This window comes from Oceaniglobus trochenteri (genome assembly GCF_020529025.1).
Lineage (GTDB): Bacteria > Pseudomonadota > Alphaproteobacteria > Rhodobacterales > Rhodobacteraceae > Oceaniglobus > Oceaniglobus trochenteri.
On sequence record NZ_JACNMM010000016.1, the window covers coordinates 1 to 84,701 of the forward strand.

Below are 84,701 nucleotides of genomic sequence, written 5' to 3' on the forward strand. Positions count from 1 at the left end.
TATCGCCGACGCGGCACATCCGCAGCAGAGAGGACTTCGATCTCGGGTCTGAACTTATGGTCGGCCATAAGGTCGGACTTAGCACCGACGCCGAAATCCCGTCAGACGGCCTCCGCCGCAGGGATACAGATGAGGGGGCAAATCGGAAGTTCCCGCGTCTTCGCGTAGGCAGATAGGGCAGCCCTGGACGATGGTGCTCCGGATTCCACGGGCATGATAAGGCTCGCCTCTGAAGACGTAACTTCGAGCGGCGATGTAATGGGGCGACCATGCGCGCAGATCATCGCTGTTAGTCCCCGACAAATCCGCCAGCTTCTGCAAGGCTTCGGGACCACCGTCTATGACCGACTTGAACGGTAGCCCCATATCCCGGCCGAATTCGGACACCTCAATGCCGTTCCGTGCGGCGAGGCGCGACATCAGGGAGAACCCGGTTTCGCGTAAGTTCAAAGAAACCGTGAGTGGCAGGCGGCTGGTCAACTGGCGCTCCGGAGCACTGGGTGAATACAACTCATCCAAATGATAACGTCGCCCGACATCGCGAGATAGCCTTGATTGGACCATATGATGGCACATTGCCCCGCAGCAGGAAGGTGTGCAGCCCGGCTACCACATCGGCACGCCCTACGCCCCGAACCTCGATTGACTTGCCGACGTCCATGACGTCCTCGGATGCATCGGCAATCACCAAATCCCCATCCTTCACGCGGGGAAGCGTAGCCACCTGTCCCGGCGTGATTTCGGGCAAGCGGCTTCTGGAAAGGTCCAGCAAGACGGATTTCATGCCATGAATATCACCATAATGAATGTAACCGACGCCGAGGTTGGTCCCAAGTTGAGAGCGCGATGCCGACCCGGTGCGCAGGAATTGGAAACACTGGCCAAACGTTGTTTCATTCCACTCCCCCGAGAACCCCGGCAGGCGGCGCTTGGCGGTCAGGAGGTCCTGCATCGCGCCCTGCTTGATGAGCCGCTTCTTGGCGATCAACCGCTCCAGCCCCTCAATCAGCGCATCCGCATCCGAAAGCGCCTCGGCGATGGCTTCTTGTTCCCCGGGATCGGTTATGGCCCACATCGGAACAGTGTGGAGATCATTGCGGTTTACGCCCGGGACACCCGTTTTTCCGCTGTGCTCGTGAAAATCCAATCGACTCAGGAGATAGTAGCAATATTTCTCGTTGTTCCCTTGGAAGTTCGACACAAACAGCGTCGTGTTCAATGGCCAATAGGGACCTTCGGAATAATAGACCTTTCCGATGGTTCCATAGCGACCGGTAACAACACCTGGGCCGTGCTTGGCCGGAACTGCGTGGAAATCTTCGGCCCCTGACGATGAGATAATTGGGATCTGCCCTTCGCGTCGTTCCTTTTTGGGAAGGTCGAACCCACGTTGAAGCGTCATAATCTCCCCGAGGGACTTCTCGGTCCAGCTTGATGTCATTGCGCAAAACCCATGGCCTGAAGGTGTTCAGAGACTCTGGAGGATAAATTTTCCAGCGTGGCGGTAATTTCACACAACGTGTGCCCATACCGCTCCGTCAGCACCCGCACCCGGGCGGTCAATTGCTCCGTCCGGGCCTCGATCTCGGCCTCGATCAGCTCGGCGATGTCGGTCAGCCATTTGTCCTCCACGACCAGCGCGCGGATCTCCTCTTCGGTAAGATCAGGGTATTTCTTTAGCGTGGCCTCCCTCAGCGCCTCCTCGGCCTCCTTGACCGCCTTCTTCGCCGCCGTCTCCGCCGTCATCAACTTGGCCACCCGTTTCAGCAGCGGCGCCTCTTCGGCATCGGCCTCAGCGCCGCGCTCGAGCATGCCCTGATCGCGAGGTTCGGCACTTTGGGCCGGGTCGAAGACGAGTTCCTGCTGCGCTCGGACAATGGCCTGGTCTTCACCAGCCACCACTTCACGGCCATCGTCCGCAGCTACGGGCTGAAGCAGGAGTTCATCACCCCGCACTGTCCGCAGCAAAACGGCATGGTCGAGCGCTTCATTCGGACGCTCAAGGAGCAGTGCGTGCATCGCCACCGCTTCGAAAGCATCCAACATGCGATGCGCGTCATCGGTGACTGGATTGCCTTTTACAACAACCACCGCCCTCACCAGGCGCTTGCCATGCGCACGCCTGCCGAGGCATTCAGATTAGCGGCTTAACCTGAGCAGATTCCGCTGGGTCAATACAGCCGAACTTTGGCGCCGGTTGCGAGCTGGCGGTTTCCAGGGCAGCCTTCGTGTCGTCGGAGAATGGGCAACACGCCAGCGCCGCGCAGAGCATGCTGTGCCATCGGGCACGGCAAAGTCGCCGCCCGCCCGCAGGATTGCGCGCTTGCTGACCATGGGCCAGGATCATCTTTGCAGGTCAGATGCCATCCAGGTCGCAAGGATCAAGGCCGCATTGCCGGCTCTTGCGACAGCCCGTCGGCTGACGGACCGCTTCACGGATATGGTGCGCAATGCTCGTGAAAACGCGTTGGAAATATGGTTGGATGAGGCGGAGGAGAGCCTGCTCGGCGCCTTCGCCCCCGGGCTTCGGCGAGATCAGGCTGCGGTCGCCGCAGCCCTGCGGGAACCATGGTCGAACAGACAGACCGAGGGACAGATCAACCGCCTCAAGACCCTCAAGCGCCAGATGTATGGTCGGGCGAACATCGATCCGCTCAGGGCCCGGCTCGTTGAAGCGTCCTATTGAGGAGGAGCGCCGAGCCTGCACCAAAACTGAGGCAGAGCCAGTTTTGCAGGCCGAAACACATTGGGGCGGGTATCGAAGATCAGGCCTGTGTTGCGGTTGGTACGGGTCTGTCGATCAGTCAGAGTGCGGGGTGTCGGGGGCCTGGCTGCGGTGCAGTTCGCCCATGTCCAGCAGGGGCGAGGCATCCAGCGCCGAGGCGTTCAGCATCGAGACGACACGTTCCAGCGCCGCGACGATCATCGCCTGTTCCCAGTCGGCCAGAGCCTCGAACTCCTCGACATACTTCTGCTGAAGAGGGTCCGGCGCGCCCTCGACCGCATTGCGGCCCTTTTCGGTGAGCATGATGTTGGTCTGGCGCCGGTCGGTGTCAGAGCGGCGGCGTTCGATCAGCGCCTTGGCCGCCAGCCGGTCAAGCAGGGTTGAGACAGTCGCCTGGCTGACGCCCATCTGCAGGGAAATCTGCTTTGGGGTGATGCTGCCGCAGGTCAGCACGATCTGGAGAACCCGGATCTGTACCGGGGTCAGGCCGGCCTCTTGTGCGAGGGTGCGACCGTAAAGCTCGGTGGCGCGCAGGATGCGGCGCAGGGCGACAAGGGAGGTATCGGTTCTGTCCACAAAGTGATCCCGGGCGGTTGCCGGATCAGTCTACAGGCCATGCTACGCTCCGCAACATTGAAGATATATCGGCAGGCTAAGTAAAAATGTGCCGATTGGGTGGCGGATTTGCGATATTCCGGAAAAAATTTCCCGTAAGACAATGATAATAAACGTAAAAAACGGCAAGCACATAAACTTACTTAGCCTAATTGATCTTCTTGAAAAGCACCGTATATCTAGGGGCGCCGACATCAACGAGAGAGTCCGAGGTATCCCGTGGTTGATATATGCCCCACCAAGTCGCGTCGTGACGACGTGCAGTTCCGCAAGCCCGAAGCCGAAGATGGCGCCGCCATCTGGGCGCTTGTCGCTGCCTGCAAGCCGCTCGACGAGAACTCCATGTATTGCAACCTGATCCAGTGCGACCATTTCCGCGATACCTGCATCCTGGCCGAACTGGACGGTGAGCCGGTGGGCTGGATTTCGGGCTATGTCCTGCCCAGCGACGCTGAATCCTTCTTCGTCTGGCAGGTTGCCGTGTCGCCCAGGGCGCGCGGGCTGGGCCTGGCCAAGCGGATGCTGGAAAAGCTTCTGGCGCGCGACGAATGCCGCGATGTCACCCGGATGCAGACCACGATCACCAAGGACAACGACGCCAGCTGGGCCCTGTTCCGCAGCTTTGCCGACGCACAGGACGCGGAACTGGACCACGAGGCCCACTTCGAAAGCGATACCCATTTCCAGGGCGAGCACGACACCGAACACATGGTGACGATCAGCCTGCCTGCCACCGACGAGCTTGACGCCGTGGCCTGAACGGCCCGCCAGCTCGCGATCCGATACCGAAAAAGGAAACTGCAATGACGACTGATACTTCAGCCGACACGACCATCTTTTCGCGCCGCGAATCCCAGGTGCGCAGCTATTGCCGCAGCTTTGATGCGGTCTTCAACCGCGCCAGCGGTTCCACCCTGCATGATTCACAGGGCAACAGCTATACCGACTTCCTGTCGGGCTGTTCCTCGCTTAACTATGGCCACAACGACCCCGACATGAAGGCCGCATTGGTCGAGCATATCACCAATGACGGCATCGCCCATGCTCTGGACATGTACACCGATCCCAAGGCCGCGTTCCTGGAAACCTTCGAGCGTCTGGTGCTGGCCCCGCGCGGGATGGACCACAAGGTGATGATGACCGGCCCGACCGGCGCCAATGCCGTCGAGGCCGCGATCAAGCTGGCGCGCAAGGTGACGGGGCGCACCAACGTGATTTCCTTCACCAACGGTTTCCACGGCATGACCCTGGGCGCGCTGTCGCTGACCGGAAACTCCGGCAAGCGGGGCGGTGCCGGGGTGCCGCTGAACGGCGTGACGCATCTGCCCTACGAGGGGTCGCTTGGCGATGATGTCGATACGCTGGCGCTGATCGAAACCATGCTGGACAACGATTCCAGCGGTATCGACGCCCCCGCGGCCTTCATCCTGGAGCTGGTGCAGGGCGAAGGCGGCCTGACCGCCGCATCGCCGGAATGGGTGCAGGGCATTGCCCGGCTGGCCAGGAAACACGGCGCCAAGCTGATCGTCGATGACATCCAGGCCGGGATCGGGCGTGCCGGAAGCTTCTTCAGCTTCGATGAGATGGATATCGAACCCGACATGGTTCCGATGGCCAAATCGCTCTCCGGCTTCGGCCTTCCCTTCGCGATGCTGCTGGTCAAGCCCGAGCTTGATGTCTGGAAACCGGCCGAGCACAACGGCACCTTCCGCGGCAACACCCACGCCTTCGTGACGGCCCGGGTCGCGCTTGAGAAATTCTGGTCGGACGATGCCTTCAAGACCGAGATCGCCGAAAAGGCGGTGGTGCTGCGCGACGGGTTGCAGCGCATTGCCGACCTGATCCCCGGTGCCCGCCTGAAGGGGCGCGGCATGATGCAGGGGGTCGATGTGGGCAGCGGCGCGCTGGCCGGTGCGATCTGCGCCGAGGCTTTCGCCCGCGGGCTGGTCATCGAAACCTCGGGCGCCGAGGACGAGGTGGTCAAGGTTCTTGCCCCGCTGACCACGCCGATGGAACAGTTCGCGCAGGGGCTTGAAACCCTTCTTGGCGCCGCCCGCGCCAGCACCGAAACCAAGATCGCAGCGGAGTGACCCCATGATCGTTCGTGACATCGAAGACCTGAAGAACACCGACAAGGATGTGAAGGACGCCCGCTGGACCTCGGTTCGCATGCTGCTGGCCGGGGACGGGATGGGCTTTTCCTTCCATATCACCACGCTTGAGGCGGGTTCGGAACATACGTTCCATTACAAGAACCACTTCGAAAGCGTCTATTGCATGTCCGGCAAGGGGTCGATCACCGACCTTGGCACGGGCAAGACCCACGCGATCCGCCCCGGCGTGATGTATGCGCTTGATCAGCACGACAAGCACATCCTGCGGGCCGAGGAAGAGCTGGTCATGGCCTGCTGCTTCAACCCGCCCGTCACCGGAACCGAGGTTCACCGCGCCGACGGCTCCTACGCAGCGGCCGAGTGATCCGAAGCGGCGGCGCGCCGCTTCTCAACGCCCCGGGGCCGCGCGACAGGCGTTTGCCCGGGCCCGGGGCGCCGAAATTTGCCAAGACAGAAAGAGGCGCCCCCGCCAGATGGGGCGAGCATCCATGAGCAACGATACCCATACCGTCGAGAAGATCGGCGGCACATCGATGAGCCGTTCGCGCGAACTCCTGCAGCCGCTGCTGCTGAATGGCGGAGGTGAACCTTACGGCCGGGTCTTCGTCGTCTCAGCCTATGGCGGCATCACCGACCTGCTGCTGGAACACAAGAAAACCCACGATCCGGGCGTCTATGCCCATTTCGCCAATGCCCAGAACGATCATGGCTGGTCAGATGCCCTGAACGGCGTGGCCCAGGCGATGTGCGAGGCCCACCGCCAGGTTCTGGACGCGCCGGGCGACATCCACGAGGCCGACGATTTCGTGCGCGAACGGATCGAAGGGGCGCGGTCGTGCCTGATCGACCTGCAGCGGCTGTGTTCCTACGGGCATTTCCGCCTGCGCCAGCATATGGGCATCATCCGCGAGCTTCTGTCGGGGCTGGGCGAAAGCCACTCGGCCCATGCGACCACGCTTCTGTTGCGCCGTGCCGGTGTGAACGCGCGTTTCGTCGATCTCAGCGGTTGGCGCGATGACCGCGAGGTCACGCTGGACGAGCGGATCGAACAGGCCTTCCGCGATGTCGATCTGTCCCGCGAACTTCCCATCGTCACCGGCTATGCGCAATGTTCCGAACATCTGATGTCGTCCTATGACAGGGGCTATTCCGAAGCGACGTTCAGCCGTGTCGCCGCCCATACCGGCGCGGCCGAGGCGATCATCCACAAGGAATTTCACCTCTCGTCGGCCGATCCGAAACTGGTGGGGCTGAAGAACGTCAAGAAGCTGGGCCATACCAACTATGACGTGGCCGATCAGCTTTCGAACATGGGGATGGAGGCGATTCACCCCTCGGCGGCCAAGACATTGCGTCAGGCGGGAATTCCACTGCGCGTCACCAATGCCTTCGATCCCTCCGACCCCGGCACCCTGATCGACGATGCCCCGGCCGAGCGCCCGCAGGTCGAGATCCTGACCGCGCTCGATGTCTTCGCCTTCGAGGTGTTCGAGCAGGACATGGTGGGGGTCAAGGGCTATGACGCCACGATCCTTCAGGCCCTGACCCGTCACAAGGTCAGCATCGTTGCCAAGACATCCAACGCCAATTCCATCACCCATTACGTCGATACCTCGCCGAAACTGGTGAAGCGGGTGGAAAGCGATCTGGTGGAGGAATATCCCACCGCCTCGGTCACGACGCGGGGCCTGACGGTGGTGGCGGCCATCGGGCGCGATCTGAAGGGGCTGAATGCCCTGGGGCAGGGGCTTGCCGCGCTTGAGAAGGCAGGGATCACGCCCATTGCCGTTCAGCAGGGGCCACGCAACGTGGATATCCAGTTCGTCACCCGCCGCGAGGACGGCGAAACCGCCGTGCGCGCCCTGCACGAGGCCCTGATCGAACGGGCCGCCGCCGAAACGACGAAGCCCAAGCGCGACAGCAGCGCCAAGGGCAAGGAGCCGCTGGCGGCCTGATATCAATTGCATTGAGCGAGTAGGGGGGGGGGGCGCTGCGCCGGCAGCGCCCCCGTTTCGTTTCAGCGATATTCCCGGTGCAGCAGGCGGGCCTGTGGGCAAGGCCCGGTCAGAGGGCGGGCCGCGCGCTTTGAATGTCCCATCCCTTGCTTGCTTCCTTCAGGTACCGAAGAAAGCTCTGCACCTTCATGGTGCGGTGCAGGTCCACATGGGTGACAAGCCATAGCTCGGCCGTCCATTCGGGGCGGGGGGGCATCACTGGTATCGCCTCGGGGGTCAGCCGGGCCTCGTAGGTCGACATGAACCCCAGGCCAGCCCCGGCCAGCATCGCATCGCGCAGCACCCGCCCGTCGGTGGCGCGATAGGTGATGCAACTGGCCGGAACCGTGCGGAAAAGCCACTTGTAGAAAGGCGCGTTGGTTTCGGTGTTGTCTGCCGCGACGAAACGGTGGTTCGCCAGGTCGGCATCGGTGGCCGGTGTGCCATGCCGTTCAAGATAGGCGGCGCTGCCGTAGATGCCGAAGGTATCGCTCAGGAAAGGTTGCACCACGTTGTCGGCCTCGTCCGGGACGGCCCCGGCGCGGATTGCCACGTGGGCCTCGCCATATTCCAGCCGGAACAGCCGTTCGTCGGTCAGGAACCGCACTACAAGGCCGGGGTGGTCGGCCTGGAACGCCGCCAGAACCGGGGTCAGCAGCCGCGACAGGGACGCGATCGAGGTCACGACAAGTTCGCCGGTCACCGAGGCGCCCTGTCCCCGGATGCGCCCGGCCAATTGCGTGAACTGATCGTCGGTGGCCTGTGCGACCTGAAGAAGGTCCGCCCCCGCCTCGGTTGCCGTATATCCGCGCGCGTGGCGTTGGAACAGCTTGACCCCCAACTGGCCCTCAAGCGCGTCGATGTGGCGGATCACGGTGGCATGGTGAACGCCCAATGCCTCGGCCGCGCCGCTGACCGTGCCAAGGCGGGCCACATGATAGGCGGTCCTGATCTCGTCCCAGGTGTTGATCGTCATTATATCCGGTCCGTTCCTGCGTGTCGTTTCCATCCAGACGGCATTTTCCTGCTGGTTACAAGGCCGTGGAACCGGTTGGAAAGCCCGCGCGATTTCACGGCGCCGTGAGGGCGGGTTTCAAGTGCAGATTGTTAGATGCCGGTTCGGAATGGCGATTGTAACATTCGGGCAGGCCCGCCGCTGTTGCGCGCAACATGGCCCCCTGATTCGGCTGGTTTTGGCCCCTACATGCCCTTGCTTTGCAGCCCTACGTTGGCGCGCAGAAATCCGTCGCTTCCTCCCCTTTATGTGATGTGCATTTGCGCACAGTGGTCCCGATAGTTTCGCCCCTACCGTTCCTTATCGCGCGGGTCCATCTGTCCATCACAGCAGGCGGACAGCGAAACGAAGCACCGCCTCAACATCTCAACCGGGGCCTGGCATGACGCCATTCCCCACGTCAGTAAAAAGGACCAATATCATGAAACTGAACGCATTTGTCGCCGCCCTTGCCGTTGCCGCAACTTCGGTTGTCGCCGTTCCCGCCGTCGCCCAGACCTATTCGCAGGGCCACATCCAGCTGGCGCGCAGCGTTGGCGTTGCCCCCGGCACCCTGACCACCGCCCAGCTGATCGAACTGGACCAGGCCCAGAGTGAAGGTGGCGCCGCCGGTCGTGCCAAGGCCGAGTACATCCTCCAGTCGGCCGGTGCCGAGCGCATCTCGACCTCGAACGCCGAAGATCGTGGCCGCGCCATCCTGCTTGAGCGGGCTCAGCACGAGAACAATGAATTCCTCATCGACCAGCTGAAGAAGGACGTTGCCAACAACACCGCTTCCGACCTGGGTTCGGTGTCGCCCGGCAAGGCCCAGCTGGCCGCCTCGCTGAACGTCGATCCGGCCGAGTTCACCACTGCCGAACTGGTTGCGCTGAAAACCCGCCTGGATTTCGCCGACAACTCGAAGTAAGCGGTCTTTCCTCGCTCTCCCCGACGGGCGCCGGTCACACGGCGCCCGTCTTGCGTTTAGGGGGGGGCACGCACTTGGTTGACTCGCCCCGCGCGAACGGGTAATTCGCTTTCCAATTCCGGGAGTCTTTGTGTCTTCCGGTCCTTGCAGTGTGCAAGGATCGCCCCCCACCAGCGCGTTGCGCCCGTGGGGGCACATGTCGTTTGCCGAATGTCCCTTGGGGATGTGCGGCGCCCGGGCCAGGCCCGGATTTGAAAGTGACCCGGTTCGCGCCCACATGCGGACCATGTAGAAACCGCCCGCAAAGGACCGCGTGCCATGTTTGAAAATCTGTCCGAACGCCTGAGTGGCGTGTTCGACCGGCTCACCAAACAGGGTGCCCTGTCCGAGGATGACGTCAAGACCGCCCTGCGCGAAGTGCGCGTCGCCCTTCTTGAGGCGGATGTGTCGCTGCCCGTGGCGCGCGATTTCGTCAAGGCGGTCCAGGACAAGGCCACCGGCCAGGCGGTGACGAAATCGGTCACGCCGGGCCAGCAGGTGGTCAAGATCGTCCATGACGAACTGGTGCATGTGCTGGCGGGCGATGACGAAGACCCCGGCAAGCTGCGCATCGACAACCCGCCCGCCGCGATCCTCATGGTGGGTCTGCAGGGTTCGGGCAAGACGACGACCACCGGCAAGCTGGCCAAGCGGTTGAAGGACCGCGAGGGCAAGCGCGTCCTCATGGCCTCGCTTGACGTGAACCGCCCCGCCGCCATGGAACAACTGGCGATTCTCGGCACGCAGATCGGTGTCGATACCCTGCCCATCGTCGCGGGCCAGCGCCCCACCGACATCGCCAAGCGGGCGAAAACCCAGGCGGGTCTGGGCGGCTATGACGTGATCATGCTCGACTCTGCCGGGCGGTTGTCGATCGACGAAGAGCTGATGACCGAGGTCGCGGCGGTACGCGACATCGCCCAGCCGCGCGAAACCCTGCTGGTGGTCGACGGCCTGACCGGCCAGGATGCGGTGCACACCGCCGAGAATTTCGACCAGCGCATCGGCATTTCCGGTGTCGTCCTCACCCGGATGGATGGTGACGGACGCGGCGGTGCCGCCCTGTCCATGCGCGCTGTCACCGGCAAGCCGATCAAATACGTCGGCACTGGCGAAAAGCTGGACGCGATCGAGGAATTCCACCCCGAACGCGTGGCCGGCCGCATTCTGGGCATGGGCGATATCGTCAGCCTTGTGGAAAAGGCGCAGCAGACCATCGAGGCCGAACAGGCCGAGCGGATGATGAAGCGCTTCCAGAAGGGTCAGTTCAACATGAACGACCTGAAGATGCAGCTTGAACAGATGCTGAAGATGGGCGGCATGGAAGGCGTCATGGGAATGATGCCCGGCATGGGCAAGATGCAGAAACAGGTGGCCGACGCCGGTTTCGACGATTCCGTGCTGCGCCGCCAGATCGCCCTGATCCAGTCGATGACGAAGAAAGAGCGTGCCAACCCCGGCCTGCTTCAGGCCAGCCGCAAGAAACGCATCGCCAAGGGTGCGGGGCTTGAGGTCAGCGAGTTGAACAAGCTTCTGAAGATGCAGCGCCAGATGGGCGACATGATGAAGAAGATGGGCAAGATGGGCAAAGGCGGCATGCTGAAACAGGCCATGAAGGGCATGTTCGGCAAGGGTGGCATGCCCTCCGAGGCCGACATGCAGGCGGCGCAGGCCCAGATGGGCGGCAAGCTTCCGGGCGGTTTCCCGGGTATGGGCGGAATGCCCGGCATGGGTGGCGGCGCGCTGCCCCCCGGCCTGTCGGGTTTCGGCAAGAAGAAATGAGCGACCGGATGCAGCACACCACCATCGAGATTCCGACTCTCAGGACCGAGCGGCTGATCCTGCGCGCGCCCAAGGCCAGCGACCTGCCGGACTATACCGCCTTTCGCATGTCCGACCGCACCGCCTTTCTGGGCGGCCCCTTCACCGAGGCGCAGGCCTTCGACCAACTGGGCGAGATCATCGGCCACTGGCACCTGCGCGGCATGGGCCGCTGGATCGTCGCCGATGGCGAAACCGACGCGCCCCTGGGCATTGTCGGGTTCTTCTTTCCGGTGTTCTGGCCGGAACCCGAACTGGCCTGGTCGGTCTTCGAAGCGGGCGAGGGGCGCGGCGTCGCTTACGAGGCGGCCCTTGCCGCCCGCGCCTTTGCCTATGACAGCCTTGGCCTGACCACGCTGATCAGCTGTGTCGATCCGCTGAACACCCGCTCGGTCGCGCTGGCCAAGCGCATGGGCGGCTGGCCCGAGGGCAGTTTCGAACACCCCGACAAGGGGACGATCCATGTCTGGCGTCATCCGGGGCCCGAGGCGTCATGAACGCACCCACCCTCACCACCGACCGTCTGACCCTGCGCAGGCCGCAACCTGCGGATTTTCCTGCCTTCGCGGACCATTGCGCCAGCGACAGGGCCGATTTTTCCACCGGGCGCCTTCATGCCCGGGCGGCCTGGCTGGAGTTCGCGGCGGCCGCCGGTTCCTGGGCGCTGCACGGGTTCGGGGCCTGGTCGATCGAGGATCGCGCAAGCGGTGCCTACCTGGGCGAGGTGATGCTGCAACATCCGCCCCATTTCCCCGAGCGCGAGCTGGGCTGGACCCTGATGGCACCCGCCGAGGGCAGGGGTTATGCCGCCGAGGCCGCGACCGCCGTTCTTGACTGGGCGCGTGAGCGCGGCGACGGCGCACCGGTCAGCTATATCTCGCCCGGCAACGCGCGCTCCATCGCCCTGGCCAAACGGCTGGGCGCGGTTCACGACCCCGACGCCCCGCTGCCCGATGGCGAAACCCCCGCCGACACCACCGTCTATCGTCACAGGTTCACACAATGACCGACAACATCCAACGCGCCGCCGACTTGCTGGCCGATCACCGCAAAAGCATCGACCGGCTTGATGCCATCCTCGTCTATACCCTGGGCGAGCGGTTCAAGCATACCCAGGCGGTGGGCGCATTGAAGGCAAAGCACGATCTGCCGCCCTCGGACCCGACCCGCGAGGCGACACAGATCGCGCGGCTCGAAGCCCTTGCCAAGGATTCCGATCTCGACCCGGAATTCGCCAAGAAATTCCTGGCCTTCATCATCCAGGAAGTCATCAAGCACCACGAAATCCACAAATCCTGAGGGCCACGCGCCCGACCCAGCCATTCAAAGGAGAACACCAAATGGCCATGAAGATCCGTCTCGCCCGTGGCGGCAGCAAGAAGCGCCCCCACTATTCCATCGTCGCCACCGACAGTCGCATGCCGCGCGACGGTCGCTTCCTGGAAAAGCTGGGCACCTACAACCCGCTGCTGGCCAAGGACGACGAGAACCGCGTGAAGATGGATGTCGAGCGCATCCAGTACTGGCTGTCCCAGGGCGCCCAGCCCACCGACCGCATCTCGCGCTTCCTGGAAGCGGCCGGTCTGCGTGACAAGAAGGTGCGCAACAACGCCAAGAAGGGCACCCCCGGCAAGGCCGCCGTCGCCCGCGCCGAGGAAAAGGCCGCCAAGGCTGCCGCCCCCGCCGAAGAGTGAAGCCAATCGCCCCGCGCCCCCCGGCGCGGGGCTTTCCTGTTGGAATGTCAATGTGATGCCCAAGGACGATCTGATCTGTGTCGGTGCTGTCGGTGGCGCCTTCGGCGTGCGCGGCGATGTCCGGCTGAAAAGCTTCTGCGCCGATCCTGCGGCCATCGCGGAATATGGCCCCCTCACCACCGAGGATGGCACGCGCAGCTTCGACATCACCCTTACCGGCGCGATCAAGACGGGCTTTTCCGCCCGCCTGTCCGGGGTCGAAACCCGGGAAGAGGCCGACGCCCTGCGCAACATCCGGCTGTTCGCCCCGCGCGACCGCCTGCCGTCGCTTCCCGATGACGAATATTACCACGCCGACCTGATCGGCCTTCCGGTGCACGACACCGGCGGCGCGCTGATCGGCAAGGTGCAATCGGTCCAGAACCACGGCGCGGCCGATCTTCTGGAACTGAAACTTCCCGGCGTGGCCGAAACGGTTCTTCTGCCCTTCACGCTGGCCAATGTTCCCACGGTCGATCTGGGGGCAGGGCGCATCGTTGCCGATCCCCCCGAGGGTCTTCTTCCCTGAGCATGGGAACAGGCCGGGCCCGGGCGGCGTTGCTTCGTCAATACGGCGCCAATGCCGCTGACAAAGGGACAGACCCATGCTTGAACTCATTCTTATCCTCATCGTTGTTGCCGCCGTCGCGGCGCTGCTTGGTTTCGGCCGCATCTCGGGTGCGGCGCTGACCGGTGCGAAATTCCTGATCGGCCTCGCGCTGGTTCTTTTCCTGCTGGTACTGCTGGGCATAATCGCCATCGCCTGAGCGGGGGCGGGCGGTTTCACGGGTTCCGTTCCCGCGCTCATATGCTAGGGCAGTGCGAAATTCCCGAACCGGTATGTTCCCATGACCGAACCGCCCGCCAAATCCCACGGTCGCCTGTCCATCCAGGCCACGGCGCAACCGCGCGTCCTGATGACCGACAGGCCGGATCTGCACGGCGCCTGGTGCGCCCGCATCATCACCCTGTTCCCCGAGGTCTTCCCCGGGGTGCTGGGCGCTTCACTGACCGGAAAGGCGCTGCAAGAGGGGCTTTGGCGGCTTGACGCCATCGACCTGCGCACTTTCGGCGAGGGCAGGCATCGCAACGTCGATGACACGCCCGCGGGGGGCGGTGCGGGGATGGTGCTGCGGGCCGATGTGCTTGACCGTGCCATCCGGCATGCCGCGCGCGGAACGCCCGCCGACCGGGGCCGCTGGCCACTGGTCTACCTTTCCCCGCGCGGCAAGCCCTTCGATCAGCGGATGGCCGAACGGTTTTCCAGGGCCGACGGAATCACCCTCCTGTGCGGAAGGTTCGAAGGCGTGGACGAGCGGGTGATCGAACATCACGGCATCGAGGAAGTGAGCCTTGGCGATTTCGTCATGACGGGGGGGGAGATCGCCGCTCAGGCCTTGATTGACGCCACCGTCCGGCTTATACCCCGCGTGCTCGGGAATCATGCATCCACGGAAGAGGAATCCTTTTCCACCGGTCTGCTGGAACATCCCCAGTATACGAAACCCGCCCATTGGGAAGGCCGCGACATCCCCGACATTCTCCTGTCGGGCCATCACGGCAAGATCGCCCAATGGCGCCGGGACATGGCCGAAAGGCTGACAAAGGAACGCCGCCCTGATCTCTGGCGGGCATATTGCGAAAGCCGCGGTATGGACCCGAAGGATGACCAAGAGCTCTGAGGGCGCATCACACGTTGCGGGCAAACCCGTGCAAACATGAGGAGCCGTCAGATGAATCTGATCGCACAGCTGGAGGCCGAACAGGTCGCCGCACTGGGGAAAGAGATCCCCGATTTCAAGGCGGGTGACACCATCCGCGTCGGTTACAAGGTGACCGAAGGCACCCGCACCCGGGTGCAGAACTATGAAGGCGTGTGCATTTCGCGCAAGCACGGCAAGGGCATTGCCGGTTCCTTCACCGTTCGCAAGATTTCCTTTGGCGAAGGCGTGGAGCGTGTGTTCCCGCTGCATTCGACCAACATCGACAGCATCACCGTGATCCGTCGCGGCAAGGTGCGTCGCGCCAAGCTGTACTACCTGCGCGCCCGTCGCGGCAAATCGGCCCGTATCGCCGAAGTCACCAACTATCGGCCCCTCGCCGACAAGTCTGCCTGAGGAGACGCGTCATGAAAAAAGATACTCATCCCGACTACCACATGATCGACGTCAAGATGACCAATGGCGATGTCGTTCAGATGAAATCGACCTGGGGCAAGGAAGGCGACCAACTGGCGCTGGATATCGACCCCTCGGTTCACCCGGCCTGGACCGGCGGCAACACCCGCCTGATGGACACCGGCGGCCGCGTGTCGAAGTTCAAGAAGAAATACGAAGGCCTGGGCTTCTAAGCCGGGTTTTCACCGCGAATTCGGAAGGCCGCCCCATGTGGGCGGCCTTTTTCGTTGGCCGGAACTGCGGTTGCGAAAACCTGCTAGACCCTGTGCCAGCATTGCCCCAGATGCGCCCCCACGCGCAGGGCCTGGGCCGCGACGGTCAGCGCCGGGTTGACCGCCGCCGACGCGCCGTCGACGCCCGACCCGATGATCACCACATCGGGGCAAGGCGCCGCCTGCTGCGCCTCGGTGGTCATCGCCTATTGCCCCGGGCGGGAAATCTGCAAGGTGATGCTGCCATCGGCGGGGTAGAGCGGAATCAGGCAGGCCTGAAGTGCGTGATAGATGTCGGGCTTGCCGGTAAAGACACGTTCGACCGGTTGCAGGTCGGTGTCGAGTTCGGGAAACCAGCCGCCGAAATCGGGGTCCATCAGGTGGCGGGCGGAAAAGCTCCAGATGCGGCGATACCAGGTTTCGAAAACGGGTTTGCCGGTCGAGCGCAGGAGGGCGCTGGCGGCGGCAATGCCTTCGCAGCAGGGCCACCAATAGCGATCGGGCACATCGGGCCGACCGTCCCAGCCAAGGGTGTAATAGAAGCCGCCCTTTTCAGCATCCCACCCGGTTTCACAGGCGGTCAGGAACATGGATTGCGCGGCTTCGGGCATCCAGTCGTGCGCCCGCCCGCCCAGTTCCCACAGCTGGATCAGCAGCCGCGCCCACTCCAGCGCATGGCCCGGCGTCACGCCGCGCGGGCGCAGCATCGGATCGCCGGAATAGTCGCGATCAACCGTCCAGTCGGCGTGGAAATGTTCGGCCACGCGCCAGCCTTCGGCGCGGGCATGACGGTTGATGATCAGCTCCGCGATGCTGTTGGCCATCTGAAGATAGCTGGAGTCCTGCGTCGCCTCGAAGGCGGCCATCAGCGCCTCGGTCAGGTGCATGTTGGAATTCTGGCCCCGGTAGTCGCTGATCGCCGACCAGTCCGCCTTGTATTCCTCGGTGGTGGCACCTGCCTTTGCGTCCCAGAACCGGTCGTGCAGAACCTGCGTGATGTCGCCCAGAAGCCGGTCGGCATCGGGATGGCCGACAACCTTGGCCGACGAGGCCGCAAGCAGGACGAAGGCATGGCCATAGGCCTGCTTGCTGTCGTTCGACGGGCCGCCGTCGCCCATGGTCCAGAAATATCCGCCATGGGTTTCATCGCGGTGGCCGGACCAGAGAAACCGCATCCCGTGGTCGATGGCCGCATCCGCGCCGGGCAGCCCCTGAAGGTGGGCGATGGCCGCGCAATGCACCATCCGCGTGGTGATGTGCAGCTCGCGGTTGGGCGAGTCGAGCCGGGGTTCGCCCATGCGGTCGAGATCGTGAAAGCCGCCTTCGGGGTCGATCGAGACGGGCAGGAAGAAATCGACAAGCCCGCCTGCCTGGTCCAGCAACCACTGTCTGTGGGCCGGTCGGTCGATGAACCTGGGGCCTGTTGCGTTCGACCAAAGCGATGTGGTGGTCATTGCCGTTTCTCCTTTAGGCGCATTCCCTGCCGGTTTATCGGCGCCAATCGGCAGGGCTGCAATCGTCATCTTCGCACGGGCCTTCCGAGCGCCTTGCCTGCCGTTGGATCTTCCTCCATCCTCCGCCCGGCGGGTTGTTGCCCAGCCGCGGGCAGCGCCGCCATGACGGGCCGATATCGTTGCGATGGGCGGCGAATCGCCCATGAAACAAGCAGTGCGGCGCGAAAGCCACGAAAGTGGCTGGCGTCCCTTGGAGACTGCCATTAACCTGTGGTAGTTTTTCGCGTAACGTGATTTACGAGGCTCAACTCGAGATTTTTGGTGAGGACCCAATGAAGATTTCAAATTTCATCCCGACAGCCGCCGCCGCCGTTTTTGCACTGGGTACATCGGCCAGCGTCGCCGCAGCCGAGACCTGCGTTATCGCCCTGCCGTTCGATTTCGGCAGCGCGGCCGTGTCGACCACGAACAAGGGCCTGCTGGATATTGTTCGCAGCAAATACAATGGCAAAACCGTCGATCTGGCGGGTTACACCGATGCCGTCGGTTCCGAAGCCGCGAACCTGGCACTGTCCAAGCGCCGTGCAGCAACGGTTTCCGACTATCTGACCAGTGGCACCTCGATCAAGGTGAACAACGCCACCGGCTTTGGTGAGAGCAACCTGAAGGTCGCCGATACCGGCCCGAATCAGCTGAACCGCCGCGTGGAAGTGACGGTTTCCGATTGTAAGGCCGAAGACTTTGACAACCTGCCTGCCGGTGCGGGCCTGCTGGGCGGTGCCGGTGCGGCAGCCGCTATCCTCGGCGCGATCGTGATCATCGGCGCCCTGGGCGACAACGGTGGCGGCGACGGCACCAGCGGATCGGGCTCGGGTTCGGGTTCGGGCAGCACCGGTGGTTCGGGCAGCGGTGGCGGCAACTAAGCCGCTCCGACCCAAGACCACAGACTTTCGGAACGGCGCCTTCGGGCGCCGTTCTTCGTTTGCAGTCGGGCAAGGAACAATATCGGGCAGGGCGCGTTTTTCCTTCAACTTGAAAGGGAAAACACCATGAACGGGATCATCTACCTAGTCGGACTTATCGTCATCGTCTTGGCGATCGTGCAGTTCGTCCTGTAACCCATCGCAACCGGCAAGTTCGGTTTCCAGAAAGCGTTCGAAGGCATCCAGATGGATGGCTTCGAACTGTCCGAAGGCCTGCATCCAGATCGAAGCATCGCGCAGGGCATCGGGCTCCAGCTTGCACCACTTCACCCGCCCGCGCTTTTCCTGCGTGATCAGGCCTGCCGTGGCCAGAACGCCAAGGTGCTTTGAAATGGCGGCAAGCGAGGTCGAGAAACCGTGCGCCACATCGGTCACGGCCATGTCGTCTTCCAGCAACATTGACAGGATCCGCCGCCTTGTGGGATCGGCCAGGGCGGCGAAAATGGTGTCGAGGTTCTGGCTCATGGCCCGAGCAGTGGCACTGCCCTGAATGTTCGTCAACCGTATGGTTGAATATGGCTTTGGCGGGCATTCCAGCCTGAGGGTGAGGAGCGGCGCAGGATTGCCTTTGCTGACCGCAAGATAAAGCGAGTAATTTCAATGAATTATACGGCCCGTTCTGCGTTGCAGCGACGGCTTGACTCGGGGCGCCGGCATTCATAGTGTCCGCGCAGCCGTCCAGAGGGGGTGTGCCTTGGCCGATGATCCGCAGAGCGAGCGCATGAAGGCGCTGGACCGCAAGATCGCCGCTGCCAAACAGGCCAATGCCCCCAAGGCGCGGCAGGATGAACACTATTCCACGGCGAACATCGCCTGGCGAATGGTGATCGAGCTTGTGGCCGGTCTTGGGATCGGCTTTGGCATCGGGTACGGGCTGGATGTGCTGATGGGCACGCTGCCCATATTCATGCTGATATTCATAGGCCTGGGGCTGGCTGCCGGTGTGAAGACGATGATGCGCACCGCGAAAGAGCTTCAGGACGACGCGATACGCGCGGCGGGCGAAGACCCGCACGCGTCTGACAAAAGGGACTGAGGGCACATGGCAGCCGAAGGCGGAAGCGGTCTGAGTATTCATCCGATGGACCAGTTCAAGGTTCAGCCCCTGTTCGGGGACGGACCGGTGGGCATGTTCACCATCACCAACGTCACCCTGTGGCTGGCGCTGGCCGTCGGTGCGGTTCTGCTTCTCATGGTGCTGGGCACCAAGGGGCGCGCCGTGATCCCCGGGCGGGCGCAGTCGGTGGCCGAACTGGCCTATGGCTTCGTGCACAAGATGGTCGAGGACGTGTCGGGCAAGGAGGGGCTCAAGTATTTCCCCTACATCATGACGCTGTTCCTCTTCATCGTATTCGCCAACTTCCTGGGCCTGATCCCCATGTCCTTCACCACGACCAGCCACATCGCCGTTACCGCGGTGCTGGCTCTGGGCGTGTTCCTGACCGTCACCATCCTGGGTTTCGTGAAGAACGGATCGAAGTTCCTGGGCCTGTTCTGGGTGTCCAGCGCGCCCCTGGCCCTGCGCCCGATCCTGGCGATCATCGAGCTTATCTCGTACTTCGTGCGCCCGGTCAGCCACTCCATCCGTCTTGCGGGCAACATCATGGCCGGTCACGCCGTGCTGAAGGTGTTCGCCGGTTTCGCAGCCGTCACCGCCGTGGCGCCGATCGCCATCGCGGGCATGGTCGGGGTCTATGCCCTGGAAGTGCTGGTGGCCTTCATCCAGGCCTATGTTTTCACGATCCTGACCTGTGTGTACCTCAAGGATGCCCTGCATCCCGGTCACTGACGGTCAGCCCGACACAACATCACATCAATACCTAATTCCATCGTAAGGAGAGAAGACATGGAAGGCGATATCGCACAAATGGGTCAATTCATCGGTGCCGGCCTGGCCGCCATCGGTTCCGGCGCCGCCGCCATCGGTGTGGGCCACGTTGCAGGCAACTTCCTGGCGGGCGCCCTGCGCAACCCGTCGGCTGCCGCAGCCCAGACCGCGACCCTGTTCATCGGCATCGCATTCGCAGAAGCGCTGGGGATCTTCTCGTTCCTCGTCGCGCTGCTGCTGATGTTCGCTGTCTGATCCAGCTTGATCCTTACGGCCGGGTGGGCGGAAACGCCCGCCCGGTGGATTGCAAGGTTTCAAGGGGGACGACATGGCAACCGAAACAGCTGGGCACGGGGCCGATACGGTCGCCCATGAGATCGAGGCGGGGATGCCCCAGCTCGATTTCTCGACCTTCCCGAACCAGATATTCTGGCTGATCGTAGCGCTGTTTGCGATCTATTTCATTCTGTCCCGCATCGCTTTGCCGCGCATCGGGTCGGTTCTGGCCGAACGCCAGGGGACGATCACCAACGACATCGCCGCTGCCGAAGAGCTGAAGCTGAAGGCCGTCGAGGCCGAGAAGGCCTATGACAAGGCGCTGGCCGATGCCCGCGCCGAGGCAGGACGCATCGTGGCCGCCGCCAAGGCCGAGATTCAGGCCGATCTGGACGACGCGATCCAGAAGGCCGACGCCGAAATCGCAGCCAAATCCGCCGAGTCGGAAAAGGCGATCAACGAGATCCGCGCCGGTGCCATGGAAAGCGTCGAGGCCGTGGCCAAGGATACGGCCGGGGCAATCGTTGCCGCACTGGGTGGGTCCACCGATCAGGGCGACATCGACGGTGCCGTTCAAAGCCGGTTGAAGGGGTGAGAGATATGCGCAAGTTGACACTCGCCCTGACGGTCGCGCTGGCGGCAACGCCCGCACTTGCGGCATCGGGGCCGTTCTTTTCGCTGGGCAACACGGACTTCGTGGTCCTGATCGCCTTCATCCTGTTCATCGCGGTGCTGATCTATTTCAAGGTTCCGCCGATGCTGACGGCGATGCTGGACAAGCGGTCGGACGAGATCAAGTCGAACCTGGACGAGGCCCGCAGCCTGCGTGAGGAGGCTCAGACCCTTCTGGCATCCTACGAGCGCAAGCAGGGCGAAGTTCAGGCCCAGGCCGACCGTATCGTCGCCGCCGCCAAGGAGGAGGCCGACAGTGCCGCCGCCAAGGCCAAGGCCGACCTCGAGGTTTCGATCCAGCGGCGTCTGCGTGCAGCGGAAGAGCAGATCGAATCGGCACAGAGCAACGCCGTGAAGGAAGTGCGCGACCGCGCGATCCAGGTGGCTGTCGCTGCTGCGGCCGATGTGCTGACCAAGCAGACCGATGGCAAGCGGGCATCGGCCCTGATCGACGATTCGATCAAGACGGTCGAGGCCAAGCTGCACTGATCGCAGCGTCTGGTGTAGAATTTGGAAAAGGCCCGGGGCGGATGCTCCGGGCCTTTTTCCTTGGGGCGCCTCTCTTGCCTGAGGTTGCGCCCTTGGTGGGCGCCGGACTGGGGCGCTGCCCCAGACCCCGGGATATTTCAGGACCAAAGATGGGGGCACCTAGCGGGCCTGTTCGTGTTCCAGCCTTTGGCGCGCGATGGTTTCGTTGCGTTCCGCTGCGTGCTGGTCGCTGAGGGCCGTGCGGACATAATCGAGATGGGTTTCGATGGCGGCCCGGGCGGCTGCCGGATCGCGGGCCTGGAGCGCGGCGTTGATGAGGCGGTGCTGGTCGAGCAGCATGGCGCGGGTGGTGCGTTGCTTGAACATCACCTGCCTGTTGTAGAAGACGCCCTGGCGCAGCAGGTCGTACATCGAGCGCATCATGTGCAGCATCACGACATTATGGCCGGCCTCGATGATGGCAAGGTGGAAGGCGGCGTCGAGCTGCGAGTCCTGTTCGGGGTCGCCGCTGCTGTGCTCCATCTTTTCCAGCAGGGTCTGGACCAGCCGCAGATCGGTTTCGGTGCCGTGGCGGGCGGCGCGTTCAGCGGCCAGCCCCTCCATGTCGCGGCGGAAGGCGATGTAGTCGAAGACTGCCTCGGGGTGGGCGGAGAAGAGTTGGGTCAGGGCCGGGGGGAAGGCGGCGCCCAGGCTGGCGGAAACGAAGATGCCTGCATTGGCCCGGCTTTCCAGCAGGCCGCGCGATTGCAGGGCGGCGATTGCCTCGCGCAGGGAGGGGCGGGAGACGCCCAGTTTCTCGGCAAGGTCGCGTTCGGAGGGAAGCCTTTCGCCGGGGCGCAGGATGCCGCGCAGGATCAGCAGTTCGATCTGGCGCACCACGGCGCCGGATAGCTTTTCGGGCTGCACCCTCTGAAACGGCATGGTCTGGGCCCCCGGTTGAATTGGTCAAACGATATGACCAGCGGCGAAAGGGGGCAAGGGCAACGAAAAAGGCCGGGCGCTGTGGCCCGGCCTTTCCCTGCATCTGCTGTCCCGATCAGTTGGTCGGGCGGATGATGATGTCGACGCGGCGGTTCTGCGCCCGGCCATCGGGGGTGAGGTTCGAGGCGAGGGGGCTGTCTTCGCCCATGCCCACGGCGCGCAGGCGCGATGATGACACGCCGTTCGAGGCCAGGATCGCAGTGACGGCCTGGGCGCGGCGCTGGGATAGGTCCAGATTGTAGGCGCTGGAGCCGGTGTTGTCGGTGTGGCCCTGAACCTCGACCACCGAATTCGGGTAGCGGTTGAGGTTGGCGGCCAGCACACCAAGATCGCTGCGCAGCCCGCTGGCGACGGCTGTGCTGTCGGTGGCGAAGAGGATGTCCTGGGGCATGCGCACCAGAAGATCGTTGCCGCGGTTCACGACCTCGATCTGGCCATTGCCGAAGTCGCCACGCAGTTCCGCCGCCTGCTTGTCGAGGATGTTGCCGACAACGGCACCACCGGCGGCGCCGATGGCCGCGCCGATGGCGGCGTTCTTCAGGCGGTCGCTGCCGCTTTCCTTGGTGCCGCCCAGAACGGCGCCGATGGCGGCACCGGTCAGCGCGCCGGTGCGGGTGCGGTTGGGATCGCCTGTCATCGGGTCGGTACAGGCCGTCAGGGCAAAGGTGCCTGCGGTCGCGGCCAGAAGGGCATATCGTTTAGAAATCATTTTGTCCTCGCTCGAATTTCGACACATCTCCAACGTGTGATATAGGCCATCGGGTTCCATACCTGACAGGAAGAAATGCGCCGTCGGCGGATGATCGCCGCACGTTTGCGTGTGGTTCAGAGATCGGTGACGGCCGATTCATGGGCCAGCATGGCGCGTTTCACCGGCAGGCCCCAGTGATAGCCCCCCAATCCGCCGGATTTGCGCAGGGCCCGGTGGCAGGGAATCAGCCAGCTTACGGGGTTGCGGCCCACGGCGGTGCCCACGGCGCGTACGGCCTTGGGGTTGCCGATGCTCTGGGCGATGTCGCCATAGGTGGTGACATGGCCGGTGGGCACGGTCAGCAGCGCTTCCCAGACCTGCAACTGGAAGGGCGCCCCGATCAGGTAAAGCGGCGTGGGGTCATCGCCCGCCGCCGCCCCGAAGGCCGAACGCACCCAGGGGCGCAGCATTCCCGCGTCTTCGCGAAAGGTGGCGCGGGGCCAGCGCGCCATCAGGTCGTCGCGGGCTGCCGCTTCGCCGGTTTCCGCGGTGAAGGCCATGCCGCAGATGCCCCTTTCGGTGCCCAAGACAAGGGCAGGGCCGAAGGGGCTGTCGAAGAGACCATGGCGGATGGTCAGCTCCGCGCCCTGGCGGGCGAAATCGCCCGGCGACATGGATTCCCAGCGCAGGAAAAGATCGTGCAGCCGTGCATTGCCCGAAAGCCCCACGGCATCGGCGGTGGCCAGCGTCGTGTGCCTGTCGCGCAGCAGGGTCTTGGCATGGCCCAGCCGCAGGTATTGCTGAAACCGCTTGGGCGAAATTCCGACCCAGCGCGAGAAGACCCGCTGGAAATGTGCCGGCGACAGGTTCATGTCACGGGCGATATCCTCAAGCGTCAGGTCGCGGCCTTCGGGGGCGTCCAGGCGTTCGATGGCGCGGCGCATCAGCGGCCAGTAATAACTTTGCTCGATATCTGACATGGGGTGCCTTTCTGTCGTTGCGGTCAGAATAGGCGCGCCATGCCCGCTGCGCGATCCGGTTTTTGCGCATTGGCGCCCGGTTCGGGGCAATCCGGGCTTGTTTGGTCCCGGGCGCTTGGGCATTAGGGGGGCATGGCGAAACAGCTTTCCTATCGCACGATCCACGAGATCTTTGCCCGGTTCCAGGCCGCCGAGCCGGAGCCCAAGGGCGAGCTTGAGCATGTGAACCTGTTCACGCTGGTGGTGGCCGTCGCGCTGAGCGCGCAGGCCACCGATGCCGGGGTGAACAAGGCGACGCGCAAGTTGTTCGCCCTGGCCGACACGCCCGAAAAGATGCTGGAGCTGGGCGAGGAAGGCGTGACCGAGCATATCAAGACCATTGGCCTGTTTCGCAACAAGGCGAAGAACGTCATCAAGCTCAGCCGCCTTCTGGTGGATGAATACGACGGTCAGGTGCCGTCGTCGCGCGCCGCGCTGCAATCGCTGCCCGGCGTCGGGCGCAAGACAGCCAACGTGGTGCTGAACATGTGGTTCGGCATTCCGGCGCAGGCGGTCGATACCCACATCTTCCGCCTTGGCAACCGCAGCGGAATCGCGCCGGGGCGCAATGTCGACGTGGTGGAACGCGCCATCGAAGACAACATCCCCGCCGAGTTCCAGCAGCACGCCCACCACTGGATGATCTTGCACGGACGCTATGTCTGCCTGGCGCGCAAACCCAAATGCGCCGCCTGCCTGATCCGCGATCTCTGCGCCTACGAGGATAAGAACCTATGAAGAAGTTTCAGGTTGTCGGTATCGGCAACGCAATGGTCGATGTGCTGGCCTCGTGCGACGATGCCTTCCTGGCCGAAAACGGTGTCGAGAAGGGCATCATGCAGCTGACCGACATGGCGCGCGGGGTCGAGCTTTACGGCAAGATCGGCCCGGCCAAGGAGATCAGCGGCGGTTCGGCGGCCAATACCATCGCGGGGATCGCGCATCTTGGCGGGCGGGCCGCCTATGTGGGCAAGGTGAAGGACGATCAACTGGGCGCGATCTTTGCCCATGACCTGCGCGCGCAGGGGGTCAGCTATGAAACCGCCATGGCCGGCCCCGAGGCCGATGGCGAAACCGGGCGCTGCATCGTTCTGGTGACGCCGGATGGCGAGCGGTCGATGAACACCTACCTTGGCGTGACCGAGTTTCTGGCGCCAAGCGACATCGACGAGGCCCGGATGGCCGAGGCCGAGTGGATCTACCTTGAAGGCTATCGCTTTGACGGGCCCGACAGCCACGCCGCCTTTGCCAAGGCCATCGCGGCCTGCAAGGGGGCGGGGGGCAAGGTTTCGCTTACGCTGTCCGATCCCTTCTGCGTGTCGCGCCACCGTGAGGCCTTCCGCGCCTTGATCCGCGATCACGCCGACCTGCTGTTCTGCAACCGCGCGGAAATGCTGTCGATGTACGAGACCGAGGATTTCGACGCCGCGCTGGCAAAGGCCGCGTCCGAGGTGGCCATGGTCGCCTGTACCGACAGCGAGAACGGCGCCCACATCCTGACGGGCGGGCAGCGTTGGCACGTTCCGGCGACGAAGGTGAAGGTGGTCGATGCCACGGGCGCGGGCGATCTGTTCGCCGGGGCGTTCCTCTGGGCGCTGTGCGAAGGCATGTCCCCCGAGGATTGCGGGCGCGCCGGTTGCATCGCGGCGGGCGAGGTGATTTCCCATATCGGAGCCCGGGCCGAAACCGATCTGACCGCCCTGTTCAAGCGGCACGGGCTGGGCTGACCCTTCCGGCGAACGGCATTTGTCATGCAGTTTTCGTTGCGCGGTGAAAAACTGTCGCTACTCTGATCCCATTGTTTACCGGGATTGGAGGATGTCATGGCTTTTCGAAGTGCGTCTTTTTTCACATCCGCCCTCTGCATCGCCGTGATGCTGATCGGCGGGCCCGGCGCGGCACAATTGGCCCGCCCGGCAGAGGGTGTCGGCATAGCGGTTGACGGGGCCACCCCGACGCCCGCGCCCACCCCGGCCCCTGCGCCAGCGCCAAACCCGGCCCCGGCGCCAAACCCGAACCCGGCACCCGCACCCGCGCCGAACCCGGTGCCGCCGCCGGTGCCCGCCCCCAACCCCGGCCCGCCGCCGGTGCCGCCACCCCCCGAACCCGAACCGGTGAAGGAACTGGCCTATCACATCGTGATCAACGGACAGCCGCAGGGGCCGTTCAACGCCGAACAGCTCAAGGCCAAGGTGGCCAGCGGCGATCTGGTGCGCAGTTCACTGGTCTGGACGGCGGGCATGACCGATTGGGAGGAAGCGGCAAAGGTGCCCGACCTCGTGGGCATCCTTGCCTCGGTCCCGCCCAAGCCGAAGTTCGATGCCGCCGCCTTCATCGCCGGGGTCTGGGTGGCCGACCCACAGCAGACGCAGATCCCCAACATCGGGCCGGCCACGGTGAACGCGCGCACGACCTATAACCGCGATGGCACCTATTCCTTCCTTGGCACCGTCGACGCGATGATACAGGGCTATCCGACCCGTCAGACCATCACCAGCGACGGCACCTATACCGCGAAGGAACAGGGGCCCGGCAAGATCCTGATCACGCCCAACGGCATGATCACCTACAGCATGGCGGGTCAGCAGCCGCGGACGGATTCCAACAACACGCCCTTCGTCGTGACGATCGCGGATCAGGACACCCTGGTCAGCGACGATGGAACCCGGTCGCGCCGGCTTCGCTGACCGGTTGCGCCGCGCGGTCTGCGCGGCGCTGCCGGGCCGTCAATCGCCCAGCTTGGCGTGCACCTCGTCCAGGTCGATTTCGCCGATGGGCATCTTGTTGGCCGGATTGTCGAAATCATAACGGAACAGTTCGAAGTCGCGTTTGTAGATCTCGCGCACCAGGTGCATCGACAGGTCGTCGAAGTAATCCTCGACCGGGTGCGCCCGCTTGGGGCCGTGGCCCTCGGATTCGTTGAACCGGGGAATGTCGGACAGCACCACGGGATGCGGCGTTTCGATCCGGTTCAGGACGTCCTGCATCCCGTCGTTGAACCTCTCGGTCCAGAAGATGCTGTCATACCGCCCGCCGTTGACGATGAATGTCGAAACATGGCCGGACATGGCCGACCAGTGAATGTCGGGGTCCATGGGTTTGCGCCAACGGATGGTATCGCGCACGAACAGAAGGAAACGGCGGAACGAACGGATCTGGTCGAAATCGTCCTGCCCGTCGTCGCCGCCCACCTCGATCCCGTATTTCTGGATCAGCAGCGGCACGAGGTTGCCGCGATAGCGTTTGCCGTTGCGCTGTATGCCGCAGATCTTGTCGAAAAAGCTGGACAGGACGCGGGTATAGGGGTTGCGCACGCAGGTGAAGGCGGGGGCGCTGTGGTTCTGCACGGCGCGGGTGATCAGGGGCTGGCTTTCGTCGATGGCCCATTTGTGCAGCCCCGAGGTGGCATCATGGATGTCGCCGTCGAAGAACCGACCGTGATCGGAATAATAGAGGATCTGCCCGATCGTCGAACAGGCACATTTCGGGACGACGCGATAGACAACGCTTTCGCTTGTCGTCATCCAGGTTCCGGGAAACCCCATGGCAATTCCATCTCCTTGCTTGCCCCGTTTATGTGACAACGCCGCGCGAATGCACAGAAAAATCCCGCTGTTGCGGTCGTCAGGCTGACTTTTCCCCGTTAGGGGTTAAAACAATACCAGCAAGAATGGCAGTACCGTCGCTCGAATGGCAAGAATCGCTTTCATCCTGTTGTGCCACAAAGACCCGGAGGCCATCATCCAGCAGGCCCGCCGCCTGACGGCCGTGGGCGATTTCATGGCGATCCACTTTGACGCCCGCGCCAGCCGCGCCGATTTCGACAGGATTCGCGCGGCCCTGCGCGACAACCCCAGGGTGACCTTCGCGCGCAAGCGGATCAAATGCGGCTGGGGCGCCTGGAGCCTTGTGGAAGCCACCCTTCTGGCGGTACGCGCGGCCGTCGATGCCTTTCCGCGGGCCACCCATTTTTACATGGTGTCGGGCGATTGCATGGCGATCAAATCGGCCGAATACGCGCATCAGTATCTGGATCAGGACGATGCGGATTTCATCGAAAGCGTCGATTGTTTCGAAAGCAACTGGATCAAGACCGGCTTCAAGGAAGAGCGGCTGATCTATCGCCATTTCTTCAATGAACGTACGCGGAAATGGCTGTTCTACCGGTCATACGAATTGCAGAAGTGGCTGGGGCTGACACGGGCGGTTCCGGGTGATCTGCAAATGATGATCGGTTCGCAGTGGTGGTGCCTGCGGCGGCGCACGGTCGAATCGGTGCTGGCCTTCTGCCGGTCGCGCCCCGATGTCATGCGGTTCTTCCGCACCACCTGGATTCCGGACGAGACCTTCTTCCAGACCATCGTGCGCCATATCGTACCCGAGGTTGAAATCCGGTCGCGCACGCTGACCTTCCTGATCTTCTCGGACTACGGCATGCCCACGGTGTTCTACAACGACCACTACGATCTGCTGCTGGCCCAGGATTACCTTTTCGCGCGCAAGATCAGCCCCGAGGCCACCGCGCTGAAGACCAAGCTGGGCGCGCTTTACGCGGCAAAGGGCGCGCGTTTCCAGATCAGCCGGGAAGGGCGCAGCCAGCATGCCTTCCTGACCGGGCGGGGCCGCCAGGGGCGCCGCTTTGCCCCCCGGTTCTGGGAAACCGAATCGACCCTGGGGCGCGAGCGCGAGCTGATGATCCTGATCTGCAAGAAATGGCACGTCGCCAAGCGGCTGCTGGACAGGATCGCCGCGACAACGGGCATGCCAGCGGTGGATTTCCTGTTCGACGAGGAGAACGCCCGCCTGCCCGATCTGGGCGGCATCCAGCGCACGCTGGAAAAACGCACGCGCCACCGTCGGGCGCTGATGCGGATGCTGTTCGACTACCACGAAACCGACCGGCTGATCATCTGTCTCGATCCCGACAACATGGACCTGCTGCGCGATTTCCAGACCGACCGTTCGACAACGCGGCTGCTTGAGATCAAGTGCGAGTTCAGCGACGACTATCTTCTGGGGCATGCCCAGAGGGTGGGGCTGGCCGGGGCGGGCACCCCGCAAGAGACGCTGGACACCCTGTTGCCGACGATCCGCGCCGATGTGGCCTATGAAAGCGATATCCTGCGCGATGCGGATTTCGACGATTTCCACCGCATCGAGGAAACCGGAGACACGGGCCGCAACGCGGTTGTGCTGGCGGCCTTCCTGTCGATCACGATGGACAAGGCGCTGGAACTTGCCCAGACTCCGGGGCTGTTCGATGACTGACGACCCCGACAACGGAGCCCGCTATGGCCTATGACTATGACGACCAGAACATCTTTGCCAGGATCCTGCGCGGAGAGATACCGAACTCCACGGTGATGGAGACCGACCACACCCTGGCCTTCCGCGACATCCAGCCCCAGGCGCCCGAACATATCCTGGTGATCCCCAAGGGGCCCTATGTCTGCCACGATCACTTCGCCCTCGCGGCAAGCGAGGCGGAGCTGGTGGATTTCATGCGGGTGAGTGGCCGGATCTGCGCCGAACTGGGCGTGCAACCGGGCGAGGGCGGGGCAGGGTACCGCACGATCAGCAATGCCGGCGGGCACGGCGTTCAGGAGGTGCCCCATTACCACCTGCACATCCTGGCAGGCCGCCCCCTGGGCCGGATGCTCGAACAGGCCTGACCTGGCGGAGTCGCGCAGGGCGCGCCATGCTATTTTTACGGCAGCGCCCGGCGCACCCGCCCCGCGCCGGTTCAGGGGCTTGCGCGGGGTGCGACCGGGTGTTCTTGGCCGTGATAAAGCCATGTGTGCAGCTGGGGCTCCGTTCGGAGTGGCTCTGATGATGTGACCGCCCCCCGACGGCATCGATGTGCCAAGGTGGGTCTGCGATGATCCACAAAGGAGGACGGTCATGTCGGAGATTATCACGGTCGGGCTCGATCTGGCGAAGAATGTGTTTCAGGTCCACGGGGCAGATGGAGCGGGGCAACCTGTTCTGCGCAAGAAGTTGCGGCGAGCGCAGGTTCTGGAGTTTTTCAGTCAGCTGCCGTCCTGCGTTGTAGCGATGGAAGCATGTGGCGGCGCACATTACTGGGGCCGCGAGATCGGTAAGCTGGGCCATGAAGTGCGGCTGATCCCGCCAGCCTACGTGAAGCCCTTCGTTAAGCGCCAGAAGAATGATGCGGCCGATGCCGAGGCGATCTGCGAAGCGGCGCTGCGCCCAACGATGCGCTTCGTGCCAGTGAAGAGTGGCGAGACCCAGGGCGCGGCGATGGTGTTCCGGGTTCGCGAGCTTCTGATCCGTCAGCGCACCCAGGCGATCAATGCGCTGCGCGGTCACCTGGCCGAGTTCGGGCAGGTCGTGCCACAAGGAGCGGCCAACGCCTCGAAGCTGATTGTTATCATCGAAGACCCGGAGAGCGGCTTGCCTGCTGAGGCGACGGCCACCCTGCAAGTTCTGATAGGTACCCTGGCACAGCTCGAGGCGCAAATCAGGAAGCTCGATGCCGAGATCGCCCGCTGCGCCAAGGACAACGAGGTGGCGCGGCGCCTGATGACAGTCCCGGGCATCGGCCCGCTGATCGCTACGGCCATCGCGACCCTCGCGCCTCCGCCCGAAACATTCCGCAAGGGTCGGGATTTTGCGGCCTGGCTCGGTCTTGTCCCGCGGCAGCATTCGACCGGCGGCAAGCAACGGCTCGGAGCGACGACGAAGATGGGGGAGCGGTCGCTTCGCCGTCTGCTGATCATTGGCGCCAACAGCGTTATCATCAAGCGGCACGTCCATCGCGAGGCACAACCCGGCACATGGCTGGGTAATCTGCTGACACGCAAGCCACCGATGCTGGCGCGCGTCGCCCTTGCGAACAAGATGGCGCGCATCGTCTGGGCCTTGATGGCCCGGGGAGGTGTCTATCGATCTCCGGTCGGCGCGGTGTAGAACTAACGTCGGTCGCGAGGACGTCGGAGCGTAAGAGGGCAAGGAGCAGTTTGGCGCTATAGTCGTGAGACGGGATCGGGAGAACCAGTGCGCAACAGAGTGCCATCGAGCACGCGGCTTTGATCTGGATCCGATCTTCGAACACCATACGGGCCCGCGGCATGATTGCGCCGCATACGAGGCCGGATACATGTCAGCACCCGGTGACGCGTCAGCAACAACTCCGAAATTACCTCTTGCGCAAGGGGCGGTTATACATGTTGCGCAAATCGGGTGATGGATTCATCTCGTGAATCCAGCGTGATAGCTGGATGGAATGAGCAGACGAATACCTCCGACTTATAAGATCAAGAACTGGCGGACCCATAACGAAGCGCTGAAGCGCCGTGGCTCGCTGACGATCTGGTTCGATCCCGAGATGACTTGGGAGGCCGAGCCGACCGGCAAGCGGGGCCAACAGCCCATCTATGGCGACGCCGCGATCAAAACCTGCCTGACGATGAAGGTACTGTTGGGCACGGCGCTCAGGCAGACGTATGGCTTCGTGGAAAGTCTCCTGCGATTGAGTGGATCGGACTGGTCGGTGCCGGATTTCAGCACGCTTTCACGCCGCTGGAAATCTTTCGCCGTGAACATTCCTTATCGTGGTTCTGAGGGGCCGCTACATCTGCTGATCCCTCTCGGGCAGCGGACAGCACTGGGATAAAGGTAGAGGGCGAAGGCGAGTGGAGTGAGGAGGATCAGAAAGCAGTCTGGGGGACTGTTTTCCCGACAAACGCGCAAGCACGGTGGCTCGAAACGCCGCGTGTGGCGCAAGGTTCACCTTGGTATCGACGAAAAGACACTGGAAATCCGAGCAGTCGGGTTCACCAGCAGCGACATTGGCGATGCGCCGATGCTGCCAGAACTGCTGGATCAGATCCCGCCCAAGCAGGAGATCGCCAGCGTCACGGCAGATGGCGCCTACGATACGCGCAAGTGCCACGATGCCATCCACTGCCCGGCAGTGCATGTTCATATGCACGAGAGGGGCCGACCGAGATGCCAATGCCGTCGTCCCGCCCGGCAAGAACGCCAAGCCCTGGAAACCCGACACCGCAGGCGCGATTGCCCGCAACGAAGCGCTGCGGGCGTCGAAATACCTGGGCCGGGCGCTTTGGCGGAAATGGAGTGGATACCACCGCCGAAGTCGTGCCGAAACCAAGATGCACTGAATGAAACCGCTGCGGCAAAAGTTGATGGCACGGGACCCTGACCGTCAGGTTGCCGAGCTTCAGCTGCGTGTTGCCCTCATGAACGGATCCCCCTCACAGAGGCCGTGGAACAGGTGTGTCTGGGGCAAGGGGAACCTTGGCCGTCACCCGATTTCCGCAACAGAGTCGCGTGGATCAACACTTTGCCGACATGGACAGGCCGGACCGGGCGCTGTGTCGCCGTTCCCGCGGTGACGAAAGTAGTCGCCCGGAAGCGGCCTGGGAGAACCGCATCCGGTGGGAAGTCATGCCGGAACCTGTCTTGGTTCCCCGACTAGGGATGGTCCCCGTTTGGTGGTGTGAGGGTTCCGTTCAGTGTGGCTTGTTTGAAATCGGTAATAAGTACGCCAATCCTTATGTCCCACGGCCCAGCGGTGGGAAGGGTTACGGGGCCGGCCTGCCACATCCCGTCAGCCAGCAGATGCGCGCTTGTCCTGATCGGGCCGATGCCGTTCTCCGGGTCGTTGAAGGTAAGGCTGACCTCCTTCGGCCGCAAAGGGCCAAAGTCCGTATCAGCAAACGTGAGCGACAGGGAAACGGCGGCCGGTGGAGCGGCGGAAACCTCAAGGTCAGCCATGATCTCTGAGCCGTGCAGGTGCAGATAGATGGGGCCGCTTGCCGTTTCGCTGCCCGGTGGAGGTGTCAGCCGGAAACACATTGCAACCAGCAGAACCAGGGCGCCAAGCATGATTTCCGCCCCGATGCTGCGGCGCAGTCTGATTTGCGCAGTGTCCGGTGACATGGCCATGGCGGGGGTAAGCCGCGTCTTGTTCCAAAGCGCCAGCCCCAACATGCAAGCCACCAGCACCAGTTTCAGCGCAAGGAGTTTCCCCCAGTCCGATGCGATCAGCGCGGATGGTCCTGCGCCACGGATCAGCACCAGACCAATCCCCGATGCCACAAGAACGATCACCGCAGGCAGTGCGACATGCGAGAACCGGCGCAGGGCGGTCAGGCCATCCGGCCTGGAAAGACCGGCCAGCAACGGTGGCAATCCTCCGATCCAGAAAATCAGAGCGGTTGCGTGAAATGCCATCAAGGGCTGACCGATCCAGCGGGCACCCCCGCTGCTGGCGTGGCCGGAAACCGCGAGCGACACAGCCCCGAGTGCGAGCGCCAGGAACGCAACCGGCGTGCGGTTGCGCCAATGGCACCCTGCAACCAGGGCCGCTATCCCCCCGAGAAGAAGCCCCCAGCCACGCGGCGTAGTGACAGCCGCCAGCCAGGGGGACAGCGACAGCAGATCCCGTGACCCCCGCCCCAGCAAGTCAAGCCCGTATGCCCCAAGGGCAATCAGCGCCAGCGGCATTGCGGCCAGCGCTGCACCCTGACCACGGCGGGCAGCACCGGGGGACAGGGGGGCAACGACGGCTGCGTAAAGGGTCGCTCCGAGTGCGAGAATCATGCTCATGATGGCGAGGAACCGCGCGATGATGGCGGGCACGGCAGAGCTTGGAGTGTCGGGCGGTGCCATGCCCGTCGCCTCGCCCAGTGAAAACACGAGGGCCCCGCCGATGGGATGCCCGTCAGCCGAGACGACCCGCCAGTTCAGCACATAGGTTCCGCGCCCGGAGGCAGGCGGCGCAGACAGCGACAATCCGTCAGGACCTGCCGTCGCCGTTGCATCACGGCGCGTTCCGTCTGGCAAGAGCCAGTCCGTCGCAAGGGCGCCGACAGGTTCGCTGAACCGAAGGATCACTTCGGTCGGCAAATCGTCAAGCAAGGCATTTGCTGGCGGGGTGCTGCCCTGAAATTCGGCGTGAGCAAAGGCGGACAACGGGGCCGCCGCCAGCAGAAGAAACATGAATATCGGGCAAAGAACCCTTGGTAGATTTTTCATCGCGATACCCATCAGTCGCCTCATTCCTGTTGTTCGGAAATGCGCCCTGCCGGATGTTGCACCAGATCCGGCAGGGGGTGGGGCCGCCCGAAGGGGGCGCCCCTGTTCGCCTTGCGGGGCTAGTGGCCGCCGTGGCCCGGTTCGGTGATCTTGATGCCCGGTGCCGGGTCTTCGAGATCGTGGGGGTCCTGCCCTTCGGCGGGGATTTCAATCCAGCGCTCGGCACCGTTTGCACATTCCTGAACGACGGGGAAATAGACGGTTGTGCCTGCCGCAAGGCGATCGGTCAGTTTGCCGCGGAAGGCGAACTGGTCGAAATAGGCATCCGGCAGTTCACCCGTCCAGATCAGCTCCTTGACGCCTTCGGTCAGTTGCGTGCCGTAGTAGTCATAGGATTGCTCATAGGCGCCGGTGACAACCTCAAGTGTCCAACCGGCTTTCGGAACCGGTTTGACGGCAATCACGCCTTCGGGAATCTGCACACGCACTTTCAGCGTCGGCTCTCCGGCGCAGCCATGGCCGATGCCGATCTTGCCCAGATAGGTGGAACCCTGCTGGGCCTGCGGGGTTTCGAAGCTGGAATGCGCGAATGCCGCCGAAGTCGACAGAGCAAGCGCGGTCAGCGTGGTGAGGGTGGTCTTCATGGTTTTCTCCAATGGACAGATGATTGACAAGGCGGCCGGGCTGCCCACCCGACCTTTCACCGCCGCCGGGTGACGGGATGAATTTCGAGGTTCAGGAACAAGGCGAAGGGGCAGGCACGGACCGGCCGCAGGCACGGCGAAGTCGGTCGTCTGGCCTTATGAAACGTGCAGTACGGTCAGAACGGCATCGCGGAGGATGCCCCCTGAAAGCCGATCACGGTGGGCCCCTGCGCCCCGGAATATGTCAGGAAAACAGTGGGGGTGCGCGCGGTTGGTGTGGCGTGGCATCCGACACAAGGGCGTGGCGCCGATCGACAAGCACGGTCCGGAACATGCCGAACTCGGCCGGAGTGGCGAGCGTGACGAGCCATGCCTGCACCAGCACAAGCGACAAGGTGATGGCAAGACAACCCGAGGTCTCGGACGGGGCATGGTCTGCAGGCTGCTCATCAAGCGTGCGGCCGTCTTCAGTCAACCAGACCTCGGTGGGGCCTTCCGGTGTGCAAAGCACCACCGCCATGCCATCATCGCCCGCAACCCGCATGAAGCCTTGCGCAACAGTGCCCGAGAGGACGAGAGACACCAGAAGAAGGGTTCTGAGCACAATGCCGAGGCCCGGCAGGCGCAACCCGCCGCCCGTTCGACCCGCAAGAGAATGCGGAAGTTTTGCGCTACAGTCTGGCACGTTCGGTGTTCTCCACGGCGCAATCGGTAACGGCAGGGTCGGGTTTTATCAATAGCGAGAATGACCGCTCGCCCTTGCAACCCCGCATTTGCAAAGCAGGAAATGCGGTGCGGCAGATTGACCCCGGCGCACAAATGGCCTTGAGAGGATCAAAACCCCCCGGTTTCGCAAGGCTGCGCGTCCCCCCATTCAACGCCCGACGTGCGGCTCAGACCTTGCTGTCGGCGTCAGCCCGCGCCGGTGATGCGTCGGGTTCGCCCAGCCTCTCCATACCCTCAAGCATCGCGATCGCATGCGCGGCGTATGGCCCGATCCAGCGCTTCTGAACGTCATGGATCGGAAGGGCATCGAGATGGTTCCAGCGTTCGCGGCCGCGCCGTTCGACAACCACCAGCCCGGCCTTCTCCAGAACCGCGAGGTGCTGCATCACCGTGCAGCGGTCAAGTGCCGTCAGGGCCGCGCACAAGGCGCCCGTCGTTTGCGGGCCGTCCTTGATCAGGTCCAGGATTCGCCGCCGCACCCGGTGGCCGAGCGCCTTGAACAGGACGTCATATGCATCTTCCGTTGACATGTTGTCGTTTTATAACATGATTGAAGGGAAAGCAAAGAGGAGTCGCATCATGGAACTGAAATTCACCGTGGCGGGGCGCATATCCAGACCGGTCGACGAGGTGTTCGAAGCCGTGGTTTCACCTGACCGCCTTTCAAAATATTTCACCACCGGCGGGGCGCGGGGGCGGCTGGAAACCGGGGCCGAGGTCACCTGGGACTTTCACGATTTTCCCGGCGCCTTCCCTGTCATGGTGCAGGAGGTCGTCCCGAACGAAAGGATCGTGCTGCAATGGGAGGCGGATCATGCAACCGCCACCTGGACGACCGTGACCATGGAGTTCAGCCCGCTGGACGACAACCGCACCCTGGTTCGCATCAGCGAATTCGGCTGGCCCGAAACACAGGCCGGGCTGACCTCCTCTTTCGGGAATTGCGAAGGCTGGACGGGGATGCTCTGCGCCATGAAGGCCTGGCTGGAGCATGGGATCAACCTGCGGGACGGATTTTACAAATAGCCCGGGTGGGCAAGAAGGAGTGACATGACATGGAAGCCGGAAAGAACATCGCCATCAAGGTGCCGCTGCATCGCTGGGAGGAAACGGTGGCCTTCTATCGCGACAAGGTGGGGCTGCCGGTCGCCCGAGAGCTGGAGAACAGCACCGGGTTTGCCTTCGGCAGCCTGACCCTCTGGATCGACCGCGTTGCGCATCAAAGCCAGGTGGATGTGTGGATCGAACTGTTCGACGACGACCCCGACGCCGCGCTGAGACGCCTTGGCAGCCCCTGCCGCGACGAGTTGGAGCCCCTGACCGACGTGACCGGCCACTGGACATCGGACCCGGCGGGAACGGTGATCCTGTTGCGGAAAGAGAAGATGGGATGAGGGCGTAACAAAACCTTAACCGAACCTTCGTTTTCCCAACACGTTGGGCTCGCAGAGAGAGGGGCAGATTCTCAACCACAGGACAGAATATGACCCTTCCCGTCATCGGTGCGGCGCTTGGAACCGCAGACCTTGAAACCTATCGCGACTGGATCCTCGAAAAGCAACGCGACCTCGAACTTCAGTCCTTCCATGCTCCGGATGTGCTGGGTGGCGACTGGCAGCCCGAAGCAGACCGGATCAAAGCGCTTCTGGATGGCTATACCGGGCGGCTGGGCATCCATGGGCCCTTCTGGGGGTTCACCATCCATTCCATCGACCCCGAGGTCCGCGCGGTCGCAACCAGGCGCATCAACCAGGGGCTTGATGTCTGCCAGGCGGTCGGGGCCACGCAGATGGTGATTCATTCGCCCTATTCCGCCTGGGATTACAACAACTTCGACAACCTGGAACATGCCCGCGAGATGGTAATCCGCAACACCCACGCGACGCTTGCGGGGGCCGTGAAGCGGGCCGAGGATCAGGGCGTCACGCTGGTCATCGAGAATATCGAGGACATCGCCCCCCAAGACCGGCGGGTGCTGGTCGAGAGTTTCGACTCTCACGCGCTGCGCCTTTCGATCGACACGGGCCACGCCCATTACGCCAATGGCACCAATGGTGCCCCGCCGGTCGATTACTATGTCCGCGCCGCGGCGGGGCTTCTGGATCATGTCCACCTGCAAGACGCCGATGGCTATGCCGACCGGCACTGGGCGATCGGCGAAGGCACGATCTGTTGGCACGCGGTCTTCCGCGCCCTCGCCAGGCTGGACGAAAAGCCCCGCCTGATAATGGAATTGCGCGACAAGGCCGGCATACCGGCGTCGATGGATTTCCTGACGCGCGAGGGGTTGGGCCAATGACACTGAAAATCGTCGTTCTGAGCGACCTGCACATCGTGCGCGAAGGGGAACTGACCCATACGCTGGATACTGCCGACCGGCTGGCGCGCGGCGTGGCGGCCATCAATGCGCGCCATGGGGATGCGGATTTCTGCGTTCTGGCGGGGGATCTGGCCGACCTGGGCGAAGCCGAGGCCTATGTCCGGCTGAAATCGATCCTCTCGGCGCTTGCGGTGCCCTGCCATATCACCCTGGGCAACCACGACAACCGGCCTGTCTTCCTGGACATCTTCGGCAAGGATCACGAGGCCGAGACAGGCTGTATCGACAAGGTCATCGATCACAAGGGGTATCGGACGATCCTGCTGGATTCCTCCGAGCCGGGCATCCATCCGGGGGTGCTGACCGACGCGCAGTACGACTGGTTGGAGGACCGGCTGCTGGAGGCGGCGGACAAGCCCGTCATCGTGATCCTGCACCATCACGCCAACCCGCTATTCACCCGGGTCGACCGGATCATTCTGCGCGACGGGGCGCGGTTGGCCAATATGCTGGCGGCCCATGGCGATGTTCGGCAAGTGATTGCGGGGCATGTTCACTACAATTCCACGGCGCTGTGGCGGGGCATTCCCTTTACCACGATGTCGGGGAACCACTACAACGTCACCCCCAACCTCGACGACGGCCCGATCGAGGAGCTGGACGGTCCGGCGCAGATGGCGGTGATCCTGGCCGATGCCGACCAGACACTGGTGCATTTCGACAGCTATATCGACAGCAGCGGCGTGATCGTCACACGCTGACGAAAAAGGGCGGCCTGCGGGCCGCCCTTTTTTTGGAACGTCGGAGTTTCCGACGACAATCGGCCCGTCGGGGCCCGGTTCAGAGTGTCGGGTCCAGCCGGTCGCGCAGCCAATCTCCGGCCAGCGAGATCGCCAGGGTCGTCAGCACGATCACCACCGCCGGCGACAGCATGATCCAGGGCGCAGTGGTCAGGTATTCGCGGCCGAAACCCACCATGTTGCCAAGGCTGGTATCCGGCGGCTGCACCCCGAGGCCAAGAAACGAAAGGCTGGATTCCATGAGGATGATCTCGGGGAAGGTCAGCGTCATGGAAACGATCAGGGTCGAGGCGACATTGGGCAGGATGTGGCGCAGATAGACCCGCGCGGGTTTCGCCCCAAGCTGCACCACCGCCGCCGCATAGCCCTGCGCGCTTGCCGAAATGGCAAGCCCCCGGGTGATGCGGGCATAACGCTCCCAGCCGTAAAAGCCCATCAGGCAGACCAGCAACAGCATCGAAGAGCCGAAGAAGGCCAGCACCGCCAGCGACATGATGAGAAAGGGCAGCGCGGCCTGAAAATCGGCCAGCATCACCACCACATGTTCAACCACTCCGCGGAACTTGGCCGCCATGAAGCCCAGCAGCGTGCCGAAGAAGGCCGAAATCAGCGTGGCCCCGAAGGCGATTACCAGCGAGGAGCGGACCGACTGGATCAGTCGGGACAGCACGTCGCGGCCCAACTCGTCCGTTCCCAGCCAGTGGCTCGGCGTCCCCGGCGCGGCCAGCCTTGTGCCAAGGTTCATCTGGGTGATCGGATAGGGCCGCAGCACATCCACGAAGAGCGCGCAGAGCACCATTGCCAGCAGCCAGAACAGTGACAGTTGCACCGTCAGGGGCATCCGCGCCTTGCGGCGTTCGGCAGGGAGGGGGGGATTGAGGTTTGTGACAGCCATGTCCGTTTCCTTAGTGTGCCGGGGCGGTCTGGCGCAGGCGCGGGTCAAGCCAGCCGTAGAGAAGATCGACCGTCAGGTTCGATACCACCATGACGGCTGCGACCAGCAGCAGGATGCACTGCACCACCGCCAGATCGCGGTTGGTGACCGACACGATCAGCAGTCGCCCCATGCCGGGCCAGCTGAAGATCGTCTCGACGATGATGGCTCCGGCGATCAGTGACCCCACCATGAAGCCGACGATGGTGACAATCGGCACCGCTGCATTCGGCAGCGCATGGTTGCGGACGACATCGCCCCAGCTGACCCCCTTGGCCGATGCCGTGCGGATATAGGGCTGGCCCATCACCTCGATCATCGCCGAGCGTGAGAAGCGGGCCAGAACGCCGATGCCCCCGATGCTCATGGTCAGCACGGGCAGGATCGCGTGTTGCCAGCTGCTGGCCCCGCCCGATGGCAGGATGCCCAGGGTGACCGCGAAGATCAGCACCAGCAGCAGGCCCAGCACGAAGGAGGGGACGGTGAAACCGACGATCGCCGTGACGATCACCCCCCGATCCGCCAGCGTGCCGCGTTTCAGCGCCGCATAGATGCCCGCCGGGATGCCGAAGGCCAATTGCAGGATCAGGGCGGGGATCGTCAGTTGCAGCGTGGCGGGAATGCGCTGCATCACCAGGTCGATGGCCGGTGAACGGTCGCGCATGGACAGGCCGAAGTCGCCGTGCAGCATGGCGCGGAGATAGGACAGGTACTGTTGCCAGATCGGATCATCCAGCCCCCAGCGGTCGCGGAAATCCTGCACCACGTTCTGTGGTACATCCGGGCCCAGCAGCACCTGCGCCGGATCGCCCGACATCCGCAGGACCACGAAGGCAAAAGTCATCACCGACAAGACCGTCAGTCCTGCCCGGAAAAGGCGGGAGGTTACGAAACGTATCACATGAGGCTCCAGTTCAGGCCGGTTCGGTCAGGGCGGCGGGGGCGACGAGATGGCAGGCTGCGCTGCGCGCGCCGCCCACGGCCCGGGTCTCGGGAATGGCACGGCGGCAGCTGTCTTCGGCCATGGGGCAGCGGGGATGAAAGGCACAGCCGGGCGGACGGTTGCCGGGGTCGGGCGGCTCTCCCTGGAGGATGATGCGGCTGTTGGCTGCGCGGCCGGGTTGGGGCACCGACGAAATCAGGGCCTGCGTATAGGGGTGGCGGGGATCGGCGAACACCGCCTCGGCGGGGCCTTCCTCGACGATGCGCCCCAGGTACATGACCGCGACACGATCGCAGAGATTGCGCACCACCTTCAGGTCGTGGCTGATGAAGACCATGCCAAGGCCCCGATCGCGCTGCAGGTCGGCCAGAAGGTTCACCACCTGCGCCTGAATGGAAACGTCAAGCGCCGAAACCGGTTCGTCACAGACCAGCAACTCGGGTTCGGTCATCAGCGCCCGCGCGATGACCACGCGCTGGCGCTGGCCACCCGAAAGCTCGTGGGGGAATTTCCCGGCCTGGTCGGGGCGCAGGCCGACCGACTGCATCACCTCGCTGATGCGCGCGCTGCGGCTTTCCCCATCCCCGAGGTGGTGGATGTCCAGCGGTTCGCGCAACTGATGTGCGACACTCAGCCGCCGGTCCAGCGCGGCCAGCGGGTCTTGATAGACCATCTGGATGCGCGCCCGCAGGGCGCGCCAGCCCGGGGTGCCGAAGGCTGGCATGGGGGCGCCGTCGATGTGGACGGTACCCTTCTGTGCCGCGTCGATACCCAGCAGCACCCGACCCAGCGTCGACTTGCCCGAGCCGCTTTCGCCGACGATGCCCAGAGTCTCGCCACGTTTCACCCGAAGGCTGACGCCATCAACCGCCCGCACCCGGGCAGGGCGCCCCAAAAGGCCGCGGCGGGCCGTATAGACACGCACAAGACCGCGGGCATCAAGAAGCTGGCTCATTGGTATTCTTCCTGCCGATGGACGATGTCCTGCGTGATCGGCACCGGAAAGGCGCAGGCCAGCTGCCGCCCTTCCGGCTGGGGCAGCAACTCGGGTCTGTGCTGACTGCAAAAGGCGCGCGCCCGGTTGCAGCGCGGCGCAAAGGCGCAGCCCGGCGGCAGTTCGCGCGGGTCCGGCACGGTGCCGGGGATCGGGACCAACCGCCGCAGCGGGCCGCTGAGCGTGGGAATCGCGTCGAACAGCCCCCGGGTATAGGGGTGGCGCGGGGTCTCGAAAAGCTGACCGACATGGCCTTCTTCGATGATCTTCCCCGCATACATCACGCAGACCCGCTCACAGACCTGCGCCACCGCCGCAAGGTCATGGCTGATGAAGACTGTCGCCATCGACATTTCCCGGCGCAGGGTGACAAGCAGATCAAGGATCTGCGCCTGTATCGTGGCATCAAGCGCCGTGGTCGGTTCGTCCGCGATCAAAAGGTCGGGTTCGCCCGCCAGCGCCATGGCGATCATCAACCGCTGGGCCTGCCCGCCGGAAAATTCGTGGGTGTAAAGGCTGAAGCGGTTGCGCGCATCTGGGATGCCGACAAGATCCATAAGCCGCAGCGCCTCGGCCCTGGCGGCGGCCCCGGTCAGGCCACGGTGCAGGCGCAGGGCTTCGATGATCTGCTGGCCGACACGGATCACAGGGTTCAGCGCGCTGGATGGGTCCTGGAAGATCATCGCGATCCGTCCCCCCCGCACGCGTTCCAGTGTCCGGCGCGGCGCGGTGGCCAGATCCTGCCCCTGCAGGCGGACCGAACCGCTGACCGTTGCCTTTCCGGGCAGCAGGCCAAGGGCGGCCAGCCATGTCACCGACTTGCCGCAGCCGCTTTCCCCGACAAGGCCCAGGGCCTCGCCCGGCGCCACGTCAAGGTCGATGCCATGCAGTACCGGAACGCCGTCGAAGGCAACCCGCAGGTTCCTGATCTCAACCAGATTGTCCATGTTGAACGGTCCTTGGAAAAACGCGAAAAAGGCGCGCCCCCGGAACCGGGAGCGCGCCAGCAGGGGGTCAGGATTGGCCGGGCCAGTTCGAGGCGCGGAAATCCATGGCAAAGGCGGGGGCTGCCTTCCAGTTCAGGCTTGACCGCATGCCCGTGAAGACGGCGTTCTGATGCAGGATGTTATAGGCCGGGTCCTCGCGCTCGGCGATCGTCAACATCCGTGCGATGGCCTGCTTGCGTCTGGCGTGGTCGGTCGACGTTTCCATCACCTGGCAAAGATCGTTGAACTCGGCATTGGTCCATTCGCGGTTCTGCTGGGCCGAGCCATTGGGCCCGAACTGCACCACCATCGGCGAGATCGGATCGTTGATCGTGTTGGAGGCCGACCAGTCGCGCACCCCGCGCGGGGTATCCTGTGCAAGGATCTGGCCCCAGTTCTCTTTCATCTCGATCTCGACGTTGAGACCGACCTGGTTCCACATCTCGGTCAGGATCTGTCCGTTGGGCACCTGATTGATGTAGTAGTTGTTCAGCAGGCGGAAGGGGATCGGATCGCCCTTGTAGCCGGCGTCCTTCAGCATCTGGCGCGCCAGTTCTGGGTCGTACTCGGGGGCGGCCCAGCCTTCGATGAACATGTCCGAGGTGCGGAAGCTTTCGAACTGAAGACCGGCGGGCACTTCGGTCTGATTGGCCCAAAGCGCCTCGACGATGGTCTTGCGGTCGATCGCATGGGTCATGGCGCGGCGCACCAGCGGGTTCTGAAGTTGTTCATGGTCCTGCGTGAAGACGTTCACGCGGTGGTTCCAGATGGTGGAGTTCTGCACTTCCAGACCCGGCGCGTTCATCACCGTTCCCAACTGGTCGGGCGGCAGGTCGCAGGCGAAGTCATATTCGCCGGACAGAAGGCCGTTCACGCGGCTTGCAACTTCCGGCACTTCCACGAAGGTGATCGTTTCCAGGGGCGGGCGGCCACCCCAGTAATCATCATGGGCCCGCAGCGTCAGCGACACGTCGGGCTGAAAATCCTCGACGTAGTAGGGGCCGGTGGTGACCGGCTTCTTCGCCCAGTCATCGTAGGACGATGCTTCGTCCCAGGCCCGGCGGTTGGCAACGATGCTGCCGCCGGCGTAGAGGCGCCCTTCCATCGTCACATCCGGCGTCGCGTTGTGGAAGCGCACAGTATACTTGTCGACGGCCTCGACCCCGGCCAGCGAGGGCCACTTGCGGCGCGCGATGCCCGGCAGGGCGGCGGGAATATCCTTGCCCGTCGTGCGCGTATAGTTCTCGGCATAGATGGTCTTGCCGCCCGCCGGCTGCGTCTCGCCGAAAAGCCGTTCGGGGGAAAGCGAAAAGACCACATCCTCGGCTGTCATCTCGTCGCCGTTGTGGAATTTCACGCCCTTGCGCAGCTTCAGTTCGACGGTCTTTTCATCCAGCCGCTTCCATTCGGTCGCCAGGCCCGGCACCGGGCCCTGGTTGCCCATCCAGTCGCGCAGCAGCAGCCCTTCCCAGAGGTTCGGGAAAAGCGCCCGCTCGCCGACATTCGACTGTTCGTTCCACGGGTCGAGCGTGTTGTTGATCACGACTTGCTGTACCGCAATCCTGATCGAGGGACGGTTTTGCTGGGCGCGCAGATGGCTCGGCAGGAAAAGCCCGGAGGCGGTCGCCCCCATCAGGCCCATGACGTGACGTCGGTTCATATTCATCGTGAAGCTCTCCGGTCGGTTCGCTTTTGCGAGGCAAATGTTGATCAGCGGGCGGCGCATCGGCCCGCCCGGCGTGTCTTCGTAGACCGCAGAACCGCTACAGCTATGTGATGCTCGGATGACATCTGCATGAAACGCCGTCCCCCTCCGGCGGCCTTTGCCGCGCCTGGGCTGAAAAGGGGGTGCTGCGCGAAACAGATGGGGTTCCTTTGCGCCCCGGCTGTGTCAGACCCCGCCCCAAAGAAAGAGGAGGCGGGCGCACGCGGGGTGTGGCCTTGCCCGGGCGGGGGCGATAGGTATCATGACGCCTGACCCGACCGATTTGAAAAGAGACAGATGATGAACAGCCAAGCGCCTGAAACCGAAATCGTTCACAGCCGCCGTGTCGCCTGCGATGGCGGCGAAGGGGCGCTGGGACATCCGCGTGTCTGGTTGCAGATCCCGGTCGATACCGGTTGGGTCGAATGCGGCTATTGCGACAAGCGCTATGTGCTGGAAGGCGACGGAGACGACCATTAAGAGGGCGCCGTCCGGCCGAGGCCGGGCGCCAGCGGGACCCGTGCCCGCCTGAAAGGCGGGGATGGGGATGTGAATTGGCGCCTCTGGCGCCTCCTTTGGATCGGGTGCGGTCCGGGGCAGGAGGAATGATATGGGCGACACGTTCGGCAAAGGCCATCACCTGAGCCTGGTGGATGGCTCGGCCTTCATATTCCGGGCTTATCACGCGCTGCCGCCGCTGACGCGCAAGTCCGACGGCTTGCCCGTGGGGGCGGTCAGCGGTTTCGTCAACATGCTGTGGAAGATGATCGAGGACAATCGCGGCCCCGATGCCCCGACCCATGCTGCCGTCGTCTTCGACAAGGGCAGCCACACCTTCCGCAACGAGATGTACGATCTCTACAAGGCCAACCGCGATGAGATGCCCCAGGATCTGCGCCCGCAGATTCCGCTGACCCGCGATGCCACCCGCGCCTTCAACATCGCCTGTCTGGAACAGGAGGGGTTCGAGGCCGACGACATCATCGCCACGCTGGCCTGTCGTGCCCGCGAGGCGGGGGGGCGCGTGACCATCATCAGTTCCGACAAGGACCTGATGCAGCTGGTGGGCGGCGGTGTGGAAATGTTCGACGCCATGAAGAACGCCCGCATCGATGCCGAGGGCGTTCATGCCAAGTTCGGGGTCGGCCCTGACCGCGTGGTCGACGTGCAGGCCCTGGCCGGGGATTCGGTGGACAACGTGCCCGGCGCGCCGGGAATCGGGATCAAGACCGCAGCCCTGCTGATCAACGAGTTCGGCGATCTGGACACGCTGCTGGAGCGGGCGGGCGAGATCAAGCAGCCCAAGCGCCGCCAGACCCTGATCGACCATGCCGACCAGATCCGCCTGTCGCGCCGGCTGGTGCAACTGGATTGCGACATGGAGCTGGATTACAGCCTCGAATCGCTTGAGGTGAAGCCGCCGGTTGCCGACGATCTGCTGGGCTTTCTGGCCGAGATGGAGTTCCGCACCGTCACCAAGCGGGTGGCCGAGGCGCTGGGCACCAAGGCCCCGACCATTGACGACACGCCCCCCGCCCCCGAGGATGCGCCGACACCCGATGCCGTGCCCTTCGACGCCGATGCCTACGAGCATGTGAGGGATGCCGAGGCCCTGAAGGCCTGGATCGCCCGGGCCCATGCGCGGGGCTGGGTGGCCGTCGATACCGAAACCACGGCGCTTGATGAAATGCGCGCCGATCTGGTGGGCATATCCCTGGCGGTCGAACCGGGGCAGGCCTGCTATATCCCGCTGACCCACCGCGCCGAGGCGACGGACGACCTTTTCGGCAGCGAGGACCTGGCCGAGGGACAGATGGACCCGGACGAGGCGCTGGTCCTTCTGAAGCCGCTTCTGGAAGACCCGGCGGTGATGAAGATCGGCCAGAACATGAAATACGACGCCAAGATCTTCGCGCGGCACGGCATTTCCATCGCGCCGATCGACGACACAATGCTGATGTCCTATGCCATGCATGCCGGGTTGCACAATCACGGCATGGACGGGCTGGCCGACCGTTATCTCGGGCACACGCCCATTGCCATCAAGTCGCTTCTGGGCACGGGCAAGTCGGCAAAGACCTTCGACCGGGTGCCACTGCCGGATGCGGTGAAATACGCGGCCGAGGATGCCGATATCACCCTGCGCCTCTGGCAGTTGTTCAAGCCGCAATTGCACCGCGCGCGGGTGACGACGGTCTATGAAACCCTTGAACGGCCGCTGGTGCCGGTCCTCGCGCAGATGGAGATGCACGGGATCGAGGTGAGCCGCGACACGCTCTCGCGCATGTCCAACGCCTTTGCCCAGAAGATGGCGGGGCTCGAGGCCGAGATTCACGAACTGGCCGGGCGCAGCTTCAACGTCGGTTCCCCCAAGCAGCTGGGCGAAATCCTGTTCGACGAGATGGGCCTTGAGGGTGGCAAGAAGGGCAAAACCGGCGCCTATGCCACCGGCGCCGACGTGCTGGAGGACCTGGCGACAGAGCATGACCTGCCGGGCCGGGTTCTGGACTGGCGCCAGCTTTCCAAGCTGAAGTCGACCTATACCGACGCGCTTCAGGAACACATCAACCCCGATACGGGGCGGGTGCATACGTCTTACTCCATCGCCGGCGCGAACACCGGGCGGCTGGCCTCGACGGATCCGAACCTGCAGAATATCCCCGTGCGTTCCGAGGAGGGCAGGCGGATCCGCGAGGCCTTTGTCGCGCCTGAGGGCAAGCGGCTGGTGTCACTGGATTATTCCCAGATCGAATTGCGCATTCTGGCCCATGTCGCCGGGATCGACGCGCTGAAGCAGGCCTTCCGCGACGGGCAGGATATTCACGCCATGACGGCGGCGGAAATGTTCGGCGTGCCGCTCGAGGGGATGGACCCCATGGTGCGCCGTCAGGCCAAGGCGATCAACTTTGGCGTGATCTACGGGATTTCGGGCTTTGGCCTTGCGCGCAATCTGCGGATTCCGCGTGCGGAGGCTCAGGGCTTCATCGACCGTTATTTCGAGCGTTTCCCCGGCATCCGCGATTACATGGACGAAACCATCGCCTTCGCCAAGGAGCACGGATATGTCCAGACGCTGTTCGGGCGCAAGATCAACACGCCCGAAATCAACGCCCGCGGCCCCGGTGCCGGTTTCGCCAAGCGGGCGGCCATCAACGCGCCGATCCAGGGCAGCGCGGCCGATGTGATCCGGCGGGCCATGGTGCGGATGCCACAGGCCATCGCGGGGCTGCCCGCAAAGATGCTGTTGCAGGTGCACGACGAACTTCTGTTCGAGGTCGAGGAGGGTGCGGTTGACGATCTGATCGCCGCCGCCCGTGATGTGATGGAGGGGGCGGCGGCCCCGGCGGTGCATCTGGACGTTTCCCTGAGCGTGGAGGCCGGGCAGGGCGCCAATTGGGCCGAGGCCCACTGAGGCCAGTACCCGGGGCAGGATTGCCCCGGCACGCCGCCCACCCGCTCGCCCCGGCGCGCCGGGGCAATCCTGATAAACCGGTGGCCGGCCGCTTAGCCCCGGGTGAAGCGGAAGGTTGTCACCTGGTGATAGGTTGCACCGGGGGACAGGGTGATGGAGGGAAACCCGGCATGGTTCGGGGCATCGGGCCAGGCCTGGGGTTCGATGGCGATTCCGCAGTGGCGCCCGTAGGAATGGCCGTGAAGCGAGGGCGTATCGCCGGTGTCGATGGTGCCGGCGCCGAAGATCTGCACGCCGGGTTCGGTGGTGGAAATCTCCATCGTCACGCCGCCGCTCCCCGTCAGGGCCAGAACCGGCGTCAGCCCGCGCCGGGCGGGGGCGAGGCAGAAGTTGTGATCGAGTTCGGGAATATCGCCGGGGGCGATGCGACGGGCCTCGCGGAAATCGAAGGGGTGGTCGTCCAGCGGAACAAGATCGCCCGTGGGCAAGATCACCTCGGGGTCGACGGCCAGCACGTTGTCGGCATCAAGGCGCAGGCTGTGGTCGGCCCAGGTTTCGGTGCCGTCAAGATTCCAGTACCCGTGATGGGCAATGTTCATCAGGGTTTCACGATCGCTTGTCGCCATGATGTCGAGGTGCAGCGTGTCGCCCTTCAGCCGATAGGTGACCGACAGGTGGCGGTTGCCGGGAAAGCCGCCGCGCCCATCGGCAAGGTCCAGCGTCAGGGTCACGAAATCGGGCCCGTGATCGCCCAGCGTCCAGACGTCATGCTGGCTGCTGGTGGGGCCGCTGTGCAGGGTCACGCCCTTGATATCCTGCGAGAAGTGGCAGGTTTCACCGTCGATGACCGCCTGTGCGCCGCCGATGCGGTTGGCGACCGGCGCAATGACCGAGCCGAAATGCGGGAACTTTCCGTCATACGAGGCAAGGTCGGGAAACCCCAGGGTCAGGTTATGCGCGACATCCTTCAGGCGCAGCGATTGCAGCACCGCGCCATGGGTCAGGACGGTGGCGCGCAGGGTGCCGTTGTCCAGCGTGATCGCCTGCACCTCGCGGCCGTCGCGCCGGGTGCCGAAGGGTTTTACATTGTCTGCCATGTGACACCTGCCGCCTTGTGAGTGAGCCCCCGGAACGTGATGTCCTCGGGCGAATAGTTGAACCAGAACCGGTGGGTCGTGGTGTCGCGGATGCGAAGCCCTTCGGGAAGGGCGATGGTTTCGATCCCCACGGCGGCGCAGGCCCCGGCGATGATCCGGTCAAAGGCCGCCTCGTCTGGCCAGCCGGCCAGATAGTGCAGCTTGCCGGCACTGGCGATGGCGGGCCGTCCGTCGGCGGTGGTTTCGCTGACGGCGGCGCTGTCCAGATGTTCGAACCAGTGGGCGAAGGCGCCGCCTTGTTCCAACGGTACGGTGGTGCCGGGCGGCAGGCTTTCGACCAGGGAAACCACGGCATCAAGGCCGGGCAGGTTGGGGGGCAGGGGCACCGGGATGGCCATTTCCGGGGTCTTGGCATTGCTGCGCGGGCCGATCAGGGCGGTGCCCTTGAACCGGGCCAGTTGATCGAGCAGGGATTGCGGCAGGGTGGCGATGCCGGGTGCAAGGATCAGGTCATAGCCCAGGATATCGCCCGTGGCGTTCACCACGTCCACCGACAGCCCGGCGCGGCGCAACGCGCGGTAGGTGGCGAAGGTCAGACGGAAGTAATCGAAATCGGCGCCCTGGGGTTGCGTTTCCCATGCCCAGGCCGAGGCATAGTCGAACACCAGCGCCACGCGCGCCGTGGCGGTGCCGGTCTCGGGGAAATCGGCCAGTTCCCTGGCCACCTGTGCGGCTTCGGCAAGGGCGGGGGCATCGGCGCTGTCGGGGCGCAGAAGGCCGGCGTGCTGCTGTTCCTGTGCGAAGGAGGCCTGGCGCCAGCGGAAGTAACACACCGCCTCGGCCCCGTGGGCGAAGGCCTCGTGCGCCCAGAGGCGGGCCATGCCGGGCAGGGGGGCGGGGTTGTAGGGCGCCCAGTTCACCGGGCCGGGCTGTTGCTCCATCACCCACCATCTGCCCCGGCCAACGGCGCGGTAGATGTCATGGTGAAAGGCCTGCATGTCCGGATCGCCCTGGCGCAGGAAATGCGCCTTGTGATCGGCGCTTGCCTCGATCCGGTCAGAGAGGAACCCGATGGGATAGGAATCCCAGCTGGCGATATCCAGATCGGCGCCCACGGCGAAATGATCAAAGGCGAGTTCGCGGCCCATGTAGTTGTGGATCAGCGGGCGGTCGGTGTGCTTGCGCAGCACATCGGCCTGTAGCTTGTTGAAGCTGACCACCTGATCGCTGCTGAACCGGCGAAAGGCCAGGACATGGGCCGGGTTCGGTTCGGTCACGGTGAGGTTGGGCAGGTCGATATCGTCGATCTCGTCGTATTCCATCGACCAGAAGACGTTGCCCCAGGCGCGGTTCAGGGCGTCGGCGGATTGGTAACGCTGGGCGCACCAGTCGCGGAAGGCATCGCGCGCCGCGCTGGAATAGCTGACCGTGGTGTCGTGGCAGCCATATTCGTTGTCGATCTGCCAGGCGTGGATATGGGGATTCTTGCCATAGCGTTCGCCCAGAAGGGTGACGATGCGATAGCATTCATCGCGGTAACCCCGGTGCGAAAAGCAGTAATGGCGACGCGAGCCGAACTTGCGCGGCTTCCCGGCGGCATCGACGGCCAGCATGTCGGGGTGCTTGTCCAGCACCCAGTGGGGCGGCGTGGCTGTGGGGGTGCCGAGTATCACCTTCAGCCCCGCCGCGCCCAGAACGTCGATGGCACGGTCCAGCCAGCCGAAATCGAACGCGCCGGGGCGCGGCTCGATCCGGCTCCAGGCGAATTCACCGATGCGAACCCAGGTCAGGCCCGCGGCCACCATGCGTGCGGCATCTTCGGGCCATTGGTCTTCGGGCCAGTGTTCGGGGTAATAGCAAACACCGGTTGTTCGGGGGGGCATGGCCGTTTCCATCGTCGCTGCGCTCAGAGCTTCACCTGATGTTCCGCCTGGCCCTTCACGTCGGTTTCGATCGCGAAGGTCTGACCTGCGGCGGGGCCGTCATCGTTGACCGCGGCCGAGGTGCAGAACAGCGTCGTCATGTCGGGGCCGCCGAAGGCCGGGCAGGTGATCTGCGCGGCGGGCAGGGGGAAATGCGCCTTTTCCTGGCCATCGGGGCCATAGCACCCCACGCGCGCGGCGCCGAAGAAGGCGATCCACAGGTTGCCGGCGGCATCGAACACGGCACCGTCGGGGCGCAGTTCGGTTTCGCGCAGATCGACATGCACTTCCGGTTCGCCCGCGGGCCAGCCATCGGCGTCCAGGGCGACGCGGTGCACGACCTGGGTCTTGGTGTCGGTGAAGCAGGCGGTCTTGCCGTCGGGGGCAAAGCTGATGGCGTTGCTGATGGTGATCGGATCGAAAAGCTTGCGCACTTCGCCCTTGTAAAAGCGATAGATCGCGCCGCCGTCCTGGCCGGCGTCAACGCGCATGGTGCCGATCCAGAAGCCGCCGTAGGGGTCGGCGCGGCCATCGTTCGACCGGGTGTCGGGGTTGTCGGCGTCCAGGGCACAGATGGTTTCCTGCGCGGCGGTTTCCAGGTTGAAACGGAACAACCGCGTGGCCGAGGCGATCAGCAGGTTCTCGTCATCCAGCCAGCCGGCGGCCGAGACATATTCGTCGAACTGCCACTGGCGGGTCTGGCCGTCGCGGTTCTGGAACAGCTTCTTTCCCAGGATGTCGAACCAGAACAGGCAGTTCAGGCCCGGATGCCACAGGGGGCCTTCGCCCAGGGTGCAGGGTGTCGGATCGAATACGGAGATGTTCATGCTACTGCCTCATCATATGCTTTTACCATGGTCGCGGCGCGTGCGGCCACGTCGGACACGCTGTCGCCGGGGCGATAGAGGGCGGTGCCGATGCCAAAGCCCTCGGCGCCCGCGCTCAGCCAGTCGCGGAAGTTGTCGGGCCCCACGCCGCCCACCATGAACACCTTGGTGTCCACGGGCAGAACGGCGCGCAGGGCCTTCAGCCCCTCGATGCCCATCTGGAACGCCGGGAAGACCTTGACGCCATCGGCGCCATGCTTCAGCGCGGCAAAGCATTCGGTGGGGGTCAGGATGCCCGGAAAGCTTTGCATTTCCAGAACCTTGGTGGCGCGGATCACCTCGGGGTCGCAGTTGGGCGACACGATCAGACGGCCGCCCACGCGATAGACGTTTGCCACCTGCTCGGGCGAAAGAACGGTGCCCGCGCCAATCAGCGCGTCCTCTCCATGGGCCTGCACCATCGCCTCGATGCTGTCATAGGGCGAGGGCGAGTTCAAAGGCACCTCGATCCGGGTGATCCCGGCCTCGATCAGGGCGGCGGCAACGGGGGCGGCTTCGGTGGGGTCGATTCCGCGCAGGATGGCGATCAGGGGGCGGCTCATGTCGTGGGCTCCTTCGTGAGGGAATGGGCGGCGATCAGGCCGGCCCGTGTAAGGGCATCGCCATCGGTGCGTTTCGCGGTGATGCCCTGGGCGGCCAGGGCCGTGGCGTAATGGGCGCAAAGCGTGTCGGCGCCGATCAGCGCCACCTGCTGGCCCAGCCAATAGGGCCGGGTCGCGGCCAGTTCGGCCCCGATCAGCAGGCCCGACAGGCGGGCGCGGGCCGAGGCGTTGGGCAGGCCATGCAACAGGCCCTCGGCGCGCAGGGCAAACAGGCGGGCGGCCAGGGATTCAGGCTTGGCCAGGCCGTCCGAGAGGGCCGCGTCAAAGGCGTCATCATCCCAGCCATCGACGGACACGGAGTGGCGCAGCACGCTGTGGCCCGAAATCGCGGCAAAGAGATCGCCGGTCATGGCGGTCTGAAAGCTGACCACCTCGCCGGCGCTGATGTGCACCCATTTGGTGTGGGTGCCGGGCTGGCACAGCACGCCGTCGAAATTGGGGTTCAGGGCGATGAAACCTGCGATCTGGGTTTCCTCGCCGCGCATCACGTCGGCAGGCTTCTGCTGTTTCAGGCCGGGCACGATGCGCACGTCAAGGCGCGCATCGGTCGTCGGGGCGCGGGTCAGGTCGGGCGACAGGGGCGGGCAGGGCACGGCGCAATAGGCCGCCTCGATCCAGCCCTGGCGCGCGCCCACCATGCCGCAGCAGATGATGCGCATGGGATTTTCGCCGTCGCGCCCGCCAAGCCAGGCGCCCACCATGTCCAGCAGGGCGGGTTCGTAACCCTCGCGCTCAAGCGTGCCCATGCCGGCCGACGACCGGGCATCGGCCAGGATTTCACCATCTGCGCCCATGGCCCAGGCGCGGCAATGCGTCGTGCCCCAGTCGACGGCGATCCATTCGGGGGTGATAGCCTTGGTCATCTTCATCCTGTCGTTACAAAGCCGCCATCGACGACAAGGGCCTGCCCCGTCACCATACGCGAAGCATCCGAGGCCAGAAAGAGGGCCGGGCCAACCATGTCTTCGGGGCCGATGCGCACCGGAAGGGCCTGGCGGGCGATATGGGTGGAAATGTCGTCTTCGCTGACCACTTCGCGCAACTGGCGTTCGGTCAGGACCATGCCGGGCGTCAGGGTGTTGACCCTGATTCCATCGCGCCCGAATTCATGGGCATGGGCGCGTGTCATGGCGTTGATGCCCGATTTCGAGGTCGTATAGACCGGCATTCCCGCATGTCCCATCATGTAGGAGATCGACGACAGGTTCACCACCGCCCCGCCACCGGCCGCGCGCATGCCCGGCACCACCGCCTGAAGCGCAAAGAGGAAGGGGCGCAGGTTGATGGCGATCAGGTTATCCCATTCCTCGGGGGTGACATCCATGGTCGCATGGCGCCTGTCGTTGGCGGCATTGTTCAGCAGAACCGTGATTGGCCCGTTGGCCCGGGCGGCTTCGGCGATGGCACCCTGCAGGGCGGCGATATCGGTGACGTCGCAGGGTTGGAACCAGGGGCGCTGGCCGTGCTTGCGCTCCATCTCGTCCTGGAAGGCGCTGGCATCGCTGCGCTGCACGAAGGCCACCTTCGCCCCCTGCGCCAGGAAGCCGTCGGTCAGCGCGGCGCCGATGCCCGAGCCGCCGCCGGTGATGAACACCGATTTTCCGCGCAAATCGGGGAATGTTGCTGTCATAGTCGCGTTCCTTCGATCACCCACATGGATTGTGGAAAGGCCCAGGGCAGGGTCAGGCCGTGTTGCATCAGGTACTGGCCCGAAACCTCGATATCTCCGGATTTCAGCGCGGGATCGCCGCGCGACAGGCCAACCGCATCAGCGCGGTTGGCAAGGTGCATACGATATCTTGCCCCAGCGTCAAGGCCGGTCAGGCGCAAGGGGCGCGGCGCGATCTGGGCGCTGGTTTCCGCCTCCCCCGCGAAGACGACGAAACGCGCGCCGTCGCGTGACAGCTGCTGTTCCGCGATCACCGAGGGATCGGCACTGTCGAGCCGCAGGATATCGCCCCGGCACATCCAGCCGCGGTTGGCCTTCCACCAGGCGGTGACCTCTTGCAGGACGCGCGCCTCGTCCTCGGTCAGTTCCCGTGGGTCCATCTCGAACCCCATGTGGCGCTGCGCGGCCACCCAGGCGCGGAACCGGATGTCCAGAACCCGCCCCGAGGTGTGGCACTGGCGCGGGCCGACATGGCTGCCGGTGACGGCCATGGGCAGGAACAGGGCGGCGTCGTGCTGGATGCGCAGGCGTTCCAGCGCATCGTTGCTGTCGGAAAGCCAGACGCGCGCGGTGCGCTTCAGGATGCCGAAGTCGATCCGCCCACCGCCGCTGGCGCAACTTTCCAGTTCGACATGCGGAAAATCGGCGCGCAGCCGGTCGAACAGGGCATAGGTGCCGCGCGTCTGGGCCGCATCGGGGGCGGGCAAAACGCGGTTGTGATCCCATTTGACGTAATCGACATCATGGGCCGACAGCACCGCCGCGATATGGTTGTAGAGGTATTCGCGCACCTCGGGCAGGGCGATGTTCAGCACGAATTGCTGGCGCCCCGGGATCTGGTCGGCGGGGCCGAGGATCCAGTCGGGGTGGGCGCGGGCCAGGTCGCTGTCGCGGTTCACCATCTCGGGTTCGAACCAGATGCCGAAACCCATGCCCTCGGCCTTCACATGGTCGATCAGCGGGGTCAGGCCACCTGGGTACTTGCGCGGATCAATCACCCAGTCGCCCAGCGAGGTCGTGTCATCATCACGCCGCCCGAACCAGCCATCGTCCAGCACGAAGCGTTCAGCGCCCAGGGCGGCGGCGCGGCTGGCGATGTCCTTCAGCTCGGCCAGGTCGTGGTTGAAATAGACCGCCTCCCAGCAGTTGTAATGCACGGGGCGCGGGCGGTCCGGGTGCGGCCATGTCACGATCCGGTCGCGGGCGTGGCGCTGATGGGCGGTGGCGATGCCGTTCAGGCCGGTTGTGGAATGGGTGAGGTAGATCTTGGCCGTCTCGAACCGCGTGCCCGGTTCGGTTTCGCTCTGCGCGGCATGGCCGAACTGCACCTGGCGGCGGCCATCGGGCAGTTCCTCGGCAATCATGCGGTGTCCGCCCGACCAGCCATAGTGCAGCCCGAACGCCTGGCCCTGCGTGTTCGTGGTGCCCCGGCAGGGTAGGATCAGGCCGGGGAAATGTTCGTGCCCGCTGCGCCCTGTGCGGCTTTCGCGCATGTGGATGCCGGGGGTCCAGGGGGTTCGGTTCAACCGGAATTCGCCGATCCACCGGCCCGAAACGTCGATCACCTCATCGGCAAGTTGCGGCGCGGGCAAGACGGGGGCGGCCAGCCAGTCGAGGTGGATGGGGTGTCCGCAGGTGAGTGTGGCCCGTGCGGTTATGAGATCGTCGTGGGCGGTGAAGGTGGCGGTGTAGGTGAGGGCGTTTCGCGCATCTTCGCAGGTGAAGCGCAGCACATCACCATCCGTTCCGCCCGGCGGCAGGCCGGGCATCCCCCGACCGCCCCCCCGGGCGGGGGCTTCTCCCCCACCCGCGACCGGGGGATGCCCTTCGTTTATTGTATCGGACGTTGTCACATCTCTGAGCGCAAATGTGGGAAGAATTATCGCCCCCCCACCATCCCGCAGCATCATCCCCGGCTGGCCGGGAAAGCTGCGCCGCGCCTCGGGGGACAGCGACAGGGGCGGGCTGGCATCCAGCATCCCGCCCGTCACGTCCATCACCGCCGCCGATGCCAGCGTTTCCAGGTCTTCGTCTTCCGGCAGGGGCGCGCCCCAATAGATGCATTCGGGCAGGGCGTCGTCGCGGCTGACCAGGACAAGGGTCTGGTCGCGGGTATCCATCCGCCAGGCGCGGATCGTTTCGTCGGTCATGGTGGTCCTTATTTCACGGCGCCAAGGGTCAGGCCCGCGATGAAGTGTTTCTGCATCAGGAAGAACATCGCCACCGGCGGCAGGGCGGCGACGATGCTGCCCGCGCTCATCAGGTGATAGGCCGCGCGGTACTGGGCGTTGAAGCTGGTGATGCCCGCCGTTACCGGCTGGCTTTCGACGCCCTGGGTCAGCACGACGGCCCAGAAGTAGTCGTTCCAGATGAAGGTGAAGATCAGAACCGCCATGGCGGCAAGCGCCGGTTTCATCAGCGGCAGGACGACGTACCAGAAGATGCGCCATTCGGCCACGCCCTCGACCCGGGCCGCCTCGATCAGTTCATAGGGCAGGGCGCGGATGAAATTGCGCATGAAAAGGGTGCAGAACCCGGTCTGAAATGCGATATGAAACAGCACGAGGCCGGTCTTCGTATTGTAAAGCCCCATGTCGAGCGTGAGATCGCGCACCGGCACCATCAGGATCTGGAACGGCACGAAGTTGCCCGCCACGAACATGAAGAAGATCCAGAGGTTCGCCTTGAACCTGTAGATCCCCAGCGCGAACCCCGTCATCGAAGACAGGATGATGCAACCCACCACCGTGGGCACGGTGATGAAAACCGAGTTCAGCAGGTAGCGCGGCATGTCGGATTCGAAGAAGACCTTGCCATAGTTGGTGAGGCCTTCGAAGCTGGAGGGCCAGCCCCAGTAGTTGCCGGTGGTGAAATCGGCGTCGGGCTTGATGCTGAACACCATGATCGAGATCAGCGGCAGCAGCCAGAGCACAAGGGCCACGGGCAGCAGCGACTGGTAGGTCAGCTGCCATGCGCGGGGGGTCTTTTCGACGGGGGTGGGGAACATGGCTTAGCCGTCCTTTCGCTGAATGGCCCTGCGGGCCATGCCTGCGGCGCGAGTATTTGGACAAAGAAGAAACTGGGCGGTCATCTTGCCTTGTCCTCCTGGTACATCGACCACAGGAAATAGGCGATGAAGCAGAGCATGATCAGGAACAGCACCACGGCGATGGCCGCGCCGTATCCCATGCGGAAGCCGTATTCCGACAGCGCCACTTCGAACATGTAGAAGGACAGCACGCGGGATTCGCCGAAGGGGCCGCCGTTGGTCATGATCGAGATCAGGTCGAAACTGCGCAGCGCGCCGATGATGGTGACGACGAAGGCGATGAAGGTGGCGGGCTTGAGCTGCGGGATGATGATGTACCAGAGCATCTTCCAGCCCTTGGCATTGTCCAGCCGCCCGGCCTCGATCTGTTCGGGGTTCACGCCGTTCAGACCGGTGAGATAGAGGATCATGCAATAGGCCGTCTGCGGCCACAGCCCCGCGGCGATGATGCCGTAGGTCACATAGGTCGGATCGCCCAGCACGTTGATCGGGCCGAGGCCGACCCAGCCGAGGATGATGTTCAGCAAGCCGAAGGTGGGATCGTAGAACCAGGTGAAGACCAGGCCGACGACGACCTGCGAGATCACGAAGGGAAAGAAGAACAGGGATTTGTAGAGGCGGATGCCGGTGACCGTCTGGTTCAGGAACAGCGCGATGAACAGGCCCGCCGGAATGGCCAGCAGGTAGAGCACCAGCCAGATCAGGTTGTTCCTGAGCGAGGTATAGAAGGCATCGTCATAGTAGAGCTCTTCGTAGTTCTGAAGGCCGATGAATTCGGGCGCGCCCAGGCCATCCCAGCGCAGCGTCGAGATCTGGAACGACTGGAAGATCGGGAAGATCACGTAGAAGGCAAAGAAGATCATCCCCGGCGCAAGGAAGAGCCAGGGCGAGATCGCGATCTGGTTGCGGTGCCACCAGTTGCGTTTCGGCCCCTGGGGATGGGTGTCGGGCAGGGTTGCGTGGGTCATGGGGCCACCTGGTCTTGGGTGTGGGGCGGACCGGGTCTGCGCCGCGCGGTCCGGGTGTGGGGTGGGGCGGCACCATTGGCCGCCCGCAACCCGTTTCATGCCGTAACTTGGCGTGGATCAGTAGATCCGGCCGCGGGCCCGCTCGAGCCGGTCGAGGATCTTGTCGATGTTGTCGGGGCGGACCATGAATTCCTGGAAGCCCTCCATCGCGACCTTGGCCATCTCGGCGGGGGCGTCACGGTCGAAGAACTGCGCGATGCCGCCCGGTGCCTTGTTGGACAGGACATCGAAGCCTTCCTTCAGGAACTTGTCGTCATCCACCGAGGAGTTCGAGTTGACCGGAAGCTGACCCAGCGCGTTGCCCGCGTTGATCAGGGTCTGGTTGTCGGCCGAAACGACCCATTTCAGGAAGGCCTTGGCGTTGTCCTTGTTGGCCGCACCGCTGGGGATGTGGAAGGTGTCGGTCGGGGCGTCTTCGCCCAGTTCGACATCGGCGTTGATCGCGGGGAACTGGAAGTAATCCAGCTGATCGTCGCTCAGGCCCGCTTCGCGCAGGGGGGCCACGGCGAAGTTGCCCATCAGGTAGGCGGCAGCATCGCCACCGGTCATGAAGGGCAGGGCCTCTTGCCAGCTATAGGCGGTGTGGTTGTCGATGAAGGCGCCCATGTCGATCAGCTCGCGCCAGTTGGCGAAGGTCGCCTTGACGCCGTCGTCGGTCCAGGGAATCTCGCCCGCCGTCAGCTTCATGTGATAGTCGAAGCCGTTGGTGCGCATGTTCAGGTAGTCGAACCAGCCACCGGCGGTCCACAGGAACTTGGTCCCGATGGTGAAGCACTTCACGCCGTTGTCGAGCAGGGTCTGGCAGTTGGACTTGAAGGTGTCCCAGTCCTGCGGTTCGCTCAGGCCGTACTGGTCGTAGATATCCTTACGATAGTAAACGCCCCACTGGTAGTAGGTATAGGGCACGCCCCACTGCTTGCCATCCATGGTCATCGCGCCCTTGGTGCTGGCGAGTTCCTCGGACAGGGTGCCTTCCCAGATGTCCGACACGTCCTCGAACAGGCCGGCGTCCACATAGGGGGCCATGCGGTTGCCCGCGTACCAGTTGGCCACGTCCGGCGAATTGGCGGTCAGGAAGTTGCGGATCTGGGTCTTGTAGGCTTCGCGGTCGATCACCGTCAGTTCGATGTTCAGATCGGGGTGCATTTCCCCGAACCGCTCCACCATGCCTTCCATCACCGCGCGGGGCGCAGGGTTGGACATGTCGGAAAAGATGATCAGATCCCCGGACAGGTTCTGCGAATGGGCATCGGCAAGGGCGCCCGTTGCCATCACGGCAGAGACGCCAAGCGCCGCGGCGGACGCTGTGAGTTTGCACACCATAAGTTGCTCCCTAGATGGTTCCATTATGTGAAACTTGGTTTTAGATATTGAAATGATAACCGCATTGGCGCTATGGATGTCAACAGTTTCCTGCCCCCGGAAGGCTGACCTTGCGTCAGAGCAGCGGGCGTTTTGCCCGCAGGGCAAGGGCAGAAACAGGCGAGAGGATGGATGGCATGCCGGACCGGTCAGGGCGACCGTCAGCAGGTGAGGCGCGGGGTGCGGGCACCGTGGGCAAGGCGCTTGCCGTGCTTGACCAGGTGGCCGGTTATGGCCGTCCGGTGCGCTTTGCCGAGGTGCAGCGCGACAGCCCCTTTCCCAAGGCCACGCTCTATCGGCTGATCCAGACGCTGACCTCGCAGGGGATGCTGCGGCTTGACCCCGAAAGCGGCACCTATGCGCTGGGGGTGCGGCTGGTGCGGCTGGCCCATGCGGCCTGGCACACCACCTCGCTTGCGCCGATCGCGCGGCCCCATATCGATGCGCTGTCCGCCGAACTGGGCGAAACGGTTCACCTGGCGCAGCTGGACCATGGCCAGGTTCTGTATGTCGACAAGCGCAACGCAACGGTCCCGGTCAGGATGTATTCGCAGGCGGGCAAGGTGGGCCCGGCCTATTGCACCGGGGTGGGCAAGGCGATGATGGCATTCCTGCCCGCCCCCGACCTTGAAGATACCATCGCGCAGCAGTCGTTTCACCGGTTCACGCCCAATACGCTGACCGACCGCGCAAGCCTCTTGCGCGATCTTGCGGCGATCCGCGACCGTGGCCATGCCTTCGACGACGAAGAGCATGAGGCCGGCATCATTTGCCTGGCCGTGCCGATCCTGACCGATGGTCGCCAGGTTCTTGGTGCGATCTCGGTCACGGCCACCAGCGCGCGGCGCAGCCTTGACGAACTGGGCGAACTGGCCCCCGCCCTGCGCGCCGCGGCCCGGAAGATCGCCACCGAGGCATCGGCATGGCGGTTCCCCGACCGTGCCGCAGAACCCCTTGCAACAACAGGATGAATCCATGTCAGGTGTGACACTTTCCAATGTTATGAAGCGCTACGGCGACGTGCAGGTGATCCACGGTGTGGATCTGGAAGTCGCCGATGGCGAATTCTGCGTTTTCGTCGGGCCTTCGGGTTGTGGCAAGTCCACGCTCTTGCGGATGTTCGCGGGGCTGGAGGAAACGACGGGCGGCAAGATCGCCATCGGCAGCCGCGACGTGACCCGCGACGACCCGGCCGAGCGGGGCGTGGCGATGGTTTTCCAGACCTATGCCCTCTATCCGCACATGACGGTGGCCGAGAACATGGGCTTCGGGCTGAAGATGAACAAGCATCCCCGCGCCGAGATCGACAAGAAGGTGGCCGAGGCCTCGCGCATCCTGAAGCTGGACGATTACCTGAAACGCAAGCCGGCGGCCCTTTCGGGCGGGCAGCGGCAGCGGGTGGCCATCGGGCGGGCCATCGTGCGCGGCCCCGAGGTGTTCCTGTTCGACGAGCCGCTGTCGAACCTCGATGCGGAACTGCGGGTCGAGATGCGGGTGGAAATCGCCCGCCTGCACAAGGAAATCGGCGCGACGATGATCTATGTCACCCACGACCAGGTCGAGGCGATGACCCTGGCTGACAAGATCGTGGTGCTGCGGGCCGGTGTGATCGAACAGGTGGGGGCGCCGCTCGATCTTTACCGCGATCCCGACAACCGCTTCGTGGCCGGTTTCATCGGCTCACCGGCGATGAACTTTCTCGAAGGCAAGGTGACCGATGGGCGGCAGGTGGCGGTGTCGTCGCTGGACAAGGCGCTGCCGGTGCAGGTGCAGGTGCCCGCCGAGGGCACGGCAGTGACCCTGGGCATCCGCCCCGAACATATCGAGATCACCGAGGGCAGCACCCACACCGTGGAACTGACCGAGGCGCTGGGGGGCGTGTCCTATGCCTATCTGGCGGGTGCGGATGGCGAGCGGATGATCGTGGAGGAACGCGGCGATCTGCGCTCGAAGGCGGGCGACAAGGTTGGCATCGCCTTCGATCCGGCGCGCGCGATGCTGTTCGATGCCAAGAGCGAAGCGCGCATCCGATAGCGCGCAAAGGAACTTTCAATGCCTCCGGCGGGGATATTTCAGGACCAAAGATGAAGACAGGATGGTCTTTGCGATCATAGGTCTTCAAATATCCCCGCCGGAGGCTCCGACGGCTGACTAGGCCGCCGTCCGCCCGTAGTACAGCGAAACGGTATGCTCGGCCTCGGCGAAGAACAGCCAGCGGGTGATCAGCACGCCGCAGAGGTGCGACAGCACGGCCAGCGCCGCCATGACGTGGTGGAAGGGCAGCAGCAGAAGCGCGACAGGCGCCGCAAAGGCCAGCACCAGCGCGATGGAGCGCAGCTTCGTGGCATGTTTGCGGGCGATGACGAAGACCATCTCCTTCGTGAGGTAGTTGCCCTCGGAGTGGGACGATTCGAACAGGCGCACCTTGCCGATGCCGCCCAGCCCGGTCGCGGTTCCGGCGGTGCTTCCCGCGGCGGCGAACCGGGCATCCCCCGCTTTCCAGGCGGCGAACTGGCCGATGCCGGTCAGGACCAGGAAGGCGATGGCCACCGTAACCTGACCCGACAGAAGCGCACCGCCCGACAGCGCATAGGCGATGAACATCGCGCTGGTGGACCAGTGATGCCAGCGCGGCACGCTGCGGATCGAGGCATAGATCATCGATGTGATGTAGACGGTTCCGATCGATGCCAGCGCGCCAAGCCAGCCGATGGGCGCGAGGCGCAGGCCGAAGAACACCAGTGGCGCTGCGAAAATCGCCATAACCACCAGCGTGAGGACCGAGGCCCAGCCTTCGCGCGAGAGCCAGGAGGTGCGCCACTGGGTGAAGGCCTTCAGCGCCCGTTCGGGGTGGCCCAGGTGGAAGGTGGAAAACACCAGCCCGCCGACCGCCAGCAAGTAGGCGATGGCGAAGAAGGCGAAGGCCGACATCCCTTCGACCCGCGGAAAGCCGAGACCCAGGAAAGCCAGCAGACCGAAGCCGATGCCCGACAGCGTGGTGAAGGCGATGATGGAGGCGGCGGGGTGCATCAGAGTTTCTCCAGCGCGCGGTCAAGCCAGCCCAGGAACCCCGAGGGCGTCTCGGCCACGGGTTGCAGGAAGGGGGCAAGCACGTCGATGTCTTCGTCGCGGGGGCGGGGGGGCAGGTACTTGTTCACCGGTTTCGTCCCCTGTTCGGGCATCAGATCGAAGCCGCCGCGTTCTGCCACAAGGCGGCTGACATCGCTGTCGGGGTCGGCCAGGTCGCCGAAGTGGCGCGCGCCGGCCGGACAGGTGCGCACGCAGGCGGGCTGGCGGTCTTCCTCGGGCAGGTTCTCGTTATAGATCCGGTCGACGCAGAGGGTGCATTTCTTCATCACCTGTTCGACCGGGTCCATTTCCCGCGCGCCGTAGGGGCAGGCCCAGGCGCAAAGCCCGCAACCGATGCAGTCGGACTCGTTCACCAGGACGATCCCGTCTTCCACCCGCTTGTAGCTGGCGCCGGTGGGGCAGACGGTGACGCAGGGGGCATCGTCGCAATGCAGGCAGGATTTCGGGAAATGCACCGTTTGGGCGGGGCCGCTTTCGGGCTGCACCTCGAAGGAATGGACGCGGTTCAGGAAGCTGCCCACGGGTTCGGCACCATAGGCATCCTTGTCGGCCAGGGGCGCGCCGTAGTTTTCGGTGTTCCAGCCCTTGCAGGCGGTGACGCAGGCATGACAGCCGACGCAGGTGTCAAGGTCGATCACCAGGCCCAGCTTGCGTTGCGTGGATGCGGGAAGCTCGGTCATGGGTTCAGCCCCCTGTCTTCTTCTTTGCAAAAATACTCAAATTCCACAATGGCCCCCATCACGACCCGACCTTCCGGGTCACGTTGGCCGGCGCCGGGGGCACCGGCGACGCCTGCGCCGGGATGTCGGGATAGCTGCGGCTGGGGGCGCGCACCTTCTCGATCCTGACGCGCAGGTCGAACCAGGCGGCCTGGCCGGTCACCGGGTCGGAGTTGGACCAGCGCAGCCCGTCGCCCTTGGGGGGCAGCAGCTCGTGGATCAGGTGGTTCAGAAGGAACCCCTTCTTCGCCTCGGGGGCGTCGTCGTCCAGCGCCCAGGCGCCCTTGCGCTTGCCTATGGCGTTCCAGGTCCAGACGGTATTTTCGTTCAGCGCCGCCATCAGTGCCACGGGCACGGTGATTTCGCCATGCATCGAACTGACGCGCGCCCAGTCGCCGTCGCGGAACTTCTGTTCTTCCCATATCTTCGTCGGAACATAGAGCGGATTGTGCCCGTGGATCTGGCGCAGCCAGGCGTTCTGTCCGCCCCAGGAGTGATACATGGCCATGGGCCGCTGGGTCAGGGCATGGACCGGGTACTCCACCGGGTCGGCATGGCCATCCTCAAGCGGGGGATACCAGATCGGCAGCGGGGTGAGGGTGGCCTTGATGCGTTCGCGCAGGTGGTCGGGGGGCTGGCGGGTGCCGTGGCCTTCGGCGGCCAGCTGGAACCGACGCAGGGGTTCGGACCAGAGCGAGAAGATATAGGGCGCGGGCTTGTCAAAAAGGCCGATCTTTACCGCCCAGTCCTGGTAGGCGCGGTTCCAAGGCTTGTAATACAGTCCTTCTTCGGGGATATGCCCGATCCAGAATCCGCCGTGTTTGATGTATTCGTCGATCTGCGCGCCGTTCGGGTGGCCCCGGCCGTGTTGCATGGTGGTCTCGGCTGCGCCATCGCCCACCCGCCAACCCGCCAGGGGGCCGACACCGGGGCGGCGTTCGTGGTTCACGATGTAGTCGGCGTAATCCTTGAACTTCTGTTCGCCCGTGTCGGTGACGAAGCCGGGCAGGTTCAGCCGCGCGCCCAGGTCGATCAGCGCCGACTGGAAGCCCTTCACGTTGCGGTCGGGTTCGACCACGGGCCAGCGGATGGCATCGGCGGCGGCATCGGCCTCGCAAATGGGACGGTCAAGCAGCGAGATGCAGTCGTGGCGTTCAAGATAGGTGGTATCGGGAAGGATGAGGTCGGCATAGGCGACCATTTCCGACGAATAGGCATCGGAATAGATGATGTGCGGGATGACATATTCGCCGGTGTCGTCCTTGTCGGTCAGCATCTTCATGACGCCCGAGGTGTTCATCGACGAATTCCAGGCCATGTTGGCCATGTACATGAACAACGTGTCGATCTTGTAGGGGTCGCCCGCATGGGCGTTCGAGATCACCATGTGCATCATGCCATGGGCGGACATGGGGTTTTCCCAGGTGAAGGCCTTGTCGATGCGCGCCGGGGTGCCTTCGGGGGTCAGGGCCAGGTCGTCGGGCCCTTGGGTAAAGCCCAGGTGCGGCCCGTCAAGCGGTTTGCCCGGCGTGACCTTGCAGTGGGGCTTGGGGTGGGCCGTCGCCGGTTTCGGGTAGGGCGGTTTGAACCGCATTCCGCCGGGGGTTTCCACGCTGCCCAGCAGGATCTGCAACAGGTGCAGGGCGCGGCAGGTCTGGAACCCGTTGGAATGGGCGCTGATGCCGCGCATGGCATGAAAGCTGACGGGCCGGCCGATCATCTTTTCGTGCCGGGTGCCTCGGAAATCGGTCCAGGGCTGGTCGATCTCGATCGCCTCGTCAAAGGCGGTGCGGGCCAGGTCGGCGGCGATGCGGTTGATGCGGTTTGCGCTTAGCCCGATCTTGGGTGCGATGGCCTCGGGGGCGTATTCCCCGGCCAGGTATTTCTCGGCGATATGCTGAAACACGCTGCGGTGGCTGATGCCCGCCCGCCGCAGCGAGCCGGAGAGGTCGGGGCGCACGCCTGTCCCGTCGAAGGGGGCCGGTTTGCCGGTGGCACGGTCGATCACCAGATCGCGGCCATCCTCGGTTTTCAGCAGCAGGCCGAATTCGGGCGATTTCGGGTCTTCGTTGACCAGCACCGGGGCATTGGTGAACTGAGCAAGATAGTCGAGGTCGATCTTGCCCGCCTTCAGAAGGCAGTGGATCAGCGACAGGATGAACAGGCCATCGGTGCCGGGGGTGATGCCGATCCATTCATCGGCAATGGCGTTATAGCCCGAGCGGATGGGATTGACGCCGATCACCTTGGCGCCGCGTTTCTTCAGCTTGCCCAGCCCCATCTTGATCGGGTTGGAATCGTGATCCTCGGCCACGCCGAACAGCATGAACAGCTTGGTATTGTCCCAATCGGGCTGGCCGAATTCCCAGAAGGCGCCGCCCATGGTGTAGATGCCCGCGGCCGCCATGTTGACGCTGCAAAAACCGCCGTGGGCGGCGTAATTCGGCGTTCCGAAGGCCTGGGCCCACCACGAGGTGAAGCTTTGCGACTGGTCGCGCCCGGTGAAGAAGGCCAGCTTTTCGGGCGCCGTGTCGCGGATCGGTTTCAGCCATTTCACCGCAAGGTCATAGGCCTCGTCCCAGGAAATCTCCTCGAACTTGCCGCTGCCGCGTTCGCCGACCCGCTTCATCGGCGCACGCAGGCGGGCGGGCGAGAGGTGCTGCATGATCCCGGCCGACCCCTTGCCGCAGAGAACGCCCTTGTTCACGGGGTGATCGCGGTTGCCCTCGATATAGGCGACCTGCCGTTTGCCGTCGGGGCCGTCCTTGAGGTGCACGTTGATCCCGCAGCGGCAGGCGCACATGTAGCAGGTCGTCTTGCGGATCTCGTCGCTGACCTTGGGCGAGGTGTCGATCTGCGGTTGGCTGTGGGACATGGCAGGTCTTCCGGCTGGTTCGGGGGCACACTAGCCCGCTGTTCGGGGGAGTGCGAGTCTGGCGATGGGCCGCTGGCCGAAATGGCGCAGCGCCCGGATGCACGCACTATCCGAGCGCGTCTGCGCCAGGTGCCTCGGGCGGCCCGACAGGCGGGTGGCGTCAGGAACCGGCCATGTCGTCGGGGCTGATTCCGGCGACGGAGACCGGCGCCTTCATGGCATCGCGGCGGAAGGGTTCGCCCAGCTCCTGGTTCAGCATCACCTCGATGAAGGTGGTTTCGCCATGCTGCATCTGGGCCTTCACGGCGGTGTCGAGCGCGGCCGTCAGCCCCTCCATGGTATCGACCTGCACGCCCGTCAGCCCGCAGGCGCTGGCGATGCCGGCATAGGAGACGCGGGGGTTCAGCTCGGTTCCCACGAAGTTGTCGTCGAACCAGAGGGTGGTGTTGCGTTTTTCGGCGCCCCACTGGTGGTTGCGGAAGATCACCATGGTGATCGCGGGCCAGCCTTCGCGCCCGACGCTGACCATCTCGTTCATCGAGATGCCGAAGGCGCCATCGCCCGCAAAGCCCACCACGGGCACGCCGGGCTGACCGATCTTGGCGCCGCAGATGGCCGGAAACCCGTATCCGCAGGGTCCGAAAAGCCCGGGGGCCAGGTATTTGCGGCCCGCCTCGAAGCTGGGATAGGCATTGCCGATGGCGCAGTTGTTGCCGATGTCCGAGCTGATGATGGCATCGCGCGGCAGGGCCGACTGGATCGCGCGCCAGGCCTGGCGGGGCGACATCTTGCCCGGCTCGCGGTTGCGGGCGCGTTCGTTCCATGTGGTGCCGGGATCGTCGGCCTCGTGATCGAGGCTGGTGAGTTCCTGCGCCCAGGCGGATTTCGTCTGGCTGATACGCGCTCTTCGGTCCTGGCGTCCCTCATCGCCCGCCGTGTCGGACAGGCGGTGAAGCAGCCCTTCGGCCACGCGTTTCGCATCGCCCACGATACCCAACGCCACCGGCTTGGTCAGGCCGATCCGGTCGGGGTTGAGATCGACCTGGATCACCTTGGCGCCGGTCGGCCAGTAGTCGATGCCATAGCCCGGCAGGGTGGAGAACGGATTGAGCCGGGTGCCAAGCGCCAGCACCACGTCGGCCCGGGCGATAAGCTCCATCGCGGCCTTGCTGCCGTTATATCCCAGCGGCCCGGTAAACAGGGGGTGGCTGCCCGGGAAGGCATCGTTGTGCTGATAGCCGACACAGACCGGCGCATCCAGACGTTCGGCCAGGGCCATGCTGGCCGGGATGCCGCCCGACAAGACCACCCCGGCACCGTTCAGGATGACCGGAAACCGGGCCGCGCCCAGAAGGTCGGCCGCCTCTTGCAGCGCCTTTGCGCCGCCCGAGGGCGGTTCGAAACCGGCAATGTCGGGCAGGGCGATGTCGATGACCTGGGTCCAGAAATCGCGCGGCACGTTGATCTGGGCCGGGGCACTGGCGCGTTTGGCCTTCAGGATCACCCGGTTCAGGACCTCGGCCATGCGCGAAGGGTCGCGCACCTCTTCCTGCCAGGCCACGCAATCGCGGAACAGGTTCATCTGCTCCATCTCCTGGAAACCGCCCTGGCCGATGGTCTTGTTCGCCGCCTGGGGTGTCACCAGAAGCAGCGGCGTGTGGTTCCAATAGGCGGTTTTCACGGCGGTGACGAAATTGGTGATCCCGGGGCCGTTCTGGGCGATCATCATGCTCATCTCGCCGGTGGCGCGGGTATAGCCGTCGGCCATCATCCCGGCCGTCATCTCGTGCGCGCAATCCCAGAAGGCGATGCCCGCCCGGGGAAACAGGTCGGAGACCGGCATCATGGCCGATCCGATGATCCCGAAGGCCTGGCGGATGCCATGGGCCTGAAGGGTTTTGACGAAGGCTTCCTCGGTGGTCATTTTCATCGGTCGTTCCCCATTTGCACTGTTTTTTTCTATCGCCATCCTGTCGCGGACGATAGGCCCTGTCGCCCGGCGTTCAATCGTCGTGGGCCAGGATGTTCAGCAGCTTGCCAGCCGGATCGCGCAGGAAGAACCGGCGCACGCCCCAGGGCTCGGTTGCCGGGCCGTATTCGATGGCATGGCCCAGGGTACGGGCGCGGGCCAGGGTTTCGTCAAGATTGTCGACCTCGATCGACAGGTCGGGGACGGGCGTGCCCGATCCGCCCTCGCTGGCGATGCCAAGCTGCACCCTGGCCGTTTCGGGTGAGGTGAGGGTCACGATCCAGCCGTGATCCATCGCCACCTCGAGGCCGAAGAGATCGGCATAGAACTGCCGCACCTCGGGGAGCGTGTCGGTGGCGATGTTTGCGACGATGCGTCTGACGGTCATGGCGGGCCTTTCCTGGCTGCGGATGCTGCATCCTTGCATGAAACACCGCGCCCCGCATTGCCAGCAAGGCCGCCATGGGTATAGTGCGCGCTTCATGAACACGGGCGGAGGCAGCATGGGCGTTGACGTTGGCATCATCATGGGGAGCCAGTCGGACTGGCCGACCCTGCGCGGCGCGGCAGATATCCTGGACGAGTTGGGCGTAAGCCACGAGGCGCGGATCGTTTCCGCCCATCGCACCCCCGACCGGTTGTGGACCTACGGCAAGGAGGCGGTGGGGCGCGGGCTTCGGGTGATCATTGCCGGGGCCGGCGGGGCGGCGCATCTGCCGGGCATGATGGCAAGCAAGACCCGCCTGCCGGTGATCGGCGTGCCGATCCAGACCCGGGCGCTGAACGGTGTCGATTCGCTTTACTCCATCGTGCAGATGCCGCGCGGTTTTCCGGTCGCTACCATGGCCATCGGTGCGGCGGGGGCTGCCAATGCCGGGTTGATGGCGGCGGGCATTCTGGCCCTGAACGATCCGGCCCTGGCCGAACGGTTGGAAACCTGGCGCGCCGCGCTTTCGGCGTCGATTCCCGAGGAGCCCGTCGATGAGTGAAGCTTTGCGTCCCGGACAGGTGATCGGAATTCTGGGCGGGGGACAGTTGGGCCGGATGCTTGCCCTGGCCGCCGCGCGGCTGGGCCTGCGCTGCCATGTCTACGAGCCGGGGGCAGGTGCGCCGGCCGGTGAGGTGTGCGGAGCCCTGACCACCGCCGCCTACGATGACACGGCGGCCCTGCGGGCCTTCGGGGAATCGGTCGACGTGATCACCTACGAGTTCGAGAACATCCCGACCTCGGCGCTGGACCTGCTGGAAACGATCCGCCCGATCCGCCCGGGGCGCGAGGCGCTGCGGGTGTCGCAGGATCGCCTGACAGAGAAGCGGTTTCTCGAGGGGTTGGGCCTGCGGGTTGCACCCTTTGCCGATGTGCCCGACCGCGCCGCGCTGGACAGGGCCCTGGCACAGATCGGCGCCCCGGCGATCCTGAAGACCCGTCGTCTGGGCTATGACGGCAAGGGGCAGGCGCGGATCATGGCACCGGATGACGCCGACGCCGCCTTTGCCGCTATGCAGGGCGCCGATGCCATCCTGGAGGGGTTTGTCGATTTCAGCCACGAGGTTTCGGTGATCGGGGCAAGGGGCACGGACGGGCAGGTGGCCTGCTATGATCCGGGCCAGAACGTGCACCGCGATGGCATCCTGCACACGACGACCCTGCCCGCCGAACTGAGCCGCGCGCAACTGACCGATGCGGTGATCCTGACCGGGCAGATCCTGAATGCGCTGGACTATGTCGGCGTGATGGGGGTGGAACTTTTCGTGACCAAGTCGGGGCTGATCGTGAACGAGATCGCGCCGCGGGTCCACAACTCGGGTCACTGGACGCAGGACGGGTGTGTCGTCGATCAGTTCGAACAGCATATCCGTGCGGTGGCGGGCTGGCCCCTGGGCGATGGCCAGCGGCACTCGGACATCGTGATGACCAACCTGCTGGGCGATGACATCGACGAGGTGCCGGCCCTGGTGCGCGATCCCGCCAATGCCCTTCACCTTTACGGCAAGGCCGAAGCGCGGGCCGGGCGCAAGATGGCCCATGTGAACCGGCGCATCGGTCCGGCGTCGCGCTGAACCCGAACCTGGCGGAGGCGCGCTGACGCGCGCCACGACATGTTTTTGTGCGCGCCCCTGGCTGGTGTTTCGTGCCGGTTCAACCGCCCGGGCGGGGTGCGGCCGCGGGAATGGATATTTTCAGACCAAAGATGAGAGGGCGCGGCTGGGCTAACCCTCGGGGTGGACGAACCTGCCGGTGCGCAGGAAGGAAACCACCTGGGCGATGACCGAGGGGCTGATCATCATGAAGGTGTGGGTCACCGGCATCACGATATGGTCGTCCATGCCGCGCAGCACCGTCGAGGCGACCGAGACCTTGCCGTCGTCCGGGCCGGGAATAAGCGTCGAGTAGATCGGGTTGAGGGAGCGGTTGCCCGCGATGACGCCCAGTTCAAAGCGCGGCAGACCCAGGCTGTTGGGCAGATCTTCGGTGCCCGTTCCCAGTTGCAGCCCGGCGGGGCCGTTGAGCCATTGGAACGGGCCGAGATCCCCGAAGAAATCCACCAGTTCCGAACCGTGGTTGGGCGGGCCCATCATCACCACGCGGCCCATCCGGGCGGGGCGGTTGTTTTCCAGCCAGGCGCGCACGAGGATTCCGCCCATGGAGTGGGTGACGAAGTGGACCGTTTGATCGCCGCAGTCGGCCACCGCCCTGGGGACGGTCTGTTCCACCAGATCGGCGATGGGGGCGTCGGTGGAAGGATAGCCGGCGTTCACGGTCGTGAAGCCCTCGAATTCCAGGGCTTCGGCCATCACCAGCATCGAGGCGGAGGAGCGGGCAAGGCCGTGCAGCAGCACGACGCAATCGGCCCGGGCGAGGCCGGGCAGAAGACACAGGGCGAGGATCAGGAAAGGGCGCATACCGGTTTATATAGCACGCCTTGCCCTTGGGGGCAGGGCCGTTGACGCAGCGGCATGGCTTTCAGGGTCGACGCACGCCCAGGGCGATACCGCCCAGCACCAGAACGCCCGCAAGCGCCAGCCGCCCGGTCAACGGTTCGCCCAGAAGCAGAACGCCGCCGAGCGTGGCCAGCACCGGCACCAGCAATTGCAGCAGCGCCGCGCCGGCCGAGGTGAGCCGGGGCAGAACGGCGTACCAGAGCGCATAGCCCAGCCCTGAGGTGACAACGCCTGACAGAACGGCGAGCGCGATGCCGTCGGGTGTTGCGGGAGCCGTTGCCGGTATCGTCAACAGCAGCGCCGCCGCCACCAAAGGTGCCGACAGGATGAAGCTTGCCGCTGTTGTGCCAAGCGGATCGCCCGTGCGCCGCCCGATCAGCGAATAGGCGCCCCATCCCAGTGCTGCCATGGCCATGAGGGCGCCGTGGGCCATCGAGGGCGCCGTGCCACCCCGCGGCCAGAGCAGTACCAGCAGCCCGCCAAGCGCGATTGCCGCCCCGATCCAGCGCGTCAGCGGCAGCGGTTCGCGGCTCAGCGCGGCGCCCGAGAACATCACGATCTGCACCCCGCCGAACAGGATCAGCGCACCGACGCCACTGTCCAGCGACAGATAGGCCAGCGAAAAGCCGATCATATAGAGCGTCAGCGCCAGCGCGCCGGCCAGCCGCCCGCGCAGGCGCAAGGTGCGATCCCTCAGCGCCACCAGAAGCCCGAGGGCAACGGCCCCCGATGCCACCCGCAGCAGTGAGAACATCAGCGGATCGATGCGGCCCGCACCGACAGCGGCCCGGTTCAGCACCGAATTCCCGGCAAAGCACAGCAGGACGATGGCGACCAGCAGAGGCAGGGCGATCGTTACACGGTTCATTGCCTGTCCTTCCGCGTTGGGGTGTTGCCTGTGTCCGCTTCCTGGCCGCGCAGGGCAAGGGGCGACAAGGTGGGCGGCGGGCATGAAAAAGGGGCCCGCGAGGGGCCCCTTTCATTCCTGCGACCGGGGGATTTCGGCGGTTTGCCCTTGGCCAACCGCCTTTTGCAGCCCCAGTTTCGTTTCCCGAGGAAACGAAACTTACATCATGCCGCCCATGCCGCCCATGTCGGGCATGCCGCCGCCGGCGTTGCCGCCGTCTTTCGAGGGCTTGTCCGCCACCATGGCTTCGGTGGTGATCAGCAGACCGGCGATCGAAGCGGCGTCCTGCAGTGCGTGGCGCACCACCTTGGCCGGGTCGATGACGCCGAACTTGAACATGTCGCCATATTCTTCGGTCTGGGCGTTGAAGCCGAACTTGAGGTCGTCGGATTCACGGATCTTGCCCGCAACCACCGAACCGTCAACGCCCGAGTTCTCGGCGATCTGGCGCAGCGGCGCTTCGAGAGCCTTGCGGACGATGGCGATGCCGATGTCCTGGTCGCTGTTGTCGCCCTTCAGGCCGTCGAGCGACTTGGCACCCTGCACCAGGGCCACACCGCCGCCGACGACGATGCCTTCCTGAACCGCAGCGCGGGTCGCGTTCAGCGCATCGTCCACACGGTCCTTGCGCTCTTTCACTTCGACTTCGGTCATGCCGCCGACGCGGATCACGGCAACACCGCCGGCCAGCTTGGCCACGCGCTCTTGCAGCTTCTCACGGTCGTAGTCCGAGGTGGTTTCCTCGATCTGGTTGCGGATCTGGGCCACGCGGGCTTCGATCTCGGCCTTTTCGCCAGCACCGTCGACGATGGTGGTTTCGTCCTTGGTGATCGACACCTTCTTGGCCGAACCCAGCATGTCCATCGTGACATTCTCGAGCTTCATGCCGAGGTCTTCCGAGATCACCTGGCCGCCGGTCAGGATCGCGATGTCCTGCAGCATGGCCTTGCGGCGATCACCGAAGCCCGGCGCCTTGACGGCGGCGATCTTCAGGCCGCCACGCAGCTTGTTCACCACGAGGGTCGCCAGGGCTTCGCCCTCGACGTCTTCGGCGATGATCAGCAGGGGCTTTTGCGACTGGATGACGGATTCCAGCAGCGGCACCATCGGCTGCAGCGACGAGAGCTTCTTCTCGTGCAGCAGGATCATGCAGTCTTCCAGGTCCGCGATCATCTTGTCGGGGTTGGTGACGAAGTAGGGCGACAGGTAGCCACGGTCGAACTGCATGCCCTCGACCACGTCGGTCTCGGTCTCGAGGCCCTTGTTTTCCTCGACGGTGATGACACCCTCGTTGCCGACCTTCTGCATCGCGTCCGCGATCTGACGGCCGATTTCCTTTTCGCCGTTGGCGGAAATGGTGCCGACCTGGGCAACTTCGTCGCTGTCGTTGACAGGGCGCGAAGCGTTCTTGATGTGCTCGACGACCTTGGAGACGGCCAGATCGATGCCGCGCTTCAGATCCATCGGGTTCATGCCGGCGGCAACCGACTTCATGCCTTCCTTGATGATGGCCTGGGCCAGCACGGTGGCGGTGGTGGTGCCGTCGCCGGCTTCGTCATTGGTGCGGGAAGCGACTTCCTTGACCATCTGGGCGCCCATGTTCTCGAACTTGTCTTCCAGTTCGATTTCCTTGGCGACCGACACACCGTCCTTGGTGATGCGGGGGGCACCGAACGACTTGTCGATGACGACGTTGCGGCCCTTGGGGCCCAGGGTCACCTTGACCGCATCGGCCAGGATGTTGACGCCCTTGAGCATACGGTTGCGTGCGTCGGTGTTGAATTTGACGTCCTTGGCAGCCATTGCAGCTTACTCCTTGGGATGTTGTTGAAAGGTAAAGGGATCGACGATCAGTCTCAGGCGATGATGCCCAGGATGTCGGATTCCTTCATGATCAGCAGTTCTTCACCATCGAGGGTGACCTCGGTGCCCGACCATTTGCCGAACAGGATCTTGTCGCCCTTCTTGACGCCCATCTCGATCAGTTCGCCACTGTCCTTGCGCGCACCGGCGCCACAAGCAACAACTTCGCCCTCGGCGGGCTTCTCTTTGGCGCTGTCGGGGATGATCAGACCACCCTTGGTCTTTTCGTCGCCTTCGACACGGCGGACCAGCACTCGGTCATGCAGCGGAGTGAATGCCATCTGTGAACGCTCCTCAGGTTCAAGTTTCAATCATGTTAGCACTCGGTAAGGGTGAGTGCCAATGATCGCGATTTAGGCAGTGCATGGCGCTGTGTCAACTGTTCGGGAGGGGGCAGTGACGAAGATTTCCGCGCAAGGCGCCGAGGCGGCGAAAGGGAATCTTAACGGGGGTGGGTACATCATGAAACCTGCGCGACCGCAACCCGAGGGCCCCGGCAACGGAAAGACCACCATGAAAGACGATTCCCAGGCCGAACTGACACGATATTTCGCGGATCTGATCCTGCAGCACACCACCGACGCGATTCTGATGACGGACCCGCAGGATCGCGTGGTCTGGCTGAACCCCGGTTTCGAAAAGATGTACGGTTACCGGCTTGAGGATTTCCGCGACATGCTGCCCGAAGAGTTGCTGAATTTCGCCGAAAGCGACGAAGAGGTGACGCGCCAGGTGATCCTGGCCCTTGGCGAACGCCGCCCGTTGCAGGTGGAAATCCAGAACATGCGCAAATCGGGCGAACCGCTCTGGGTTGAAAAGAAACTGATGCCGCTTTTCGATGGCGAGGGGCGGCACATCTACAACATGTCCGTCAGTCGCGACATTACCGAACGCAAGGCGCTGGAGAAAAGCGCCCAGGAAATGATCGAGAGCGAGGCGCACCGCCAGCACGAACGCCGCCTGCTGAGCCAGATCAGCGAATGGCTCTATTCCGCCAAGTCGCTGGATGAACTGCTGATGGTGGTGAAGAAATCCATGCAAACCCTGCTGCCCGAAGCCGAGGGGCAGCTTTACATCTATTCCAATTCCCGCGACACGCTGGAACTGGCCGCGCAATGGGGCGACGGCGAACCCCACGCCCATATCGGGGCCGAAGATTGCTGGGCCCTGCGGCGCGGGCGCGCCTATTCCTACGGGGTCAAGGCCATCGAATTCACCTGCGGCCATGTGCAGGGCGAAGGCAGCCCCTATTTCTGTCTGCCGATCATTGCCCATGGCGAAACCATCGGGCTGCTGCATCTGTGCTTTTCGGCCTTTGACCGCGCGATCATGCCGCGCGGGTTCATCGAAACCTTCGTGCAGCAGCGATGGGAGGTGGGCCTGCTCTGCGCCGAACAGATCAGCCTGGCGGTGGCCAACGTGCAGTTGCGCCACGAGTTGCAGGATCAGTCGGTGCGCGACCCACTCACGAATCTCTGGAACCGGCGCTGGTTTCTCGATGCCTCGCACAAGGAGCTGAACCGCGCCCGGACGAAGGGCCTGCCGGTGTCGCTGATTTCGCTCGACGTGGACCATTTCAAGAAGTTCAACGATCATCACGGGCACGATGCCGGCGATATCGTGCTGCGCGAATTCGGCAGCCTCTTGGCGGCGACCTTCAAGGATGATTTTGCCCCCTGCCGGATCGGCGGAGAGGAGTTTGTCGTGCTCTGTTCGGGCGTCCCCCACGATCAGGCCATGGCCCGCGCCAATGCCTTTCTGGATGAGGTGACGCGGATCGAGGTTCATTATGGCGGCGCCCGCCTGCCGCGGATCAGCGCCTCGGCCGGGGTGGCCAGCTTTCCGGAAGACGGCGAACAGGTGCTGCGCCTGATGAAGGTGGCCGACGAGGCGCTTTATGCCGCCAAGGACCAGGGGCGCGCCCGTGTGGTTTCCAGCCGGGCGAAACCGCCCAAGCGGGTGGCCTGAATGGGGTTGCTGCGATGGCTGCTGCGGGCGCTTGGCGCGGGGCGCTCAGATGCGGGTCTGCACCATGTCGTCGAGGGCATCGTAGAAGGTGACGGCGCCCACCTCCCAGAAGGTGCCGTCATTGTCGGGAAACACGCCGATGCGCACGCCGCCCTCGTCCAGGTCGTCGATCCAGTGCGCCCGGAACTCTTCAAGCGTGATCTCGGTCGGAGTATTGCCGGGAAACAGCAGATCGGCGATCAGCTGCGCCAGGGCGCGGTCGGACCAGACGGGCAGGTATTCGAACCCCTCGGGCGCAAGCGGGGTCAGCCAGCCCGATTCGCCGTGCAGGGTCCAGAAGGCGCCGGTTTCGGCAACGCGGTCGACCGTGGCCCAATACCGGTCTTCCGGGTCCAGCGACAGCAGCGCCGATATCTTTTCCTGGTCCATCGTCTCAGTCCTTGTTGTTGCGGATCGCGGCCGCGCCGCGTGGTGTTATGGCGTAGATGCCTTTTTCCACCCTCTCGAACCAGCCGTAATGATCGGCGGCCATCATTCGCGTGGCGCGGGCAACGCCCGTGGCCCGTGCCACTGCCGCCCCCTTGCTTGGCCCATGGTCCAGCAGATGGGCGGCGCAGAGGATCGCATCCTGCCGATAGGCCGTCACCAGCCCGGCCCGCGTGGCGCCACCGGTGTTCGGGTCTCCCACGCGGCGGGCGAATTCACGCAAGAGCCGGCCCAAACGCGGCGCCGACTTGCGGGGCTGATAGGGGCCCGGATCGCAATGCACCTCCAGATGCCCGTCGCGCAGGCGCACGGTGATCAGGCCCAGCCCCAACCGACGACAAAGCGAGACATTCTCGCGCAGATTGCGCCGGGCGATCCGCCCCTTGGGCAGAGGCACGGCAAGGTAGACGGCATCGCTCAGCGCCTGGCGGGCGATGCCCTGATGCAGAAGCGTCAGGGTGAACCCGGTCTTGAGTTCGACGATCACCGGCGGTTCGTCGCCCCGCACCGCCACCACGTCGGCGGCGCCCACCTCGGATTTCACCTCGTAGCCCTGGGATTGCAGGAAGGCCTTCACGGGCGGGTAAAGATCGGTTTCGCGAGGGGCGGTCATGGCATCGGTGATAGCGGGCCGCCCGGCGCCTGTCAGGTCGAAAAACCGGTGCGCCGCCGCCGGGGTGCTGGGAACGTGACATCGCGCGCGCCCGCACCTATAAGCGGCGCAAAATCACAACCCCGAGGGATTCCCATGACTACGCTTGTCTTCGGACACAAATCGCCCGACACCGATTCCACCGGTTCGCCCATCATCTGGGCCTGGTACACGACCGAGATCCTGGGCAACCCGGCCGAACCGCGTCTGCTGGGTGAACCCAACACCGAGGCGAACTTCGTGCTTGACCGCTGGTCGCTGAGCAAACCGCAGATCATCGACGGGGTCGAGGACGGCGCGCAGGTCGTCATCGTCGACACCAACAACCCCGCCGAACTGCCCGCCGGGATCAACGATGCCGACATCACCGCGATCATCGACCATCACAAGCTGGTCGGCGGTCTTGAAACCCGCGGCCCGATCGACATCACCATCCGCCCGCTGGCCTGCACCGCCACCATCATGCACGACCTGATGGGCGACGACGCGGCGAAGATGCCGGACAACATCAAGGGCGCGATGCTGTCCTGCATCCTGTCGGACACGCTGGAATTCCGCAGCCCCACCACCACCGATCACGACCGCGCGTTGGCCGAAAAGCTGGCCGGTGAGCTGGGCATCGACATCGCCGGCTATGCGGCCGAGATGTTCGCGGCCAAGTCCGACGTTTCGGCCTTTTCGGATGCCGAGCTGCTGCGCATGGATTCCAAGGAATACGCCGTGGGTGACACGAAATTCCGGGTTTCGGTGCTGGAAACCACCTCGCCCAAGATGGTGCTGGACCGCAAGGACAGCCTGATGAAGACCATGGAAAGCGTCGCGGCCGAAGACGGCGTCGACCAGGTGCTTCTGTTCGTCGTTGACATCCTGAACGAAGAGGCGACGCTTCTGGTGCCCAACGACCTGGTGAAACAGGTGGCCGAGAAATCCTTTGCCACGGTCTGTGGCGGTGACACCGTCGTGCTGCCCGGGATCATGTCGCGCAAGAAGCAGATCATCCCGAACCTGGCGCTTTGACGGCGCAGACAGGTTGCAGAATCGGCCGTCCTTCGGGGCGGCCTTTTTCGTTTCGGGGCTGCGGTGGGTTTCCGGGAAGAGGCCTGTCAGGCCCCTGCCGCGCGGAAAAAAGAGCCGACACGCCCCACCCCCGAGCAGTAGGGCAGTGCGCGTCGGTTCGTGTGTTTAACCGCCTCCGCGAAGGGATGTCCTGCGATTCCGGCGGGGCAACCTCAGGGTTGATCGAAGGCGTGGCCAAAAAACCACGGCCTGCGACAGTATGGATCATCACGCGGCGTTGATCCGGCCCGATCCGGGCTATCTATTGGGGCGGCCACCACAGGAGCATCCCCATGTTCGGCTTCGAAGCCATTGATCTTGCCCGATTTCAATTTGCCTTCACGATCAGTTTCCACATCGTCTTTCCGGCCTTCTCGATCGGGCTGGCCAGCTATCTTGCGGTGCTGAACGGCCTGCACCTGCTGACCGGGCGCGATATCTACCTGCGGGTTTTCCAGTACTGGAAGAAGATTTTCGCCGTCGCCTTCGGCATGGGCGTGGTGTCGGGAATCGTGATGTCCTACCAGTTCGGCACCAACTGGAGCGTGTTTTCCGACAAGACCGGCCCGATCCTGGGCCCGCTCATGGCCTACGAGGTGCTGAGCGCCTTCTTCCTTGAGGCGGGCTTTCTTGGGGTCATGCTGTTCGGGCGCGAAAGGGTGGGGCCGGGGCTGCATTTCCTGGCCACGGCCATGGTGGCGGTGGGCACGCTGATGTCGGCCACCTGGATCCTGTCGGTCAACAGCTGGATGCAGACGCCCGCGGGCTGGGCCATGAACGAGGCGGGGCAGTTCGTGCCCGAGGACTGGTGGCAGATCGTCTTCAACCCCTCATTCCCCTACCGCCTGGTGCACATGGTCCTGGCCGCCTTCCTGACCACGGCCCTTGTGGTGGGTGCGGTCGGGGCCTGGCACCTGCTGCGCGACAGCACCGACAAGGGCGCGCGGCTGATGTTCTCGATGGCGATGTGGATGATCCTGGGGACCGCGCCGTTGCAGATATTGGCGGGCGATCAGCACGGGCTGAACACGCTAAAGCATCAACCCGCGAAGGTCATGGCGATGGAGGGGCATTACGACAGCCACCCCGAGGGTGCGCCGCTGATCCTGTTCGGCATTCCCAACGCGGCCGAGAAGCGCATCGACCATGCAATCGAGATTCCCAGGCTCGGCTCGCTGATCCTGCTGCATGATCCGAACGCGCCCATGGCGGGGCTGGATACCATCGACGACGACAAGGAACCGCCCGTCGCCATCGTCTTCTGGTCGTTCCGGGTGATGGTGGGGCTGGGGCTGGCCATGCTGGGGCTGGCCTTCTGGGGCGCCTGGCAGCGCTGGCGCGGAAAGCTCTTTGTTTCGGACTGGCTGCACCGGGCGGCCATCGCCATGGGGCCCATGGGGTTTGTCGCGGTGCTGGCGGGCTGGATCACCACCGAGGTCGGCCGGCAACCCTATACCGTCTATGGCCTGCTGCGCACCGCCGACAGTGCATCGCCCTTGCAGGCCTCGGCGGTCACTGCATCGCTGTTGTCCTTCATCGTGGTCTATTTCATCGTTTTCGGCATGGGCACTTTCTATATCCTGCGGCTGATGGGGCGGCCCACCCAGACCACCCAGGGCCGGCTGGACGAGGGGCCGATCCGCACCGCCGGCACCACCCCCGCCGCGCAGACCGAAAAGAAGGAGCGGCAAGATGGCGTTTGACCTGGCATTCATCTGGGCGGGCCTGATCGCCTTTGCGGTTCTGGCCTATGTGGTGCTGGACGGGTTCGACCTGGGGGTCGGCATCCTGTTTCCGGCCCTGAAGGACAGCCGCGAGAAAGACCTGGCCATGAACAGCGTCGCCCCTGTCTGGGATGGCAACGAAACCTGGCTGGTGCTGGGGGGCGGGGGGCTGTTTGCCGTCTTTCCCCTGGCCTATGCGGTGGTGATGCCCGCGCTTTACGCGCCCATCATCGCCATGCTGATCGGGCTGATCTTTCGCGGCGTGGCGTTCGAATACCGTTGGCGCACCCACCGCGCCCAGCACTTCTGGGACAAGGCGTTTTTCGGCGGGTCTGTCCTGGCCGCCTTTGCCCAGGGGGTTGCCTTGGGGGCGCTGGTGCAGGGAATCGAGGTTGAGAACCGCGCCTATGCCGGGGGCAACTGGGATTGGCTGACGCCCTTCTCGATCCTGACGGGGGTTGCCGTGGTGGTGGGCTATGCCCTGCTGGGGGCGACCTGGCTGATGATGAAGACCGAGGGGGCGGTGAACGATCACGCGCGCCGCCTGGCCTGGCCGACGGGCATCGCGACGCTGGGCCTGATCGGCGCAGTCAGCGCGATCACGCCGTTTCTTGACAACGAATACCTGTCGCGCTGGTTCTCGGGCTGGACCATGGCCTTTACCGGTATCGTCCCGCTTCTGATTGCGGGCTGCGGCTGGCTGCTGTTCACCGGGTTGAAATCGGGGCATGACACGCGGCCCTTCCTGGCCGCGCTGGGCATGTTCGTCCTGTCCTTCGCCGGGATCGGAATCAGCTTCTATCCCAACATCGTGCCGCCCTCGCTGACGATATGGGAGGCCGCGGCGCCCGACTCTTCGCTGTGGTTCGTCCTGGTGGGCGCCGCCGTCCTGATCCCGATGATCCTGGCCTATACCGCCTATGCCTACTGGGTGTTCCGCGGCAAGATTGACCCGGACGAGGGGTATCACTGATGGGGCGGCGCCTGATGTGGTTCCTGTTCTACTGGGCCTTGGGCGTGGGCGCCCTGACGGTTGTGGGGCTGGCGATCCGGGCCTTCATCGGCTGAGCTCAGCCGATGTATTTCACCCCCTCGGTGTCCAGCAGGGCGCGGATGGCGTCGGGCATGTCCAACCCCGCCTCGACCCGTGCGTCCAGGGCCGCTTCGGTGGTGCGCACCTTGTCCAGCACGGCGATCACCGCGTCGATCTGAGCGAATGGCACGACGACCACGCCGTCGATGTCGGCCACCACCATGTCGCCGCTTTCGATATGCTGACCCGCCATTTCGATGGGCAGGCCCACGCGCCCCGGCCCCTTGGTGAAGGGCGAAGCCGGCGTCAGCCCCGTGCACCAGCAGGGCAAGCCCGCCGCGACGATACCGTCGTAATCCCGCATCGGGCCATCGGTGACATAGCCGACCGCGCCGTTGTTGCGCATCATCCCGGCCAGCCGATCGCCCGCCGCAGCACAGCCCTGGAAGCCGTCGAAGGCCGACATCACCATGTCGCCCTCCTGGATCTGTGACAGTGCCGCCATCAGCGCCAGAACGTCGCCCGGCCCGTTGTCGACGGTCAGGGCCGGGCCTGCCGCGGCGCATTTCAGATCGCGTCCCTCGCCGATGGGGCGGACCTGGCGCGCCAGCGCCCCCTTGCCGAACATCGCATCGTTGACAAAGCCGGTGGGCACGCCCTGAAAGGCGGCAATCTGCGCGTCGGTCGGGCGGGGCCGGTTGCGCGAGATGGTCAGGAGGGGCGGATCTTCGATCATGCTGGGGTTCCTTGGGGCAGTTTCCGCGCTTTTTTCGATCAACCCGCCGGAAATGTCGAGCGGCTTCGCCCGCCCCCGGATCGCAGTTGCAATTGGCCCTATCGCGACGGGATCGTCTGCGCCATTATCGAGGCAGGATTCCTGCCGGAGCACGCCCCATGAACATTCCCTTTCAGACCAACGATCCCGAAAGCATCGTCGAAGCCGACCGCGCCCATGTCTGGCACCACCTGATCCAGCACAAGCCCTTCGAGACGGTCGATCCCCGCATCATCGTCGAGGGGCGGGGCATGAAGGTGTGGGACATCAAGGGCAAGGAACATCTTGACGGCGTCTCGGGTGGCGTATGGACCGTGAATGTCGGCTATGGCCGCGAGAGGATCGCCGACGCCGTTCGCGATCAACTGGTGAAACTGTGCTATTTCGCGGGGTCTGCCGGGTCGATCCCCGGCGCGAACTTCAGCAAGCGCCTGATCGAAAAGATGCCGGGCATGTCCCGCGTCTATTTCGCAAACTCGGGGTCCGAGGCGAACGAGAAAGCCTTCAAGATGGTGCGCCAGATCGCCCACAAGCGGTATGGCGGCAAGAAGAACAAGATCCTCTACCGCGAGCGGGATTATCACGGCACCACCATCGCCTGCCTTTCGGCGGGCGGGCAGGAGGAACGAAACGCGCAATACGGCCCGTTTGCGCCCGCCTTCGTGCCGGTGCCCCATTGCCTGGAATACCGCGCCCATGAACAGGGCTGGGGCGATCTTTCCGGTGAGGCGTATGGCGTGCGCGCGGCCAAGGCCATCGAAGAGGTGATCCTGCGCGAAGGCCCCGATACCGTGGGCGCCCTGTGCCTTGAGCCGGTGACGGCGGGCGGCGGGGTCATCCCGCCGCCGCCGGGATACTGGGAAACGGTGGGCGAGATCTGCCGCAAGTACGATATCCTGCTGCATATCGACGAGGTGGTCTGCGGCGTCGGGCGCACCGGCACCTGGTTCGGATATCAGAACTACGGCGTGCAGCCCGATTTCGTGACCATGGCCAAGGGCGTTGCCTCGGGCTATGCGGCGATTTCCTGCTGCGTGACCACCGAGGCGGTCTTCGAGATGTTCAAGGACGACAGCGACGATCCGCTGAACTATTTCCGCGACATCTCCACCTTCGGGGGCTGCACCTCGGGGCCGGCGGCGGCGCTGGAAAACATGGCGATCATCGAAGAGGAAGGCCTGCTGGACAACACCCTGAAGATGGGCGAGCGGCTGATGGGCAACCTGCATGCCCTGGCCGAGAAACATGCCGTCATCGGTGACGTGCGCGGCAAGGGGCTGTTCTGCGGGGCCGAACTGGTCAGTGACCGGGCCGACAAGACGCCGCTGGATGAAAAGCTGGTGCAGAAGGTGGTGGCCGACTGCATGGGGCAGGGCGTGATCATCGGCGCGACCAACCGCAGTCTGCCGGGCTATAACAACACCCTGTGCCTGTCGCCCGCCCTGATCGCCGGGCCGGACGAGATTGACCATCTGACCGACGCCATCGACCAGGCGCTGGGGCGCGTCCTGGGCTAGGGCGCCTCCGGCGAGAGTATTTTCGGCAAGAAAGAGCAGGCGGAATCGCCCCGCGGCTTTCCTGCCGGAAACCCTCTCGCCTCGGTGTCAGGCGATGATGTCGGGGAAGAGTTCGTCCTCGATCTGGGCGATGCGGTCCTTGAGGGCCAGCTTCTGTTTCTTCAGCCGCCGCAGGGTCAGGGGTTCGGCGCTGACGCGGTCCTGCAGGGCGTGGATGGCATCGTCCAGATCGCGGTGTTCGCGCTTCAGAACCTCAAGCCGGATTCGCAGGATTTCTTCGTGGTCCAGTTTGCTGGAAGCATTCATTTTGGCGGTCTTTTCTTATTGTCCGGCACAGGCCGCACGCTAGCCTGATTCGTCGTCGGGGCATACGGGCATCGGTGCCCAACCCTTGCAGAGTTAACGAATTCTTCCCATATCTTGGAGCAGGCCGCCATAACGGGGCCGCAATTATGGAACACAGTCGCTTCAGCAAGGACGTGTCGATGACGAAAATGGCTTTGGGATCGCATCCCTTCCTGCTCGGGTTCGAGCAATTGGAACGTTTGGTGGAACGCACGGCAAAGGCCGACTCGGGCGGGTATCCGCCCTACAACATCGAACAGACCAGCGGTACAGGCTATCGGATCACGCTTGCCGTGGCCGGGTTTGCCGAAGACGACCTTTCGATCACCGTCGAAGACCGGCAACTGGTCATCCGGGGCCGCCAGGACGAGGCCGAGGAAGGCCGCGTCTTCCTGCACCGGGGCATCGCCGCGCGACAGTTCCAGCGCACCTTCGTTTTGGCCGAGGGTGTGGAAATCGCCGGCGCACGGATCGAAAACGGGTTGTTGCACGTTGATCTGAAAAGAAGCGTTCCGGAAACCGTGGTGCGCACGATCGAGATTACCAGAGGTTGACTGTGAGAGGGGTGACCGAGATGGAAACGAAAAGCGAAACTCCGATGGATGCGATCGACAGCATCGTCTACGTCCGCCCCGTGAAGGTGGAAGACCTGCCCGAGGACGTGCGTGAACAGGCCGATGGCCTGACCGAGATCTACGCCGTCCACAACTCGGACGGGGACAGGCTGGCGCTTGTGCGCGACCGCAAGCTGGCCTTCATCGTCGCGCGTCAGAACGACATGGCACCTGTCAGCGTCCACTGACGCGACGAAGGCACCGCAATCTGCGAACGGCCCCCGGAAACGGCGGGCCGTTTTTCGTCAGGCGGGGGGCTGCCAGATGTCCTTGTGGATGATGACATCGGCGTTGGGGTATTTCTCAAGGATGGCCCGGCGCAGGGCGGCGCCGATGTCATGGGCCTGTGACAGCGGCTGATCGCCGTCCAACTCGATATGCAGGTTCACGAAGGTCACGCTGCCGGCGGTGCGGGTCTTGAGATCGTGAAAGCCGTGAACGCCCGGCCAGTCGCGGGCGATCTCTTCGATCCCGGCAATCATCTCGGGGTCGGCGGCCCGGTCCATGAGGGCGTTCCAGGCACCGCGCCCGACGCGCAGGGCCCCGATGGCCAGCATTGCCGCCGCACCCAGGGCGACGACGGAATCGATCTGCCCCAGCCCGAACCGCGCCGAGGCCCAGAGCGCCACCAGCGCGCCGACATTCGGGATCAGATCGCCCAGGTAGTGCAGCTGATCGGCCATGACGACCCGGCTTCGCGTGCGCCGCGACACATGCCGTTGAAAGACCACCAGCGCGAGGGTGAGCGCGATGGAGAAGACCATCACCGCCATGCCGATGCCCTCGGCCATCAGGGGCGCCGCTGTTTCGCCGCGCCACAGGCGAAGGCCCGCCGCGCCGCCGATCACGCCGGCCGAGACCAGCAGGAACAGCGCCTGTCCCAGTGCCGCCAGATCCTCGGCCGAGGTGTGGCCGAAGGCGTGGTCTTCATCGGGCGGACGGGCGGCATAGGTGACGGCGGCAAGGCCGCCCAGGGCCACCATCAGGTCAAGCCCGGAATCCGCCAGCGAGGCCGCCACCGAAAGCGCCCCTGTCGCGGCATAGCCCCAGAGCTTTGCCAGCACCAGAACGACGGCAACGGTGACCGAGGCCACGAGGGCCGATTGATTGAGACGCGAGTCGGAGGCGGATTGGGGCATGGCGCGTCATTGCCCCGGCGGGCAGGTCTGCGCAACCCCCCGGGTCATTCGGGTAGTGGGTCAGTTTGAAATATCTTTTTTCGCGCGGGGTTTGTAGGGGCCACGCTTCATGGGCGCAGCGTCCTCCGCCTTTTCCACCAGCGCTACGATATCATCAACAGTCCAAGGCGATGCGACA

General features: G+C 64.2%; 91 protein-coding genes and 2 pseudogenes. 48 read left to right on the plus strand and 45 right to left on the minus strand.

The window, feature by feature from the left end; translation table 11 throughout:
• Positions 1-78 precede the first annotated feature (78 nt).
• From H7828_RS23015 to H7828_RS23020, 3 genes are read right to left on the minus strand one after another with little or no spacing between them, the layout of a single operon-like run.
• Positions 79-576, minus strand: coding sequence for a TniQ family protein (locus H7828_RS23015; protein ID WP_425354963.1), 498 nt, complete (start codon positions 574-576; stop codon positions 79-81).
• Positions 512-1,441 (minus strand): restriction endonuclease subunit S, encoded by a 930-nt coding sequence (locus H7828_RS20040; RefSeq protein ID WP_226782849.1) that lies wholly within the window; start codon positions 1,439-1,441, stop codon positions 512-514. Before H7828_RS20040 ends, H7828_RS23015 begins: the two co-directional genes overlap by 65 nt.
• Entirely contained in the window at positions 1,438-1,812 is a 375-nt protein-coding gene (locus H7828_RS23020; protein WP_226782850.1) for a hypothetical protein, read from the minus strand. Before H7828_RS23020 ends, H7828_RS20040 begins: the two co-directional genes overlap by 4 nt.
• A 162-nt stretch (positions 1,813-1,974) precedes the next feature.
• Between H7828_RS23020 and H7828_RS23025 the strand changes: the two genes are divergently transcribed.
• Together H7828_RS23025 and H7828_RS20055 are read left to right on the plus strand one after the other, a co-directional pair.
• Positions 1,975-2,151, plus strand: coding sequence for an integrase core domain-containing protein (locus tag H7828_RS23025; RefSeq protein ID WP_412094031.1), 177 nt, complete (start codon positions 1,975-1,977; stop codon positions 2,149-2,151).
• A gap of 22 nt (positions 2,152-2,173) precedes the next feature.
• Positions 2,174-2,686, plus strand: a pseudogene (locus H7828_RS20055) (transposase); the annotation flags it as partial.
• Positions 2,687-2,800: 114 nt separating this feature from the next.
• Here H7828_RS20055 and H7828_RS20060 read toward each other — a convergent pair.
• Positions 2,801-3,301: a MarR family winged helix-turn-helix transcriptional regulator gene (locus H7828_RS20060; protein ID WP_226782852.1), complete on the minus strand. Its 501-nt coding sequence runs from the start codon at positions 3,299-3,301 to the stop codon at positions 2,801-2,803.
• 258 nt (positions 3,302-3,559) lie between these two features.
• On the opposite strand from H7828_RS20060, the gene ectA reads away from it, so the two are divergent.
• The 4 genes from ectA to H7828_RS20080 all read left to right on the plus strand — a co-directional run bounded on the left by ectA (position 3,560) and on the right by H7828_RS20080 (position 7,409).
• Positions 3,560-4,099 (plus strand): diaminobutyrate acetyltransferase, encoded by a 540-nt coding sequence (gene ectA, locus H7828_RS20065; protein ID WP_226782853.1) that lies wholly within the window; start codon positions 3,560-3,562, stop codon positions 4,097-4,099.
• Positions 4,100-4,143: 44 nt separating this feature from the next.
• Positions 4,144-5,430, plus strand: coding sequence for a diaminobutyrate--2-oxoglutarate transaminase (ectB, locus tag H7828_RS20070; RefSeq protein WP_226782854.1), 1,287 nt, complete (start codon positions 4,144-4,146; stop codon positions 5,428-5,430).
• A gap of 4 nt (positions 5,431-5,434) precedes the next feature.
• Positions 5,435-5,818, plus strand: coding sequence for an ectoine synthase (locus H7828_RS20075; protein WP_226782855.1), 384 nt, complete (start codon positions 5,435-5,437; stop codon positions 5,816-5,818).
• A gap of 124 nt (positions 5,819-5,942) precedes the next feature.
• Positions 5,943-7,409, plus strand: coding sequence for an aspartate kinase (locus tag H7828_RS20080; protein ID WP_226782856.1), 1,467 nt, complete (start codon positions 5,943-5,945; stop codon positions 7,407-7,409).
• Between the two features lie 109 nt (positions 7,410-7,518).
• Here H7828_RS20080 and H7828_RS20085 read toward each other — a convergent pair whose 3' ends face one another.
• A complete protein-coding gene (locus tag H7828_RS20085; RefSeq protein ID WP_226782936.1) occupies positions 7,519-8,418 on the minus strand; it encodes a LysR family transcriptional regulator in 900 nt (299 codons plus the stop codon).
• Between the two features lie 466 nt (positions 8,419-8,884).
• Between H7828_RS20085 and H7828_RS20090 the strand changes: the two genes are divergently transcribed.
• From H7828_RS20090 to rpmE, 11 genes are all read left to right on the plus strand, one after another.
• Positions 8,885-9,370, plus strand: a complete 486-nt coding sequence (locus tag H7828_RS20090; RefSeq protein WP_226782857.1) for a hypothetical protein — start codon at positions 8,885-8,887, stop codon at positions 9,368-9,370.
• A gap of 318 nt (positions 9,371-9,688) precedes the next feature.
• Positions 9,689-11,191, plus strand: coding sequence for a signal recognition particle protein (gene ffh, locus H7828_RS20095; protein WP_226782858.1), 1,503 nt, complete (start codon positions 9,689-9,691; stop codon positions 11,189-11,191).
• An 8-nt stretch (positions 11,192-11,199) separates the two neighbouring features.
• A complete protein-coding gene (locus tag H7828_RS20100; RefSeq protein ID WP_226782859.1) occupies positions 11,200-11,727 on the plus strand; it encodes a GNAT family N-acetyltransferase in 528 nt (175 codons plus the stop codon).
• On the plus strand, positions 11,724-12,236 hold the full coding sequence (locus H7828_RS20105; protein ID WP_226782860.1) for a GNAT family N-acetyltransferase: 513 nt from the start codon (positions 11,724-11,726) through the stop codon (positions 12,234-12,236). The genes H7828_RS20100 and H7828_RS20105 overlap by 4 nt, the downstream gene beginning before the upstream one ends.
• Entirely contained in the window at positions 12,233-12,529 is a 297-nt protein-coding gene (locus H7828_RS20110) for a chorismate mutase (RefSeq protein WP_226782861.1), read from the plus strand. The genes H7828_RS20105 and H7828_RS20110 overlap by 4 nt, the downstream gene beginning before the upstream one ends.
• A gap of 41 nt (positions 12,530-12,570) precedes the next feature.
• Entirely contained in the window at positions 12,571-12,924 is a 354-nt protein-coding gene (rpsP, locus tag H7828_RS20115; RefSeq protein WP_226782862.1) for a 30S ribosomal protein S16, read from the plus strand.
• Between the two features lie 55 nt (positions 12,925-12,979).
• On the plus strand, positions 12,980-13,492 hold the full coding sequence (gene rimM / locus H7828_RS20120) for a ribosome maturation factor RimM (RefSeq protein ID WP_226782863.1): 513 nt from the start codon (positions 12,980-12,982) through the stop codon (positions 13,490-13,492).
• 76 nt (positions 13,493-13,568) lie between these two features.
• Positions 13,569-13,730 carry a DUF1328 family protein gene (locus tag H7828_RS20125; RefSeq protein WP_226782864.1) on the plus strand — a complete coding sequence of 54 codons (162 nt, stop codon included), beginning with the start codon at positions 13,569-13,571 and terminating at the stop codon, positions 13,728-13,730.
• An 81-nt stretch (positions 13,731-13,811) separates the two neighbouring features.
• A complete protein-coding gene (trmD, locus tag H7828_RS20130; protein WP_226782865.1) occupies positions 13,812-14,645 on the plus strand; it encodes a tRNA (guanosine(37)-N1)-methyltransferase TrmD in 834 nt (277 codons plus the stop codon).
• Positions 14,646-14,696: 51 nt separating this feature from the next.
• A complete protein-coding gene (rplS, locus tag H7828_RS20135; RefSeq protein WP_226782866.1) occupies positions 14,697-15,080 on the plus strand; it encodes a 50S ribosomal protein L19 in 384 nt (127 codons plus the stop codon).
• Positions 15,081-15,091: 11 nt separating this feature from the next.
• Complete coding sequence (gene rpmE / locus H7828_RS20140) at positions 15,092-15,313, plus strand: 50S ribosomal protein L31 (RefSeq protein ID WP_226782867.1); 222 nt, start codon at positions 15,092-15,094, stop codon at positions 15,311-15,313.
• Between the two features lie 83 nt (positions 15,314-15,396).
• Here rpmE and H7828_RS20145 read toward each other — a convergent pair whose 3' ends face one another.
• Both H7828_RS20145 and H7828_RS20150 read right to left on the minus strand, forming a co-directional pair.
• On the minus strand, positions 15,397-15,555 hold the full coding sequence (locus H7828_RS20145; protein ID WP_226782868.1) for a hypothetical protein: 159 nt from the start codon (positions 15,553-15,555) through the stop codon (positions 15,397-15,399).
• Between the two features lie 3 nt (positions 15,556-15,558).
• Entirely contained in the window at positions 15,559-16,806 is a 1,248-nt protein-coding gene (locus tag H7828_RS20150; RefSeq protein ID WP_226782869.1) for an AGE family epimerase/isomerase, read from the minus strand.
• A 290-nt stretch (positions 16,807-17,096) separates the two neighbouring features.
• On the opposite strand from H7828_RS20150, the gene H7828_RS20155 reads away from it, so the two are divergent.
• Positions 17,097-17,729 carry an OmpA family protein gene (locus H7828_RS20155; protein ID WP_226782870.1) on the plus strand — a complete coding sequence of 211 codons (633 nt, stop codon included), beginning with the start codon at positions 17,097-17,099 and terminating at the stop codon, positions 17,727-17,729.
• Between the two features lie 144 nt (positions 17,730-17,873).
• Here H7828_RS20155 and H7828_RS20160 read toward each other — a convergent pair whose 3' ends face one another.
• Positions 17,874-18,254, minus strand: coding sequence for an ArsR/SmtB family transcription factor (locus tag H7828_RS20160; RefSeq protein WP_226782871.1), 381 nt, complete (start codon positions 18,252-18,254; stop codon positions 17,874-17,876).
• Positions 18,255-18,483: 229 nt separating this feature from the next.
• Between H7828_RS20160 and H7828_RS20165 the strand changes: the two genes are divergently transcribed.
• From H7828_RS20165 to H7828_RS20185, 5 genes are all read left to right on the plus strand, one after another.
• A complete protein-coding gene (locus tag H7828_RS20165) occupies positions 18,484-18,825 on the plus strand; it encodes an AtpZ/AtpI family protein (RefSeq protein ID WP_226782872.1) in 342 nt (113 codons plus the stop codon).
• Positions 18,826-18,831: 6 nt separating this feature from the next.
• Complete coding sequence (locus H7828_RS20170) at positions 18,832-19,578, plus strand: F0F1 ATP synthase subunit A (protein WP_226782873.1); 747 nt, start codon at positions 18,832-18,834, stop codon at positions 19,576-19,578.
• A 57-nt stretch (positions 19,579-19,635) separates the two neighbouring features.
• Positions 19,636-19,872, plus strand: coding sequence for a F0F1 ATP synthase subunit C (locus tag H7828_RS20175; protein ID WP_226782874.1), 237 nt, complete (start codon positions 19,636-19,638; stop codon positions 19,870-19,872).
• Between the two features lie 73 nt (positions 19,873-19,945).
• A complete protein-coding gene (locus H7828_RS20180; protein WP_226782875.1) occupies positions 19,946-20,488 on the plus strand; it encodes a F0F1 ATP synthase subunit B' in 543 nt (180 codons plus the stop codon).
• Between the two features lie 5 nt (positions 20,489-20,493).
• On the plus strand, positions 20,494-21,054 hold the full coding sequence (locus H7828_RS20185; protein WP_226782876.1) for a F0F1 ATP synthase subunit B: 561 nt from the start codon (positions 20,494-20,496) through the stop codon (positions 21,052-21,054).
• Positions 21,055-21,213: 159 nt separating this feature from the next.
• Here the strand turns inward: H7828_RS20185 and H7828_RS20190 are convergent, their stop codons facing one another.
• The 3 genes from H7828_RS20190 to H7828_RS20200 all read right to left on the minus strand — a co-directional run bounded on the left by H7828_RS20190 (position 21,214) and on the right by H7828_RS20200 (position 23,706).
• The gene (locus tag H7828_RS20190) at positions 21,214-21,975 is read right to left on the minus strand and encodes a FadR/GntR family transcriptional regulator (protein WP_226782877.1); all 762 of its coding nucleotides are present in this window, start codon (positions 21,973-21,975) and stop codon (positions 21,214-21,216) included.
• 115 nt (positions 21,976-22,090) lie between these two features.
• Positions 22,091-22,744, minus strand: coding sequence for a YiaD family glycine zipper/OmpA-like lipoprotein (locus H7828_RS20195; RefSeq protein ID WP_226782878.1), 654 nt, complete (start codon positions 22,742-22,744; stop codon positions 22,091-22,093).
• A 116-nt stretch (positions 22,745-22,860) separates the two neighbouring features.
• Complete coding sequence (locus tag H7828_RS20200; RefSeq protein ID WP_226782879.1) at positions 22,861-23,706, minus strand: methylated-DNA--[protein]-cysteine S-methyltransferase; 846 nt, start codon at positions 23,704-23,706, stop codon at positions 22,861-22,863.
• Between the two features lie 132 nt (positions 23,707-23,838).
• Between H7828_RS20200 and nth the strand changes: the two genes are divergently transcribed.
• The 3 genes from nth (at position 23,839) to H7828_RS20215 (ending at position 26,432) form a co-directional block, all read left to right on the plus strand.
• Positions 23,839-24,483: an endonuclease III gene (gene nth, locus H7828_RS20205; protein WP_226782880.1), complete on the plus strand. Its 645-nt coding sequence runs from the start codon at positions 23,839-23,841 to the stop codon at positions 24,481-24,483.
• Complete coding sequence (locus tag H7828_RS20210) at positions 24,480-25,472, plus strand: adenosine kinase (RefSeq protein WP_226782881.1); 993 nt, start codon at positions 24,480-24,482, stop codon at positions 25,470-25,472. The genes nth and H7828_RS20210 overlap by 4 nt, the downstream gene beginning before the upstream one ends.
• A gap of 96 nt (positions 25,473-25,568) precedes the next feature.
• The gene (locus H7828_RS20215) at positions 25,569-26,432 is read left to right on the plus strand and encodes a DUF4339 domain-containing protein (protein ID WP_226782882.1); all 864 of its coding nucleotides are present in this window, start codon (positions 25,569-25,571) and stop codon (positions 26,430-26,432) included.
• A gap of 39 nt (positions 26,433-26,471) precedes the next feature.
• On the opposite strand, the gene H7828_RS20220 is transcribed toward H7828_RS20215, so the two are convergent.
• Positions 26,472-27,290, minus strand: a complete 819-nt coding sequence (locus H7828_RS20220) for a sulfotransferase family protein (protein ID WP_226782883.1) — start codon at positions 27,288-27,290, stop codon at positions 26,472-26,474.
• A gap of 145 nt (positions 27,291-27,435) precedes the next feature.
• On the opposite strand from H7828_RS20220, the gene H7828_RS20225 reads away from it, so the two are divergent.
• From H7828_RS20225 to H7828_RS20240, 4 genes and pseudogenes are all read left to right on the plus strand, one after another.
• Positions 27,436-29,013 carry a DUF5928 domain-containing protein gene (locus tag H7828_RS20225; protein ID WP_226782884.1) on the plus strand — a complete coding sequence of 526 codons (1,578 nt, stop codon included), beginning with the start codon at positions 27,436-27,438 and terminating at the stop codon, positions 29,011-29,013.
• Between the two features lie 23 nt (positions 29,014-29,036).
• Entirely contained in the window at positions 29,037-29,417 is a 381-nt protein-coding gene (locus H7828_RS20230; protein WP_226782885.1) for an HIT domain-containing protein, read from the plus strand.
• A gap of 229 nt (positions 29,418-29,646) precedes the next feature.
• Positions 29,647-30,675 carry an IS110 family RNA-guided transposase gene (locus H7828_RS20235; protein ID WP_226782886.1) on the plus strand — a complete coding sequence of 343 codons (1,029 nt, stop codon included), beginning with the start codon at positions 29,647-29,649 and terminating at the stop codon, positions 30,673-30,675.
• Between the two features lie 316 nt (positions 30,676-30,991).
• Positions 30,992-31,976, plus strand: a pseudogene (locus H7828_RS20240) (IS5 family transposase); the annotation flags it as partial.
• Positions 31,977-32,202: 226 nt separating this feature from the next.
• Here H7828_RS20240 and H7828_RS20245 read toward each other — a convergent pair.
• The 4 genes from H7828_RS20245 to H7828_RS20260 all read right to left on the minus strand — a co-directional run bounded on the left by H7828_RS20245 (position 32,203) and on the right by H7828_RS20260 (position 35,668).
• The gene (locus H7828_RS20245) at positions 32,203-33,780 is read right to left on the minus strand and encodes a copper resistance CopC/CopD family protein (RefSeq protein WP_226782887.1); all 1,578 of its coding nucleotides are present in this window, start codon (positions 33,778-33,780) and stop codon (positions 32,203-32,205) included.
• A gap of 107 nt (positions 33,781-33,887) precedes the next feature.
• Positions 33,888-34,412: a YcnI family copper-binding membrane protein gene (locus H7828_RS20250; RefSeq protein WP_226782888.1), complete on the minus strand. Its 525-nt coding sequence runs from the start codon at positions 34,410-34,412 to the stop codon at positions 33,888-33,890.
• Between the two features lie 244 nt (positions 34,413-34,656).
• Positions 34,657-35,040: a DUF2946 family protein gene (locus tag H7828_RS20255; RefSeq protein ID WP_226782889.1), complete on the minus strand. Its 384-nt coding sequence runs from the start codon at positions 35,038-35,040 to the stop codon at positions 34,657-34,659.
• A 265-nt stretch (positions 35,041-35,305) separates the two neighbouring features.
• Complete coding sequence (locus H7828_RS20260) at positions 35,306-35,668, minus strand: ArsR/SmtB family transcription factor (protein ID WP_226782890.1); 363 nt, start codon at positions 35,666-35,668, stop codon at positions 35,306-35,308.
• A 49-nt stretch (positions 35,669-35,717) separates the two neighbouring features.
• On the opposite strand from H7828_RS20260, the gene H7828_RS20265 reads away from it, so the two are divergent.
• From H7828_RS20265 to H7828_RS20280, 4 genes are all read left to right on the plus strand, one after another.
• Positions 35,718-36,164 carry an SRPBCC family protein gene (locus H7828_RS20265; RefSeq protein ID WP_226782891.1) on the plus strand — a complete coding sequence of 149 codons (447 nt, stop codon included), beginning with the start codon at positions 35,718-35,720 and terminating at the stop codon, positions 36,162-36,164.
• 29 nt (positions 36,165-36,193) lie between these two features.
• Entirely contained in the window at positions 36,194-36,532 is a 339-nt protein-coding gene (locus H7828_RS20270; protein WP_226782892.1) for a VOC family protein, read from the plus strand.
• An 89-nt stretch (positions 36,533-36,621) separates the two neighbouring features.
• A complete protein-coding gene (locus H7828_RS20275; protein WP_226782893.1) occupies positions 36,622-37,437 on the plus strand; it encodes a sugar phosphate isomerase/epimerase family protein in 816 nt (271 codons plus the stop codon).
• Entirely contained in the window at positions 37,434-38,219 is a 786-nt protein-coding gene (locus H7828_RS20280; protein WP_226782894.1) for a phosphodiesterase, read from the plus strand. The genes H7828_RS20275 and H7828_RS20280 overlap by 4 nt, the downstream gene beginning before the upstream one ends.
• 79 nt (positions 38,220-38,298) lie before the next feature.
• On the opposite strand, the gene H7828_RS20285 is transcribed toward H7828_RS20280, so the two are convergent.
• The 5 genes from H7828_RS20285 to H7828_RS20305 all read right to left on the minus strand — a co-directional run bounded on the left by H7828_RS20285 (position 38,299) and on the right by H7828_RS20305 (position 43,781).
• Positions 38,299-39,153, minus strand: coding sequence for an ABC transporter permease (locus tag H7828_RS20285; protein WP_226782895.1), 855 nt, complete (start codon positions 39,151-39,153; stop codon positions 38,299-38,301).
• 10 nt (positions 39,154-39,163) lie between these two features.
• Entirely contained in the window at positions 39,164-40,093 is a 930-nt protein-coding gene (locus tag H7828_RS20290) for an ABC transporter permease (RefSeq protein WP_226782896.1), read from the minus strand.
• 13 nt (positions 40,094-40,106) lie between these two features.
• The gene (locus tag H7828_RS20295; RefSeq protein WP_226782897.1) at positions 40,107-41,090 is read right to left on the minus strand and encodes an ABC transporter ATP-binding protein; all 984 of its coding nucleotides are present in this window, start codon (positions 41,088-41,090) and stop codon (positions 40,107-40,109) included.
• Complete coding sequence (locus H7828_RS20300) at positions 41,087-42,076, minus strand: ABC transporter ATP-binding protein (protein WP_226782898.1); 990 nt, start codon at positions 42,074-42,076, stop codon at positions 41,087-41,089. The genes H7828_RS20295 and H7828_RS20300 overlap by 4 nt, the downstream gene beginning before the upstream one ends.
• Before the next feature lie 67 nt (positions 42,077-42,143).
• Positions 42,144-43,781 carry an ABC transporter substrate-binding protein gene (locus tag H7828_RS20305; RefSeq protein WP_226782899.1) on the minus strand — a complete coding sequence of 546 codons (1,638 nt, stop codon included), beginning with the start codon at positions 43,779-43,781 and terminating at the stop codon, positions 42,144-42,146.
• A gap of 339 nt (positions 43,782-44,120) precedes the next feature.
• Here H7828_RS20305 and H7828_RS20310 point away from each other — a divergent pair, with 339 nt between their 5' ends.
• Positions 44,121-44,300 (plus strand): zinc-finger domain-containing protein, encoded by a 180-nt coding sequence (locus tag H7828_RS20310; RefSeq protein ID WP_226782900.1) that lies wholly within the window; start codon positions 44,121-44,123, stop codon positions 44,298-44,300.
• Between the two features lie 130 nt (positions 44,301-44,430).
• Positions 44,431-47,232 (plus strand): DNA polymerase I, encoded by a 2,802-nt coding sequence (gene polA, locus H7828_RS20315; RefSeq protein ID WP_226782901.1) that lies wholly within the window; start codon positions 44,431-44,433, stop codon positions 47,230-47,232.
• Between the two features lie 92 nt (positions 47,233-47,324).
• Here polA and H7828_RS20320 read toward each other — a convergent pair whose 3' ends face one another.
• From H7828_RS20320 to H7828_RS20365, 10 genes are all read right to left on the minus strand, one after another.
• Positions 47,325-48,329, minus strand: a complete 1,005-nt coding sequence (locus H7828_RS20320) for an aldose epimerase family protein (RefSeq protein ID WP_226782902.1) — start codon at positions 48,327-48,329, stop codon at positions 47,325-47,327.
• Positions 48,314-50,212: a beta-galactosidase gene (locus H7828_RS20325; protein WP_226782903.1), complete on the minus strand. Its 1,899-nt coding sequence runs from the start codon at positions 50,210-50,212 to the stop codon at positions 48,314-48,316. Before H7828_RS20325 ends, H7828_RS20320 begins: the two co-directional genes overlap by 16 nt.
• Positions 50,213-50,235: 23 nt before the next feature.
• Positions 50,236-51,078, minus strand: coding sequence for an SMP-30/gluconolactonase/LRE family protein (locus H7828_RS20330; RefSeq protein WP_226782904.1), 843 nt, complete (start codon positions 51,076-51,078; stop codon positions 50,236-50,238).
• Positions 51,075-51,680 (minus strand): 2-dehydro-3-deoxy-6-phosphogalactonate aldolase, encoded by a 606-nt coding sequence (locus H7828_RS20335; RefSeq protein WP_226782905.1) that lies wholly within the window; start codon positions 51,678-51,680, stop codon positions 51,075-51,077. The genes H7828_RS20330 and H7828_RS20335 overlap by 4 nt, the downstream gene beginning before the upstream one ends.
• Positions 51,677-52,603 (minus strand): 2-dehydro-3-deoxygalactonokinase, encoded by a 927-nt coding sequence (locus H7828_RS20340; RefSeq protein WP_226782906.1) that lies wholly within the window; start codon positions 52,601-52,603, stop codon positions 51,677-51,679. The genes H7828_RS20335 and H7828_RS20340 overlap by 4 nt, the downstream gene beginning before the upstream one ends.
• A 2-nt stretch (positions 52,604-52,605) precedes the next feature.
• Positions 52,606-53,370: an SDR family NAD(P)-dependent oxidoreductase gene (locus H7828_RS20345; RefSeq protein ID WP_226782907.1), complete on the minus strand. Its 765-nt coding sequence runs from the start codon at positions 53,368-53,370 to the stop codon at positions 52,606-52,608.
• Complete coding sequence (locus H7828_RS20350; protein ID WP_226782908.1) at positions 53,367-55,559, minus strand: alpha-galactosidase; 2,193 nt, start codon at positions 55,557-55,559, stop codon at positions 53,367-53,369. The genes H7828_RS20345 and H7828_RS20350 overlap by 4 nt, the downstream gene beginning before the upstream one ends.
• Positions 55,560-55,567: 8 nt before the next feature.
• Positions 55,568-56,416: a carbohydrate ABC transporter permease gene (locus tag H7828_RS20355; protein WP_226782909.1), complete on the minus strand. Its 849-nt coding sequence runs from the start codon at positions 56,414-56,416 to the stop codon at positions 55,568-55,570.
• Positions 56,417-56,496: 80 nt separating this feature from the next.
• Positions 56,497-57,426, minus strand: a complete 930-nt coding sequence (locus H7828_RS20360) for a carbohydrate ABC transporter permease (RefSeq protein ID WP_226782910.1) — start codon at positions 57,424-57,426, stop codon at positions 56,497-56,499.
• A gap of 117 nt (positions 57,427-57,543) precedes the next feature.
• Positions 57,544-58,758, minus strand: coding sequence for an ABC transporter substrate-binding protein (locus H7828_RS20365; protein WP_226782937.1), 1,215 nt, complete (start codon positions 58,756-58,758; stop codon positions 57,544-57,546).
• A gap of 227 nt (positions 58,759-58,985) precedes the next feature.
• Here H7828_RS20365 and H7828_RS20370 point away from each other — a divergent pair, with 227 nt between their 5' ends.
• The gene (locus tag H7828_RS20370; RefSeq protein WP_226782911.1) at positions 58,986-59,819 is read left to right on the plus strand and encodes an IclR family transcriptional regulator; all 834 of its coding nucleotides are present in this window, start codon (positions 58,986-58,988) and stop codon (positions 59,817-59,819) included.
• Between the two features lie 4 nt (positions 59,820-59,823).
• Positions 59,824-60,882, plus strand: coding sequence for an ABC transporter ATP-binding protein (locus H7828_RS20375; protein WP_226782912.1), 1,059 nt, complete (start codon positions 59,824-59,826; stop codon positions 60,880-60,882).
• A gap of 117 nt (positions 60,883-60,999) precedes the next feature.
• Here H7828_RS20375 and H7828_RS20380 read toward each other — a convergent pair whose 3' ends face one another.
• The 5 genes from H7828_RS20380 to H7828_RS20400 form a co-directional block, all read right to left on the minus strand.
• Positions 61,000-61,878: a dimethyl sulfoxide reductase anchor subunit family protein gene (locus H7828_RS20380; RefSeq protein WP_226782913.1), complete on the minus strand. Its 879-nt coding sequence runs from the start codon at positions 61,876-61,878 to the stop codon at positions 61,000-61,002.
• Entirely contained in the window at positions 61,878-62,618 is a 741-nt protein-coding gene (locus tag H7828_RS20385; RefSeq protein ID WP_226782914.1) for a 4Fe-4S dicluster domain-containing protein, read from the minus strand. Before H7828_RS20385 ends, H7828_RS20380 begins: the two co-directional genes overlap by 1 nt.
• 58 nt (positions 62,619-62,676) lie before the next feature.
• A complete protein-coding gene (locus H7828_RS20390) occupies positions 62,677-65,532 on the minus strand; it encodes a molybdopterin oxidoreductase family protein (RefSeq protein WP_226782915.1) in 2,856 nt (951 codons plus the stop codon).
• A 160-nt stretch (positions 65,533-65,692) separates the two neighbouring features.
• Positions 65,693-67,462: a sulfoacetaldehyde acetyltransferase gene (gene xsc / locus H7828_RS20395; RefSeq protein ID WP_226782916.1), complete on the minus strand. Its 1,770-nt coding sequence runs from the start codon at positions 67,460-67,462 to the stop codon at positions 65,693-65,695.
• A gap of 73 nt (positions 67,463-67,535) precedes the next feature.
• Positions 67,536-67,889: a VOC family protein gene (locus H7828_RS20400; protein WP_226782917.1), complete on the minus strand. Its 354-nt coding sequence runs from the start codon at positions 67,887-67,889 to the stop codon at positions 67,536-67,538.
• Between the two features lie 115 nt (positions 67,890-68,004).
• On the opposite strand from H7828_RS20400, the gene purE reads away from it, so the two are divergent.
• Complete coding sequence (gene purE, locus H7828_RS20405; RefSeq protein WP_226782918.1) at positions 68,005-68,490, plus strand: 5-(carboxyamino)imidazole ribonucleotide mutase; 486 nt, start codon at positions 68,005-68,007, stop codon at positions 68,488-68,490.
• A complete protein-coding gene (locus tag H7828_RS20410) occupies positions 68,483-69,562 on the plus strand; it encodes a 5-(carboxyamino)imidazole ribonucleotide synthase (protein WP_226782919.1) in 1,080 nt (359 codons plus the stop codon). Before purE ends, H7828_RS20410 begins: the two co-directional genes overlap by 8 nt.
• A gap of 150 nt (positions 69,563-69,712) precedes the next feature.
• Here H7828_RS20410 and H7828_RS20415 read toward each other — a convergent pair whose 3' ends face one another.
• From H7828_RS20415 to H7828_RS20430, 4 genes are all read right to left on the minus strand, one after another.
• Positions 69,713-70,405: an esterase/lipase family protein gene (locus H7828_RS20415; RefSeq protein ID WP_226782920.1), complete on the minus strand. Its 693-nt coding sequence runs from the start codon at positions 70,403-70,405 to the stop codon at positions 69,713-69,715.
• A 61-nt stretch (positions 70,406-70,466) separates the two neighbouring features.
• On the minus strand, positions 70,467-71,312 hold the full coding sequence (locus H7828_RS20420) for a DMT family transporter (protein ID WP_226782921.1): 846 nt from the start codon (positions 71,310-71,312) through the stop codon (positions 70,467-70,469).
• A gap of 198 nt (positions 71,313-71,510) precedes the next feature.
• Positions 71,511-73,154, minus strand: a complete 1,644-nt coding sequence (gene groL / locus H7828_RS20425) for a chaperonin GroEL (RefSeq protein WP_226782922.1) — start codon at positions 73,152-73,154, stop codon at positions 71,511-71,513.
• A 53-nt stretch (positions 73,155-73,207) separates the two neighbouring features.
• Entirely contained in the window at positions 73,208-73,495 is a 288-nt protein-coding gene (locus H7828_RS20430; protein ID WP_226782923.1) for a co-chaperone GroES, read from the minus strand.
• A gap of 232 nt (positions 73,496-73,727) precedes the next feature.
• Here H7828_RS20430 and H7828_RS20435 point away from each other — a divergent pair, with 232 nt between their 5' ends.
• Complete coding sequence (locus H7828_RS20435) at positions 73,728-75,182, plus strand: bifunctional diguanylate cyclase/phosphodiesterase (protein WP_226782924.1); 1,455 nt, start codon at positions 73,728-73,730, stop codon at positions 75,180-75,182.
• A gap of 45 nt (positions 75,183-75,227) precedes the next feature.
• Here H7828_RS20435 and H7828_RS20440 read toward each other — a convergent pair whose 3' ends face one another.
• Both H7828_RS20440 and H7828_RS20445 read right to left on the minus strand, forming a co-directional pair.
• Positions 75,228-75,611 carry a DUF2750 domain-containing protein gene (locus H7828_RS20440; protein ID WP_226782925.1) on the minus strand — a complete coding sequence of 128 codons (384 nt, stop codon included), beginning with the start codon at positions 75,609-75,611 and terminating at the stop codon, positions 75,228-75,230.
• Positions 75,612-75,615: 4 nt separating this feature from the next.
• Entirely contained in the window at positions 75,616-76,281 is a 666-nt protein-coding gene (locus H7828_RS20445; protein WP_226782926.1) for a DUF2161 domain-containing phosphodiesterase, read from the minus strand.
• A gap of 135 nt (positions 76,282-76,416) precedes the next feature.
• Between H7828_RS20445 and H7828_RS20450 the strand changes: the two genes are divergently transcribed.
• The 4 genes from H7828_RS20450 (at position 76,417) to H7828_RS20465 (ending at position 80,168) form a co-directional block, all read left to right on the plus strand.
• Positions 76,417-77,337: a manganese-dependent inorganic pyrophosphatase gene (locus H7828_RS20450; protein ID WP_226782927.1), complete on the plus strand. Its 921-nt coding sequence runs from the start codon at positions 76,417-76,419 to the stop codon at positions 77,335-77,337.
• Positions 77,338-77,669: 332 nt separating this feature from the next.
• On the plus strand, positions 77,670-79,079 hold the full coding sequence (locus H7828_RS20455; protein WP_226782928.1) for a cytochrome ubiquinol oxidase subunit I: 1,410 nt from the start codon (positions 77,670-77,672) through the stop codon (positions 79,077-79,079).
• Entirely contained in the window at positions 79,069-80,073 is a 1,005-nt protein-coding gene (cydB, locus tag H7828_RS20460) for a cytochrome d ubiquinol oxidase subunit II (RefSeq protein WP_226782929.1), read from the plus strand. The genes H7828_RS20455 and cydB overlap by 11 nt, the downstream gene beginning before the upstream one ends.
• Positions 80,073-80,168, plus strand: coding sequence for a DUF2474 domain-containing protein (locus tag H7828_RS20465; protein WP_226782930.1), 96 nt, complete (start codon positions 80,073-80,075; stop codon positions 80,166-80,168). The genes cydB and H7828_RS20465 overlap by 1 nt, the downstream gene beginning before the upstream one ends.
• Before the next feature lie 2 nt (positions 80,169-80,170).
• On the opposite strand, the gene H7828_RS20470 is transcribed toward H7828_RS20465, so the two are convergent.
• Entirely contained in the window at positions 80,171-80,869 is a 699-nt protein-coding gene (locus H7828_RS20470) for an RraA family protein (RefSeq protein WP_226782931.1), read from the minus strand.
• A gap of 158 nt (positions 80,870-81,027) precedes the next feature.
• Between H7828_RS20470 and H7828_RS20475 the strand changes: the two genes are divergently transcribed.
• Positions 81,028-82,425 carry an aminotransferase family protein gene (locus H7828_RS20475; protein WP_226782932.1) on the plus strand — a complete coding sequence of 466 codons (1,398 nt, stop codon included), beginning with the start codon at positions 81,028-81,030 and terminating at the stop codon, positions 82,423-82,425.
• A gap of 87 nt (positions 82,426-82,512) precedes the next feature.
• On the opposite strand, the gene H7828_RS20480 is transcribed toward H7828_RS20475, so the two are convergent.
• A complete protein-coding gene (locus tag H7828_RS20480; protein WP_226782933.1) occupies positions 82,513-82,731 on the minus strand; it encodes a YdcH family protein in 219 nt (72 codons plus the stop codon).
• Between the two features lie 179 nt (positions 82,732-82,910).
• Between H7828_RS20480 and H7828_RS20485 the strand changes: the two genes are divergently transcribed.
• Together H7828_RS20485 and H7828_RS20490 are read left to right on the plus strand one after the other, a co-directional pair.
• A complete protein-coding gene (locus H7828_RS20485; RefSeq protein ID WP_226782938.1) occupies positions 82,911-83,324 on the plus strand; it encodes an Hsp20 family protein in 414 nt (137 codons plus the stop codon).
• A 20-nt stretch (positions 83,325-83,344) separates the two neighbouring features.
• On the plus strand, positions 83,345-83,572 hold the full coding sequence (locus tag H7828_RS20490) for a DUF1150 family protein (protein WP_226782934.1): 228 nt from the start codon (positions 83,345-83,347) through the stop codon (positions 83,570-83,572).
• A gap of 57 nt (positions 83,573-83,629) precedes the next feature.
• Here the strand turns inward: H7828_RS20490 and H7828_RS20495 are convergent, their stop codons facing one another.
• On the minus strand, positions 83,630-84,523 hold the full coding sequence (locus tag H7828_RS20495) for a cation diffusion facilitator family transporter (protein ID WP_226782935.1): 894 nt from the start codon (positions 84,521-84,523) through the stop codon (positions 83,630-83,632).
• Between the last annotated feature and the right edge of the window lie 178 nt (positions 84,524-84,701).

Coding starts and splice junctions, on each gene's coding strand:
- H7828_RS23015 (WP_425354963.1), bottom strand. CDS start 576: ATGTGCCATCATATGGTCCAATCAAGGCTATCTCGCGATGTCGGGCGA.
- H7828_RS20040 (WP_226782849.1), bottom strand. CDS start 1,441: ATGACATCAAGCTGGACCGAGAAGTCCCTCGGGGAGATTATGACGCTT.
- H7828_RS23020 (WP_226782850.1), bottom strand. CDS start 1,812: ATGCTCGAGCGCGGCGCTGAGGCCGATGCCGAAGAGGCGCCGCTGCTG.
- H7828_RS23025 (WP_412094031.1), top strand. CDS start 1,975: ATGGTCGAGCGCTTCATTCGGACGCTCAAGGAGCAGTGCGTGCATCGC.
- ectB (WP_226782854.1), top strand. CDS start 4,144: ATGACGACTGATACTTCAGCCGACACGACCATCTTTTCGCGCCGCGAA.
- H7828_RS20075 (WP_226782855.1), top strand. CDS start 5,435: ATGATCGTTCGTGACATCGAAGACCTGAAGAACACCGACAAGGATGTG.
- H7828_RS20080 (WP_226782856.1), top strand. CDS start 5,943: ATGAGCAACGATACCCATACCGTCGAGAAGATCGGCGGCACATCGATG.
- H7828_RS20090 (WP_226782857.1), top strand. CDS start 8,885: ATGAAACTGAACGCATTTGTCGCCGCCCTTGCCGTTGCCGCAACTTCG.
- ffh (WP_226782858.1), top strand. CDS start 9,689: ATGTTTGAAAATCTGTCCGAACGCCTGAGTGGCGTGTTCGACCGGCTC.
- H7828_RS20100 (WP_226782859.1), top strand. CDS start 11,200: ATGCAGCACACCACCATCGAGATTCCGACTCTCAGGACCGAGCGGCTG.
- H7828_RS20105 (WP_226782860.1), top strand. CDS start 11,724: ATGAACGCACCCACCCTCACCACCGACCGTCTGACCCTGCGCAGGCCG.
- H7828_RS20110 (WP_226782861.1), top strand. CDS start 12,233: ATGACCGACAACATCCAACGCGCCGCCGACTTGCTGGCCGATCACCGC.
- rpsP (WP_226782862.1), top strand. CDS start 12,571: ATGGCCATGAAGATCCGTCTCGCCCGTGGCGGCAGCAAGAAGCGCCCC.
- rimM (WP_226782863.1), top strand. CDS start 12,980: ATGCCCAAGGACGATCTGATCTGTGTCGGTGCTGTCGGTGGCGCCTTC.
- H7828_RS20125 (WP_226782864.1), top strand. CDS start 13,569: ATGCTTGAACTCATTCTTATCCTCATCGTTGTTGCCGCCGTCGCGGCG.
- trmD (WP_226782865.1), top strand. CDS start 13,812: ATGACCGAACCGCCCGCCAAATCCCACGGTCGCCTGTCCATCCAGGCC.
- rplS (WP_226782866.1), top strand. CDS start 14,697: ATGAATCTGATCGCACAGCTGGAGGCCGAACAGGTCGCCGCACTGGGG.
- rpmE (WP_226782867.1), top strand. CDS start 15,092: ATGAAAAAAGATACTCATCCCGACTACCACATGATCGACGTCAAGATG.
- H7828_RS20145 (WP_226782868.1), bottom strand. CDS start 15,555: ATGACCACCGAGGCGCAGCAGGCGGCGCCTTGCCCCGATGTGGTGATC.
- H7828_RS20150 (WP_226782869.1), bottom strand. CDS start 16,806: ATGACCACCACATCGCTTTGGTCGAACGCAACAGGCCCCAGGTTCATC.
- H7828_RS20160 (WP_226782871.1), bottom strand. CDS start 18,254: ATGAGCCAGAACCTCGACACCATTTTCGCCGCCCTGGCCGATCCCACA.
- H7828_RS20170 (WP_226782873.1), top strand. CDS start 18,832: ATGGCAGCCGAAGGCGGAAGCGGTCTGAGTATTCATCCGATGGACCAG.
- H7828_RS20175 (WP_226782874.1), top strand. CDS start 19,636: ATGGAAGGCGATATCGCACAAATGGGTCAATTCATCGGTGCCGGCCTG.
- H7828_RS20180 (WP_226782875.1), top strand. CDS start 19,946: ATGGCAACCGAAACAGCTGGGCACGGGGCCGATACGGTCGCCCATGAG.
- H7828_RS20185 (WP_226782876.1), top strand. CDS start 20,494: ATGCGCAAGTTGACACTCGCCCTGACGGTCGCGCTGGCGGCAACGCCC.
- H7828_RS20190 (WP_226782877.1), bottom strand. CDS start 21,975: ATGCCGTTTCAGAGGGTGCAGCCCGAAAAGCTATCCGGCGCCGTGGTG.
- H7828_RS20195 (WP_226782878.1), bottom strand. CDS start 22,744: ATGATTTCTAAACGATATGCCCTTCTGGCCGCGACCGCAGGCACCTTT.
- H7828_RS20200 (WP_226782879.1), bottom strand. CDS start 23,706: ATGTCAGATATCGAGCAAAGTTATTACTGGCCGCTGATGCGCCGCGCC.
- nth (WP_226782880.1), top strand. CDS start 23,839: ATGGCGAAACAGCTTTCCTATCGCACGATCCACGAGATCTTTGCCCGG.
- H7828_RS20210 (WP_226782881.1), top strand. CDS start 24,480: ATGAAGAAGTTTCAGGTTGTCGGTATCGGCAACGCAATGGTCGATGTG.
- H7828_RS20215 (WP_226782882.1), top strand. CDS start 25,569: ATGGCTTTTCGAAGTGCGTCTTTTTTCACATCCGCCCTCTGCATCGCC.
- H7828_RS20220 (WP_226782883.1), bottom strand. CDS start 27,290: ATGGGGTTTCCCGGAACCTGGATGACGACAAGCGAAAGCGTTGTCTAT.
- H7828_RS20225 (WP_226782884.1), top strand. CDS start 27,436: ATGGCAAGAATCGCTTTCATCCTGTTGTGCCACAAAGACCCGGAGGCC.
- H7828_RS20230 (WP_226782885.1), top strand. CDS start 29,037: ATGGCCTATGACTATGACGACCAGAACATCTTTGCCAGGATCCTGCGC.
- H7828_RS20235 (WP_226782886.1), top strand. CDS start 29,647: ATGTCGGAGATTATCACGGTCGGGCTCGATCTGGCGAAGAATGTGTTT.
- H7828_RS20245 (WP_226782887.1), bottom strand. CDS start 33,780: ATGGGTATCGCGATGAAAAATCTACCAAGGGTTCTTTGCCCGATATTC.
- H7828_RS20250 (WP_226782888.1), bottom strand. CDS start 34,412: ATGAAGACCACCCTCACCACGCTGACCGCGCTTGCTCTGTCGACTTCG.
- H7828_RS20260 (WP_226782890.1), bottom strand. CDS start 35,668: ATGTCAACGGAAGATGCATATGACGTCCTGTTCAAGGCGCTCGGCCAC.
- H7828_RS20265 (WP_226782891.1), top strand. CDS start 35,718: ATGGAACTGAAATTCACCGTGGCGGGGCGCATATCCAGACCGGTCGAC.
- H7828_RS20270 (WP_226782892.1), top strand. CDS start 36,194: ATGGAAGCCGGAAAGAACATCGCCATCAAGGTGCCGCTGCATCGCTGG.
- H7828_RS20275 (WP_226782893.1), top strand. CDS start 36,622: ATGACCCTTCCCGTCATCGGTGCGGCGCTTGGAACCGCAGACCTTGAA.
- H7828_RS20280 (WP_226782894.1), top strand. CDS start 37,434: ATGACACTGAAAATCGTCGTTCTGAGCGACCTGCACATCGTGCGCGAA.
- H7828_RS20285 (WP_226782895.1), bottom strand. CDS start 39,153: ATGGCTGTCACAAACCTCAATCCCCCCCTCCCTGCCGAACGCCGCAAG.
- H7828_RS20295 (WP_226782897.1), bottom strand. CDS start 41,090: ATGAGCCAGCTTCTTGATGCCCGCGGTCTTGTGCGTGTCTATACGGCC.
- H7828_RS20300 (WP_226782898.1), bottom strand. CDS start 42,076: ATGGACAATCTGGTTGAGATCAGGAACCTGCGGGTTGCCTTCGACGGC.
- H7828_RS20305 (WP_226782899.1), bottom strand. CDS start 43,781: ATGAATATGAACCGACGTCACGTCATGGGCCTGATGGGGGCGACCGCC.
- H7828_RS20310 (WP_226782900.1), top strand. CDS start 44,121: ATGAACAGCCAAGCGCCTGAAACCGAAATCGTTCACAGCCGCCGTGTC.
- polA (WP_226782901.1), top strand. CDS start 44,431: ATGGGCGACACGTTCGGCAAAGGCCATCACCTGAGCCTGGTGGATGGC.
- H7828_RS20320 (WP_226782902.1), bottom strand. CDS start 48,329: ATGGCAGACAATGTAAAACCCTTCGGCACCCGGCGCGACGGCCGCGAG.
- H7828_RS20325 (WP_226782903.1), bottom strand. CDS start 50,212: ATGCCCCCCCGAACAACCGGTGTTTGCTATTACCCCGAACACTGGCCC.
- H7828_RS20330 (WP_226782904.1), bottom strand. CDS start 51,078: ATGAACATCTCCGTATTCGATCCGACACCCTGCACCCTGGGCGAAGGC.
- H7828_RS20335 (WP_226782905.1), bottom strand. CDS start 51,680: ATGAGCCGCCCCCTGATCGCCATCCTGCGCGGAATCGACCCCACCGAA.
- H7828_RS20340 (WP_226782906.1), bottom strand. CDS start 52,603: ATGACCAAGGCTATCACCCCCGAATGGATCGCCGTCGACTGGGGCACG.
- H7828_RS20345 (WP_226782907.1), bottom strand. CDS start 53,370: ATGACAGCAACATTCCCCGATTTGCGCGGAAAATCGGTGTTCATCACC.
- H7828_RS20350 (WP_226782908.1), bottom strand. CDS start 55,559: ATGACCGACGAAACGATCCGCGCCTGGCGGATGGATACCCGCGACCAG.
- H7828_RS20355 (WP_226782909.1), bottom strand. CDS start 56,416: ATGTTCCCCACCCCCGTCGAAAAGACCCCCCGCGCATGGCAGCTGACC.
- H7828_RS20360 (WP_226782910.1), bottom strand. CDS start 57,426: ATGACCCACGCAACCCTGCCCGACACCCATCCCCAGGGGCCGAAACGC.
- H7828_RS20365 (WP_226782937.1), bottom strand. CDS start 58,758: ATGGCAACGGGCGCCCTTGCCGATGCCCATTCGCAGAACCTGTCCGGG.
- H7828_RS20370 (WP_226782911.1), top strand. CDS start 58,986: ATGCCGGACCGGTCAGGGCGACCGTCAGCAGGTGAGGCGCGGGGTGCG.
- H7828_RS20375 (WP_226782912.1), top strand. CDS start 59,824: ATGTCAGGTGTGACACTTTCCAATGTTATGAAGCGCTACGGCGACGTG.
- H7828_RS20380 (WP_226782913.1), bottom strand. CDS start 61,878: ATGCACCCCGCCGCCTCCATCATCGCCTTCACCACGCTGTCGGGCATC.
- H7828_RS20385 (WP_226782914.1), bottom strand. CDS start 62,618: ATGACCGAGCTTCCCGCATCCACGCAACGCAAGCTGGGCCTGGTGATC.
- H7828_RS20390 (WP_226782915.1), bottom strand. CDS start 65,532: ATGTCCCACAGCCAACCGCAGATCGACACCTCGCCCAAGGTCAGCGAC.
- xsc (WP_226782916.1), bottom strand. CDS start 67,462: ATGAAAATGACCACCGAGGAAGCCTTCGTCAAAACCCTTCAGGCCCAT.
- H7828_RS20400 (WP_226782917.1), bottom strand. CDS start 67,889: ATGACCGTCAGACGCATCGTCGCAAACATCGCCACCGACACGCTCCCC.
- purE (WP_226782918.1), top strand. CDS start 68,005: ATGGGCGTTGACGTTGGCATCATCATGGGGAGCCAGTCGGACTGGCCG.
- H7828_RS20410 (WP_226782919.1), top strand. CDS start 68,483: ATGAGTGAAGCTTTGCGTCCCGGACAGGTGATCGGAATTCTGGGCGGG.
- H7828_RS20415 (WP_226782920.1), bottom strand. CDS start 70,405: ATGCGCCCTTTCCTGATCCTCGCCCTGTGTCTTCTGCCCGGCCTCGCC.
- H7828_RS20420 (WP_226782921.1), bottom strand. CDS start 71,312: ATGAACCGTGTAACGATCGCCCTGCCTCTGCTGGTCGCCATCGTCCTG.
- groL (WP_226782922.1), bottom strand. CDS start 73,154: ATGGCTGCCAAGGACGTCAAATTCAACACCGACGCACGCAACCGTATG.
- H7828_RS20430 (WP_226782923.1), bottom strand. CDS start 73,495: ATGGCATTCACTCCGCTGCATGACCGAGTGCTGGTCCGCCGTGTCGAA.
- H7828_RS20435 (WP_226782924.1), top strand. CDS start 73,728: ATGAAAGACGATTCCCAGGCCGAACTGACACGATATTTCGCGGATCTG.
- H7828_RS20440 (WP_226782925.1), bottom strand. CDS start 75,611: ATGGACCAGGAAAAGATATCGGCGCTGCTGTCGCTGGACCCGGAAGAC.
- H7828_RS20445 (WP_226782926.1), bottom strand. CDS start 76,281: ATGACCGCCCCTCGCGAAACCGATCTTTACCCGCCCGTGAAGGCCTTC.
- H7828_RS20450 (WP_226782927.1), top strand. CDS start 76,417: ATGACTACGCTTGTCTTCGGACACAAATCGCCCGACACCGATTCCACC.
- H7828_RS20455 (WP_226782928.1), top strand. CDS start 77,670: ATGTTCGGCTTCGAAGCCATTGATCTTGCCCGATTTCAATTTGCCTTC.
- cydB (WP_226782929.1), top strand. CDS start 79,069: ATGGCGTTTGACCTGGCATTCATCTGGGCGGGCCTGATCGCCTTTGCG.
- H7828_RS20465 (WP_226782930.1), top strand. CDS start 80,073: ATGGGGCGGCGCCTGATGTGGTTCCTGTTCTACTGGGCCTTGGGCGTG.
- H7828_RS20470 (WP_226782931.1), bottom strand. CDS start 80,869: ATGATCGAAGATCCGCCCCTCCTGACCATCTCGCGCAACCGGCCCCGC.
- H7828_RS20475 (WP_226782932.1), top strand. CDS start 81,028: ATGAACATTCCCTTTCAGACCAACGATCCCGAAAGCATCGTCGAAGCC.
- H7828_RS20480 (WP_226782933.1), bottom strand. CDS start 82,731: ATGAATGCTTCCAGCAAACTGGACCACGAAGAAATCCTGCGAATCCGG.
- H7828_RS20485 (WP_226782938.1), top strand. CDS start 82,911: ATGACGAAAATGGCTTTGGGATCGCATCCCTTCCTGCTCGGGTTCGAG.
- H7828_RS20490 (WP_226782934.1), top strand. CDS start 83,345: ATGGAAACGAAAAGCGAAACTCCGATGGATGCGATCGACAGCATCGTC.
- H7828_RS20495 (WP_226782935.1), bottom strand. CDS start 84,523: ATGCCCCAATCCGCCTCCGACTCGCGTCTCAATCAATCGGCCCTCGTG.